Origin of the sequence: Oceanobacter kriegii DSM 6294, from assembly GCF_000422845.1 — a bacterium.
Taxonomy (GTDB): domain Bacteria; phylum Pseudomonadota; class Gammaproteobacteria; order Pseudomonadales; family Oceanobacteraceae; genus Oceanobacter; species Oceanobacter kriegii.
Window position 1 is genome coordinate 1 of sequence record NZ_AUGV01000007.1, and the last position, 115,343, is coordinate 115,343.

The following is a 115,343-nucleotide window of genomic DNA, read 5'->3' on the forward strand; positions in this document are numbered from 1 at the left end:
ACATTTATCAGCCAAATGCTTACCCTGGGCTTTGTTCCAATGAACTGGATATCTGACCATGTCGGGCACACAACCAGCGCCATGATCGAAAGACGATACGGGAAATGGATCGAACAAGATGGACCGGACATTAAAAACGCCGTAGAGAAGGTACTGGGCCTGTAGCAAGGCCCAGAAACGAAAAAAGGCAGCCTATTGGCTGCCTTTTTTGTGCCCGGTATTCCCAGACATATTCCCAGATTGTTCCCTATTTCAGGGTCTGGAACTAGCAAACTCAGCTAAGTAACTGATTTTACTAGATAAATAGTGGCGGAGAGATAGGGATTTGAACCCTAGGTAGGCTATTAACCTACGCCGGTTTTCAAGACCGGTGCTTTCAACCACTCAGCCATCTCTCCGAACTGGTTGCGTACTATACCCAGATTTTTTTGAGCGTCAACACTTTTTTATAAATCAAATAGTTAGGTGAGTTTTTGTACAATTTACAGCGGTGTTTGAGGCTTGCCGATGGGGTATGAATTACGGAAGATGGCGGTCATATTTTCAATACGTCGATTTCCATGGCTTCGTTCACGCTTTTAGTTACCCAATCCCCTTTTCAAACGGATGCTCATCTTCAGGCAATGGATTTTGCTCGCGCGATTTATCGCTCTGGGCATTGTCTGAATCGGGTGTTTTTTTACCAGGACGCGGTGCTGTGTGCCAACACTCGCATTCAGGCGCCACAGGGCCAGGCTGGCATTGCTGATGCCTGGGCTCAATGTGCTGGTGAATACGGTTTTCCTCTTCAGTTGTGCATTGCCAATGCCATCCGTCGCGGAATGGTGAATGAGCAAGAAAATGAGCGCTATCAGCTTGATGGTGCGACGGTGGTTGAGCCATTCGAGTTGTGTGGCTTGGGCGAAATGGCAGAAGCGGTCAGCCAAAGCGACCGTGTTGTGCAGTTTTAAGGGCCTGTCATGACTTCTACTCTTATTCATATTGTGTCCGCACCCACGCCTGAGCCTGAGCCTCTGGAACTGGCTATGGCGCTGGCCGCGTTTGATTTGCCGGTGACCTTGCTGTTCAGTGGTGCCGGGGTGTTGTGGCTCAAGCAAGACCTGAAAGCCCTGTTCGAGGGTGGCAAGGCCCCTTCTCGCATTATCAAGGCATTGCCGATGTACGATTGCGAAGAGCTGTACGTTTGCGAAACCAGCCTTGCACGGTTTGGTTTGCAAGATAACAAGCCAGCGTTTGTTGCTCCGGTCAGTGCTGAAGCGGCCCGGGATCTTGTTGTCGCCAGTCAGCATTGTTTGAGGTTTTGATATGACTCTTCATCAAATACAAACCGCGTCAGAGGCCATTCTTGCGGAGCTGGCGTTGTCCATCGACGATCAGGATGCAGTTTTACTTTTGGGTCGCGCAGCATGCATGGCCCCCTTGGTGGCGACGACGTTCGACGGTACGAAGCTACTGGTTCGGCAATCGGATGCAGACGCTTGTGGTGTTGCGCCGTCGGAGTCGGCGGAATTTGATACCATCAGCGACCAGCAATGGGTCGAGCTTACGCTGTCCCACACCAAAACCATTACCTGGAAGTAACACCAATGACCCACTCTACCCTGCCGCCGGTCGATAAAGACGGCTTTTTGGTCAATCTTGCCGATTGGACCCCGGAGGTAGCTCAGCAACTGGCATTGGCGGACAATATCGAATTAACCCCAGAACACTGGGAAATCATTGAGCAGCTTCAGGCGTTTTACCGGGAGTTCGATCTCTCGCCGGCCATGCGGCCGCTAAGTAAGTACCTGAAAGCCAATCTGGGCCCTGAGAAGGCGTCCAGCATCTATCTGTTGAAATTATTCCCCGGCAGTCCAGCCAAATTAGGCGCCCGAATTGCCGGATTGCCCCGCCCGGAGAACTGTCTGTGAGTGCTGTACCGTCTGTTACTGAAATTGCTATTTCCGACACCTTGCTGAAGCCGATTACCGGTAAACACTCGCTGGCCGAGTACGTGCGGATTTTGGCTCGTGGCAAAAACGCCAGCCGCAGCATGACGTTTGATGAAGCAAAGTTCACCATGACAGAACTGGTTGCTGGCCGCTTCGAGCCGGAGCAGCTGGGTGCCATCCTGATGTTGTTGCGAGTCAAGGAAGAAACGCCGGAGGAGTTGGCTGGATTTGCAGCGGCGATTAACGAAGTATGGCCTGAGCATGTGCACTTTGATCTGGTTTGGCCGAGCTACGCCGGCAAACGTCGTCAGCCGTTTTGGTGCTTGCTGTCCGCTCTACTGCTGAATCAGATGGGTTATCGCATTCTGTTTCATGGCACGACGGCTCATACAGAAGGCCGCATTTATCTGCACGAGGTGTTTGAGCAACTGGGCTTGCCGCAGCTTACCTCGATGGATCAATTGGCGGACGCGCCGTCACTGGCGTATCTGCCGTGCGAACAGATTAATCCGTTGTTCCAGCGCTGGCTTTCGTTGAAGGCCATTCTGGGGGTTCGGTCACCGATCAATACCCTGCTGAAAACCATTTCCCCTGACCACTGTGCCAGCGTTCAGGGTATTTTCCACCCGAACTATTCCATTACCCATGCCGGAGCCGCTGAAATCAACGGTGACAATATGTTGGTGATCAAGGGTGAAGGTGGTGAGTTCGAGGTGAACCCGGAACGTACGGTTAAAGCCACCTACCATCTGGATGGTAAATCCGGCGAGCTGACTATTCCGAACCAGCAGAGCCATTACGACGACAAGCCGAAAAATCAGATTGATACGGAATTGCTGGTGAAGCAATGGCGTGGCGAGCTGCAAAGCGAATACGCGTTTCAGGCAATTATTCGAACCGCTGCTTTGGCCTTGGTGTCGATCACCAAGCAGCCGGAAAAGCTCGATGAGTTTTTGGCTTTGGCTGAAAAGGCCTGGAATGAGCGGGATACGTCACTGCTGTGATCTGATTCTCCCCTTCAAGCGTTGCAGTGCAGAGTTAAACCAAGTACAGGGGTGAATTGCGGGCCATCACCGGGAATAAATTCCCTCCTACAGCTCACAAGGTCGCAAGCGTACAAACAAAAATGCCCGCTAATCTGCGGGCATTTTTGGTATGGACCTGAATCAATCAGCGCTTTCGTCGCGGACCAATTCTGGCCGCCAGGCCAGTTTGCTGTGCAGGTTCACCACGCTACCAATAATGGTCAGGGTTGGAGCATGAATCTCCTTGCCTTCGATACTGGCGGGCATGGTGGCAATGGTGCCGGTGTGAACGCGCTGGTCTGGCAGGGTGCCTTTTTCAACCAGTGCAATCGGAGTATCCGGGTCCATGCCGTGGGACATCAGTTGCTTGCAGATTTCCGACAAGCCGCTCAGGCCCATGTAAATCACCAGCGTCTGATGAGGGTGAATCAGCTCATTCCAGGGCAGGTTGCACGTGCCATTACGCAAGTGGCCGGTGACGAACCGAACCGATTGGGCGTGGTCGCGGTGTGTCAGCGGAATACCACCATAAGCGGCACAGCCACTGGCAGCAGTAATGCCCGGCACAACCTGGAATGGCACGCCGTATTGCGCAAGCAGTTCAATTTCTTCACCGCCACGGCCAAAGATAAACGGATCGCCCCCTTTCAGGCGCAGCACCCGTTTGCCTTTACGGGCTTCATCGGCCAAACGCTGGTTAATCTCATCCTGAGGTACGGCGTGGTCGGCCATGGCCTTACCGACGTAGATGCGTTCTGCATCTTCAGGCACCAGAGCCATTACACCCGGCCCGACCAGGCGGTCGTAAAAGACGATATCGGCAGACTGAATCAGACGCAGAGCACGAAAGGTCAGCAAGTCCGGATCACCCGGCCCAGCGCCAACCAGATACACCTCGCCATTGCCCTCTTCCTTGCCGGATAACAGGCGCTCCGCCAGTTGCATGGCGCGGTCAGGCTGTCGTGCCAGTACCAGTTCCGGCACGTTGCTGCGCATGAACTTACGCCAAAAAGCGGGACGCAATGGCGCGGCAAAGCGTTTTTTAACGTCCGCACGCAGGGTTTCGACCAGCTCACCGAGCTGCCGGTATTCCTGCGGCAGAAAGGCGTCAATGCGTTGCTTCAGGTGGCGGGTAAGTGCGGGTGACGTACCGCGGCTGGAAATCGACACCAGAATAGGCGATCGATCGATCACCGCTGGGAAAATAAAATCATTGCCTTCGTGCTGATCAACCCGGCAAACAAAGCAGTTTTGGCTACGCGCTTGGGCGGCCAGTGCTTCGTTCAGTTCGGAATTGTCCGTCGCCAGTACCACAAAGGAGCCAGGTTCGAAGTGTTCGTTGGGCGTGGCTTCTCGTGCCTCTACATCAATGGCGCCCCGTTGGGCCAGTTTGGCAATATCGACACCGGCGGAAGGTGCAATCACTCGCACCTTCGCGCCGGCGTTTACCAATGTCTGGACCTTGCGACTGGCAACGTCGCCACCACCGATGATGGTAAAAGGACGTAAATCGCCTTTCAGCACCAAAGGCAATGTCATCATGGATTCAATACCTCAAGGCCGCCCATGTAAGGACGCAGAACTTCAGGTACTACTACGCTGCCATCGGCTTGCTGGTAGTTTTCCAGAATGGCAACCAGTGTACGGCCAACCGCCAGACCAGAACCGTTCAGGGTGTGCAGCAGCTCTGGCTTACCGGTTTCCGGGTTGCGCCAGCGGGCTTGCATACGACGAGCCTGGTAATCGGTCATGTTGGAGCAAGAAGAAATCTCGCGGTATTTGTTCTGTGCTGGCAGCCACACTTCCAGGTCGTAGGTTTTGGAAGCAGAGAAGCCCAGGTCGCCACCACACAGGATGACCTTGCGGTACGGCAGGCCCAGCTTCTGCAAAATAACTTCGGCGTGGCCGGTCAGCTCTTCCAAAGCCTCTGAAGACTTGCTGGCTTCTACGAAGTGAACCAATTCTACCTTGTCGAACTGGTGCTGGCGGATCATGCCGCGGGTGTCACGACCATAGCTGCCCGCTTCAGAGCGGAAACATGGGGTGTGAGCCACACGCCGAACGGGCAGTTCACCGTCATAAACGCCGTCAGCCATCAGGTTGGTGACGGGTACTTCAGCGGTCGGAATCAGGTAGAAGTCTTTTTCGCCCTGCGCTTCTGGCAGTTTGAACAGGTCTTCTTCGAATTTCGGCAGCTGACCCGTGCCTTGCAGGGCTTCACGGTTCACCAGGTACGGCACGTAGGTTTCTTCGTAGCCATGCTCGTCGGCGTGGGTGTTGATCATGAACTGCGCCAGCGCACGGTGCAGACGGGCAATTTTGCCAGTCATCACGACAAAGCGGGAGCCAGCCAGTGCCGCACCAGCGTCGAAGCTCATGCCCAGTGGCTCACCAACGTCAACGTGATCCTTCACTTCAAAATCGAAGCTGGCAGGCTCGCCCCAGGTGCTGACTTCAACGTTGTCGTCTTCATCGGCACCCGCCGGCACGTCGGCGTGTGGCATGTTTGGAACGGCCATCAGGAAATCACGCAAGGCTTGCTCGGATTCCTTCGCTTCGTTTTCTGCGTTGGTAATGTCGGAGTCGATACCGCCCATCACCTGTGCCTTGGCGTCTTCCGGGGACATACCCTGGCCAATCAGTGCGCCAATTTGCTTGGATGCCTTTTTCTTCTCGGCTTGCAGGGATTGCGCGCGAGTAATGGCGGATTTGCGACGTTCATCCATTTCGGAGAAGGCAGCGGCGTCAAACTCAAAGCCTTTGGTGGCCAGTGCTGCAGTAACTTCATCGAGGTTGTCGCGAATAAATTTGATATCAAGCATGGGGTTACGATCCGGGTACCTGGTTAGGCTGATTTATACAAAATTGAAACGGTGGAAATTATCCCTGGCTACGCGTCAGGACATTCGCAAGGGCGATGCCGAGGCCAGTAGCCGCAAAACACCCAGCCACACTGGCGAGCACGTAAGAGCCGAGCGCCATCCAGCGCTCTTGCTGCATCAGTGCAACACTTTCCAGTGAGAAGGTGGAAAAGGTAGTGAATGCGCCCAGGAATCCAACCATGGCCAGCTGTTTGTAGTGCTCGCTGCCCCACTGCTGTTGAACCAGAATCACATAGGCAATACCAATCACGAAGGAGCCTATCAGGTTCACCCCCAGCGTGCCATAAGGGAACGCTTGTCCCATGGCTTTGAACAATGAACTTGCGGTCAGATAACGAGCGACAGCGCCCAGTGCGCCACCAAGTGCAATCCATAACAACGCCACGGGTTAGTCTCCTTCGTGATAGTCGGGTGTGTGGGGGGAGCCAGAAGGCCCGGAAGGATACCGCTGCTGCGGGGAGTTGCGGTTCATTTGCTGTAAATGGTCCAGTTTGCGGCCGATTTTTTCTTCCAGACCGCGATCCGATGGGTAATACAGTTGCAGGTCTTTCAGCTCTGGCGGGAAGTAGTTTTCGCCCGCCGCAAAGGCGCCGGGTTCGTCATGGGCATAACGGTACTCTTCGCCATAGCCGAGCTGGCTCATCAACTTGGTGGGCGCATTACGTAAATGCAGCGGTACCTCATAGCTGGGCTGGGACGCTACCAGCTGACGCGCTTGTTTGTAGGCGGCGTATACCTTGTTGCTCTTCGGGGCAGAGGCGATGTACGCCACAGCCTGGGCCAAACACAATTCGCCTTCAGGCTGTCCAAGCCGCTCGATGGCATCCCAGGCAGCCATACAGAGTGGCAGCGCACGCGGGTCGGCATTGCCAACGTCTTCACTGGCCATGGCAATGATACGGCGGGCGATGTAAAGCGGATCACAGCCGCCATCGATCATGCGTGCCAGCCAGTACAGCGCTGCGTCCGGGGATGAACCTCGTACCGATTTGTGCAGTGCTGAAATCTGGTCATAAAACGCCTCGCCGCCTTTATCAAAACGACGACTGGTGGTACCTGCCAGCTGGTTTACGTGATCGAGGCCTAGAGGTTCACCAGCGGCAAGCTGAATGGCATATTCAAACTGATTGAGTGCCCGGCGAGCGTCGCCGTCGGCCATCATGGCAATTCGCTCTAACGCCTCCGGGCTTGAAGGATTGACCAGATCACCGTCGGCTATCAGGCGTTGCTCGGCCCGCTGCAGCACCTGCTGCAAGTCGGCATCGGCCAGACTTTTAAGAACGTATACCCGGGCGCGGGACAACAAGGCATTGTTGAGTTCGAAGGACGGATTCTCTGTGGTTGCACCAATGAATATCACGGTGCCATCTTCGACGTGTGGCAGGAAGGCGTCTTGCTGGGTTTTGTTGAAACGGTGCACTTCGTCGATAAACAGCACCGTCTTCTTGCCAGTGGCGCGATACTGCCGGGCCTGATCGACCGCCTCGCGAATATCCTTGATACCCGCCATGACGGCGCTGAGGGTAACAAACCGGGCATCGACATAGCTGGCAATCAACTTCGACAGAGTGGTTTTACCAACCCCCGGCGGCCCCCAGAAAATTAACGAATGCAACTGCCCCGCTTCGAGCGATTTACGCAGCGGCGTGCCTTCACCAACCACGTGCTGCTGGCCGATGTATTCATCAAGGTTACTGGGCCGCATTCGTGATGCCAAAGGTTCATAGCCGCCAGAGGCATCGCCAAACAGATCGTTCATTGGATCAGTATCCGCTGCGAGCGTCGATCACATCGGCGCCTTCTGGCACATCGAAGACGAAGGCCATTGGGTCGAGGTTGGTATTGCGCTCAACATTGCTGAGCGTAATGTCAGTCACCTGACCGGTAGCGTCAGCGATGCGCATGGCTTCCAGTGTTTGATCCTTGTAGCCAAATTCAATGGCGGCGAACAACTGGCTCGGATCTTTCGGTGTCAGGCGATACACCATCAGGCCATCTCTGGACAGACGTTCGACATCAAAGTTATCCGATACATCGCTGGCACGGCCACTCAGCAACAGCGCCGGGGTTTCTTGTACCTTCATTTCCAGATTGCGAATGGTCACTTGTTCCAGGTCGGCGTCGAATACCCAAACGACCTTGCCATCAGAAACGATGAGTTGCTCGTAAGGAGGCAGGGTTTTCCAGCGCAGCTTTTCCGGCGTGGCGAATGCAACCTGCCCTTCGACGCTTTGCAGTTCGTTACCGCTGGCATCGCGAATAATCTGGGTGAAGTCAGCCGACAGGTTGCGGGTGCCGGACAGGCGTTCGATAAAACCTTCCAGAGCGGAGCTGGGCTCAGCGGCCTGCACCGGACTAACAGACAGCAGCACGCTGGAGGTGGCGATCAGTGCTGCACACAGGGTGTTTTTAAGGGATGACAACATATAGAACAAATTCCTTTGGACGCGTTTCCTTTGGGCGTCCTGATTTCCAGAAAATTCCCTAACCGGATCAGTCAAGCTGACTGTCCGGATATCAAGCCGATGGTGGCGGTGGCGCCAACACCTCGCGGCTGCCGTTGTGCGCCGGTGGCGAAACGACACCTGCGGCTTCCATTGCCTCGACCAATCGGGCCGCACGGTTGTAGCCAATACGCAACTTGCGCTGCACTGACGAGGTCGAGCACTTGCCGGATTCAGTAACGAACGCCACTGCCTGGTCAAACAGTTCATCCTGTTCGTCACCACCGCTGGCAGCACCGCCCTCTCCCGCCATGCGCTCTTCGCTGGTCTGGACAATTTCTTCCAGATAGTTCGGCTCACCGCGCAATTTCCATTCGGCGACGACCCGGTGTACCTCGTCATCGTCCACAAAGGCGCCGTGTACACGCTCGGGCAAGGCAATGCCCGGCGGCATAAACAGCATATCACCATGGCCTAACAGCTGTTCAGCCCCGCCTTGGTCAAGAATGGTTCGGGAGTCGATACGAGACGACACCTGAAACGCAATACGCGTTGGAACGTTGGCCTTGATCAGGCCAGTGATCACGTCCACCGATGGACGCTGTGTGGCCAAAATCATGTGAATGCCGGCCGCTCGCGCTTTTTGGGCAATACGTGCGATCAGCTCTTCGACCTTTTTGCCCACCATCATCATCATGTCGGCAAATTCGTCGATTACGATCACAATGTACGGCAACGGCTCCAGCGTTCGTGGTGTGGTGTCGTAGGACACGGTGATGTCCCACAGCGGGTCGATAATGGGTTCGCCCGCCTCAATCGCTTCTTTCACTTTCTTGTTGTAACCCGCCAGATTACGCACACCCAGCGATGCCATCAGCTGGTAGCGGCGTTCCATTTCAGCGACCGACCAGCGCAAGCCATTGGCGGCTTCTTTCATGTCCGTGATTACCGGCGTCAGCAAGTGCGGGATACCCTCATAAACCGACAGCTCCAGCATTTTCGGGTCGACCATGATCATCCGTAGCTCTTCTGGCGTGGCCTTGAACAGCATGCTCAGAATCATGGCGTTGATACCCACCGATTTACCAGAACCTGTGGTACCGGCTACCAGCAAGTGCGGCATCTTGGCCAGGTCGGCGACGATGGAATTGCCGCCAATATCATGACCAAGCGCCAGCGTCAGCGGTGACTTGGATTTGTCGAATTCATTGGACGACAGCACTTCTGAAAACGACACAATGGCGCGGTTTTCGTTCGGCACCTCAATGCCCATGACCGATTTGCCCGGAATCACTTCCACGACCCGCACACTGATCATCGCCATGGAACGCGCCAGGTCTTTGGCCAAATTGGTGATCTTGCTGGCTTTTACACCAGCAGCAGGCTGAATCTCGAAGCGGGTAATTACCGGGCCGGGGGCAACGGCCGTGACTTCAATTTTGACACCGAAGTCAGCCAGCTTTTGCACCAGCAGCTTCGACATTTCTTGCAATCGTTCCGGGGAAAAACCGCTCTTCTGCCCTTCTTTTGGCGGGTCCAGAACGGCAATCGATGGCAGCGGGGTTTTCTGCTGAAACAGTTTGCCCTGCATGTCTTGCTTGGCGCGCTCGCTGATGCCCGTGTCCCGCTTTTCCAATGGCGTAATTGGAATTGCCGGATCACTTGGGGCTTGAGCAGCGGGCTGCTCGCTGGATTTGGCTGAAGCAGCTGCTACGGGTGCAGGTGCAGATTCTGCTTGTGAAGCAGAAGGTGTTGGTTTAATCGCTGATGGCTCTTCGTCAGTCAGCCATGGAATATCGTCTTCGTCGGCCTGAGTGTCGTTTACAGCAACCTGCTGAACCGGACGCTCCAGAGGCTCGGTGGACATCGTGCTCTGAGCGGGTGTTTCTGGCACTTCTGGCACCTTGGCTTTTGCACTTGCCGGGGTATGAACTGGAGCTGGCTCAGCAGCCACGCGATGCTCTGGCTTTGGCAGAAGCCCGAAGTCGTTGTCCAGTTCGTCTATGTTGAAAGCAGGCTCAGTACGCTTGTGTGCAGGTGCGATGGATGCGCGCTCATCGGTGGCAGCGTCGTCGCCATCGCTATCCAATACAGATTCAGACGTTTTCCGGTTTTTACCCAGCAGACGAGCCAGCAAGCCTTTGCCGCCAGCAGGAGTTGAGACGCTTTCGATAAGATGATCATCAACGGCGTCGATCTTGATGTCGTTCTCATCGTCGCCCTTGTTGTTGACGACCGAATCGAACGAGTCCTGCGGCTGCTCATGGACATCTGTGTGATTATCAGCGGGAGCCTCATTCTGAACAGCATCGCCCGGACCTTTCTCGGCCTTGGCGTCACGCGCTTGGGCGATTTTGTGCTTCACAAAACCCATCATCATCAGCAAACCACCGCCAATTCGTTCGAACAGCAGCAACCAGGAAAACTCTAAAAACAACATCAAACCAATCGCCAGTACGCCAACCAGAATGGCAATGGCACCGGCAAAGCCGAACAGAGGCAACAAGGATTGAAAAACACTGAGGCCCAGTGCACCACCGGAACCTACGGGCAGCTCCTCGCCCGACCAAATACTGACGTGGGCCAAACTGCACAGGCTGGCCAGAGTCATCACAAAGCCGAATACGCGCAAGAACCAGATGCTGGCGGTATTGGCCGAGCGACGGCGAAACATCAGGGCTATTTTGGCTAGAATCAGGGTTGGGAAGGCATAGGCCAGATAGCCCAAGCCGTGAAATAAAAGATCGGCAATCGTGGCGCCAACAACACCAACAGAATTATGAGACGAGCGGCTGCCAACACTGGACCAACCGTCGTCGCCCGGGGTGTAACTGCCAAGAGCCATAAACAGCAACAGACAGACGATAGCAAGGACCACAAACCAGGCGTCCTGCCGGCGACTCCAGGAGATTTCAGATTTTTCTGAGGAAGCTTCGAGAGATTCTGATAGCTCCGGTGTATCCTTTGACAAATCAATACCCTGCGTCATTCTTTGAAGATTTGAGTTTATCACGGTTGCATCATGATTGACTGGCTGGACGAAAACCAACGCCCGTATTTTCCACCAACTGCCAAGGCCCTCACAGAACCGGACGGGTTGCTGGCGGCGGGTGGCGGTATCTCGCCTGCCTGGCTATACGAGGCCTATCGTCATGGTGTGTTCCCCTGGCATGACGAAGATTCCCCGCGTTTGTGGTGGACCCCTGCCCCACGTGCGGTCATTTTGCCGGATCACTTTCATGTTTCGCGTTCGATACGCAAAGAGCTGAAGAAAACCCGACTGACATTCACTGCCAATCATGCCTTTGAGCGTGTAATGACCCTGTGTGCTTCGACTCATGCCGATGAAGGCGGCACCTGGATTCAACCTGAAATGATTGCCAGCTACACAGCCATGGCCAAAGCTGGCATGGGATTAAGCGTAGAGTGCTGGGATGAGCATGGCTCACTGGTCGGCGGGTTTTACGGCATTTTGATTGGCCGGGCTTACTTTGGCGAATCGATGTTTTCTTTGGTGTCGGGGGCTTCCAAACAGGCGTTTGCCATTGCCGCTGGCCTGCTGTTTGACTCAGGCATTGAAATGATCGACTGCCAAATGCGCACGGAGCATCTTGCACGTTTTGGATTGGTGGAATTGCAACGCGAAGACTTTGAGCAGCGACTGGCGATTGCGACACAGCTGCCACCAGTATCTCCTCTGCCCAGCCTACTGCCCAACCCTTGGGCTGCGGAGCGAGCGGCATGACCAAAATAACGCTGTTAAAGCCAGAGCAGTCTCACGCCTGTGGTTATTTTTCAGACCGACAAAGTCACAGCCTGTACGTCGACCCTCGATTGGAACCGGCCATTGAACTGTTAACCCAGCTGAACCTGAATGGCTTTCGCCGCAGCGGCAAATTAATTTATCGGCCCGACTGCGAAGGTTGTAACGCCTGTCAGCCGGTGCGCATTCCGGTACGGCAATTCAAATTGAAAAAGTCGTATAAACGCACATTGAGAAATGCGAGGCACTGGACGCTATCCGTCGAAATGCCCTCTGCGGCATTGTATTCAGACTACGCCAATTACATCAGCCAGCGTCACGCGGACGGCTCCATGTATCCGCCTTCGTATGATCAGTACAAGGAATTCCTGGTTGACGGCCATGACAACCACCGATTTTTAGTGGCGCGCGAAAACGGCGAGTTTCGCGCCTGCCTAGTGTTCGATTTGTTCCTTGATGGTTTGTCTTCGGTCTATTGCTTCTTCGATCCCGACTATGAAACCTTGTCTCCGGGGTCTTTCATGATTCTGAAAATCACCCAGATTTGCCAATTGATGGGTTTGCCCTGGCATTATTTGGGATATTGGGTCGAGGGAAGCCGAAAAATGGAATACAAATCCCGATATAGACCGCTGCATATATTCAAAAATGATCAATGGCAGCCATTTGAGACCAGATAATTTTGATTATCTGTTCAAATTCAGGCAGAATGCGCCCGCTTTGATCAATATCCATACAGGTGATGAATGGCGAAAGACGACCACATTGAAATGGAAGGCGAGGTTATCGACACCCTTCCGAACACTATGTTCCGTGTAAAACTGGAAAACGGCCACGTAGTGACTGCGCATATCTCTGGTAAAATGCGTAAAAATTACATCCGAATTCTGACTGGCGACAAGGTTAAGGTTGAGTTGACTCCCTACGACCTGAGCAAAGGTAGAATCACCTACCGCGCCAGATAATAAAAAAGGCCTCGAAAGAGGCCTTTTTTATTTCCGATTTTTTCTTCTACTCGCTTCTGCTCGTCTCTTTCCTCTTGCGCTTGCTCTTCCTCTTCCTCTTCTCTGCAGCCCTTCTCTGCTTGCTTTTTCCCTGCTCAAGTATTCACAACTAAGTATTGCAATTCTGGCTGTACAGGCATGGCGGTAGCGAAAACCAAAACGCCCGACACTGTTGCCAGTGCCGGGCGTTTTTATGGAGCAATGATTACTCAGTAACGTACTCAGGCTTCTGCCAGTTCTTCCGGCACGGCAATCACCAGTTCGTCACCGTCGACCTGAATGTTGATGTCTCCACCGTTGGTCAGCTCGCCGAAGAGAATCTTTTCAGCCAATGGCTTTTTGATTTTCTCCTGAACCAGACGCCCCATTGGGCGGGCACCCATCTTCTCGTCGTAGCCGTTGTGGGCCAGCCACTGGCGAGCATCATCATCCACGTGCAGCGTGACGCGTTTTTCATCCAGCTGGCCTTGCAGTTCAGCAATGAACTTGTCTACCACATGCAGAATGGTATCGCGCCCCAGGGCAGAGAACTGCACCACCGCATCCAGACGGTTGCGGAATTCCGGTGTGAAGAATTTTTTCAACTCTTCGGCGCCGTCAAGGGTGTGATCCTGATGAGTAAAGCCAATGCTGGCGCGGCTCATCTGTTCTGCCCCTGCGTTGGTTGTCATGATCAGAATGACATTGCGGAAGTCGGTTTTGCGACCGTTGTTGTCGGTCAGCGTGCCGTGGTCCATCACCTGCAACAGGATGTTGAACACTTCCGGGTGCGCTTTTTCGATTTCGTCCAGCAGCAGTACGCAATGTGGCGTCTTGTTTACCGCTTCGGTCAGCAGGCCACCCTGGTCGTAACCAACATAACCCGGAGGTGCACCGATCAGACGGGAAACCGTATGGCGCTCCATGTATTCGGACATGTCGAAACGAATCATTTCCATGCCCATCACATTGGCCAGCTGCTTGGATACCTCTGTTTTACCGACACCCGTAGGGCCAGCAAACAGGAAGGAGCCAATCGGCTTCTGTGGCGCACTCAAGCCCGCGCGGGACATCTTGATGGCGGTAGACAGGGTCTGAATGGCTTCGTCCTGACCAAATACCACCATGCCCAGCTTGTCTTCCAGCTTGAACAACAGTTCTTTGTCGTCGGCAGAGACGCTCTTTGGTGGAATGCGTGCAATAGCAGCAACCACCTGCTCAATCTCAGACACATTGATCTGCTTTTTGCGCTTGCTGACCGGCAGCAGCTGTTGCAGGGCGCCCACTTCATCAATCACGTCGATGGCTTTGTCCGGCAAGTTGCGATCGGTGATGTAACGATCAGACAACTCGGATGCCGCTTTCAGCGCCTTGTCGGTGTATTTGATGTTGTGGTGCTCTTCAAACTTGCTCTTCAAGCCTTTCAGAATCTTGTAAGTGTCTTCTACTGAAGGCGCAGCGACGTCGATTTTCTGGAAGCGACGGGTCAGAGCGCTGTCTTTTTCGAAGATGCCACGGAATTCCGTGAAGGTGGTGGAGCCGATACAGCGGATCTCACCGGAGCTAAGCATTGGTTTTAGCAAGTTGCTGGCGTCCATAACGCCGCCAGAGGCTGCGCCTGCACCAATGATGGTGTGGATCTCATCAATGAACAGAATGCCGTGTGGCTGGCGTTTCAGCTCGGCCAGCAAGGACTTCAGGCGCTTCTCGAAATCACCGCGGTATTTGGTGCCCGCCAGCAGTGCGCCCATGTCGAGGCTGTAAACCACCGCGTTTTGGATCACTTCTGGCACTTCACCATCAACGATGCGCTTGGCAAGACCTTCAACAATGGCGGTTTTGCCAACACCGGAATCGCCCACCAACAATGGGTTGTTCTTGCGGCGACGAGACAAAATTTGAATCAGACGACTGACTTCGTGCTCACGGCCGATCAGAGGATCAATCTTGCCGTCTTTGGCCGACTTGTTCAGGTTGGTGGCATAACCTTCCAACGCATTGGCAGAGGCGCTTTCACCATCTTCATCCGTTTGCTCTGGGGCTGGGCCGGAATTGGTATCGCCTTCCTGACCAGCCACTTTGGAAATGCCGTGGGAAATGTAATTTACAACGTCGATGCGAGCGATGTTCTGCTGCTTCAGGAAATAAACAGCCTGACTCTCCTGTTCACTGAAAATGGCGACCAGCACATTGGCGCCAGTCACTTCAGCTTTGCCGGACGATTGAACGTGGAATACGGCGCGCTGCAAAACACGCTGGAAGCCAAGGGTTGGCTGGGTTTCACGGTCGTCATCTGATTCCGGGATCAAAGGTGTGGTGGCGTCCACGAAATCGGTCAGCTCTTTTCGCAAGCGGGGCACGTCGGCTCCACAGGCGCCCAGCACTGCTGCGGCTGCTTCGTTATCAAGCAGCGCCAACAACAGGTGTTCCACCGTCATAAACTCGTGACGTTTGGAACGAGCATCCTTGAACGCCTCATTGAGAGTAAGCTCGAGCTCTTTGTTCAGCATTAACTGTCCCCCTAGTCTTCTGCGGGTGCTATCTCGCACAGCAATGGATGCTGGCAATCTCTTGCATATTGATTCACCAGTTCAGCTTTAGTTTCCGCGACATCCTTGGTGTATATCGCACAAACCGCGCTGCCCTTGGTGTGAACCGCCAACATGATCTGTGTGGCCTGCTCCGGGCTTTTCGAGAAAAACCGTTGCAGCACTTCAACGACAAACTCCATAGGAGTGTAGTCGTCATTCATCATGATCACGCTGTACATGGCAGGACGCTTCAGCTGAGGGTCGGCATTTTGAACTGCCACATTGCCGTCGGCATCGTCGCCTGTCTGTTGGCTCTTTATCGAGTCTAGTTGAGTTTCAGTTGTGAGGTACATAGCGCTATTTGAGAAAAACATGTGACCAAATCATACCTTTGCAGCATGCAAGGCTCTAGTTGCTTGACGCGTGCAAAACCCACCTTTAGTGTATTGTGCACAGTAAATCATTGCCCCAAGTGTGGAATCACGGATGAGGAGGTGTCGCAATGAAGACCGGCAAGGTGAAATGGTTCAACAATGCCAAGGGTTACGGGTTCATTCTGGCTGACGACAGCGAAGAAGATCTGTTTGCCCACTACTCCACTATTCAAATGGACGGATACCGCACCCTCAAGGCCGGACAGGCCGTTCAGTTTGAAACCAAACCCAGCGATAAAGGCCTGCACGCGATCAATATTCGCGCACTGGACGATGCTGGCAGTGCATCAGCCGAAGCTGAAATCATGAGTGAAGAATCGAAAGCCGCTTACTGATTTTTAGCGGTTTTTCGTGATTCAACAAAACGGGGCCTTGGGCCCTGTTTTTGTATGCAAAAAAGAAACAGTCTGTTCCTTTCCTCTCGGTGAAATAGCGACGAGCGCCAATGTTTGAACAGGTGTTTTGTGTGGATTTGCGTCACAGACCGCATTGTAGCCATCAAATGATGACAATCTGACCAATGAGCCTGATCGTTTAAAATCCCGCTTTTATCGCTGCTCTGCCTCGTCTTTTCCTGGATATTTTCCGCTTTCTTCTTCTCCTTGCTCTTTGCGCATTTCTTATCAAGCCCTCCTCTTCTCAAACCCTCCACTTCAATGTGGCCTTGATTTACTCCCTCCCTGGGGGAAGTCGGCGCGTCGGAGTGGGCACGAAATAACGGTATTCCAAAACGAAAAAAGACCGCCGAAGCGGTCTTTTCATCAAAGACGATCTTGTTTCAGTTCAGAAACGAGGCTCAGGAAGCCAGACCGTCAACGATGGCGTTCAGGGTAGCGCTTGGACGCATTACCTGAGTGGCCAGAGCAGCGTCGATCTTGTAGTAGCCGCCCACGTCAGTGGATTGGCCCTGAACGGCCAGCAGCTCTTCAACGATCTTGGCTTCGCTTTCAGACATGGTTTTGAACACGCCTTCAAACGTTGCCTTCAGCTCGGCGTCGTCGGACTGAGTAGCCAGGGCTTCTGCCCAGTACAGCGCCAGGTAGAAGTGAGAACCGCGGTTATCAATGCCACCAACACGACGGGTTGGAGACTTGTTCTCTACCAGGAACTTGGCAGTGGCCTGATCCAGGGTTTTGCCCAGAACAGCTGCTTTGGCGTTGTCGGCAGACTCAGACAGGTGCTCCAGAGAAGCAGCCAGTGCCATGAACTCACCTAGAGAGTCCCAACGCAGGTAGTTTTCGCTCATCAGTTGCTCAACGTGCTTAGGAGCAGAACCGCCGGCGCCAGTTTCAAACAGGCCGCCGCCGTTCATCAGAGGAACGATGGACAGCATTTTGGCAGACGTACCCAGTTCCAGAATCGGGAACAGGTCGGTCAGGTAGTCACGCAGTACGTTACCGGTAACAGAAATGGTGTTTTCACCTTTCTTCATGCGCTCCAGAGAGAACTGGGTTGCTTCTTCCGGCGCCATGATGCGGATGTCCAGACCGCTAGTGTCGAACTCTGGCAGGTAGGCGTTAACTTTCTTGATCAGCTCGGAATCGTGTGCACGTTCCGGGTTCAGCCAGAAGATGGTTGGCCAGCCAGTCGCGCGAGCACGGTTAACTGCCAGTTTCACCCAATCCTTGATTGGCGCATCTTTCACCTGACACATACGCCAGATGTCACCAGCTTCTACGTCGTGAGACATCAGAACGGTGCCGTCGGCGTCAACAACACGCATGGTGCCGTTGGCTGGTACTTCGAAGGTCTTGTCGTGAGAACCGTATTCTTCGGCTTTCTGAGCCATCAGACCAACGTTTGGCACGGTACCCATGGTACGAGGATCGAACGCACCGTTTTTCTTACAGAAATCGATAGTGGTCTGGTAAACACCCGCGTAGCAACGGTCTGGAATCATTGCCAGAGAGTCTTGCAGAGCGTTGTCCTTGTTCCACATCTGACCGGAAGAACGGATCATGGCAGGCATGGACGCATCAACGATCACGTCGTTTGGCACGTGCAGGTTGGTGATGCCCTTGTCGGAGTTAACCATGGCCAGGTCTGGACGAGCTGCGTATTCCGCTTCGATGTCGGCTTCTACTTCAGCGCGTTCGGCTTCTGGCAGATCAGCGATCTTGGCCAGTACATCGCCAAAACCGTTTTTGGTGTTCACGCCCAGCTTTTCAAACTTGTCAGCGTGCTTCTCGAAAACATCCTTGAAGAACACGGAAACCGCATGACCGAACATGATTGGGTCGGAAACCTTCATCATGGTGGCTTTCAGGTGCAGAGACAGCAATACGCCTTCGGCTTTGGCTTCTTCGATGGACTTGCCGTAGAACTCACGCAGCTTGGCAACGGACATACGAGCAGAGTCGATCACTTCGCCTGGCAGCAGGGACAGTTCTTTCAGAACCTTAACGTCGCCGCCTTCAACCAGCTCAATGCGAACGTTTTGGGCATCGGCAACGGTTACAGACTGCTCGGAGCTGAAGAAGTCGCCGTCTTCCATGTGCGCCACGCGTGACTTGGATTCGGAAGACCACTCACCCATGGAGTGCGGGTTGGCACGGGCGTAGGCTTTTACAGATTCAGGAGCACGACGGTCAGAGTTACCTTCACGCAGAACCGGATTTACAGCGGAACCTTTAACGCGGTCGTAACGAGTCTGAATGTCTTTTTCTTCATCGGTAGACGGGTTGGCCGGGTAATCTGGCAGTGCATAGCCCTTGGCTTGCAGTTCTTTTACGGCAGCTACCAGCTGAGGAACGGAAGCACTGATGTTCGGCAGCTTGATGATGTTGGCTTCAGGAGTTTTGGCCAGATCGCCCAGGTATGCCAGATCGTCAGAGATGCGCTGTTCTTCAGACAGGTACTCCGGGAACTGGGACACGATACGAGCGGCCAAAGAGATGTCACGGACTTCAACGCCCACACCAGACTGGGCTGCAAATGCACGCACGATTGGCAGCAATGAGTAGGTTGCCAGTGCTGGCGCCTCATCGGTCTCGGTGTAGATGATGGTTGGGGTATTATTAGACATTCTTACTCCTGTTGAGCTGTTATTGCTATATCGCTCGGCTGCCAACACCGTCACTTTTGGTGATTGTGCTTTGGTAGGAAGCCAGAAACGTGAAATACAAGCACAAGGGTTGGATGTGCTTGTTGGAATCCTGCCCTATACGGTCGAACTCCAGCCTCAAAATCGGCGCATAATTTGTAGTTTTTCTACAAAAAATGCAAGCTAGACCATCGGTTTAGTAGTTTTCTTACATCACAGGAAAGGCATGGCCCAATTAATTCTGCTCAATAAGCCATTCAATGTGCTGTCGCAGTTTACCGATACCAATGGACGAGACACGCTTGCGACTTTTGTTGATCAGTCTGGTGTCTATCCGGCCGGCCGGCTCGACTATGACTCTGAAGGGCTGCTGTTGCTGACAGACGATGGTCAACTGCAAGCACAGATTGCCAATCCCAAACACAAGATGGAAAAAACCTACTGGGTGCAGGTCGAGGGCGTACCCTCCAGTGAAGCACTGGATCAGCTACGTAACGGCGTTGTTTTGAAAGATGGCCCAACACGACCTGCCAAAGCCAGCATTATTGAAGAACCCGCCCTTTGGCAGCGAAACCCACCGATTCGCCAGCGAGCCAATGACATCACCAGTTGGCTGGAGATCAAAATCAGCGAAGGCCGCAACCGTCAGGTCCGACGCATGACCGCGCACATTGGACACCCTACCCTGCGACTGGTTCGAATGGCGATAGGTAGCTGGAAGCTGGAAGATCTGGCGCCGGGCGAATACACCGCGCTGCAAGTTCACATGCCTGCGCGCAAAGACACTCAGCCCAATAAAGCCAACAAGACCCGTCGTCGCAGTGGTGCCGCCGGCGGCCCGAATAAGCGCGCCGATAACAGCTCTGAGCGCAAAGCCGGCAACGGTAACGTCAAAAACGGCTCCGGTCGCAGCCATAATGGCAGCTCCCTGGGGCGAAACAGTCGACGCTCGGGCCCGGCCCGTAATAAATCGCCTCAGCGATGAAACGAACTATCCTGCTACCGGCCGAACATAAGCGGGCCCGCCCTTTGTCGCCACGGGCCTGTTTGCATATAATTCGGCCTCAAATAAATCTGGAGCAATCATGACTGAACGTTGGACCCCTCATGCGACCGTCGCCGCTGTTGTGTATCAAGACAACAAATTCCTGATGGTTGAGGAAATCAGTGACGGCCAACGAGTCATTAATCAGCCTGCTGGTCATATCGAAAAGGACGAAGCCATCCTCGATGCTGTGGTACGAGAAAGTATCGAAGAAACCGGCTGGAACGTAAAACCGGAGCAACTGGTCGGCCTGTACACCTACACAGCCCCAGCGAATGGCGTCACCTATCACCGCTATTGCGTGTCGGCAACGCCGATTGCCGCCGTTCCTGATGCGCGCCTTGATGATGGCATCATAGGCCCGCGTTGGATGACCATTGAAGAACTGCGTGATTGCCCCAACCTCCGAAGCCAGATGGTTTTAACCTGCGTTGAAGATTTTCTGGCAGGTAAACGCTTCCCTCTGGACGTGATTGTTGAGCACCCTTAAACATGTCTAACGAAAACATCAAAGTCATCGTCGGTATGTCCGGCGGTGTGGACTCGTCCGTCTCTGCCTACCTGTTGATGCAACAGGGCTATCAGGTAGAAGGCCTGTTCATGAAGAACTGGGACGAAGATGATGGAACCGAATATTGCACCGCCAAGGAAGACCTGGCGGACGCCCAGGAAGTTTGCGACAAGCTGGGCATCAAACTGCACCAGGCCAACTTTGCCGCCGAATACTGGGACAACGTGTTCGAGTACTTTCTGGAAGAGTACAAGGCCGGACGCACGCCGAACCCGGACATCCTGTGTAACCGCGAAATCAAATTCAAAGCCTTCCTTGAGTACGCCAAGGTACTCGGTGCCGACTTGATCGCTACCGGTCACTATGTGCGTCGTGGCGACTCGGAAGACGGCGTTACGCGATTACTGAAAGGCCTCGATGCCAACAAGGACCAGAGCTACTTCCTGCACGCCGTAGCCGGCACAGAGATCGCTCAGACCCTGTTCCCGGTTGGCGAATTGGAAAAGCCGGAAGTGCGCCGTATTGCGGAAGAACAAGGCCTGGTAACGGCCAAGAAGAAGGACTCCACCGGTATTTGCTTTATTGGGGAGCGCCGTTTTCGCGACTTCCTCAAACAGTACCTGCCTGCCCAGCCAGGTCGTATTGAAACCGAAACCGGCGATGACATTGGCGAACACCAGGGGTTGATGTACCACACCCTGGGCCAACGCCAGGGATTGGGCATTGGCGGCCTGTCGAATTACTCGGAAGATCCGTGGTTTGTGGCTGGCAAAGACCTGAACCGCAATGTGCTGATCGCCGTACAAGGCAAGAATCACCCGTTGCTGTTCAAGGACTGGCTCACCACTGGTGAAATCTTCTGGGTTAACGGTGAACCTGAGGGGCTGCCGCTGCGCTGCAAGGCCAAGGTCCGCTACCGTCAGGATGATCAGGAATGCGTGATTGAACGCGCCGATCAGGCCGATGGCAGCGTCGGCTACAAGGTTGTTTTTGACCAGCCTCAGCGTGCCGTAACGCCGGGCCAATCCGTTGTATTCTATCTTGACGACGTGTGCCTGGGTGGCGGCGTCATTGAAGCTACAGGAAATAATAATGACTAACCGCGAAGAACGCGCAGTAGCCATTGCAGCCGTTGTACAAGCTGCCACACTGGTAGAAAAACTGGCCAGCACCGGAGATGCGCCAGCCGTTGACACCGACCCGCTGCTGGAAAGCCTGTTTATTCAAAACCCGGATTCTTTTGCCGATATTTACGGCAACCCAAAGCGCAATCTGCATTTGGGCATGAATACGCTGCACACGCTGGCGTCCGGCAAGGGCAACGCCATTAACCCGGACGTGACCCGCTACACCGTGGCCATCCTGCATCTGGAAAGCAAACTGCGCCGTAATCGCGGCATGATGCGTGAATTGGGCAACGGCATTGAACAATGTGGCCGTCAGGCCGAAGCGTTTTCAACCACCCACGAAAACACCATCGCCGCCCTCGCCGACCTGTACAAGAACACGCTCAGCAACCTGAGCTACCGCATTCATGTGACAGGCAATCCAACCTATCTGCAAAATGACGCCACCGCCAACAAGGTACGCGCCCTGCTGCTGGCTGGTATTCGCGCCGCCATTCTGTGGCGTCAGGTCGGTGGTCGTCGCTGGCAGCTGCTACTGGGGCGTAAGCACTATTTGAATGCACTGGGCACGTTGTTGGAGAAAGACTGAAAGATGGCGCTCGACAGAACCTTTACGACTGCCCCAATGATGGCGTGGAGTGACAGGCATTGCCGTTACTTCTGGCGCCAACTGACCAAAAATGCCGTGCTGTATACCGAAATGGTTACCACCGGCGCACTGATTCACGGCAACCGCGAGCGGTTTCTGGAATACAACGATGAAGAGCACCCAGTGGCATTGCAATTGGGTGGCAGTAATCCTGATGAATTGGCGCAATGCGCTCGTTTTGCCCAGGACTGGGGTTACGACGAAGTCAATTTGAACGTCGGCTGCCCGAGCGACCGGGTTCAGAACAACATGATTGGCGCCTGCCTCATGGCCCATCCGGTACTGGTCGCGGACTGCATCAAAGCGATGCAGGATGCCTGTGACATTGACGTCACCATCAAACACCGTATTGGCATCGATGACATCGACAGCTACGAGCACATGCGCGATTTTGTCGCCACTGTGGCTGAAACCGGCTGCAAGACCTTTATTGTCCATGCTCGCAAGGCGATTTTGCAGGGGCTGTCTCCGGCAGAGAACCGCGACATACCGCCACTGCGTTATGAACTGGTGTATCAGCTGAAACAGGAGTTTCCGGATCTGGAAATTCTGATCAATGGTGGCATCAAGACCCATGAGGAATCTGCCGAGCATCTGAAACACGTGGACGGTGTGATGCTGGGCCGGGAAGCCTATCACTCGCCGGAAGTGTTGCTGGATGTCGATTCGCTTTACTACGGCGCCAGTGCTGACTCTGGCGAGTTAAGCATTGGCGAGCGCAAGGCAGCCGCTATTCGCGCTCTGTACCCTTATGTGGAAGCACAGCGCAGCAAAGGCGCCCTGCTCCACCACATCAGCCGCCATACCCTGGGGTTGTTTCAAAGTCAGAAAGGCGCACGGCTGTACCGCCGCCATCTGAGCGAAAACGCCCACCGCAAGGACGCCGGTCCTGAGGTGTTTGACCAGGCTCTGGCCCATATGGGTTACTGATTTGCCGAAAGAACATCGGGCAAACAAATCAGTGCTTCCTGCCCTTGCGAAAAAGGCCGCAATTGCGGCCTTTTTCGTATTCCGAATTTTTCAGGCAATCGTTTGATTAGAACTTAACCGCCGACTGATTGTGCAGATACATTTGTGCACCGTTGACCGTCTCGACGTTAATCACTTTCTCGAAGCCCGCTGTTTTCAGATTGTCGAGAGCAATCCCTGCCCGGCGGCCTGAGCGACAATACAGCACCAGGTCGTCGTCCTTCTGGATGTCGTGCTGATCAACTCCCGTCAGAATGGTGTCGAACGGGATATTAACCGCGCCCTCCACATGCCCTTCGGCGAATTCCGCTGGCGTACGAACGTCAATCACCACCTGCTCTGCCTGAGCAGTGGCGGAAACCAGCCCCGCCCACATCACACACATTACACTCACGGCGCGAGCTTTCTGGCTCATGTCTTTCAATTGCGTCACCTTTTTGATCAAAGCCATGACAACACCTTTCGTTTTTCTGAAAACAACTTGTCGGTACAAAGTACCAACAGAAACGACCACATTGAGGATTTCACCATTCCATACGCTGCGTACACTGAAAACACGCGAACGCATAAACGATAGTTATGTTAGGATGCCGCCGCGACTGAAATCCATTCCCAGACAGTAACAGGAGGAACGATGTCACGCCCAACTTATCGTCCTATGGCTGCACGTGCAGCGCGTACCCCGGCCATGGCTGCCCCTCGCTTTGCTCAAAGCAAGGAAAGCCACGACAAGACCATCAAGGAAGCTGTAAACACTCCGCAGCCTACTGCCACGGAACAGGCATCAGCAACTCCAGCGGCAAACCCGGCCAATCAACCGATTCAACGTAACGTCTGACATCCTGGCCAACGTTTGAGGCGGACTGGTCTATCCGGGTTAACCGCCACAAGCCTGCCGGAAGCGGCACCCACCGCTTCAAGCTGGCTTGCTTTTTATCCCTATCAAAGGGACCCTCTGGATAACTCGGTGCCCGCTCTGGATGACAGGGCGACGCTGAATCACGAAGCTGATTTGCAGGCCTGGCGGGTCAAGTCAAAAATCAGCGACACAGAGTCAGCAATGCCCTGCCATCCCCGTAGGGCACGGCCTGCAGACCGCCAGAACGGTGTTGGCGAATTTGAAAAGGGCCAGCCATTCCGCTGCATTCGCCGCCTTGTTCTGACAACCTGCAGGACTCGCGCAGAGCTGTGCAGAGTTATTCAGAGGGTCCTTAGCCAAACTCCGCCATAAAATCCAAACCAGCCTGATGGCGTATGGTTTTGCGATGGTTGGCCCATAGTTCACGAATCCGTTCCTGATTGCACTTCTGCCGATCCACCAACACCCGGGTTTGCAACTCCCCCGACGCCTGGCCTGCCAACAGCGGAATTTTGCTGAACACAAACTGATTGGAAATCATGTCCATAAACGGACCGGATTTACTGGTCGGCATAATAAACAACAACTGCAAGCCGAGGCTTTCGGTCAGGTAGTTAATCACTTCTTTGGAACGCGCTTCGTCCATTTTCGAGAAGGCTTCGTCGACCAGCACCATGCGCAGGTGAGTGTCGCCTTCGTTGAAGCGGAAGGCCGACGTGATGGCTGCTGAGCGAATGATATACGCCGGGGTTTCCAACTGACCGCCGGAACCAGTGCCATATTGGCTCAAGGCAATCGGGTCCTTGTTGGCTGGTTGCTTGTAAATCTCGTAGCTGCGGTAGTTGCGGTAGTCGGAAATACGTTCCAGCTCGCGCATGGCTTTTTGCTCATCGTCGTCCAGCAGCATGCTGATCAACTGATCTCGCACCCGCAGTGCAGCTTTGGGCAGATCCGCATCAAACAAGGTCGCGCCTTCACCGAGCGTCGGGTTTTTGATGACTTCTTCGAAGAACTGCCAGTATTCCTTGTATTCCGGCACCCACTCCCAATCGAACCAGTAGCATTCCTGATCTGCACCAAAACGATGGTGCGCCAGTTCCTTGTTGAGTTCTTCCAGTACCCGCTTGCCGTCGTTGATCGACTGGTAAATGGAATGGCAAAGGTTGGTCACAAACGCGTTGTTGAAGCTTTCACGCAGTTGCTCCAGCTGCCCCTGTTTTTCCACCAGAATGTTGTTTTTCAGACGGTTGTGAACGCGTTCGATTTCACGGTTAAGGCCGGTCAGGGATTTGAAAAAGGCCTCATTGTGCTCGAGGCGATAATCCGGGCTGTAAACAATGGCGTCGACGGTCTGGCAGTTCTGGTTGTGCTCAGCAATGTGGCGTTCTACTTCGTAGGCGCTGCCATTCAGCTCCTGAATCAGCTGCTGTGCCTGCTTGTCGAGGGCATCGGCTGACGCTTCTGCTGCTTGCTTGTCGGCAGCCTCAAGCGTTTGTTCCAATGCGAGGTCTGGCCAGAGGCTGGCAACATGACGCAAGGATTCTTCTGCCAGATCGGCAGCGTCGGACGTCACTTCCTGACGATCGCTCAGTGCCTTGCACTTCTGCTCGCTGTCTTTCAGGCGCTGCTGCAAGCTACCCAGCAAGCCGTCGAGTTCGCGGATATGAGCGTCTTGCTCGTCGGCTTTTTGCTTCAGTAGCTCGAATTCCTGCTCCACTCCGGAGAAATCGGCCACATCGACGCTGTCGAGGGATTTCTCGGCTTGTTGCAGGCGGTAATGGGTGTCCAGCATGGCACGGATCTGGTCTGCAAAATCGACCTGGCGCAGCAGGTTAATTGCATCCAGCAGCTGGCTGGCCTCTTTCAGACTTGCCAAAGCTTCGTTGCACTGGGCTGCCAATGTCTGGATTTCGTTTTGCTTGGCAATCAGGGCGCGTTCCCGGGCAGCGGCACCGAACACCAGATCGCTGTCATCGAGATCGCAGCGGTACATGGAATAAGCGCCCGACCCGAGTCCTTCCTTGCACACGCCCCGGCGGGTGGTTTTCAGAGTGTCGACATCCGGCACCAGCTCCACGTTGCCGTAACTGGCCTGCAAATACGCCCGAGCGGTGGCGTGTTCAAATTCCATCAGGCTAAGAATGGAGTTGCTGGATACCTTCATCCGGTCGGCATCCTGACGGGCCTTACGGCCTTGAATAACCCGCGCCCGGCTACCGCCAGACATGCCACGAACAATACGGGCTGCTTCGGCTTCGTACTCGGGTTCAACAATGATGCTGAAGCGGGCGCCGCCAATATAACCTTCAATGGCGCTTTGCCAGGCGGTGTCGGTGACCGACACGTAATCAGCCAGCACTCGCGGCTCGGCTTGCGGGCATTCGCGCTGAATCACATCCAGTGCCTGACGAACAAAACCCGGGTAGCTCAACTGCTGGCTTTCCAGGGTGTCGACATCCGCCTGCTTCTGATTCAGACGACCACGCAGCTGCTGTAGCTTCTGATCACGGCGATCAACAACACGGGCAAGCTGATCTCGAATGGAGCTACCGCTGCTTTCCAGTTCGCTGTCGTGGAAACGCGTGCGCCAGTTGTTCATCAGGGTTTGTTGTTCGCGGGCCTGATCCAGTTGCTGCTCCAGCGGCGACAGGTCAATCCAGTCCTTACCCAGCAGCTTGCGCAGATCGATGCTGTCCTGATCTTTCAGCGCCAGCACGTTACGGGCCTGATCAACCAATCCCTTGCTGGACAGCGACGGTACTTCCAGCGCCAGGCTGGTGCGCTGCATGCCGTTGAAAATCAGCTCGCTGGCGCGCAGCGAGGCTTGCAGCATCTGGTCTTGTTCCAGCAATGGCAACGCTTGGCGTTGCAGCTGTTGCTTAGCTTCCTCGATCGATTTTTCAGCACTGTCCTTGTTCTGCAAGGCACTGATGCCGAGGCGCTTGGCTTCCATGCCAATCAGTTGTTCGCGCAGGCTGGAGCGGCGCAATTGAGCAGCTTCGCGCTCTTGCTCGGCGTCTTTCAGTTGGCTGCGCAGACCCTGCTGGATTTCCTTGGCCTTGAGGTAGGCTTTCTGGTCTTCCAGAAAACGGCAGCGGGCGGCGGTGTAGCCCAGAATCTGATGATCCAGCCATTGGTCAATGTAACGACCGGATGCGCCTTTGGCGCGATTCAGCCGCTCGATGGTGTCTGCCAATGTGCGGGATTCCGATTCCATCGCATGAATGGTTTTCATCAGGTCAGACACCGACCGAATGGCGTCACCAAGATCACGGGCTTCCAGAATCTCATTGGCGACAAAGCCGTTGATGCTTTTCACTGGCTTGTAGGCCATAAAGCGAGAGAAGGTTTTTGCGGCATTCAGCGCTTCGCGCTCACTCACGGCGTCGAAGCGTCCACGCAGTGCGCCATACAACCGACGCAGGTACTGCTTCTTGGTGTCGTACTGCTCAACGTTGAGGGTCGCGGCCGACTGGTCGCCATGACGAGATCCGAGGCGATTGTTAAGCCAGCCCTTGAGTTTGTTGAGTGGCACAACGAGACGGTTGCCTTCGACGTCATCCTGCAAAAAGTCCGACAGCGTCAGCTGTTCGCCAGCAACGATGTAAAACTGAATGTCGTGCTGGCGGGCGACCGGCTGAGCACCGGCCTTGTCGAGGGATGCCGATACGCCAATGACGGCTGTGAATGGCTCGCCGGGTTCGTTTTGGGTCGGGTGGAATACGGCTGCCAGATAACCCACCGCGCCTTCCGGGCGAGCGTAGCTACCATCGTCACAACCCAGTACATAGCTGGCGAGGGTTCGCACGTTTTTGCCACGACCACGCTGGGTCGCTTCGTCTTGACCCGGGTTGTAGTTAAACAGCGTGTCGTGAGCGGCTGTCATGATGGTCTGAATGGCGTCGGCCGCGGTGGTTTTGCCGGAACCGTTGCCACCAGACAGCAGATTGATTGGGCCAAATTCAAATTCAGTGGCTGGGATGTTGCCCCAGTTCACGTAAACAAATTTCTTCAGGAACATGGTTTACTTGCCTTCTTCCGTGACGCTGTTGCTGGCTTCTGATTCTGTGTCGGTTGCAGTCAAATCATCCAGATCGCCAAACAGGGACGGCCCTGCGGTCGCTTGTGTCGGTGCCTGATCTGTTTCGTCGGGCTCTTGCTCTGGTTCCGGCTGTACTGAATCCTGCTGTACGGCTTGCTGTTGGTCGGACTCAGTGTCTGTAGATTCAGAGCCAGTAGATTCAACGTCATCAGATTCAGAACCGCCGACAGCCGGACTGTCATCGCCCAGCAGAGTCGACAACACGTCGTCTGAGACATAGCTCATAATCATGGGGCGAACACGCAGCCAGGTGTCGCCATCGCCAAGCTGGTCGTCGCTGCTGAGATGGATCAAACGCAGCTGACGCAAACGTCGGAACAGGGTTTTGCGCTCGGTCAGCTGGTCTGGTAGCTGACGCTTGAGCAGGTTTTGCATGGCAATGCCGAGGGTTTCAAGCGACACCATGACGCAGCCATGCTCATCCACCGCGCCTTCACGCAGGGCTTTGTCGTATTGGGCGCGCAGCACCAGAGTCAGCGCCACTTCGTTCTGATTCAGGCGCAGGCGGAAGGCCTGGCTTTGTTCAAAGCCAGCCTCTTCTTCCATACCCGGCACCACGGCGCCGGGCGGCACGACGCGTAAAAACTGGAAGCGGCGATCGTGCAGTACTCGTAAGCCGATCAATTGAAGGTAGTCGTGTACCAGGTCCTCAAGGCGCAGGTAGCGGTCGTACAGCTGTTGCTCAATCTGGCTTTCGTCACGGCAAATCACGCCGTAATCCAGCAAGCGCATCAGCAGCTCAGAGAATTCCCGCAGGCTCAAGCCGGCCTGTTCCAATTGTTTTTCAATCAGTGAAAGCATATTCAGTCCGTGTCTTCAGTCGCCGGAGCGGCTGCATCAGCCGATTCTGTGTTGGAGTGTTTGGCAACCAGCTCGAAGGTGAAGTGGTCTTTGTGTTCAAAATAGCGGCTGGCGGTGTGTTCGCTGTCGTTCGAAGGTGCTGCGGTCTGGTCATCCGGCTGCACGACAAAACGAAAGTCTGAGCTGGTGTTGGCCACCGAACTGTCCGCTGCCCCCAAACCAATGGCGTGGGCTACCGCCAGCAAGTCGCTGGCCGACTCAATGTGCAGTTCGCGGGTGGATATTTTTTTGCCCGCACTGAGTTGCTTGCCTATGTACCCACGCAGCGCCTGCTGATTTACAAGGAATGCCTGATCCAGCACTTGCTGGATGTAGGTGTTCTTGCGAGCGCCCAGGTCAACCTCGCCTTTCTCGCCCGGCAGTGCGGTTGCGACGTTCTGGCGCGCTCTTGGGGCAGCCATGCGCACGTGTGACGGGTCAACATAGCCAAACTCAGGCACAGCCATCAGTTCGCCGGCTTTACTCAGCAATGCGTCCTGGCGTTCGGCCGGTGCTTCTGCCAGTTTCTTGCACACCGATAACACGTTGTTGTGCCGTTGGGACGCAAGATAGCTCATTTGACGAATGATGATGTCCGCCCGCTTGGTGAAGCTTTGCAGCGACTTTCTAAGCGCCGGCAGCATGATTTCTGCGGCATTGCGCATGCGCTGTTCAATGCCGTCCAGCAACCACCAGAGTAACGACTGCCCTGCCACGGCCTGTTCTGGCATCAGCTCACGCAGGCGTTTCTCGGTTGCGGCCTTGAATGCCGTGTCCTTGCGACGAATATCACGAATCAGGGCTTCAATGCGGTCGCGGTGGCGCTCTACGTTATCGGCAGATAAACGCACCGACAGGTCAGGCTGGAAGCGGTTTTCCATAAAATCGAAAAAGGCTTCACTGGCATGCTGAACCAGCAGCTGGTCTTCCATTTCGCGCACCAGATCGCGCTTGCGCTCATCCAGTTCAGCAATGACATCGGTAAAGTCGCTGATAATGCGCTCAGAGTATTCGAATGCATCCAGCAGATCGTACACATCGCCGCGCTCGCAGAAGCTTTCCAGCGCATTGCGGGTATTACGGGTGTTGCGATGACGGGTGCGCGCAGTAATACGGTGGTCGCTCACGAATGGCTCGGTGAATTCACGGCCAAAGCGCGTAAAAGAAAAGGTGCTGTGCAGCGTTGCCTGGTCGACCTGCTTTTCCAGCCAGCCGTGTTCCAGTAGCTGGTTGAGAATCCAGACCGCCTGATCGCGACTGGTGCGGAATCGCAGCGGTGCATCGTCTTCGGCAGTGGCGCTGGATGTGCCAGAAGTCTCGGCAGCGCCTTCGTTTTCTGTGGCCACTTGAGGCCCACGCACCAGGGCTTCCTGAAAGATTTCGATCAATTGGTCGCGCACCAGCGCATGGCCATAATCTGCATTGGCCGAGCTGTACAGCCGTTGATACAGCTCTTTCAGACACTCAACAATGTGCTCGCGGTACTTGCCAGTGAGCGGCCTAAAGAAGTGTTCACGTTCCTGCTGAAAAAACATTCAGTGAAATCCGGTTTCAAGAGTTCAAAACAAAAAGCCGAGTATAACTCGGCTTCGTTGCTGGCGCGTATCTGACTTCAAGACTTGTGATCTTGTCAGGCTGTTTTGGCGGCAATGCGGTTTAACAATTCAATGGAGGCTTCCACTTCCACTTTGCGAACCGCAACGCTTTCAATGTTGCAGCCAACCGGGATGCCGAGTTTGTCGGCAAAGGCTTTCAATTCGTTCCAGTTGTACTCGGAGTAGTTCACAGACTCTTCGAGGATGTCATGAGCGTGAACCAGCTCGTTTTCAAGCCAGCGCGGAATACTGATACCCAGCCACTTCATAAAGTTCAGCGTCTGGATAGAACCACATGGCGTCAGCGTGAAGATGACCGGCACCATCGGCGTGTTGGTTTCCAGGCAGTGGTAGTAGTAATCCGACAGGAAATCCTTTGACGCTTGCAGGTCGTAGACACCCTGCGACACAAAGAACGAACAGCCTTGCTGAACCTTCTCGAGCACACGAGTGTGCTCATCGCCTTTGGCGCGATGGCGCTCGGGAATAGTTACACCACCCAACAGCAGCTCCGGACGCACCTGCTGCTTCAGCGCATAGGCTTCGCGCATGGACATGGTCACAGGCTGTTCTTTTGAGGAGGCACCAACAAATACCGTCATATTCATGGTGTCGGACGCTTCTTGCATAAAGCCGGTCAGTGCTTCCTTGCTGTACTTGCCCGCAGCCCGATAGATGATCTTGGGCATATCCAGCGCTTTCAGTTGATTGCGGCTGTAATCAAAGCAGTCGAGGGTTTCCATAAAAGGAAACGGGCGTTTTTCAGAGGTGCGGCTGGCTTCATCCTGAATGTCATACAGAATCAAACCGTCAATAGGCAGGTTGGAAATACGCTCCATCTGCAGCTTGGCAATTTCTTCGACGCGCTCCGGCGCAGTTTCCTTCTTTGGGGGAACGATACCGTAAAGAATGATTCCGCTTTCGCGATTACGAATTTTTTCGGCGAGCATGTTGGACCTTGTCTGTATTATCCAGTGGGTGTTCTTAGGGACCCTAAGCACCCAATCTATTTATGGCGGCAAGTCTACCCCAGTATTCCCTGCTCTGCGAAACCGAAGACGGTTTTACATGACCGGCGCTGGTTTTTCGTTCAGATGCCGCCCACAGCCGTGTGCAACAGGCACAAAAAAGGGCTCCGAAGAGCCCTTGAGTGTATGTACTTGTGGCAACTAGTTGGTCCACTGCGCATCCTGACGCAGCTGTTTGAGCGACTCGCGGGTGCCGAGAAACAGCGCCATGGAACCACCAAAGCCCACCACGGCAATCAGCATTGCCAGCACGCCGGCATCAACGGATGACTGGTATTGCAAATCGGCCAATGACAGCTGTTGAGCCAAGCCAAAATCGAAATTCATGGCATACATGCCGGTGTAGTGCATGCCACACACGGCAACGCCCATAATCAGCGCGCTGAACACACGCATCATCGTAGTGGTGACATTGAAGGCCAGCCACAGCGCCACAATGGACGCGGATACAGCAATAAAGACAGAGGCAACCACAATCGCTGCATCGTGACTCATGGAGCCTGGCATCACCATTGCTGCCATGCCGGTGTAATGCATGGTCGCAACACCCAGGCCGGTAATGACGCCAGCCAGCACCAAGGCCACTACACTGGACGGATTACGGGATACCACCAGCAAGCCGATGCCGACCACCACCACGGCAATTGCCAGAGAGGCCAATGTCAGGGTCAGGTCGTAGCCAAAATCCAATGGCGTTTTGAAGGCCAGCATGCCAACAAAATGCATCGCCCAGATCCCCGTGCCGCCCAGCGCAAATGCTGCGCCGATCAACCAGCCCGGTGATTTTCGGTCCGTTAGCGGTATGGCGGACGCCAGCGTCAGCGCCGTGTAGGAACCGAATACCGACAACGCATAGGAGAGCGCGACCAGAGCCAGATTGTAGTTTTCCATTGCATACCTGCTTTGAGACATGGGTGCTGGAAAAGAGCCCGAGCGTAACCAGCCCTATTTCCAATGTTCCTGTTCGTTACTGTGAAAACGGACTTTGTCATTAACGTTGTTACCAGCCAATAACGGATAAGTCGTCGTCCTTTACAGAATAGATGGTTTTTTCACTCTATTCCGAAAACAATCACAACAAAGCAGACTCGAATTTCGGCACTCAGTTCAATGATGCGGCCAGTTCACTGGCCAAGCGGATGGCACGCTTGGCATCCAGCTCGCCTGCAAACTCAGCCCCGCCAACCAGATGCACATCGAAGTTTGATGTTTCCGCGACGGATTCGAGTTGTTGATACAGTTCGCTAACAGATTCCTGGCCGGTACACAAAATGATGTTGTCGACGTCGAGAGTGCGCTCTTCGCTGATGTCATCCCGAGTGACGCGAATATGCAAACCCTGATCATCAATACCGAGGTATTCCACGCCACCCAGCATTTGCACGTTCTTCATTTTCAGAACGGCACGATGAACCCAGCCGGTGGTTTTATTCAGCCCTTTGCCATGACGGCTGGTTTTACGTTGCAGCAACCACACTTCCCGTGGCGACGGATGCAGCTCAGGCACGGCGAGGCCACCTGCAGTGGTGCTATTGACGTCGACCCCCCACTCTTTTTGCCAGGCGCTGGCATCAAGTGAAGTGGATTTGCCTTCGTGAGTCAGGTACTCGGACACATCAAAGCCAATGCCACCTGCGCCCAGCACCGCAACGCGCTGACCTACTGGCGGTTTTTCCGACAGCAATCGCTGATAGCTGATGACTTTTTCGTGTTCGATGCCCGGAATTGCAGGGATGCGAGGTTTTACACCGGTCGATACCACCACGTGATCCGGTTTGAGTTCATTGATCAGCGCCTCATCGGCCAGGGTCGACAACTTCAGATCGATATTGTGTTTGCGGATCATGGCATTGAAGTAGCGGATGGTTTCGTGGAATTCCTCTTTGCCGGGTATCTGGGCGGCAAGATTGAACTGACCGCCAATATGGTCGCGTGATTCAACCAGGGTCACTTTGTGGCCGCGCTGGGCAGCCACCACCGCGCATGCCAAACCTGCCGGGCCAGCACCAATCACCATGACATGTTGGGCGTCGGTTACTGGTGTGTATTGCAGCTCCAGCTCATGGCAGGCACGTGGATTCACCAGACATGAGGCACGTTTGTTCTCAAAGGTGTGATCCAGACAGGCCTGGTTGCAGGCAATACAGGTATTGATTTCGTCGGCCCGGCCTTCTTGCGCTTTATTCACCCACTCAGGATCGGCCAGGAAAGGGCGAGCCATAGCAATCAGGTCGGCCTTGCCGCTGGCCAGAATGTCTTCTGCGACATCCGGCATATTAATGCGGTTGGATGCCACCACCGGAATGTCCACACAGGCTTTGACGCGGGCAGTTGCTTCAACAAAAGCGGCACGCGGCACCGAGGTCACAATGGTCGGTACACGTGCTTCATGCCAGCCAATGCCTGTATTGAGGATGTTGACTCCCTGTTGCTGTAAGGCGCGGGCCAGCGTTGCAATTTCCTCTGCGCTGGATCCCCCTTCTACCAGGTCCAGCATCGATAATCGGAAGACCACTATGAAGTCGTCACCTGCCTGCTCACGAATGGATCGAACCACTTCCAGAGCAAAGCGCATGCGATTTTCGTAGCTGCCGCCCCACTCGTCGGTACGACGATTAGTGCGTTCATTCAGCATCTGGGTGATCAAGTACCCTTCCGATCCCATGATCTCGACACCGTCGTAGCCCGCTTTTTTCGCCAATTTGGCCGTGCGGCCGTACTGGCGAATGGTGCTTTCGATTTGGCTGGCGGACAGTTCTTTCGGCTTGAAAGGCGTGATCGGAGATTGGATAGCACTTGGGGCAACATTCAATGGCGTATAGCCATAACGGCCAGCATGGAGAATTTGCAGCACGATCTTGCTGTCGTGCTTGTGTACCGCGTCGGTCACTTTACGGTGAAAAGGCACTTGCCATTGGCTCATCAGCTTGGAGCCAAATGGCAGCAGATCACCGGCGCGATTAGGAGAAAAGCCACCGGTAATCAGCAGTGCTGCACCGCCTTTGGCGCGTTCTTCAAAATACGCCGCCAGCTTGGAAAAATGCCATGGGCGATCTTCCAGGCCGGTATGCATTGAGCCCATGATGACGCGGTTTTTCAGTTGGGTAAAACCAAGGTCCAGCGGCTCAAACAGATGCGGGTACGAATTCATCACGGTGTTCTCTTTTCGTTGTTATGAAATCAGTTTATGGCCTGAACGCCATGCAAACCATGACCGAGAAGACCATAAAAACAACCCAAGAGAACAATTAACTAAATTCAGTATCCGTCGGGGCGGGTAATTTTTGAATCAGTTGAGGAACAGCAAGGCCACGCCGCTGATGGCAAACAAAGCGGCTGTAATGCGGTGGATCAGTTGCACTGGCATTCGCTCAATCAGAGCTCTGCCGAACCAGATTACCGGCACGTTGGCCAGCATCATGCCGATGGTGGTACCCGCAGTTACCGTGAGCGGCGCCTGCCATTGTGCGGCCAGCATAACAGTCACCACCTGGGTCTTATCGCCCAGTTCAGCAACGGAAAACAGCACCAGCGTGGCGACAAAAGCGCCATATTTTAGCCAGCGATTTTCAACGTCTTCGTCTTCATCAGGAATCAACAGCCAGATTGCCATGGCCAGAAAGCCGGCTGCCATCAGGTAATGCCAATTGCCGGCAAGGAAGCTGTTGTTGGCAACCTGTGACAGCCAGCCACCAAACCAGGCAGACAAGCCATGATTCACCAGTGTGGCGAGGAAAATACCGAACACAATCGCAAGCCGATTGCGAAATTGAATGGCAAGAAACAGAGTAAGAAGTTGGGTTTTATCGCCAATCTCGGCTAGAGCTACCGCAAAAGTAGAAGAGAAAAACGCCGAATCGGCGAAAGATAGAGCATCCATCAAGACATCACCGGGTAGCTTATAAACCAAAGACAACACCCAGTGGCTACCCTTCGCACCGGAAATTGTCTCAGGTCTTGTCAAACACGGTTGGTGTCTCTTACGCCACGAGCATGAGGCTCAATTATGTTGACGTAAGATCCGTTGAATTAACGGAAGACTACTCCCCCAAGAGTTTGGTCACTTTACGCCACCTGCCTGCAGCAAGCAAGACTAAACACTTGAAAAGTATTCCATTGTTCAAAAACAACACAGCAGTAACGCGCCTATACCGAGCTGGCGCGGGAAGCTCTTTGCCGAGCATCCGAACTGGAATCCGGCTCTGGTAAGGCAGCCACAAATCCATCAATGCAATCCAGCACCTGCAAGATAGATAACAGGTTCGCAAGGCTGACACTGTCGGTGCCCGCTTCCAGTCGTTTTATGGTAGAACGGCTGACGGCCGCTTCTTTTGCCAGCTGCTCCTGGCTCAAATTCATGGCCAGTCGCGCTGCACGTACCCGTATGCCGACTTCGGCCAACAGGCCGTTAACACTAAACTCGCGATAACTCATAGCAGTCACGCCCCGGTGATTATTTCAACGTTCAAAACAACTCTAGTCAGCATCAATGATTAAACAAGCGTTCATTGAAAAACCGCATATAATTGGTGCGGAATGACACGTAAGTCCTTTTAAAGGGCTTGATTCGCACCCTTGAATCAGGAATTTTTCATGGCTCTTAAAGCAACGGTATGCAAAGCCAGCATCAACATCAGTAATACCAACCGCAGTTATTTCGACACTGTCGATCTGACCATTGCTCAACACCCTTCCGAAACCAGTCTCCGACTAATGGCTCGGGTTTTGGCCTATGCGCTACACGCATGTGACGGTTTAACCTTCACTAAAGGCCTCAGTACGGATTCTGAACCAGAAATATGGCACAAATCTGCCACTGGGGACATTTTGGCATGGATTGACCTAGGATTGCCAAGCCCCGATCGCATCAAAAAAGCATCCCGACAGTCCTCAAGGGTTGATATATACACCTATCAACAAAAAGGCGTTCCGCAGTGGCTTGATGAGTGTCAGAAAAAATTGCCGATGCTCGACAATCTGGACTGTTGGGCGCTGTGTCCTGAGGCAATGAAAGGCATTGAGGCCTTCCATCAAAAGTCCATGCAGCTCAGCATTATGATTGATGGTCGTGATATCTGGCTGTCGGATGATCAGACTACCTTGCACATTCCGCTGACAAAATTGTGTGAAAACGGACATTTTGATTAAACCCGCGGTCTGATAAACCATGGCAGGTTGAAAATGCTTTGCAATTTACCCTGCCAAACCTATCGTTAGGTTAAGGATTGTCTGAATAACTCTGTACAGCGCTGCGCAGGCATTGAGTTATTCAGAGAGTCCTTAGACAGGTGCTGGTTTTGACGTCGTCAGGACGGCTTCCGCACCTGACAGAGCAAGAATGGCAATAATGGAGAGCCGCTCTGAACATCAAACGCCTTATGCTCATCATCTCAGCCATTTACGCCGTCGTTTTCCTGGTCGGTGTATTGCTGGTGCGAGCAATCTGGATCTATCCGCAAGAGTTGGAGCACAGCCGCAACCTGCAGCAGCAGGAATTGCTGACCATCCAGCACCTGATTGAATTGCCGCAAACATCCCTCGAGCAAATGGCAGCCGACTACAGTGACCGCTACAAGGTCGTCGACATGCTGGACCGTCGCGTGCTCAGTCATATCTTTGACCTATTCTCACCAGAGGTAATGCAGCAACGCCAACTGAGCCATGTACTGCTGTTGCGCCCAGACGGCGAAACCCTGGCAAAATTCACCCTGATGGGCGACGAGCAGGAGTTGTCTTTCCGATCGGCACCGGAATGGATATTCGACTGGATCAACCAATGGCAAGGTGATAAACCGGTTAGCACCATCCGCAAAGACCGCTTTGGCGTGGGCGTGTATGCCGCTACCCCGGTTTGGGACGAGCCCGGCCATGTCAATGTCGGCTGGCTGGTCTTTCGCTCTCCCCTCGATGACCAGGCGATCAGCCAGATCAGCCGTTATTCGCGGGTGCCATTGCAGATCATCGATACCAGCGACCATAAAATACAGCCGACCAGCTTGACCGCAGCCGTTGATCGGGCGGCCAATTTGCGTCAACGATGCATCGTTACTGACGGTGGCCAGGTACCTCTGTGCTTGCAAATTCAGCACAACGACACAGTCCCTGAATTCGGCGATTTACGACTGCTCACCACCCTGTTGATCGCCATGCTATTACCATTTGCCTTGTGGTGGATTCTGGCACGTCTGATCGTCGCTCCGGTTGAGAAAATCACCGAGCTGCTGGAGAGCAATTCCCGCGAGGGCTTATTGAAGCCGATTCTGTTTGCAATTCCGCTGCAAATGCAGGAACTCGTCAAACTCAAACAGGCTTATAACCGACTGATCGGATTGGTGATGCGCCAGCAACACCAATTGCAAGAGCTGTCGACTACCGACTCCCTGACACGCATTCCAAATCGGCTGGCTTTTGATCGGGCCTTAGCCGAGGGCTGGTCACGGATTCAGCGTCGCAAAACCTCCATTGCCATCGTTATGCTGGATATCGATTATTTCAAACCTTATAACGATCACTATGGCCATCCAGCTGGCGATGCGGCGCTAACCAAGGTGGCGGCAGCGCTGGTCAAATGCGCCCAGCGTACCGATGAGATTGTGGCCCGTTATGGCGGCGAAGAGTTTGCCATGATCATTCATATTGATGACGCCATTGAGCTGAATAACTTCCGCCGACGTTTGAAGCAGGCCATTCGGGATCTGGAGATTCCCCATCAGTATTCGCAAGCATCGTCCTACCTGACGATCAGTGCCGGTGTCGCCTGGATTGTTGAAAGTGGCGAATGGTTACAGCAGTCCTCCCCCAGAGAGTGGATGAAAGCAGCCGATGTCGCGCTTTACGAAGCCAAGGCGGCGGGCCGGAACTGCACTATGATCCAGATTTTGGACAGAACCATTAAGCCTCGACTGCCCGATATGCGCTCCTGATGTTGCTGGCAACCTTGTTACAACCTTCTAGTCTGAAGAGATATTCCCCGTAAAGGGTTGGTTTAACGAGTTGCATTTATGATTAACAAGGACAATGGCTGGCAGGTTTCCATCAAATCGCTCTACACCACCATGGTGCTGGGCTACCTGCTGCTGTGGATTGTCGGTCTGGTGGGCTATCGCGCCTTTTTTGGATTCCCCGAAGAGCAACGCCGTACCGCGCTGGAATTGCAGCGCAGCTACGAAAGCCTCGCAGAAGTCATTCATATCAACCGCGAATTTCTGGCTAACCAAACCACCGACTATGCCGAATGGAATGACACCTATGATTTCATCATGGGGTTTCATACGGAATTTCTGGAAGCCAACTTTCAGCCGGAAACCTTTGAGCTTTTAAAACTGAACCATGTGTTTGTACTGGACCAGTCTCAGTCTATCCGGGCTGGCTACCTGTTTGATTCAGACGCCGGAGTGCTCAGCGAGGTGACTGAACTGCCAAAAGGATTGGACAGCAATGTACTTGGCCTGCTGCTGCAAGACACCACCGAAAGCTCGTTTGAGCTGATTGATGGTCAGCCCAGCATGGTGGCAGCCAATCCGGTTACCCGCTCGGATGGTGAGCTGCCCGGTATTGGCTGGCTAATATTTATTAGCGCCATCACAGACGACACTCTGGCAACGGCTGAGCGCATTACCCAACTGGAGCTCGCCGTTGTTACCAACGCCGGAAGCTATCACGACGTCCTCAAGGCACCGGTTAGCGCGCCCTTTCAACGCACCATTCGATGTCTGGACAGCGGCCCGGTTGATAACGTGGTGTGTCTGGATATTGATGCGCCTAACATAGAAATGCCAGTGCTGTTGAATCAGAACCTTTGGAAGGAATTTATCCTGTTGGGCGTCCTGCCTGCCCTGCTGTTTGCGGCCATTTTACGGATGATTCACAGCCCGCTTCAGCGAGCACAGGATCACCTGCAAGCAACGGTGGAATCGGGTCGCATGCACCATATTCCAATCAGTGAGCATCTTCGCATCAAAGAGCTGGTTAAGCTGGCCCGATCGCATAACCGCATGGTCGATACCATCATGATGCAAAACGCCCAGTTGAAGGAGCTGAGCCGCACCGATGCCTTGACGTCGATCCTTAATCGACGTGGGTTCGATCACCGGTTAAGTGAATGTTGGTCACGTCTTGGACGCAACCGACTGTCGATGGCGTTACTCATGGTGGATATCGACCACTTCAAACGCTACAACGATCACTATGGGCATCCGACTGGTGATATGGCGCTGCAGCAGGTCGCATCGACACTGGCGCAATTTGGCAAGCGCACGGATGAAACCGTCGCCCGCTACGGCGGTGAAGAATTTGCACTGATGGTTTATGCGCAAAGCCGCGACGAATTGGATCAGTTGCTCAAGATGATGCATCAGCGAATTCATCAGCTGGCGATCCCGCACATCATGTCGAGCGTCAGTGAAATTCTGACGGTCAGTATTGGCGCGGCCTGGCTGGTGGATTCCGGAGATTGGATTCACACCCGTAATATGAGCGATTGGCTGAAACAGGCAGACGAGGCCTTGTACGAAGCCAAGGAAAACGGCCGCAGCCAAAGCCGGGTGGTGGAATTAACAATAGCGTCGTTCAGCATCAGTCGCAGCCAAACGTCGTCAGAATCCTGATCCGACTGGATCAAGCTTCTTTTTTAAAGCCAGGCGGCTGCTGTTATACAGCAACCGTTATGCAACGGTTATAAAGTGACTTTCACAGCAGCAGAACTGCGGTTGGCTTTTTCGCAGGCTGCTTCAACACTTTCATCCAGTGCCAGGGCAACGCCCAAGCGGCGCTTACCTGCGACTTCCGGCTTACCAAACAAACGCAGCTGCGTGTCTGGCTCGGTCAGCGCAGCAAACAGATTGCCGTACTGCATGCGTGCTGACTCCCCTTCAACCAGAAGCACAGAAGATGCTGCCGGGCCGTATTGGCGAATGGTCGGTACTGGCAGACCCAAAATTGCACGAGCGTGAAGTGCAATTTCAGACAGCTGCTGAGAAATCAGCGTCACCAGGCCGGTGTCGTGGGGTCTTGGAGACACCTCACTGAAGATGACCTCATCCCCTTTCACAAACAGCTCAACGCCGTACAGGCCCCAGCCGCCCAGCGCATCGGTAACCTGAGTCGCGATGGCCTGGGCATTGGCCAATGCCACTGAAGACATGGCTTGCGGCTGCCAGGATTCCTGGTAATCGCCATCGGCCTGACGGTGGCCAATGGGTTCACAGAAACTGGTTTGAGTGCCGCCCTGACCGTCGTTATGACGAATAGTCAGCAGCGTGATCTCGAAGTCAAAATCAACAAAGCCTTCAACAATGACTTTGCCTTGACCGGCACGGCCGCCTTCTTGCGCGTAGGTCCAGGCAGCATCCAGCTGAGATGCCTCACGGACGAAGCTCTGGCCTTTGCCAGAAGAACTCATCACAGGTTTCACCAGACACGGCAAACCAATTTCCGCTGCTGCGACTTCAAATTCGCTTTTGGTGGCAGCAAAACGGTAACTGGAAGTGGCGACGCCCAGTTCTTCGGCGGCCAAGCGACGGATGCCTTCCCGGTTCATGGTCAGTTGCGTCGCGCGAGCGGTCGGAACAATATTGACGCCCTCTTGCTCCAGCGCTGCCAGGGTGTCGGTGGCAATGGCTTCGATTTCTGGCACCACCAGGTGTGGCTGTTCTTGCTCAATCACCTGACGCAGTGCCGCCCCATCCAGCATACTGATGATGTGGAAGCGGTCTGCAACCTGCATCGCCGGTGCGTTGGCATAGCGGTCAACAGCAATCACCTCGCATCCCAAACGCTGCAATTCAATCACCACTTCCTTACCCAGTTCCCCGGAACCACACAACAACACACGGGTGGCGGTTTCAGAAAATGGGGTACCTATGGTGCCAGCCTCAAAGGCGGCGGCGATATCAGAAACAGGGGTATTTGTGGTCGTCATGGCGAATCCGTGAAAGTCAGGCAGTGATGAATCTGCTGAAATGCCAGCTAACGATCAGCACACCGCGAGTGGATAAGAGTAGGCGGACGCTGGACGGACTATCAGTCCAGCGTAAAAGAGAATACGTTACCCGAGCGTGACTCCCGCTCGTGACAGCTGTCCAGTACCTTGCGCTTTTCGTCGTTGTCCATACGACCCCAGCGGCTGATTTCCATACCGGTTCGGTAGCAGCCTTCGCAAACGTCTTCGTCGTTCAGAATGCAAATGTGTACGCAGGGCGATTTAACGGGGGTTTCCGATTTCAAAGCGAGCCTCCAACAGCAAGGGCTAGAATGCTAACGCGGCAGTGATCGGAAATCCAACGAATGTGGCGACCGGAGATCCGGTTTATTCGTCTGAATGATCACGGCTGGCGGCAGCAATGCGGCCGATTGGAATGTCCGCATCGAAGTAACGATTCATCAATTCACCAATCATGTAGGCCGTCAGGCCCCAGATACGGTAGTGCTGATAGCGCCAGGTCGGCATGGTAATGCCGTCGCGCTCAAAGAATTCGTGGGGTTCGCCCATAAAGAACGACAGCGGTACCGAAAAAATGCTGTCGAGCTCCCGGGGATCAGGAACGTACTCAAGATCTGGCGGCACGACCGCCAGCACAGGGGTGACCAGGAAGCCGAACTTGGAAATCACCTGATCCAGCTCCCCTACAACCGACACCAGCGAAGGCTCCAGGCCAACCTCTTCGTGGGCTTCGCGTAACGCGGTGGCCGTGTAGTGACGGTCGTATTGCTCGCACTTGCCACCTGGAAATGCAACCTCTCCTTTATGGGTCGGCATTTCGGTGGTTCTTCGGGTCAGCAACACAGAAGGCACGCCATCCTTGCAGGACAGTGCAACAAGCACCGCGGCCTCTCTGAGGCCGGGACGTCGAAAACGACGCGGCGTATGGTTGGCGTGCCGTTTTGACAATGTGGACAACAAGTCTTCGTTGGTCATGTTGTCCAGTTTAGTGTCGAGCAAGTGGTGACTCCAGAAAATAATTTCATTTTTAATCGAAATGGTAAAGAAACCCGTCGGTTAAGAGCCGCTGTTTAACAACTCTGAGCGTGAATAGTTCAGTTAGCCAGGCCGTGTTTGGGTAGATTCTTAAGGCCGACTCCGAATATCCGCAAAAGAAAGCTGCTCGCTCCCATAAGCAGGCGCACAAAGACACAGATTGGAGCCATCGTTTTTTTCTTACACAAATTCAACAGGTTAGACAGGTTAAAAAACACTCTGACAAAGTTTCTTAACAGAATGTTACTGGTAGACTGTTTTTCAGTTAATTCAAGCCAGTATTTATATTTTTTTGAGAGGTGGCTGCTGTGGAATTACCGTCATTTGAAGAACTGCGTAAATTGGCCGAACAAAACCCGGAACAGCTGGAAGCCCTGCGCCAGCAGATGGTTGAAGAAACCATTAACAGCGCACCGCAACAATATCAGCGCCGTCTGCGTGGTCTGCAGTTTCAGGTCGATATGGAACGCCGCCGCGCTCGCAACCCAATGGATTCCTGCATCCGCATCTCCAAAATGATGCACGATCACCTGTTCCAGATGCGCGAAACCATCAACGGTGCTACTGACATGGAAATCGCTTCCGAAGCGCCACGGGCCGTGGCCAATGGCACCGAGCTGGTTGATTCTCCTCGCGCAGCGGTCTTGCAGTTCCCGGAAATTGCCAATCGCTAATCGAACCTGAACAGGTATACTCGTCCGATGGCCGTTGATCCTGACGGCCCTGGCATTTATCAGAGGACGGGATGAAATACTGCAGCGTTTGTGCCGGACACATCGAACTGAAAATTCCCGAGGGAGACAGCCGCCCTCGTCACGTTTGCGAACAGTGCGGCACCATTCATTACCAAAACCCGCGCATCGTGGCGGGCACCCTGCCCACCTATCAAGGCAAAATTCTGCTGTGCAAACGCGCCATTGAACCGCGCATGGGATACTGGACGCTACCCGCTGGTTTTATGGAAAACGGCGAAAGCACAGAGCAAGCAGCCCTGCGCGAAACCTGGGAAGAAGCGCTGGCCAAGGTGGAAATCCAGCAGTTGTTTAGCATGATCAGTGTGGTTCACATCGATCAGGTTCACATCTTCTATACGGCTGTATTACCGACTGCCGAATTCTCCTCTGGCCCTGAAAGTCTGGAAGTGGCTTTGTTCGCTCCCGAAGACATTCCATGGGATGAGCTGGCCTTTTCTACGGTAGAAAAAAGCCTGCGTCTGTTTCTGGAAAATCCGACTCCTGCTCGTGTTCATACACTGGAAGTGAACCGCAACCGTTGAGTCGGGTGATTCCAATCATTGCCCCGGTATTCAGATTTAAACCGGCAAGTCGTCTTCTGAGACCAGTTTGACGATATCAAATGCCGGCTCTTCATACGGGTGAGCGGCCTTGAGTGCCGCCACTACTGCACGAATACAGTGGTCAGCCACGACCATTTCGACCCGATATTCATCAACATATTCAAGTGTTCCCGGCTCACCAATAAACGGATTGGCGGCCGCCCCCGGACGAAACTGACCACGGCCAGGACACTGCCAACAGCAGTGTTCGTAATCTCCAATATTCCCTGCACCAGCGGCAAACACCGCTTGTTTCACTTCGTCCAGCTGTTGCTGCGGGACGTAAAAGCCCAATTTGTACATGCTGCTTGCCTTTATTAGTTCACGATCCATATCAAGAAAAGCCCTACAAAATACCCGCACAAACGCAAAATAACGAGATTGGTCTAGTGTTAAAGAGGGTTCATTTCTCGGTCTTAAGAAGCCATGAGCGCGTTGGCATCGTTTTGCACTGCTCCCTTCAGGCATCCCAGCAGACAAGGAAGAACAACCAAGGCAGAACACAAACAGCATCTCGCCGATTGTTGAGAACGCCCCGCCGGGCAGGTTTGCAAGCAAACGCATGATTTCCGGGAAACCTATGACCATTCAACAAAAATTGAACACCGCTCTGGCTGGCATTCTGCTGATTGTATTGGCGATTGCGGTGACGCAAAGCGTGCATTCCGAGAAACAACTCAGCAATACGCTGGTACATGACTTGTTGCAAGACAAGGCCAGCGGCTATCTGGACTCCATGAACATGCTGATGATTTCGGGGGCAATCGCCAATCGTGAGCTGCTGCGCGACAAGCTGCTGGCTGACGACGTTATTACCGAAGCCCGTATGATTCGGTCGGAAAAAATCGACGCCCTTTACGGCAAGGGAATGGCGCATGAATACCCGGCCGACGAACTCGACCAACGCGCACTGGCAGGCGAAACCGTACTACTGGAGTCCAGCAATCCTCAAGGTCGAACCATCACCTACATTGAGCCTATTCGGGCATCGGCTGATTATCGAGGCACGAATTGCCTCGGCTGCCACCAGGCCAGCGAGGGCGATATTCTGGGCGCAACGCGCATTACCTACTCAATGGCAGGCATCGACGGCCAAATTGAAGGCAATATGTTTCAGCTGATTACCCTGCAAGGCAGCGTCATGGCCGTTGCCATTGTGGTTTTGTCACTGCTGCTGCGCCAATTGATCGTATCCCCTACCCGCAATATCCAGCAAAAATTGCGCGACATGGAAAACAACTCGGATCTGACGGTGGATTTTACCGCCCGAAGCCGGGACGAGATTGGTGATACCGCCAGTTCGCTGAACAACATGGTGAAGCGCTTTGCGCAATCGTTGTCCGAGGTAGTTAGCTCCGCCAATCAGGTTGAACACAGCGCCAGTGAAATCAGCAGTTCATCAAGTAAGGCACGGCAAGCGGCAGAGACTCAACGCAATGAGTCACGTCAGTTGCTGCAAGGCATCGATGACCTGATGGCCAGCACCAGCCATGTGACGGACAACGCTCGCGAGAGCACAGAGTCAGCGCGTTTGGCCCGGGATGTCGCTAATGCAGGCATGGAAAAAACCTCACTGGCTGTGGATCACATCAGCGCCATGAACGGTGCCATTCAGGAAACTGCCAACGTTATTGGCACATTGGATGAGCGCAGTAGCAACGTTGGCAGCGTACTCGGCGTGATCAAGGAAATTGCCGAGCAAACCAATCTGCTGGCGCTCAATGCCGCCATTGAGGCCGCACGCGCAGGAGAATCCGGCCGCGGCTTTGCCGTTGTCGCCGACGAAGTGCGCACGCTGTCGCAGCGCACCCATGATTCCGCCCGTGAAATCGAAAACATGATTGGCCAATTGCAATCCGAAGCCCGCAACGCCGTTGGTTCCATGAACACCGCCCGAGAAACCGCCGAAGAAGGTGTGTCACGCATTCGTGATGCCGCCGAAGCGCTAAACCACATGATTTCCAAAATGGACCGCATGACCGAGCTGAGTCAGGCAACGCTATCCAGCATGGAGCAGCAGCTGGCGGTAGGCAGCCAGGTATCGGATGGCATTCACCGCATCAACAATGAATCTGTGGCCAGCGTCAGCAGTGCCGAAGCCACCAACAAAATTGCCGATGAATTATTGGGGCTGTCGCAGCGACTGGGCAGCTTGGTCAGACAGTTCCGACTCTGAGGCATCGCCAGTCACTTGCTCAAGAAAGATCAGATTGTCAAACGCCTGCTGATCGGTTGTGCCGCAAATATCGACTTCGGCGGTGAACTTGCCACACACCGCAGGTCGCTCCGGCTGACCAAATAGCTGGCATAAATTGTCGTCCGAAAGCTGCACGCAGCGCACACCCGCCGGTTTGCCTCTGGGCATGCCGGGAATGGCTGAGGTGATGGATGGGGCGATACAACAGGCTCCGCAGCCTAATCGACATTCCACGGATAGATCTCATGTAATTGGGTCCTTAAATTGAAACATAGCGAACCACGACAAAATACTGGATATAAGGCCAGTTATTCCTTCAAAATCCCTTGAACGCCACTCGCCACTGGTTTAGCCTTCCTGAAAATTTTCAGCAAGGATGTCCGTCATGAAGACGACCCTCTGGTCTGCCTCTGTGATTCTGGCTCTTATGAGCTCTGGCCAGGCCATTGCCGACTCGGCCAAACAGGATGACTACACCAACTTCCGGGTTGGCATCAGTTCAACCACTCTGGATGTCTCTCCGGGTGCCAGCTATATGCCGGAATCCGGTGATCAGGGCATGGGTATTTTTGCTGAGTTTCCCCAAAGCGAACACGCCGCCTCACGTTTCATCATTTACCGCATGCATCAGGACGGCAAAGACGTGACCGGTTTTGAAACCCAATTGATGTGGGGTTGGGGACTGGCTTCTGAAGGCTTCCGACTGTACACCGGCCCGGCCTGGCATCGGGAGAAAATCCTGATTGATCGCGGCACCAGCAAGCACACTGGTGTATTTAACGGCTGGGGCTGGCAAGTTGGTACCGGTGTTCAATGGGGTCCAATCACTCTGGATATTGCCGGCACCTACCGTGACGACCAGGACTACCGCAATGAAAATCGCCGCGGTGGTGCGTCGGGCAAACGCCCGGATGTTTGGCTCACCAACGCTATGATCAGTTACCGATTCTGAGACGGAAAGACCATGACCAATGCAGTAACCGTACGATACATGTCTCGCTCTGAGCTGGAGAGTCTGATGTACAGCCTTACCGCCAGCGCCGATAACGAGCAAGCCCAGCTGTTTGAAGCCATTGCCCGTCGCTTGCTGGAAATCATGGAAGAAGAACGACGCTAGTCGTTCTTCTCGCCTTCCTGCAGTTCACCCCACCCCGTCAGTCCGTTGTTGCTGTAGGAATACAGATAACTGACCAGACTGCCCTTTCTCTCTGCTACCGATTTTTCACGCCATGTCCGTTACATCCGAACACGCCATTGAACTGCTGTACCAACATCTGGAGTGGCTGGCCATCAATAAGCCCGTAGGTATTGGTATGCACAGCGAAGATGGCGTGGCAGGACTGGTGGTTCAGTGCGAACAACAGTTCCTGCAGAAGCTGTGGCCGGTGCATCGCCTCGACAAGGTAACCTCTGGCATTTTATTGCTGGCACGCAGTGCAGAAGCTGCCGCCAAGCTGGGGCAGCTGTTCGAGCAGCACCAGATTCAGAAGTACTATCTCGCCAAAGCCTCCGGCAAGCCTGCCAAAAAGCAGGGGCTGATCAAGGGCGATATGGTCAAAACCCGCAATGGTTGCTGGAAACTGACCCGCAGCCAGGAGAATCCGGCCGTGACCCGCTTTGTCAGTCATTTTGACGAAAGCTCGGGTCAACGGGGCTATTTATTGGCGCCCAAAACCGGCCGCACTCATCAATTACGCGTAGCACTCAAAAGTCTGGGCACAGCCATAGACGGCGATACACGCTACAAAGGCGCGCCCGCAAGCCGAACGTTCTTGCACGCCTATGCGGTTGTGTTTGAGTACAACGGCGCCCCCCATCGTCTGCTATGTGCTCCTTCCGAAACCGAACACTGGCCTGCTCTACCCGACGCTTGGCAAAGTCCCTGGAACCTTCTGTAGCGCGAGTTAGTTGTCTTCGTTTTTGAGCCTCTGCTGCAGGCTTTCGCAAAGTTGTTTTAGCACCCGAATCCGAGCAAAACGCTTGTTGTTGGCAGCAATCAAATGCCATGGAGCCAATTCGGTACTGGTACGCTCGACCATTTCATTCACTGCGGTTTCGTAATCGGTCCCACGCTCGCGGTTGCGATAGTCTTCGTCGGTGATCTTGTGGCGCTTGTAGCTCACTTTTTCGCGTTCTTTAAAGCGTTTCAGTTGCTCGTCCGGATCAATGTGCAGCCAGAATTTACTCACCAGCGTACCGTGTTCAACCAGCTGGGATTCAAAATCATTAATTTCACTGAACGCTCTTTGCCATTCCGCCTGACTGGCAAAGCCTTCTACCCGCTCAACCAATACCCGGCCATACCAGCTGCGATCGTAAATGGTCACCTTGCCATCACGGGGCAAATGACGCCAAAAACGCCACAAATAATGATGATCCCGTTCTTCATCCGTTGGTGCTGCGATGGGAATGACCTGGTAGTTACGGGCATCCAGCGCCGGAATCACCCTGCGTATCACGCCACCTTTGCCAGCCGCATCCCAGCCTTCCAGCACAATCACCATGGATACCGCTTGCCGCTGGGCTTCTCTGGCGAGCACCGCCAGCTTGCCTTGCCAAAATTCGAGCTGTTGCTGGTACTCGTCTTTCGACAACGACTGGCTCAGGTCGAGGCTGCCCAGCAAGGTACGTGGGCGATGAATATGTGGTATCGAATCCGAATGGCTGCTGCCTTCGCCGTCGCCCGAATCTTTTTCACTGTGATGCTTGCCAGAAGAACGGCCGTAATGCTCCAAGTGGTGCTGAATCCGTTGCAGAATGTGCATGCCGACGGTGAAATTACGATAATTGGCATCGCCACTTTCAACCACGACCCATGGCGCTACGTCAGTACTGGTTTGCCGCAAGGTATGCTCGGCAATGCCGCGAAACGTCTTGTACAGATTCAAATGCTCGCGATCTTTATCCGTCACCCGCCAACGGGTAAGAGGATCGGCAGCCAGTGCTTCCAGTCGGGCTTTTTGCTGATCATGCGACAGGTGCAACCAGAGCTTGATTACCAATGCGCCATCGGCAATCAACGTCCGTTCGAACAAACGTATCCGTATCAACTCGGCGTCCAGGCCGGCATCGCCAGTTATTCCAGCAACTCTACGGGCAATCGGGTCGCTGTACCAGGAGCCCACATAGAGCCCAATCCGGCCCTTGGCGGGCAATTTTCGCCAGAAGCGCCAGTAATCCGGACGTTCTCGCTCGTCCTGGGTTTTATCTCCAAACGCAAAGGTGCGCATCAGCCTTGGGTCCATCCACTCATTGAGTTTATTGACCATGTCACCTTTGCCCGAGCCGTCACTTCCGGAAATCAGAACAACGACGGGGAACGGCGCGTCTTTTAATGCTTGCTGCATTTCCAGCAAACGCGTTCGCAATACCGGCACTTCCCTGGCGTACTCATCGTCACCCAGACTCTGGCCAAGCTCTGCTATTTCAAACATTGGAAATTCCTTTTCAGCAAGACGGGGTTTTAGCCACCTCCCATTCATCCTCGCTCATGGCATACGGGGTGTCATTGACTAGTCTCTATATAACGTCCGAACTCAGGCTGCAGCAGGCTCGTGCCCATGACACTTAAATCCCGATTGATATTGGCCATGCTGGCCATCATCGCCACCACCATTGTAACCATAGGTCTGGTGGTCAATAACACGGCCTCATCCAGTACTCATAAAGCACTGGAGCAGCTTGCTTACGATACGCTGCAATCCACATTGGAAGCCAAGAAAAGCCATGTTGAAGAGTACCTGTCGACACTTCGCAATCAGGTAGAAGTGCTGTCGCAGGATCAGAACACCTTTGCGGCCAGTCATGTCTTTTTGAGCGGTGTGGAGGAATACCCACTGACCAGTTCGCTGACGGAAGATATGAAGCAGCAGGTGCGAGATTACTACCAAACGCATTTCGCCGGCCCTTACCAACAGCAAACCGGCCAGGCTGCCCCGACCGCCGAGCAGTACTTTAGCAACTTCGACGACGCCAGCTGGTTGCTGCAATATCACTATATCGCCAACAACCCCAATGATGTGGGCGACAAGCGTTTACTGGAGACCCAAACAGCCGATAGCAACTCCCCCTACAGTGCCAATCATGCCTCGTACCACCGCAGCTTTTTGCAATACGCAGAAAAATTTGGCTTTGGGGATGTTTACCTGATTGGTGCCGATGGAAAGGTAAACTACTCACTCAACAAGGGGTTTGAGCTCGGTACCAATCTCAAAACCGGCGCCTTTGCTGATACCGGTTTGGCCCGAGCCTTTGAACGCGCCAGCCAGGCGACAGACTCCAACGTCATTATCGAAGACGTATCCTTGTTCCCGCCGCTTATGAATGCGCCCGAAGCGTTTATGGCGGTACCGTTGTTCAAGTTCAAACGCTTACGCGGCGTATTTGTGGTGCAGTTTCCGATCGACAATATCGACCAGATCATGACCAATGGCGGCCAATGGGAAAAAATCGGTTTGGGTAAAACCGGTGAATCTTACCTGGTGGGCCCGGATGAAACCCTGCGCAGCACCAGTCGTGCCCTGTCTGGCACTCACCAGGGTGACAGCAAATCTCACGCAGGGATTGGTCAGCAGGTGATGTCTACACCATCTGTTGATCTGGCACTGCAAGGCCAGCATGGTACGGGATTGGTGGTCCATGACGGAAAAAACTGGCTGTCCAGCTATTCGCCAATCGCCATTGAAGGGCTGGATTGGGTCATTATCGCCGAAATCAGTCAGACCGAAGCGCTGGCCAGTGCCGATCATCTGGCCGCCAGCCTGACCAATAACATTCTGGTGATTTCCCTGATCATCCTGCCTCTGGCCGCCGCCGTGATCGTGCTGATTGCCGGGTTTATTTTCAAGCCGTTGCAAAACATCACCACCAATATGAAAGATATTGCTTCTGGCAGTGGCACGCTGAAAGTCCGCTTACCGGAGGATGGCAAGGATGAAATTGCCCAGCTGGCCGGGCAATTCAATGTGTTCGTGTCGAAGATAGACAAAGTGGTACAGCAGGTAGCCTCTACCGCTGACGAGCTGATTGTACAGAGTCGCGAAATGACCAAGGTGAGCGACACCAGCAAACAGACCACCAACGAACAAAGCCGTCGCATCAGCGAAGTGGTTGGCGCTATTCATGATATCTCCAGCAACGTGGATCGTAATTCCGAATACGCCGCCTCCACCACCAAGGTCGCGCTGCAAGCGAGTGATATTTCCCGTCAGGGCCAAACGCTCACCGTCGACACCGTCAGTGTGATTCGAGGGGTTGCCGAAGAAGTCACCAATACCTCTGGCTTGCTTTCCAACGTTGAGAACGACGTACAGAACATTGTCACCGTGCTGGCCGTCATTGAAGATATTTCCAACCAAACCAACCTGTTGGCTTTGAATGCGGCGATTGAGGCTGCCAGAGCCGGTGAAAACGGTCGTGGCTTTGCGGTGGTGGCAGATGAGGTACGAAACCTGTCACAACGTATTCAGAAAGAGACCCACACCATTGCCGAAACCATCGAAGCCTTGCAAAGCGGCACTCAGACAGCGGTCAGCACCATGATCAGCAGTGCCGAGCGCACCCATGATTGTGTGGCAAAAACCACAGAGGCCGGTGAGCAATTGGCTTCCGTGGTGAGCATCAGTGAAGAGATTACCCGTATGAACGGATCGATTGCGGAAACCGCCAGCAATCAGAAAAACCTGATCCATTCCGTCAGCGACAACATTGAGCAGGTTAATCAGATGGCTCGCCAGACCGCGGCGTCTACAGAAGACCTGGATGCTATTGGTAATCGGATTTCAGGGCTGGCCAATCAGCTGGATACCCTGATCGAACAATTCAATCGCCAAGCCTGACCTGATCGGCCCTGTCGACCAGAGGGGAATTAACGAGCAGCGGCCCCGGCTATGTGTCAGAACAGTCTGACGCCGGGGCTGCCGTCGATTCCAGGGTGCGGAATTTGGTGATATCAGCGGCCGTTTACCATGGCAGCGAATTCGGTATAGCCACCGACGTGCTTCTGGCCAACGAAAATTTGCGGCACGGTATGCACTGGCTTACCGATGGTCTGCTCCAGATCGGCTTTGCTGATTCCTTCGTCAATGATGTCGATGTATTTGAAGTCGAAATCTTTCAGTTCGCAGAGTTCCTTGGCGCGACGGCAGTAACCACAACCCTGACGGCCAAAAATAGTAACGCGTTGCATGTCATGTCACTCCTGCAGTTCAGCAGCGATACAGGTTTGACTTCCTGCGTCGCTAAATAGGTTCTTTGAAACACTGTTCAAGTTGTCGATAGATTAAATCTTGATTTTTGATCTGTTAAATCAGAATTGGCTATTAATGCCATAGCTTCTGCGTCACGCCCTTCAGGCAATTAAACTTACAAACCGCCTCTATCTATACGGCCTGCGGGTGTTGAGCTGAACTTAATCATATTCTATAGTGGTTATGTAGTTATTTAATCTTTAAAAGATTACCTAATAACCCCTTACGTTCAGCGCACACAAAACCGAGGCGTTCATGATCAAGCTTGCCAGCCCTTCTATCGCTCTTCCTTCAAAGACTGTTGGACGGTTGATCCAATCAGGCATGCTGATCGTGGCAGCCACAGCAGGGGGCTTAACGCCAGTGGTCGCGTCAGGCGCTGAACACAATTCCGTCAACAGTTCGGTTCGGGCTGCAGAACGCATGACCGTATCGACACACCTAATCCCCGACTATTTCGATGTTCCGGCCACGTTGGAAGCGGTTAATCAAAGTACTATTTCTGCGCAAACCAGCGGTCGTGTGTTGGCGCTTCACGCCGATGTAAACGATACCGTCGAGAAAGGTGCGTTACTGATTGAGCTGGACAATGCCCAGCAACAAGCTCAATTGGCGCAGGCCAATGCTCAACTGGCCAGTGCCACCGCCACCAATAGCGATGCTCAAAAAAACCTGTTCAGAAGCCAACGCCTGCACCAGCAGGGCAGTCTGTCACAAGGCCAGCTGGATGCCGTTGTTGCTCAGTCAGAATCGGCGGAAGCGGCGGTCAGAGCGGCCAGTGCAGCAGTAGAGCAAGCGCAGCTGTCGTTGGCTTACACGCGTATTACGGCGCCCTACTCTGGTATCGTCACGTCCCGCATGGTCGAGGTTGGTGAGCTGGTCAACCCGGGCACGCCGCTTATGAGCGGTTTGGCCCTCAGCCCATTGCGTGCAGTTGCTGATATTCCCCAACGGTTTGCGCAACAGATAACGGACGGCCAGGTTCAGGTTCTGTTGTCGTCACCACTTGGTGATCAGATTATCCGGCCAAGCCAGGTCACTCGATTCCCCTACGCAAGTCAGAAGACTCATAGCATGCGCATTCGAGCCCTTCTTGATGAGTTACCCGCCCATGTTGCCGCCCAGCTCATGCCCGGTATGTGGGCGACTGTTCGTCTGGAGGTCGCGGAGCGCAGTGCCATTCTGATTCCAGCAACAGCCCTGGTTTCGCGCTCAGAGGTGACAGCGGTTTATCTGGCATCTGCGCAGGGCTGGCGATTGCGCCAGGTTCGGGTGGGTAATTCGCACAACGGCCTGATTGAGGTGCTTTCCGGCCTTGCTGTTGGCGATGTGATCGCCGTGGACGGCTACGCAGTATTGGCGGATGTGGCAGGCAATCCGGGCTCTACTGAACCTGCTGATTCAGCAAGCGGCCGAGGGGAGTAAATCAATGACGGATTCGAACCAGTCACCCAACAGCAAAACCAGAACACACAATCTTGGAATTTCCGGTCGTACTGCTGCGGCATTTCAGAATTCCGCCATCACCCCATTGCTGGCACTGGTCGGCCTGTTGCTGGGCGCATTTGCCGTGATGATTACACCAAAGGAAGAAGAACCGCAGATAGATGTCACCTTCGCCAATGTGTTCATCGGCCTGCCCGGCGCAAGCGCACGTGAAGTGGAACAGCTGATATCCATACCTGCGCAACAGGTACTTTCAGAAATCAAGGACGTTGATGATATCTACTCCATCAGCCAGCCCGGCCAATCGATCCTGACCGTTGCATTCAAGGTAGGCGTACCGCGCGAAACGGCCATTTTGAACCTGTATAACCAGGTGATGATGCACAACGACTGGTTTCCACAAAATCTGGGGGTTAGCCAGCCGGTGGTGAAGCCTATGGGAATCGATGACGTACCGATTATGGCGATTACCCTGTCGGCCAAAAACGCAGCAGCAGACCAAACCTCCGCGACAGGACTTTTATCCACCGCAGAGCTTCCGTCTATCTCAGATCTTACGAAGGTCGCTCACGCACTGGAAAGTGAACTGAAGAAAGTGCCCGGCACCCGCGATATCTACACCATTGGCGAACGTAATCAGGTGGTCAACGTAACGGTCGACCCGCTTCGTATGAACGCCCACGGCCTGACATTTGACGATGTACGTAATGCGCTGCAAGGGGCCAATCGTGGCGGTTATCGCCTGCCGGTGGTTCAGAATCATAACGGTAAGGCCCAGGTCATTCAGATTCAGGCTGGAGAATTACTGCAAACGACCGCGGATATAGGTCAGCTGATTGTTGCCAGCGGTGCCAACGGGCTTGTGTACCTGGCGGACATTGCCGATATTCAACTGCAAGCCGACGTGCCAGATCATTTTGTGATGACCCGAACATTGGGCGAAACGTCCAGCCAATCCGCCGTCACGCTGGCCATTGCCAAACAGCCGGGACAGAACGCCATCGATATAACCCAAACGGTGTCAGAGCGTCTGGAACAGCTTAAAAACCGCATCATCCCTGACACGGTGGCCGTGCAGATTAGCCGCGACTATGGCATTACCGCCAAGGAAAAGTCCGACAAGCTGATGTCGAAGCTGCTGTTTGCGACAACGGCCGTTATCTTACTGGTGCTGGCGACCATGAGCTGGCGTGAGGCCATTATTGTGGGCTCTGCCATTTTCATTACTCTGGCGATGACCTTGTTTGCCAGCTGGGTATGGGGCTTTACGCTCAATCGTGTGTCGTTGTTTGCGCTGATTTTTTCGATTGGCATTCTGGTCGACGATGCCATTGTGGTGGTCGAAAATATTCATCGCCACATGCACATGGGAGGCAAAAAACTGCTGGAGGCCATTCCAGCAGCGGTTGATGAAGTTGGCTCCCCAACAATTCTGGCAACCTTTACCGTCATCGCAGCCCTGATGCCAATGGCGTTTGTTTCTGGCCTTATGGGCCCTTACATGAGCCCGATTCCAATCAATGCCTCGACCGGCATGCTGATATCTCTGGCGGTGGCGTTTGTGGTCACCCCCTGGCTGTCTTACAAGCTGCTGAAACGCTCCTCAGCACAATTCGAGAACCTGCCTGCGCAAGCTCATGAAGAAAAAGCCAGCGGCAAGGTGCACGGGTTTTTCCATGCTCTGATGTCCCCGTTCCTGGGCGCAGGCACAGTGGGCAAGCGGGTGCTGCTGTTTGCTGGCATTACTGCACTGATTGGCGTTGCCGTGGCTCTGCCGGTGCTCGAACAGGTTGTGTTGAAAATGCTGCCGTTTGACAACAAATCCGAATTCCAGATCATGGTCGACATGCCAGAGGGCACGCCTGTGGAAGAAACCCTGGCGGTGCTGGAATCGCTGTCAGACAGCCTGATGAACGTACCCGAGATCAAGGACGTTCAACTGTATGCAGGCACCGCCGCGCCGATTAACTTCAATGGACTGGTTCGCCAGTATTATCTGCGCAGCATGCCCAATCAGGGTGATATTCAGGTGAATCTGGTCGACAAACACCACCGCGATCGCCAGAGCCATGAGATTGCCCTCTCCGTTCGTGAGCCGCTCCAGAAAATCGGCCGAGAACTTGGAGCCAACGTCAAAGTGGTTGAAGTACCTCCCGGCCCGCCGGTGATGGCACCCATCGTGGCTGAAATCTATGGACCGGAATACGGCCGCCAGATCGCCGCAGCCAAGGAAATTCGCGCACTGTTTGAGCAAACCCCGGACATCGTTGATGTAGACGATTACGTCGAGTCAGATCAGGAAAAGTGGCTGATTCACATAAATCGCCAGCGAGCAGCCATGCTGGGCGTTTCCCAAGCCTCGATCACTCAGGCCATTAGCACTGCCTTGGGCGGTGAGGACGTTTCCTGGCTTTACAGCGGCTCTCCCAAAGAGCGAACCTTGAATCCACTGCCTGTTCGTCTGGATTTCAGCGAAGGTGACAAGGCCGGGCTGAATGCATTGATGTTGCTGCAGGTAAAAGCCGCGGATGGCACCCTGGTGCCGCTGGCCGACCTGATCCACATCGAACAGAGCATCGCCGACAAAACCATTTACCACAAGAACCTGCGGCCGGTGGTGTTTGTTACCGCCGATATGGCCGGCGAGCTCGACAGCCCATTGTATGGCTTGTTTGCCATGTCACTCTCAATGCCTGACGAGAGCGAGAATACCGGACTGAACTGGGAGCAGTGGTTTATCCAGCCGCCCGCACTGACCGATGACATCAGCGTAAAGTGGGACGGTGAGTGGCAAATTACCTATGAAACATTCCGCGACATGGGCATTGCCTACGGCATAGGCATGATCCTGATATATCTGTTGGTGGTCGCCCAGTTCCGTAGCTATCTGGTGCCGCTGATCATCATGGCTCCTATTCCGCTGACGGTGATTGGGGTAATGCCCGGTCATGCGCTGCTGGGAGCCCAGTTCACGGCAACGTCCATGATTGGCATGATCGCGCTGGCTGGAATCATCGTCCGTAACTCCATCTTGCTGGTTGATTTCATCAATCACCAACTGGCGCGAGGGATGTCCTTCGAGGAAGCCGTGATCAGCTCAGCGGCGGTGCGTTCAAAACCCATCATCCTGACTGCAGTTGCCGCCATGATCGGGGCGTTCTTTATTCTCGACGACCCGATTTTCAACGGTCTGGCCATCGCACTGATCTTCGGCATCATGGTATCCACGCTGCTGACGCTGATCGTCATCCCGATTTTGTACTACAGCTGGATGCCGAAGAATCTTGGCGGGAGGGTTCGCGGTGAAGTGGTTGTGGAGTAATTAACACGCTTGCGGATATGAAATCTGATATCCGCCATAGGATGGGCACTCGTGCCCATCACTGCTCCTGGGATTTGTAAGGTGTGACCTGCGCACTACCCACTGAACACTACCAGGCGCACATCGCCTGTTAACGCTTCGGCTTGCGGCCGCGTTTACGGTGATCTTTTTTGGCTTTGCCGCCGTCATCGGTGGCATCGAACACTCGTCCTCGACCGCCACCTGGTGCTCCACTGCCCTTTTTGCGTGCTGCTTCGGCCATGCTGACACCAGAACCCGGGATCAATTTCTTCTTGGGCTTTTTCGGCTTTTTCACAATTTGGCCGCCCAAGGCCGTTTCCGGGACCTTATGATCTGGCTCAAACGCATCCATTGGGCGACGTGGAATCAGCTGATTGATCAGGGTTTCAATCTTTGCCAGCTGTTGTACTTCGTCAGCACTGATCAGACTGATGGCCGCGCCAGCGTTACCTTTGCGGCCACTGCGACCAATACGGTGTACATAATCTTCGGCGTTGATGGGCAGCTCCATGTTGATGACCAGCGGCAGCTGCTCGACATCCAGTCCTCGAGCGGCTACGTCGGTTGCCACCAGAATACGAACTTCCCCTGCCTTGAACATTTCCATCGCCGCGGTTCGGGCGCCCTGGGTTTTGTCGCCGTGAATAGATGCGACGGAATAGTCACGGTTCGCCAGTTCGGCTTCCAGCTCGTCTACCAGACGGCGGGTTTTCACAAAAATCAGCGTTTGGCTGGCGTTTTGCTGCTCCAGCACAGTCAGCAGCAGCTCGGTTTTTCGCTTTTTGTCGACCGGGATCAGCCATTGCTGAACGGTATCTGCTGCACTGTTGGCCGCCGCCACCTCAACCATCGCCGGGTCGCGGAGCATAAAGCTGGCCATGTCTTTTACGCGCTGGGAAAAGGTTGCCGAAAACAGCAGGGTTTGACGCTTGCGAGGAATCGCGCAAAACAGCTCATCCAGTTCACCAGCAAAACCCAGATCCAGCATGCGGTCGGCTTCGTCCAGAACCAGATACTGAAGCTGTTCGAATTTGACGGCGTTATTACGATACAGGTCCAATAGCCGTCCTGGAGTCGCCACCAGAATATCCATACCTTTGCGCATCGCCATCATTTGCGGATTGATGCTCACACCACCGTAAACGGCATAGCTGCGAATGCTCAGCCCTTTGCTGTAGGTCTGCACGGACTGCAATACCTGCTCGGCAAGCTCCCGGGTTGGCGTCAGAATCAACGCCCGCACACTATTTCCCGCGGTTGGTTTGCCAGCAAGCAGCTTATGCAGCAGCGGCAATGTGAAGGCTGCGGTTTTTCCGGTACCGGTTTGCGCCGACGCCATCAAATCCCGGCCTTTAAGTACCAAAGGAATGGCCTGCGCCTGCACATCAGTCGCTTTGTGGTATTGAAGGGATTCAAGAATGGTCAGCAGGCTGGCATCCAGCCCGGATTTGGAAAAGTCAGACATGACGGCGCCGCAGCAATGAAAGGCGGCGCAGTATAGGGAATTTGTGCCTTGGTTCAAAGGCGGCGACGCTGGTGATGCCACTTCCCCGCCGCGCTACACCTTGTCCTATCAGAAAAAACCTAGGGCATGCGCTGATTCATTTCCTGCACGTTATTGGCGGTGCGGCGGAAGGTGTACCCCAATCGTTCATTCATGCCTGCAATGAGCGACAGAAAAGCATCTGGCATGTGCTGCTCTTGCATGTGGGCCTGCAATCGCTCACTGGCCTTGGCCAATTGCGGGCTTTGCTGTCCCTTGGCTGCTGCCAGATAACTGGACGCCAGCGCCTTTAGCCAGTGCTCGTAGTGCCGACGTGATTCCGGCGAATCGGAGTGGTCTTGCACAATACGCCGCATGCGAAGAGCCACATGGCCAAGATTCAATCCGGTCAGACCGAGGTCGGTCATGACCCGAAATTCCGATCCTGAATTACGGTCAGACAACGCCAATCTCAGCAGACGATCGCCCATGCGACTGTTAAACCATTCTTCGGTTTGTTCGGAACGGCCGCGGTCCGCCAGTTCCAGCAAATCATCAGCGGTGGACTGTAATAACCTGCCCTGCATGGTTTTATTGCCCGCCGGCGTGATGATTTTGAACACCCAGTAGAGAATCACCACACCCACCATGATGCCCATGGCAGTGCCCAATGAACGCGCCACATCAAATGTCATGGCATTGGAAGGTTGCACAATGATGGTGATCGGAATCAGAAAACCCAGACCGTACGGCAAGGTCGGGCGATTGGCCAAGGCCAAAAGCCCCGGGAAAAACACCATCCCCAGTACCATTACCAGAATTTCAAAGTCACCGCTGGATTGGGATAACAGGCCCAATACGCCTAATCCAACCACTGTTGAAACCGCTACCCCCTGCACCAGCCGGGTAACGACCACGGGAATTATGGCCGTCGGCAAATGTGAAAACATAATTGAAAACACCACTGGCATGATCATTAACATCAGTGCAGCAGTGGCACCGGTTTGAATCCAGATGAACGCACCAATGGCAAACACCACTACGGAACGGGTGGCATTGATAACGGCAACCAAACCGTCCTTGTAGCTCTGGATGCTGACGGCCTTGAGCTGGGTGTCAGAAAGATCCGCCTGCTCAATGGCTTGCCATGCCTTGAGCGTCACAATCAGATCGCTGACCAGATCGATTGCGATTTTGCACAGACGGAATTCCAGCGACGACTGAAATTCAAACTGTCGATGAAACTGGCGCAACTCCTTACGCAGCTGTCTGGCCGCATCGTGGGCCTGTTCGTAGTCGCGAGTAGCTTCAACCGTCGCAAAGGTGGCTGCAATACGCTGCATCCATTCGCCGTACCATTGGTGGGCTTCGTCCGGGTACTGACGCTGGAACCGGCCCAGAATCTGAACATTAGCCATCAATGACATCACCCGGTTGCACATCAGGTTGGCGGCACGACTGCGTCCCGGACCCTCCGGGCCTTCAAAGGCAACGCCGCTGGCGTCATCGGTGATGGCCATCAGCGTGTCTAGAATCTGGTCGGCATGGTCGTGGCGTTGTTTGTGGGTGCTATCAGTTGCCAGCTCCAACTCCATGTATTTGAGCGTTTTGTTAATCAGCACCTGGCCGTTTTTGCGCAAGCCGTCTTTGACACTGACGGGCCAGATCAATTGGCTCACCAACACTGCACAGCCGGCACCTAACACCAGTTCAGCAACCCTTGAACTGGCGATAGAAAACACCGTTTGGCTGGATGCGGAGCTGGCATCGGCCATGGTAAGCAACACCACCATGGCCGCCGACATACCTGCCATGGCGAAACCATAGGTGTAATTGATGCTGCGAACCGTGGAAGACAGCGCCGCGTTGATCCAGATCCACGCGCCAATACAAAGCAATGCCAGTTCCGGATATGGCATAAACGCCGCCAAAATGGCGATACCGACCAAAGAGCCAATGATGGTGCCGCCGACCTGAATAATGCCCTTCTGGATCACCAGCCCCGTTTCCGGACGAACCTGCAAGAACACCGCCGATACCACCGCCCAATATGGACGATCCAACCCCAGCGCCATGGCCAAAAACAGCGCCAGCGCCATCGACAACACACCCTTGATCGCGAACACCACGGCGGTTTTGTCTGGGCGAAAAACGGCTTCAATTAACGCGTTCATTTGGATTCCCGGAATTAAGATGGCAAGGGGTTTGGTCTTGGGGTTAAGTGTTAAGGATCAATTCTGTTCCTGTTGAAGATGAATGGACGCCGTCATGCCTGCACTAAGGTGAACGTCGGCCGGGATGTCATCGAGTTCAATATCGACCGGAATGCGCTGAGCCAACCGAACCCAGTTAAACGTTTGCTGCACCTGCGGCAGCATTTCGCTGTTGGTGGTGGTGTTTGAATTGGCAATACCGCTGCCGATACTGACGACCTTGCCGGTCAATGGCTGTTTGCGTCCCATCAGGAATACCTTGGCAACCTGTCCCGGTTGAATGCCGTGGATTTTGGTTTCTTCAAAATAGCCGGTGACGTAAAAGGAGTCTTTTTTCACCAACGACATCACCGCTGCACCTTGCTGAACGTAATTGCCAGCATTCAGGTTCATGCTGACCAGAGTGCCGTCTTCTGGCGCCAGAATGCGGGTACGGTCGAGGTTGATTTGGTCAGCCGCGAGTTTGGCGCGGGCCAATTCCAGTTGAGCCTTGGCCGAATCCGTCTTGATGCGATAGCTTTCCAGGTCTTCGCTGCTGATGGCATTGGTGTCGGTTAATTTCTGACGACGTTGAAATTGATGCTGAGCCAGCTCCAGCGCGTACTGAGCGGCTTCCAGCTCAGCATTGTCCTGAACAATGGCCGCTTTATAGCGCTTGTCATCCACCTGAAACAGCAGGTCGCCTTTTTTCACCGGCTGGTTGTCTTGCACCGCCAGCTGCGTCACCCAGCCCGAGACATCCGGGGCAATGGTGATAACGTCAGCCCGAACCCGGCCATCACGGGTCCAGGGGGAATACAGGTAGTGATCCCAAACCCATTTGCCAACCATCAGGGCAACAGCCACCAAAACCAGTGTAAGCGCAATTTGTATCGATTTTTTCATGACTTAAAGCTCCCAGATCCAGACCAAAGCACCGACGTAACAGATCAGAACAGCAAGATCGAACCATGCTGGCTTCCACAGGTGTCGGCGAATATTGAGCCTATGCATGATTTTTTGCGTTAGCCAGAGCAACAAAAATGCCAACGGCATAATGACGACCAGAGGGCTAAACAGCAGACCAGCAAACGACACTTCATGCAGCATCAGTGCGACTCCCAATTAATCGAGCAATTCCGCTCGCAGTAGCGCCAGTGCCTCACGGTTAATTTCGTGGGCCATGCCCGGCACAATCGACAGCGACGTTGTAAACCCAAGGGATTTAAGGTGGTTGGAGGCATTGACCGCCTGGTTGGATGCAATGACGGGATCGGCAGCGCCGTGAATAAACGAAAAATGGACGGTTTTGTTGGCCACCGGAGCCATCAGCGGGTAATTGGCCATACGGCCTGATAACGACACGACATGGCCGGCCAGCAGTTCTTCGTACAACACCGATTGCAACGACATGATGGCGCCTTGCGAAAAGCCAATCAGCCGGGTGTGTTCATAACCCACCAGAAACATCGCCTGATAACGGCGAACCCGCTGGATAAACTCTGGCATCACTTCGTTGATACGAGCGGCGCGGTTTTCTTCGGTCACCCCGCTTACCGAAAACCATTGAAGGCCGCCGCCCATATCGAACTCATACGGTGCACCGACTGAGACAATGGCGGCGTTCGGCTTCAAACCACGAATAAACTCGCCGGTCGTCAGCAGGTTGTCGGGGTGACTACCGACTCCATGAAACAGCAGTATAAGTTCGTCAGGCTGTTCCGGGCTGGCGATGATGCGATCCTGATCCATGTTGAAGCTCCCATTTGATGAAACGATGATGCTTCAAACGTAAAGTCAAACCACCTGCGAAACAATGCCTTTTAATTCGGATTAATTGTTCGACTGAGTGGTTGAAACTTTTGATGACTAACGCGTGTCCATGCCTACTTGAGCTGACGAGCTGGTATAGAAGAGCTGCTCAGAGATAACCGGAGTTATTTGCTCTTCCAAATGGTCGCCACGGCTTCATCCGTTCCCAGTGCGCCCACGACCAGACACACCAACGCAACAACCAAAAACACCACACCTGGCAGTAAACCACCGGTCAAACCGCCAGCCACCAGTGCCAAAGAACCCGAGGCCAACAGCAGCATCAAGGCTCCAACCACCATCAGAATGATGCGGTGGGAAGGCTTGTAGATGTATTCGCTTTCGCCCTTCTCAAACAAATTCAGAATCGGCGCAAAGATTTTTCTCAGAACAGCATGCATGGTAATCAAGGTCCAACGGCAGAAGTTACGATGGGCCAGATGCTACCAGACTCCGCCCGCGCCGGCAGCTTTGCCGACTTTGTCGGCTCAGGTACACTGGGCAGCCGCATCCCGCTTCTCAATTCAATAGTCCAGCACACCATGACCGACGATCTTTCCCCATCAACCAGCCCAGTGACTGATACACATACCCAGGTTCCGCCCATCAAGGGCTGGCACGCCCACGTGTACTTTGATGAGCGTACGGTCGAACAAGCCCGACAGCTGTGTCTGAGCGCTGCCGAGATGCTTCCAGATCTGAAAATGGGACGAGTGCATGAAAAGCTGGTGGGGCCGCATCCTGACTGGAGTTGCCAGCTTGCGTTTCTGAACAAGGATTTTGCAGGGGTAATGAGCCACCTGACGATGAACCGTGCCGGCCTGACGGTGTTTATTCATCCGATTACCGGTCAGGACACCATCGACCACAGCCATCGAGCTATCTGGATGGGCGCAATACGCCCCATCAAACTGGAGCGCCTGCCCGATGCCGGTGTTAAGTACGATTTGTTTTAGGATAAAAATCTATTAATTCAAGCCTTCATAAACTGAATCAGACGTTCCGGTTTCAACGGTGGTGAATAGAAAAATCCCTGCATGATGTCGCAGCCCATGTCCTTTAACAGACCAACATGTTCCTGCCGCTCAACGCCTTCTGCCACGGTTTTGAAACCAAAACAGGCCGCCATTTGCACCACCGTGCGGGCCAGATTCAGGTCTTGCTGATTGGTGTCCATGTCGCGCACAAACATTCGGTCGATTTTGAGCACCGAAACCGGCAAATTCTTAAGATACGATAACGACGAATAGCCGGTACCGAAGTCATCAATCGCGATGCTGATGCCCTTCTGCCCAAGTTTGTGCAACTGTTGCAGAGCTTTTTCCATATCCTGCATCAGGCCGGTTTCCGTTACTTCCACCTGAAAATGCTTTGGCTCCAGTGCCGCGCGGTCGAGTTTTTCCAACAGCACATCGGCGAAGGATTCCTGTTGTAGCTGCACTGCCGATACGTTGACCGCCACCTGAAAGTCGAGGTCGACGTCCTCATTCAGCTGCCAGCTGAGCATCTGGTCGATGGCGGCATCGATCACCCAGTCGCCGATTTCCAGAATGTCGCCGGTGGCTTCAGCCAGTGGGATAAATTGATCCGGCGGCACAAAGCCGGTTTCTTCACCATCCCAACGCAACAGTGCTTCTGCACCGCTCACCTTGCCGGTTTCTACGTCAATTTTGGGCTGATATAGCAGAAACAGTTCTTCTTTCTTTACCGCGTGCTGCAAGGCAGCTCGTATGGTGTTCCGTCGTTTCAGGTCGTCTTCCAGCTCGCTGGAATAAGTCCCGACGCTGTTAACGCCAGCAGGCACCGACAATGCCGCCATACGGATCAGTTGTTCGGGGTCGCGGCTATGACGGGTACTGGCGATGCCAATCGATAATTTCAACGTGCAGCGCAAGCCAAAAACGTTGAAGGGCTCGCTCATCAGCTGGATCAGCCGCTCGGCAAGCTCCGTGTCTTTTTGGGCGTCGTCGTTTTCACACACCATCATCCACTCGTAACCGTTCCAGATTCCCCAGAACGTCGACGATGGAATAAACCGCCGCATGCGGTCACGCAAAGCGAGTACTGCGTTGTCGGCGACGTCGTAACCGTTCATCCGGGCCAGGTCATCCAGCCCATTGAACGTCAGGAACATCACTGACAATTCCTTGCCAGCAGCGACCATGCGGGAAATCTGGGTGCTTAGCGCCCGGCGGTTATGCAAACCGGTTAGCGGGTCCTCCACAGACAGTCGCTCCAGCTCTTCGGTACGCTGATGGGCAAGCTCTTCCATCCGCTCGGCACGATTGGTTTGCCAGTTCATGCGATTTTGCAGCCGCAACAGGTTGTCGATGCGTTTCAGAACTTCGGGCTGATCAAACGGCTTGGTCAGAAAATCATGGGCGCCGGATTCCAGCGAGCGCATGCGGGTTTGCAAATCGGTCTGGGCCGTCAGAACAATCACCGGCGGCGCATCCTCGCCCATGTAGCGCAGCAGTTGATCCATCACGTCATGGCCGTCCATATACGGCATACGAATGTCCAGCAGGATCAGATCTCGCTTGGTGTCTTGCACCAACCCCAATACCTTGCGTGAATCGGTACAGCCATGGACGTTGATATAACCCTCTTCGTCCAGCATGTCCTTTAGCAGCTCGACATTCACCGGGTTGTCGTCGACCACCAGAATGTTCGCTCTTTTGGGCATCAGCAGTTTCCTTTTTCCAGCAATTCGTCCACCAACTTCAGCAGCTGGGGAATGTCTACGGGTTTGGTCAGGTACTCATAAAAGCCCGCCTGATTAGCGCGGGTAATATTGGCGGCATAAGCGCCTGCCGACACACCAATCACCGGAATATGCCGGGTGATCGGGTTTTGTTTAAGAATAGCCTGCGCCTGAAAACCGTCGATACCGGGCAGATCGATATCCATCAAAATAATGTCCGGCGGGTTGGCACAGGCCATTTCCAGCCCGATTTCAGCACTGTTAGCGAGTTGCAGCTGGCAGTGGCTGACATCTTCAAAAATGTCTTCCATCAACTGTTGGTTGGCCGGGTTATCTTCGACATACAACACCGTATGGCTGGCCTGATGCTGTTCGCTTTTGCCAATCATTGGAGTTTGTGGCCGGTAACTTGGTGCTGAGTAGTTCTCGGCAATGGGTAGTTGAACCCAGAATCGACTGCCCTCGCCTTCGACGCTGGATGCCCCGATCTCACCGTTCATCAGGCCAATCAGTCGCTTGGTCAGAGCCAAACCAATGCCGGTGCCCTCGATGGCTCCAGACTCTGCACCCAAACGGTTAAACGGCTGAAACAGCAAGTCCATCTTCGACTCGGCAATGCCGATTCCTGTATCCTCAACAGCCATTTCAAGTCGACCGTCGATCATCTTGCGGGTGACGGTAATGGCGCCGCCCTCGCGGTTGTATTTAACGGCGTTGCCAATCAGGTTAATGAACACCTGCTTTAAACGGGTGTAATCCGCCATGACTACCTGGCCTAGGTCACCACTCTGATCGATGGTCAGTTTCAGCTGGGCAGCGCTGGCTAGCGGGCCAACAATCTCCAGTACCTCAGTCAGCACCTGATCGAGGTTGGTTTCTTCAATGCTGAGGGTGATTTTGCCGGATTCGATCTTGGCCAAATCAAGCACGTCGTTGATCAAATCCAGCAAGTGTTTGCCGCTGGCGTATATCTGGTTGACCTGACGGGTCTGGCGGTCATTCAATGGGTGTTTGCTGGACAGCATTAGCTGGGCAAAGCCCAAAATGGAATTCAGCGGCGTTCTTAGCTCGTGGCTCATGGAAGACAGGAAGTCACTCTTCGCCTGGCTGGCGCGCTCTGCCCGCTCACCGGCCAAGCGGACTTCTTCCATGATTTTTTCGCGTTCGGCAAAGCCCCGGTACAGGTTAATCAGCAAGGCACAGGTGGATGTGAAGGGCTCCAACCAGGCAACCAGCTCATCGTCATAGTCTTCCGCGCCGTTGGCAATGGCGTACATCCCCAACAACTTGCCTTGCGACATAATGGGCACACCCAGATATCGATACAGCGCTGGATGGCCCGGTGGAAAGGCACTTTTGCGCATGATGTTCTGAACGTCGTTATCGAGCACGGTTTCGCCATGCACAAACACCTTGCCCAGCATGGTGTCTGCATTGGTAAGTCGCATGTCGCCCGATTTCAGTGCTGCCATTAACCGCCTGGAGTCTTCGCTCCAGGACAGGTCGGTGATTGAGTGAATTTTGAGTGCATTGGTTTCCTGATCGGGAACCAGCTCACCGATGAGCGCGAATTCACTATTGGTTAATTCGCGCAGCGCTTCCATCAGAAAGTCCCACAAACCATCACCCGACAACAGCGCCTGATAGTCGGTCAGGCCGCGGTGCAAAACCGTCAGCAGCTTTTGCTCTCGCTCCACCTGATTGGAAAGCTGAGTGAGCTTGGTAACGTCGTGCTCCACCGCCACCACGCCACGAACACCATCCTGGCTGTCTTTTAACGGCGAATACTTGACCTCAATACGACGGCCGTCATCCAGCCAGTCACGGGTGCTTACCGGCTGGCCGCTGGACAGTACCTTTTGCTCAGCTTCATTGAGTTGTTGCGATGTACCTCGTGCAGCAGCTTCACCTACGTTTTTCAGTGCGGCCGAGTTAGCAATCAGATAGCGGCCGCTGGCGTCTCGAGCATAAAACGGATCGGCATTGGCTTCGATCACCGAGCGCAGCAGCATGCGCTCGTCCTGATGGCGAAGGTCAGCTTTACGCTCGGCACTGGCGGCGGTAACAACGACCAGAAAATCCTTTTCATCCGTCATTCCCTGACCGGGCACTTCACTGACGGCCAAATGCACCGGCACGGACGCGCCGTCCTTGTGGCGCATATAGGTATCAACTCCGGCTATGGGATGCGGCCGTTGCAGATACGTTGATATTTCGTCCGTGACGCGCTCATTAACCGAGGCTTCTGGTGCCAATGCCGAGCAGTTTGAACCAACCAGTTCGGAGGCTTGATAGCCAAGCAGGCTCGCCATATAGGGTGTGACTTCAAGAATGTCGCAGCGGCCGTTCATACGAATCATGCCAGCCGACGAGGCCTCCATCAGCGCATCAGCACACGCCAGGTGGTATGTCTTGGCGGCCGTTTCGGATTCCAGCTGTCGGCTGGTTAGCTGCAGCTGCAACCACTGAACGATGGCATTGGCCAGCTGGCGAGTATGAGAGATTTGGGAATCTGAAGGCTGTGTGTCTGGTTGTCCGTAAACACATAACGAACCGACAGCGATGCGCGATTCAATGCTTAGAGGAACACCCAGATACCAACCGTAATCTCCTGATAATGCAGCACTGGCATAGCGGCCATCATTTTGCGTGTCCGTGATCAGCAGTACATCTTGTTCGCACAAGGTATAGGCTGCCAGCGAGTCCGAACGACCAGCATCTTCTGCTTCAGTACCACAGGATGCACAGCAGGCCACACTACTGGAACCCACCAGATTGACCTGTACCACAGCAGCACCCACCACATCGGCCACCAGAGAGACCATGCTCTGTAGTTCTTTCGACGGCTCCCGAGTGAGCTTGATCAGCTCTTTGGCAAGTTGTAGCCGTTGGACTTCATTGTCGGGGATCGGGACTTGAGACATAACCGCACCAGTTAAACGACCGTTCATAAGGGGACATCTATTTAGTCCAGTGCCTGCTCTGGGTTTCTGGGTGATTGTGAATCACGAAGCCAGTTTGCAGTCCTGACGGGTCAAGTCAAAAACTGGCGACACAGAGTCGGAATCATCCAGAGGCCCCCGAAGGGCGCGGGTTGCCGCTGCACATTGCTGCGTTAGATAACTTGAAAACGACTTGTCATTTCACTGCGTTATCCGCCTTGCTCTGCGAACCGGCAACACTCGCGCAGAGCTGTTCAGGATTGAATAGATGTCCCCATTTAGTTAAGGACAGGAACCTGGCTTTCTCTAGCTGATGCGGATTTTATTTCAGTAAATGGCGGACAAATGACGTATTGGTCAGCTTACAGGGTCCAGTAGCCAGACCTTTTCAGTGGCGGGCGTTTTGCCTTTCATGCCACCCTCGACCTCAACAGATTCCAGTAGCTGAGGGTTGTAGTAAGCGCGGTAGCTCTGATAAACCTCGTCGGCTTCTACTGAAAATGGCGGGCCGGGCATTTTCGACTGATCGTATTCAAAACAGATTAAAAGCTGCGGAGCTGAGCCCGTCAGGGACACAAGATGCTGAGCATACTCGACGCGAACCGCAGCGGGCAGTGCAACCATGGCGGCGCGGTCGTAAACCAAATCAACTGGCCCAAGCAGATCGGCAGTCAGTTTGAAAATATCACCGCTGAAAATACGGATACCGTTCGCTTGCCATAGTTTCAGAGGCTGATCAGCGGCTTCATCTGCGACCACGGTTACATCCGGGGCAACACCAAGCTCGTCGAACAATGCCTGAACGGCTTTTTCACTGAGCTCTGCACCGGCAATGGCGTAGCCCTGCCCTAATAGCCAGGCAATATCCAGGGTTTTGCCACACAAGGGCACAAACACCGTGCCTCCCAAATGCCCCATGCAAGGCCAATTGCGAGTCAGCAAAGGATTTACCTCGCTGTTGTGAAAGCCTATTTCACCGCGCTCCCACTTGCTGTGCCAAAATTCGGCGTCCATGGTCTACTCCTCTGTTCTATAACGGCAGAACCATATCAAACAACGCATGACATCTGTTAATCGCAACACAGCGTGCACGGGGTGTGTAGATATCAGCGAGCTACGTTGGCTTGTGTAATCGAATCGAACAGGTGACGGCGAAAGAAATGGAAAGCGGCTGAGTAAAAGGTCTGGCCCCAAAAAGAGTTAAGAGAAAAAGGACTAAGAGAAAAGGGTTAAGAGAGAGCGAGAAAAAAGTAAGGAAGCCCTGCTGAACGAATCCTTGGACAGTTCAGGGCGTGGCAAGGTCAGTCCAGATCACGCTCGTCACGACGGAACTGGGGATTGATGCGTACCGGTTGAACCGCGCGTTCTCCCTGACGGAAGAAGCCGGAAAAGCCGACAAACAAAACACTCCAAATAACCAACACTGCCAAGGCGGTTGCAATACTCATGGTTGTCTCCTGATTTTGTAATCATTGTTCTACAAGACACATCCTGTTTAGCACGGTTCCGCAGAACCTGTGGCAAGATTAACCCTTTTTGTCAGGAATTTTACAGCGGCGTTACATTTGACCCTTTAAGTGGCCTGATTTAATACATTATTTCATAGACCATCAGGTCTGATTTAAAGCACAAACCAGACCCAATATGTGTCCGGAATCCTCTTATGCGGGCTGCATACCACTGTTTCGATCGTTCCACGGACGCTCGTCCACGATCAGGTGAATCACTGCCGAAAAAGCCCCTACGCCAACACCAACCCACCAAACCAGATTGTAGTTTCCAAACTGATCGTAAAGGCTGCCACCCAGCCACACGCCCAGGAAGCCGCCAATTTGATGCGACAGGAATACCAGTCCGTAGAGGGTTCCCATGTAGCGCAGCCCATAAATTTGAGCGATCAAACCGGACGTTACCGGAACGGTTGCAAGCCATAGCCCACCCATTAGCACAGAGAACAACAGCACACTGAATGGCGTGATAGGCGCCATGATGAATGCCGCAGCAACAACCGTTCGTAATGCGTAAATGCCAACCAGCAAGTATTTTCGGGAGTAAATATTCCCCAGATAGCCGGCCAGGATCGTCCCCATGATGTTGAACACACCAATAAAGGCCAATGCTACTGCCCCCAACGTTGACGTTGAGGTGATGCCCAGAGAGCTAAGAATTCCATGGGGCTCAACGGCCTGACACATTTCGGCGACAAACGCTGGAAAGTGGGCCGTAATAAAAGCCAGCTGGTAACCGCACGAGAAGAACCCCAGGAAAATAAAGATAAAGGTCGGGTCTTTCATCGCCCGCTTTACCACATCGCCGAGGCTTTCTTCCGAGGCCGCAGGCTTAACCGGTGCTGGCACTTTCAGAAAGGTCAGCGCAAACATGGTCACCAGAATAAGTCCGGCAAACACCATAAAGACCTGCTGCCAGGCCATGCTATCCAACAGAAATTGCGCCAGTGGCGGGCCAACCACCTGACCCGCCGAACCCGCCGCGGTCACAATTCCTAGCGCCATTGAGCGATGCTTGTCAGAGGTTGCCCGACCAACCACGGCCAGAATGACCCCAAAACCGGTACCCGCAATACCAAAACCAACCAGCATTTCCAAAAATTGATGCTGACCGGGTGTAATGGCATAACCCGACAAGAACAAACCGACGGCATAGAATACGCCGCCTAATAAAATGGCTTTGCGATCACCATATTTCTCCGCCATGGCACTGAACATCGGCTGACTGATACCCCAAAAGAGGTTCTGCAATGCAATCGCAAACGAGAACTCCGCCCTGAGCCAGCCAAATTCGTCAGCAATAGGAATCTGAAACAAACCAAATGCCGAACGAATAGCAAACCCGACCAGCACAATGACACAGCCTGCGATCAATACCGGGTGTAATAAATTACTGTGCTGACCCGGCGGCAGTGCTGCGCTCTGCGACGCGGAACCTGAAGAAGACGCCATAACCTTTTTCAACCTATAACCAAAAATCACACGGATATTCTAACGACCTGTCACTGCGCCAACAGATACAGTTTGGTTCCGGTTGAGCCATACAGCGGGCATCAACTTGTTGCCCTGGTTGGGCGTTAGGCGCTAGACGTTAGCTGTCAGGCGTTAGATGTTGCCCAGCTTCATTATCGGCCAAAAATGGTCCAAGACATGGGTTGTCATTGGTAGAACACCAGAAAACAGCCTGTTCCACCACCGCTACATCAGCCTGGAGAACAGGAACGAACAGTACGCCATCCAACTGCATTCGGCACATGGATTCAGGCACCAAAGAAACACCGAGTCCCTCAGCCACCAGGTTGACAATGGTCTGTTGCAGCTGAGTCTGTAGCACCACTCGAGGCTCAAATCCCCCAGCCCGACAGGACTCCATCAAGGCACGATGTAACTCAGGGGCAGTTTCAGAAGGAAACGTCACAAAATCATCGTCGGCCAGCAATGCCAGATCCAAAGGCGTGACATCGTTGGATGCCAACCGTTTTACAGCACAGGGGTGTTTGGATGGCATAACAGCGACCATGGATTCAGAATGAATGGTGGTGCAGCGTAGTCCATCAATGAGTTGGTGGGGGTTGAATGGCGGAAAGCTGATGCCTGCGTCCAATTCACCGCTTAACAGCGCGTCGTCCAGATCACTAGGCAACACTTCCTTTAAGTTGATTCTGACGTCCGGCCGTTGCTGCTTAAAACGCGCCAGCAGCTTTGGCACCACACTCCAGGCGGCGCACATGGTGAAGCCAATGGTAATTTCCCCTACTTCGCCACGGTCTGCCGCCCGAACCCGATGAATCGACTGATCAACCTCATCCAGAATCCTACGGGCACTAACCAGAAACACCTCGCCTGCGGGCGTCAGCTCGACGGTACGCGTTCGACGCCGAAATAACTGCACTTGCAAGGTTTCCTCCAGCGCCGCAATTTGGCGACTCAGCGGAGGCTGTGAAATGTGCAGCTTCCTGGCCGCCTCTCCGAAGTGCAGTGTTTCGGCCAGCACCACAAAGGCGTTTAAATGGCGAAGGTTCATGCCGCATAGCTCTCAATACCCTAATAGGTATTAATTTACATAAAAGCAGCATTGGACGGTATCGGGAATCCTATTTATTCTGCCGTCACTCACTGATTGTTACAGGACTCCCCTCTCCGTGTTTGTCCACATCCTTGCCGTTCTGGCGCCGATTTTTGGTTTGATTCTTACAGGTTTCTTGTGCCGTCGCTTTCAATTGATTGGCCCTACGGCAGCGTCCGAGCTGAATCGTTTTGTTGTCTGGTTATGTTTGCCTGCGCTCATTTTTGAATCCACCGCTACCGCTCGGCTGGAAGATATTTGGCACCCCGGTTTTATCTGGGTCACCATCATTGCCACTCTGGGTGTGTTTGCAGCGACCGTTATCTGGAAGTTGTGCAGTGGTCGAGGTCTGGCCAGTGCCAGCATTGACGGACTGGGTGCGGGATACGCTAATACCGGCTACGTCGGTATTCCATTATGTTTACTGGTGCTGGGCGATGAGGGCCTTGAGCCAGCATTGATCGCCAGCCTGATTGTGGTGTGCCTGCTGTTTGCACTGGCTGTTGTTCTGATTGAAGTGGGCTTGCAAACGGAAAAGCGCCTCTGGCCTGCTGTTCGCAAGGTTTCTCTGGCGCTGGCTAAAAACCCGCTGGTGGTAACGCCCATTATTGGTGGTTTATGGAATGTCCTGGATATTGGACTGAATCAACCAGCCATGACATTTCTGGATATGCTAGGAGGTGCGACGACGCCTTGTGCGCTGGTATCGTTGGGGGCGTTTTTGGCTGCAAAACACACCGGCAGTACCAATGGTGCGTACGGGCTGGTGGCGCTCAAGCTGGTGGTCCACCCACTCATCACCTGGATATTGGCCTACCATGTTTTTCACTTGCCGGAATTTTGGGCCAAAGCCGCAGTCTTGCTGGCGGCACTGCCAACGGGTACGGGACCATACATGCTGGCTGAGCTGTATCAGAGAGAACCTGCCGTGGTATCAAGAACGATCCTGTTCTCTACCGTCGGCTCATTGGTGAGTTTGTCGGTACTTCTGGCATGGCTCTGAATCAGTACCATACCAGCGAGGCCGGGCTATTCCCGGCCTGGTTCAGATTTTTCAGATGCTCAGTTTTTGGCCGAGTTGGCAAAAACGGAGACCGATTCAACGGCTTGCTGTACACCGTCGCGGATCTTAATAATTACCTCACCCGCCTGACCAGCCAACTCTACGCCGGTTTGAGCCTGGCTCTCACACGAACTCATGGATTTCACCGAGGAATCAATACCTGACTGGATCTTGCTGATCATGTCAGAGATTTCTTGGGTCGAGTCACTGGTACGTGCCGCCAACTGACGCACTTCGTCGGCGACCACCGCAAATCCACGTCCCTGCTCACCGGCACGAGCCGCCTCAATGGCCGCGTTCAATGCCAGCAGGTTCGTTTGGTCGGCAATGCCGCGAATGGAGTTAACAATGGCGGTAATTTGTTCGGATGTTTTGCCCAGATCTGCAATCGCACTGGCAGTGGTGGTTACGCTGTCGGCAATGCGGCGCATTTCTTCGGCAGCGTTCTGAATCACCACGGTTCCATCACTGGCTGTTTCGAGCGTACCGGAAGCAATTTCGTGTGCGCCAGCAGCACGTCTGGCATCGGCCATTGCCTGATCCACGTGTGGCGTGATGTCGGTGGCAAACTTGATCACCTTGGTTACCTTGCCGGAAATATCAACGACCGGACTGTAGGAGGCCTCCAGCCATACCGTCTTACCTGAACGATTTACTCGCTCAAAACGCCCACCAATCGCTCGGCCGGATGCCAGGTCCTGCCACATGCGTTTGTATTCAGACGAATTAGCGAATTCAGGCTTACAGAATGACCGATGGTGCATGCCTTGCAGTTCTTGCAGGCTGTATTCCATAGTGCTGGTGAAGTTGTCATTGGCGGTAATGATGGTACCGTCCGGGTGGAATTCAATCACCGCAGAGGTTCGATTCACCGCGTCGAGGACCGCACGGGTCTCGGCGTTCTTGATCATGTATTCGGTAATGTCGGATGCAAATTTGATCACCGAGCTCACTTTACCGTCAGCATCAAACACCGGGTTATACGTCGCTTCCAGCCAGATTGCATCGCCGTTTTTTCTCAGGCGTTTGAACTGGCCGGACAGCACCTCACCTTGAGCAAGCCGCTGCCAGCCGGTGTTGTACTCGTGGCTTTGGTACACCTCTGGCTCACAGAACATCCGGTGGTGTTTGCCCTGAATTTCCTCAAGCGAATAACCGACCGTATTCAGAAAAATATCGTTGGCTTTAATCACAGTGCCATCAAGATTGAATTCGATGACCGCCATCGAGCGGCATATGGCATCCACAACTGCCTTGTCGTGTGTATGTGCTGGCGTCGCCTTGGCCTTGTTTGAGGATTTCGAGAAAAACATGGCAGAACCTCTGGGTGTTTAAGAAACAGCCTAGACCATCTGCCGAAAACAGGGAGTCAAAAACGATAGATTTGATGAAAATTTAAGCTAAAGAATGAAAATTGGATCAATATTGTTGATCCGGCGCATCAATTTTAGCGAACACCTCAACGCTGCCATCCATATTGAGCTGCAACACCTCATACGGCATGAACTTGTCGCCCATTTCCATCCCCGGGCTACCCACAGGCATGGCAGGTACGGTCAATCCCTTGGCTCCTTCTGGCGGCGCTAACAAAAAAACCTCTACCAATTTAGCTGGCACATGCCCTTCAAATACGTACCCCTGCTCTGACACCGCCGTATGGCAGGATCGCATGGCTGGCGGAATCTGATGGAACTGCTTGAGACCGGACAAATCCGGCGCATTGTAGGTATCAACTGTCAGGCCATGGGCTTTGGCATGATCAACCCAGCCCGTACAACAGCCACAGGTAGGCGATTTGTAAACAGCCAACGTACCGGGAGACTGCATTAACGGCCCCTGAAGAGCCTGATTCGCTGCTACAGGCAAAGATGCCAGTAATGCAGCACCCAACAACAGATTTTTCATTGCAAACATGCCTGGTTGTTACTCCGTCAGTGCTTCATGATAAATATCACCGGTCGAGCGAGCTAAAACCTGACTGATGTAATTCAAAGACTCGCCTGTTTCATCCAGCCAACCGTTCACGATGGGCTGGAATTCACTCCAGGCCTTGCGGGAGCCAGAAAACCGTTCCAGCACCCGAAACTCTTTCAGCGCTTTTTCAACGGATGGCGTCAGGATCAGGCTGTCTACTCCCATGCGGCGTAGCCAAATAGCAGCACTTTTGCCACCCAAACGGTCGCCACTGGCTTGAACGCCCAACAGGTTCTCACCAAATTCCCGGGGCTGCCACTGGCTAAAGGCCTGTCCCACTGAACCGTGCTGGCGCTTCAATTCAAGTAACATAACGGCATTACCGCGAAATGCCTTGATCTTGGGCCAGTGTTTGACGATTTTTCCGGTCGCCATCATGGCTTCCAATTGTTCGTCTGACAACGCAGCTACGGCGTCGATGTTAAAGCCTGAAAAAACGTCTTCAAACGAAGGCCACTTTCGATCAACCTGTTCCCAATTGAAGCCCGCCTGCATGACCACTCGGCAGGCTTCTGAAAGCCAGCGTTCATCCGGAATTTCGGCAATATCTTCGACCAACAAGGGAAATTGAAACAGGCTTTTCAGGTGTTCCATACCACCGTGTCGCATTGCGGCTTGATCTTCGATCACAGCAAAAGACGTCATAACACTACCCAGAACATCGCATCCATTAGCGGTCCAGTGTACGCCAGCCAGCGTTCAAATGGCGCTATTTTCTTCACAGGCTTTTATGCCCCGGCGCCTGATTTCAAAACCCGAGGCAGTACACGACAAATGGTGTAAGGTGACAGCCACTTTAATCTTCTGAAAACGATCGCTATAACGTCCACTATGCTCCAGACATCGGTACGCCAACTGTGTGAATTTGCTGCCCGCATCGGCAGTCTGGACCATCGTTATTCGCCATCACCAACTGCCAGAGAAGGCATCCTCGGTCACCAGTGGCTCCAAAGCCAATACCCGGACCACGAAGCCGAACACCCGATAGAAGGCGTGTATGAATCAGTGTCTTCCAGCCCGCCCACGCCATTAACCTTAAAAGGACGCGCAGACCTCTATCGAGCACCACAGGAAGGCCAGCCAGCACAGCTGATTGAAATCAAAACTTTTCGTGGCAGCCCCGACCGAATTAACCCGGGGCAACAGCACCAGCATTGGGCCCAGCTAAAAGTTTACGGCGCACTGGTATGCAAACGGGATGCCTTGGAACAGGTTCATCTTTCACTGGTGTACCTGGACGTCGACAGCAAAGCCCGCCACGAGCAGGAAGATATCCTGAGCGCTGAAGAACTCTGGCAGGCGCTTCAAGAACTGGCCGATGAATGGATTCAATGGCAGCTGAACGAAACCGCCCACCGCCACGAGCGCGATGGCTACTTGAAGCAATTGGCGTTTCTGGAGCAAGGATTTCGCAGCGGCCAAAAGCCCCTCAGCGAAACTGTTTACAAAGCCATTTGCCTGCAAGCCCCTCTGCTACTGGAAGCACCCACCGGTTTGGGCAAAACCCTCGGTGTGATTTTTCCGGCCTTGAAAGCCATGCCGGAAAAACAGCTGGATCGACTGTTCTTTTTAACGGCGCGCACCACCGGTCGACAACTGGCGTTGGATAACCTGAAAAAACTGTTTGGCAAAGACGGCACGCCGCCAATTCGCTCGCTAGAGCTAATCGCCCGTGAGAAATCCTGCGAGCACCCGGAAAACGCCTGTCATGGCGAATCATGCCCTTTGGCTGATGGGTTTTTCGATCGGCTTCCCAACGCGCGGGAACAGGCCGCCGATGCGCGCTGGCTGGATACCGACGCCATCAAAGGCATCGCCCGTCAACATACGCTCTGCCCATACTTTTTAATGCAGGAAATGGCGCGTTGGAGCGATATCGTGGTCGGTGATGTTAACCACTACTTCGATGACGGCGCCATCCTACACAGCCATACCGTCGAAGAAGGATGGCGCAGCGTGGTATTGGTCGACGAGGCCCATAACCTCATTGATCGCGCCCGTGGCATGTATTCGACCACACTGGAACAGCGTCGCTTTGAGGAACCTGCGCAAAAAGCCAGCGGAAAACATGGGCTCAAAGCAGCGTTTGCCAGTGTTCAGAAAGGCTGGCAGCAACTGGAAGACCTGATTTTTCCGGATTATCAGGCGCTATTTGGAACTGAAGAAGAATCCACAGAAGATAACGGTATAAGCTCGATATTCAGCGACGAGCTGCCGGACACATTGGTTCAGCCCATTTCTCAACTCAGCTCTGCACTTGCCAAAAGCCTGGCCGACAAGCCGGAAGACCAGCTACTGCAACAAGCCTTGTTCGACTGCCTTGGCTTTTTACGGCTGGCAGAACGTTATGGCCCTCACTCGGTAGTAGAGATCACACGGGAAGAACACGACAGCGGCGAGCTATGGGCCACCAGCCATTTAACGCTGACTATTTACAACCTGATTCCAGCCGATTTCCTCAAACCAAAGTTTGAAGATTCGGCCGCCAGTATTCTGTTTTCAGCCACATTGCAGCCATCGGTTTACTACCGGGACATGCTGGGCATGCCGGAAAACACTCGCGATGTACAAACCAGCGGGCCGTTCAATAAACAGCAAATGACACTCGGCTTCCCGGACATCGACACCCGCTACAACCGGCGAGAGCAAAACCACCTTAAGCTGGCCACTACCCTGCTTAATAACTACCGGCAACGGCCCGGAAACCACCTGATTTTCTTCAGTAGCTTCAGCTATCTGCACACCATTGCCAAAGCGGTGGCGTCGTTGGACAGCGACGTCAACATCCTCAAGCAGAATCCAACCATGAGCGAAGCCCAGCGGCAGTCCTTTATCCAAACCTTCCGGCGTAAACGCAACTTGATGGGATTTGCGGTGCTGGGCGGTGTTTTCTCGGAAGGCATCGACTTGCCCGGCGATGAGCTAAATGCCGTTACCGTTATCACGCTGGGCTTACCACCCTCTGACCGCTTACACAAAATACTGGAAGAACGCATCAAACAGCGTTTTGGTGACGAACACGGCTACAACTACACCTGGCTTTACCCGGGTATGCGAAAAGTCGTTCAGGCCGCAGGCCGTTTGATTCGGACACCGGAGGACACCGGCTGGATTGATTTGATCGACCCGAGATACAGCAGGCCCGAAGTGCGGGCACTGCTGCCGGATTGGTGGTTTAAGGAATAACCACCGAATACGGGAGGCATGTTGCACAAGCAGCCTCCCGGTGTGATCGAGCGACGCTGGCGTCAGGCCAGCTCGTCCACGGCTACTTTGTAGTTTGGATCTTCGATCACGTTCACATCACACTGGTTGCCCGCTTTCTTCAACAGCTGGCGACATTCTGCTGACAAGTGCAGCAGATGCAGTTCCTTGCCGGCTTCGGCGTAACGCTCGGCCAGTGTGTCGATGGCTTCCAGCGCAGAATGGTCCCAAACGCGGCTGTCGGCGAAATCGACCAAAACTTTTTGAGGGTCGTTTTCGATATCGAAAATATCGCGGAAAGCTGAAATAGAGCCGAAGAAAACCGGGCCATCCAGCTTGTACAGTTTGGCACCATCCGGCTGCATCTGGCTGCGGGAGTTGATGCGCTGTGCAGCTTTCCAGGCGAATACCAGGGCCGACACAATCACACCGATGATCACCGCAATGGCCAGGTCAGTCAGTACGGTAACAACGGTCACCAGCACCAGCACGAACAGGTCATGCTTTGGAATCTTGCCAATCATGCGGAAAGACGCCCATTCAAAGGTGCCGATGACCACCATGAACATCACGCCCACCAGCGCAGCGATTGGGATTTGCTCGATCAGCGGTGACGCAAACAGAATAAAGCTCAGCAGGAACAAGGCCGCCGCAATGCCAGACAGGCGGCCACGACCACCAGACGATACGTTAATCATGGACTGGCCAATCATGGCGCAACCGCCCATACCGCCGATGAAGCCGGTCGCAACGTTCGCAACACCTTGAGCCACACATTCTTTGTTACCACGACCACGAGTGTTGGTCATTTCATCAATCACGGTCACGGTCAGCAGCGATTCAATCAAACCAATAGCGGCAAAGATGATGGAGTACGGCAGAATAAACATCAGGGTTTCAAACGTGAACGGTACGTTTGGAACCGCAATTTCAGGCAGGCCGCCGGCAATTGAAGCCAGGTCGCCCACGGTTTTGGTGTCCAAGTCCAGGCCAAACGCAATCAGCGATGCAACCAGAATACCCGCCAGAGCAGACGGAACGGCTTTGGTCAGTTTTGGCAGGTTAATGGTGATGAACATGGTCAGCGCAATCAGGCCCAGCATGATCCACAGCTGCATGCCACTGAACCATTCACCGGACAGCCAGCCCCACTTACCTTCTGGCGTAGACACCTGCAATTGCGGCAGCTGTGCCAGGAAAATCACGATGGCCAAACCATTCACGAAGCCCAGCATCACAGGGTAAGGCACCAAACGAATAAACTTGCCCAGCTTCATGGCTCCGAAGGTGACCTGAATAACCCCCATTAGCACCACGGCTGCAAACAGATACTGCGGCCCCATGCCCGAGCCAAAGTCTCGTTCAGCCTCGGCAACCAACGCCACCATAACCACCGCCAACGCACCTGCGGCACCGGAAATCATGCCCGGACGACCACCGATACAGGCAGTGATCAAACCCACCATAAAGGCGGCATACAGACCTACCAGCGGATGAACGCCAGCAACAAAAGCAAAAGCAACGGCTTCTGGCACCAAAGCCAGAGCAACCGTCAGGCCGGATAACACATCATTCTTGATGTTCGGCGAGAAGGTTTGAGCAAACTCCTTGAAGAAGAGCATCGAATAACCACCCGAATAAGCGAGGAATTGGAAGTTTCAGGGGCCCTCTGAATAGTTCTGCACAGCTCTGCGCGAGCACTGCACGTTGTCATTGGCTCTTTACAACCCCGCGGCGAATGCAGCGGGATGGCGAGACCTTTCAACTTCCAACACCGAGCTATTCAGAGGGCCCCTAGCAAGCCGCGCACTATACCAGCGTCGGCAGGCAAATTCAGGGGAATTGGCGGGAAGGTGGGCCAGGCAAACGGAATGGCCTACAAAGGCACGAAAAATCGTCAGGGTGACCGTTTTGAAATTCACTTGAAGCAGACAAGCCACCCGGAATCGTTCGCTATTTAAACGATTCCGGACGTTTTAGTCGGCTTCGGTGCCGTTTTTACGGGTAGCTGTTTATATATACAGTGCCAGATCCATAAGACATTACATCAACCACTTCCACCAAATAAACAAGGCGACAAACCCAGCCAGATACAGCAATCCGCAAATCGCCAGCAGGTTCAGCCCCTTCCCGCTCTGCAAGTCATCAGGCAGTGCTGTTCGCTTGATCAAAACGTAGTTCAGCAGCGCCACAAACGGGGCAGCGACAAAACCAACAGTCATGGCGAAATTGAGCATAGCCAACAGCGACGATGTCCAAACCACCACAATCGCCAGCGCCACCGCAGCAATGACCAGAATCCAGAAACCCAACCAGCGTTCGTTTGAAGCAGGTTGCCCTCTCAGAATCAGGCTCTGGGTTTCGGCCAGCACCCGCCCATAGCCGTCCAGCACAGTGAGCATACTGCCGAAAATACAAAAGAAGGCGATCACTGCGATCAGTGTTTTGGACCAGTCACCAATGGTATTGGTATAGAGGCTGATCAACTGATTGGTAAAGCCTACCCCGCCTTTGGCCAGCTCGACGCCGGTGCCATACAGCAACATGGAACCCAACGACAGGAACACAATGGCCAACAATGCCGTGGCAATGTAGCCAACGTTGAAATCCAGCAAGGCAGATTTTCCCGTCACGTCAGGGTTTTCAGACATTTGCTGCTTAAGCCACAGTGACGTAATCGCCGAGATATCGATTGTGGTTGGCATCCATCCCATGGTGATCACCAGAAAGCCCAGCGCCGACAACTCCCAGGCCGACGGCAATTCGCTTTGCGGCACCACCACACTGCTGCCGCCGGTTTCACCAAAGGCAATGATCATGGCCAACACGGTCGCAATGCTCAGCGTCACCATAATGGCCTTGGAGATCGTATCCAGCGCCTTGTAATGGCCCATAAAGAGAATCGCCAAACAAATTGCAATCACCGCCGCAGACAACCAGGCAATCGAAATCCCTGCTGGTACGAAGTACACCAGCAGGTTGGCGCTGAAAATCAACAAGGCGGCGGAGTTAACAAACGCCGCGATCAAACACAGCACGGTGAAAGCGTACAGGTACTCGCGTCCCATGCGAGCGTAACCCTGCACCAGGCTTTCGCCCGTTCCAGCGGTGTATTGAACCGCAGCTCTGAAGAACGGATATTTGAACAGGTTAACCAGTAGAATCAGTATTGCCAGCTGCCAGCCATATTTGGCACCAGCCTGGGTGGAAGCAACCAGATGAGAGCCTCCCACACAACAAGCGGCAGTGACGATGCCGGGGCCAAAAGAAGATAAAACGCGAGCAAATCCATCGTTGCCAGACCGGGCGTCGGCGATCTCCATGAGGGGTTCCTGTTGGAAAAATAAGCGGGCGCATATAGTACGCAGAAATTCTGGATGGAGATATCAAAGGGCGGGATGGCCGTCAGGAATAGTCTGTTCAGATGATGTGACGGCTGTCGTTAGAAAGCACTATCGGTTCTCTCATTGCTCCAATGATCTTAAATTATCTAAAAATATCAAAGAGTTATCTTTACTTATTAAAGTTAAAACTGACCTAGCTGTAAGTATTGGCGCGATCCAACCGGCTGTTAAAGACCACTTCAATAAAGAACGGTCCCGCCTTGGTATCGAATGGAATCACCATGACAGGCCCCGCAACGGAGTGGGCGATCAGGTCTTCCCCGGTCAGCAACTCCGGGGTCGCCATTTCAAAATCGAAGCCCTTCTCCCACAGCAGCTTGCGTGCACCGCCCGACAACATATTGGTAAGTTCGCCAGTCAGGTCCCGGCAGGTTTCATCAAACCCAAGCACTTCTTCGCCCAACATATTGCTGCTGATTTTCACAATGGCGCCTTCCGAGAAGGAAATTGCCAACGACCCCTTAACCGTTTCGCCTTCCATTGGAATGACCCCGGTGACAACACCCAGCGCAACGTCTCCATCTTTTACGTAGGGCTTTGAATACTCACAGCTGAGCTGCGCCATGGTCGCCAGGATATTATTGATGGTTTCGACGAACGGATTAATGTACTCAACGTTCAAACCAACAGCCTCCGATGTGAATCTGACCCACGCCTGAATAACAGACCCGTCGGGTCGCTTCTTTTGATGGCATTTCAATATCTTGAGTCTAGACCACTGCCATCGTTGGCTCGCTGGAAAGCAACCCGACAGAGCAGCCGATACTGTCATACCTGACTCAAGTTTAGCGCGATGCTCAAGCCGTACTCGCGGTACAAGGGCGTTAAATTGGCATTAGATATGGAGAGAAAAAGCAGAAAAAACAGCGTGCGGGTGCGAAACAAGCAGCAATAAACTGCACGGAATCAGTAATCAGCAGATACAAAAACAGGCCCCGAAGAGCCTGTTTTTTTGTTCAATCACTGCGGGTCAATCAGAGACCTTTCACCGCATAGATGCCCAGCGTGTTACGCCAGTAACCGCGGTAATCCATGCCGCAACCAAACAGGAAGCGGTCTTCCACATTCATGCCAGAAAAGTCGACAGTCAGAGCGTCGGTCTTACGGTCATGGTCTTTGGTGCACAATACGGCAGTCAGAACTTCCTTGGCACCCTGTTGACGACACGCTTCTACTACTTCGGCCAAGGTGTGGCCTTCGTCAAAGATGTCATCCAGAATCAGTACGTGGCGGTCAGCCATTGGTACGGAAGGTGGTGCCTGCCATTGCAGCTCCGGGCCACCCGTGGTTTCGCCACGGTAACGAGTGGCGTGCATGTAACCAACTTCCAGCGGGAAGTTCAGTTTTGGCAACAGCTGGCCAGCCATCAGCAAGCCGCCATTCATAACGGTGTAAACCACCGGCATTTTACCTGCCAGTCGTTCGGTGATCTCTTCGGCCAACCGGTCCAAGGCTGCCAGCACTTCTTCTGGCGATTTAATCAGATCCGCTTCTTGCATCACGGCATCCAATTGCTCCGGGGTCAATTGATCAGTCATTCAATTCACTCTGTTTCGATTGCGTAAAGGCGCGATACTATCACGACAGAGGCCCCACACGGCAGCGCCCCTTTTGAAAAACCTTAGCCTGACATCCTGTTATTTGCCGAAAAGATGATCCAATGTCCTTTTCACTCAGCGGAACTGAGAAGCAAAATCAGGTACAAAACGATATCGCCAAACGCATCAGGGCATCCGCATGAACACAGCCACCCTTTTTTCAAATCCAAATCGATCAAAATGCACACTTCAGCGCAGCAAGTTCCTGTTACTGGGCGTCGTCAGCGTGCTTCTCGCCAGCTGCGCCAGTTACCCGTCTTCCATCGCCGTCAACGACCCTGACCAACTGCCGACGCTTAAACAGCTGCTGCAATCGCCGCAAGAGCACGCCGGGGACACTGTGGTGCTGGGTGGCCAGATCATCAAAGTGAGCAACACCGAGCAACACACTGTATTGGAAATTCTCCAAAAACCGCTGTGGGATTCCGGCCATCCACGTTCAGACCAGGACGCCTCCAACGGCCGCTTTCGTGCTGAGTTGGATTACTTCGTAGACCCGGAGATCTACAAAAAAGGCCGCGAAGTGACCGTGCGTGGCACCTTCACTGGTCTGCAACAAGGCAAGATTGGCAATCACGATTATCAATTCGCTCACATTAACGTCTCGGGCATTGAACTGTGGCGAGAACAACCAGAAACCGAAGTGCACTACATCTTCGGCTACGATCGCTGGGGCCCCAGCCCGTTTTACCGGCCAAGACTTCGCCCAACCAGCTCCGTAAACCTGGTCGTGCCACTCAAGCGTCCTGCCAACTGAGCAGTCCCTGCCAGCCAAACATTGCGCAGCCAACCAGACAGGGACCGTTAAAAACCCGGAGCCAGCCGGAATATTCCGTAGGAAATATCACCGGCTGTCCTAATGGATACTTCGGCGTACAAAGCAGCCGTGATAATATCCGCCGCCCGAAAGATTCAACCCATCCCGTTCAGGAGCCACCATGTCCCCCACTCTGCAACTAGCCTGCGATTTGATTTCCCGTCATTCGGTTACCCCGGAAGACGCGGGTTGTCAGGAATTGATGATGGAGCGTCTGGCAGCGGTTGGCTTCAACAACGAACCACTGCGCTTTGAAGAAGTAGACAACTTCTGGTCTCGCCGTGGTACTGATGGCCCTATGGTGTGCTTTGCAGGCCACACCGACGTTGTACCAACCGGCCCGGAAAGCAGCTGGCAGTACCCACCGTTTGAACCGCAAATTGTCGACGGCATGCTTTACGGCCGTGGCGCTGCTGATATGAAAGGCTCATTGGCTGCGATGATCGTTGCCATTGAAAACTTCGTGCGCAAATTCCCGGACCACAAAGGCTCCATCGCCTTGCTGATCACCAGTGACGAAGAAGGCCCAGCCCATAACGGCACGGTAAAAGTGGTTGAGACCCTGGAAGCACGCAACGAGAAGATCGACATGTGTATCGTTGGCGAACCATCCTCCACAACTCTGGTGGGCGACGTTATCAAAAACGGTCGTCGTGGTTCTCTGGGTGCAGAGCTGATCGTGAAAGGCATTCAGGGCCATGTAGCCTATCCGCATCTGGCCAAAAACCCGGTGCACGTAGCCGCTCCGGCACTGGCGGAACTGGCCAACGAAAAATGGGATGACGGCAACGAATTCTTCCCGGCTACCAGCTTCCAGATTTCCAACATCCATGCAGGCACCGGTGCCACCAACGTGATTCCGGGCACCATGAAGGTCGTGTTCAACTTCCGTTTCTCAACCGAACTGACTGCCGACATTCTGAAGCAGCGTACCGAAGCCATTCTGGATAAGCACGATTTGGAATACGACCTGCAATGGAGCCTCAGTGGCGAACCATTCCTGACCGACCGTGGCCCATTGGTTGACGCCTGTGTGGACGCCATTAAAGCCGTGACAGGCCGCGACACTGAGCTGTCGACTGCTGGCGGCACATCTGACGGTCGCTTCATCGCTCCTACCGGTGCTCAGGTTGTCGAACTTGGTCCAATCAACGCCACTATCCACAAAGTCGACGAGTGCGTTAGCGCCGCCGACCTCGACACCCTGACCGACATGTACGAAGGCATTCTGGAGCGTCTGCTGGGATGATTGCTTGCCCCGTATGTCACCTGCCATTGCCACTGATTGATGGCGACACGGACAAACGCGGCGCCCTCAAGCGCCGCTGCTGCGACAACAACCACAGTTTTGACCGTGCCAAACAGGGTTACTTCAACCTGTTAATGGTTAACCAGAAGAAGTCCAAAAACCCGGGCGATAACGCTGAAATGGTGTTAGCGCGCAAACGCTTTTTGGATCGTGGGTTTTACACCGCTATTTCCGAAGCCATTAACACCGCACTGGTGCCTGACGCCGCCCGACAGCCCGGCTTGCAGATTGCCGACAACGGCTGTGGCGAGGGCTACTACACCAACCAGCTGCATCAGGCGTTGAATGCCGCCGGCGTTCAGCACAACCTTTATGGCATCGATATTTCGCGCGACGCCGTCAAAACCGCATGTCAGCGTGATCGCGACATCGAATGGATGGTCGGCAGTGGCGGCAAACTGCCGTTTATGCCAAACACTCTGGGCATGATCTTCAGCGTGTTCACCCCTGTGATGGCCGATCGCTGGAAAGAGCTACTGACGGAAGACGGCAGTGTTTGGCTGATTCTGCCCGCAGCAGAACACCTGTTGGAACTGCGTCAGCATATTTATGACGACGTACAAACCGATGAGTATTCCCCGGCAGCAGAAATGGAGCAGGCTGGCTTCAAGCTGGATAGCCAGCACAAGCATCAATCGACCGTCCATATTCCTGCCGACGCCCTGCCCGACTTGCTGACCATGACGCCTCACGGCTGGCGCATCAAAAACGAGAAACGTGTCGCAATCACAGCACTGGATGGTCTGGATGTGACCTTATCGGTCAACTTGTTCCGCTTTTCGGCTATAAACAATGGATAAGATTTTAAATGTTCCGGCAAAGGTTCATGGTTGTTTGAATCACTCAAACAACCGCGATAGCATTTCCGGACACCGTCGCAGCAGGGTTGAAAAGTTAACGGTATGACAGACGTTCTGTTCTATGTATTGGCAGCCACCAAGTTGTCAGAGCAAATGCAGTTTGTCTGCCGATTGACTGAAAAAGTGCAAGCGCAAGGCAAAAAGATCTACATCCACGCCAACAGCAAAGAACACGCAACGGCGCTGGATGACCAGCTTTGGCAGTTCCGCGAAAACGCGTTTGTACCGCACGCCCTGGTGGATGAGGAACATCCTGTGAACGATTGCCCGGTTCAGATTGGCTGGCATGAAGCGCCCATCGCGTTTCATGACGTCATTATCAACCTGAGCAATGAACTGCCCGACTTTTTTGCACGATTTGAGCGGCTGGTTGAAGTAGTCATTCAGGAAGATACGGTGCTTGAAAGCACCCGTGACCATTATCGTTTTTTGCGTGACCGGGGTTACCCCATCAGTCACCAGGATATGAGACTTCGCACATGAGCACTGAAAACAAGCCTCGCGAACTATTGGACGAACTGGCCACCTTGCAGCAAGTATTGGATGACGCTGCCGGTGAGCAGATTGATTTCAACAGCGTCCTGACCAAACTCAACACCGTTGACGAAGTGCCGGTGCTGAGCGATTTGTTCAACTCCGACGAAGCCCCAGTGCTGCGACCGGTAAAACAGGGCGACCGCAAGAGCCACCTGTCAGCCGTCCAAACACCGCCACCAAGCCAGCCACGCCCGGTGATTACCCGAGACATTCTCGAATATCTGCGCGAAGAAATGCAGCGCAAAGGTAACGACGATAACAGCCTGGAAACCCTGCACGACATCCTGCACGGTGCCGCCGAGCGTCAACAGCGCAGCGAAGAGCACCCGAACAACCAGAAAGTGCAAAACGTCGTTGATCACAATAACAGTGACGACCCAGACGTACCGACACTGACTGAAGAAGAAACCTACAGCGAACTCGACGCCATGCTGGATGACGCCGCCTTGGATGACGACATCCCAATGGCCGACGAACAGGTCGACATCGCATTCTCCCTGGCAGAGCTGGCCAGTCAGGCCACTGATGAACACGAGATTCTGCGCGACATCGTCGAAGACGACGAGCCAGAACTGCTGCTCGACGAGGTTTCTGACGCCCTGCCCGACGCCACCGTCAACTCGGCAGCCAAAGCACCAACCGATAGCAAGGCCGACGAAAACACCGCACAGTCAGTGCGTACAGACGACATTGAGCCAACTCTCGACGAAGTACTGGATAGCGCTCTTGGCGAACAGCCGGAATCTCCTAAAACACCAGACTCCTTGCGAGCCGCACTATCACCCAAGCCAACCATCGATGAACTGGCTGCACTGGCAAAAGCGGTGGCACAAGAAACCGAGGCCAAGGCCACCACGCGCAACCCCAACAACCCGTTCTTGCCAAAATCCGTATTGGATCGGTTAACCGTTGAGCGCCAGGCCGCCCAACAAAGCGCTGAAGAAGCCCACCGCACCATGCAGCGGGTGATGCAAGGCAAGATGGAGAACGATTCCAAAGCCGTCGCAAGCCTGAGTAAATCGGAGCAGGAGCAAATCGTCGACACATTGATTGACGAACTGACACCACTGATTCAGGCCCGCTTACGCGAAAAGCTACGCGCCTTTATGAACCAGAAGCCCAACAAAACGCCGGAATAATCCGGCGTTTTTTATTTCAGGCCAATCCAATCAACAGCCTGAAGCCCAGAGCGTGCTGCTATCAGGTTGAGAGAGACCAACCTACGAAACCCGCTTTCCGTGGGAGAGAGCTTGCTCTCGATAATCCCATCGACAATGAATTCCCCCTCACAAAAGCACCAAATGCAGTGGTTGCAGCGCGCAGTTACAGTGCGCAACCAGACCAGCACGCAAATATTTCCGAAGCGTAAAAAACCCGTCAAAACGACGTATTGATCTCACCACCAACACCCTGCCCAGCTGCCAACAAATCCGGTATACTCGACGCCATTTTTCACCGTGCAATCAGTCGTTTGCCGGAAATAGCCACCGCGACCGAACAAAAGCTTCGACACCGCGCTCAAGGCAATGCCATTTCCCGGCCACGACTGCCCAAATTTGTGAGTTAAAGCGAACACCATGGACAAGACCTACAAGCCCGACGCCATCGAACAGTACTGGTACCAGAACTGGGAATCCAACGGTTACTTCAAGCCATACCAGGAAGGTCTGGAAGGCGAAGGCTACTCCATCATGATTCCACCACCGAACGTCACCGGCTCTCTGCACATGGGTCACGCCTTCCAGCACACGCTGCAAGACGCGCTGATTCGCTACAACCGCATGCTGGGCAAGAAATCCCTCTGGCAGGTCGGTACCGACCACGCCGGTATCGCCACCCAGATGGTGGTTGAGCGCAAACTGGCCGCCGAAGGCCAGCCAGACCGTCACGAGCTGGGCCGCGACAAGTTCATCGAAAAAATCTGGGAATGGAAAGAACACTCCGGTGGCACCATCACCCGTCAGATGCGTCGTCTGGGTAACTCCGTTGACTGGGAAACCGAACGCTTCACCATGGACGAAGGCTTCTACGCCGCCGTTCAGGAAGTCTTCATTCGCCTGTACAACGACGGCCTGATCTACCGCGGCAAACGCCTGGTGAACTGGGACCCGAAACTGCACACTGCCATTTCCGACCTGGAAGTGGAAAACAAAGACAAGAAAGGCCACATGTGGCACCTGCGCTACCCGCTGGCCGACGGTGAAACCTACACCGACAGCGAAGGTAACGTAAAAGACTATATCGTGGTTGCCACCACCCGTCCGGAAACCGTGCTGGGCGATACCGGTGTGGCTGTTAATGCCGAAGACGAGCGCTACAAGCACCTGATCGGCAAGTTCGTTGAGCTGCCACTGGTTGGCCGCCGCATTCCAATCGTTGCCGACGAACACGCCGATATGACCAAAGGCACCGGCTGCGTGAAGATCACCCCGGCGCACGACTTCAACGACTACGAAGTTGGCAAGCGCAACGGCCTGCCAATGATCAACATCTTCACCTTCAACGCCGACGTACGCGATGTGGCTGAAGCCTTCAACGCTGACGGCACCCTGAACACCGACGTAGACACCAGCATTCCGGAAAAATACCGTGGCATGGAGCGCTTTGCTGCTCGCAAAGCCATCGTTGCCGACTTCGAAGAGCTGGGCCTGCTGGACGAAATCAAAGACCACGACCTGACCGTACCGTACGGCGACCGTGGTGGCGTTGTCATCGAGCCAATGCTGACCGACCAGTGGTACGTAGACGCCAAGACTCTGGCCAAGCCTGCCATCGAAGCGGTTGAAAACGGCGATATCCAGTTCGTGCCGAAAAACTACGAGAACATGTACTTCAGCTGGATGCGTGACATTCAGGACTGGTGTATTTCCCGTCAGCTGTGGTGGGGTCACCGCATCCCGGCCTGGTACGACAACGAAGGCAAGGTTTACGTTGGTCACGACGAAGCCGAAGTACGCGCCCAGAACAACATCGCTGACGACGTTGAACTGCGTCAGGACAACGACGTACTGGACACCTGGTTTAGCTCCGCGCTGTGGACTTTCGGCACTCTGGGCTGGCCAAACGTTGATATCGAAGAAGTGGCCAAGCGTATGGCCGACTTCCACCCAACCGACACCCTGGTGACCGGTTTCGACATCATCTTCTTCTGGGTGGCGCGCATGATCATGATGACCATGCACTTCATCAAGGACGAAAACGGCAAGCCTCAGGTTCCATTCAAGACGGTATACGTGACCGGCCTGATCCGTGACGAAGTGGGCCAGAAAATGTCCAAATCCAAGGGCAACGTGCTTGACCCACTGGACATGATCGACGGCATCAGCCTCGACGCCCTGCTGGAAAAACGCACCGGCAACATGATGCAGCCACAACTGGCTGAGAAAATCGGCAAGCGTACCCAGAAAGAATTTCCGGAAGGCATCACCCCACACGGCACCGACGCCCTGCGCTTCACCCTTGCCGCCATGGCCTCTACCGGCCGTGATATCAACTGGGACATGAAGCGTCTGGAAGGCTACCGTAACTTCTGTAACAAGCTGTGGAACGCCTCCCGCTACGTGATGCTGTCCATCGCTGGTGAAGAAGCCGTTGAAAAAGCTGCGGCAGAAAACACCCAGATCACCATTACCGACGAAATGAAAGCCGCCTGTGGCGCCACTGGCGAACCGGCTGCCCTGTCACTGGCCGACCGCTGGATCATTTCCCGTCTGCAACGTGCCGAAGGCGAAGTGCGTCGTCATCTGGATCAGTACCGCTTCGACATGGCTGCTCAGGCACTGTACGAGTTCATCTGGAACGAATACTGCGACTGGTACCTCGAACTCTCCAAGCCGGTTCTGTGGGACAAAAACGCCACCGAAGAAGAAAAACGTGGCACCCGTGGCACTCTGGTACGCGTATTGGAAGCCACCCTGCGTCTGGCCCACCCCATCATCCCGTTCATCACTGAATCCATCTGGCAGCAAGTGAAGGACCTGGCCGGCAAGGAAGGCGACACCATTATGCTGACCCGCTTCCCGGAACCACAGGAAGCCCTGATTGATGCCGAAGCCGAAGCCGACGTTGAATGGCTGCAAGGCGTGATCACTGCGGTACGTAACATCCGTGCCGAGAAGAACATCCCGCCAAGCAAGGAACTGGAAGTGATCCTGAAAGACGGCGACGACAACGACTTCCGTCGCGCCGACGAAAACCAGACCTTCTTGTCCAAACTGGCCAAGCTCAGCAACATCACCTGGCACAACGAAGGTGACGAACTGCCAATGTCCACCACCCAACTGGTTGGCCAAATGGAAGTGCTGGTGCCAATGGCAGGCTTCATCGACAAAGACGCTGAAATCGCCCGCCTGACCAAAGAGCTGGAGAAACTGGAAAAAGAAGTTTCCCGCATCGCCAACAAACTGGGCAACGAAGGCTTCGTCGCCAAAGCCCCGGCCGCCGTAATCGAGAAGGAAAAAGAAAAACTGACCGGTTACGAACGAGACCAGGCCAAGATCAAAGAACAGATCGAAGCCATCAAAGCGCTGTAAACCCTGGGAGCGCGGGCGACCCGCCCGCCACATGTCCTGACACCCACGCTCTGCGTGGTATCTACCAGGCACAGCAAGACCCAAAAGGGCGTCTGTTTAGACGCCCTTTTTGCGTTTAGCCTATTTATTCCCGATCCTGTAACAACCACTGCGTAAATCGCACACTCGCAGCTTGTAGGAGGGAATTTATTCCCGATCCTGTAGGTTAGGCCCAGCCCAACACCCCAACATTCCCCCTGCTCTCCGAATTCAAACGGACACGTAGAAGGGAATTCATTCCCGAAAACTCGTAGGAGGAGGCTTGCCTCCGAACCCTGCAACCCCGGCCTCAAAACCACCCATTGTTCTGGCTCCCACGCTCTGCGTGGTAGCCAACCCGCAACAAACCCCGAACTCCAAAAACAAAAAAACCGCCAAATTTGGCGGTTTTTTAATTAACCCCTGCGACCTCAACAAACACAAAAGCGCGCAGAAAGCGTAACCCATCGATTACTTGTAATAGGCTTCCACTTCACCCTTCAGCTTCATCAGCATCGGACGACCGTAACGGTCTTTAGCCACTGGCGAAGACACCTTCACCCAACCTTCGCTGATGTTGTATTCCTCAACATCGTTACGCTCTTTACCCTTAAAACGAATACCAATGTCATGCTCAAAGCACGCCTCAACATAATGCGGGCTACGCGGGTTGATAGACAGGTGGTTCGGCAATTCTGGTTTGGAATCAGACATAATCTGGTGCGACCTTATAGTCAGTTTAAGCTTCGGCGGATTGTATATGGGCAACCACCACTGCTCAACCAACACCACACCGTCATTCCGAACAACCTCCTCCGGGAGCGCGGTGGTCCGGCACTTTCAAACCTGGGAGCGCGGGCGGCCCGCCCGCATTAAAAACACACATGTGGGAGGAAGCTTGCCTCCGAACCAAACATCACAGCAACCAAACGGTCCAAATCAACTCTCAAAAAACAGCTCACCGCAAACCCCGAATAGCCTGCTCGGCAACCTTCACAGCCTCCAGAACGTACTCATCAGCCATCAACTCACCACAAAAGCGCAACACAAGAGGATTACTTTCAGGATCTTCTGCTGGCAACGTTTTGCCATACAGCATAGGAACCGCCCCAGCCCGCTCTCGCACCACCATTGCCAAATGACCAAACGGCACCATAACGTCAGCATGCGATAATTTGCCGTCAGAGTAGCGACCGACAATCCCATTACCCCAACTCCACGCCTGATCCTGCAACCAGTCGTTCGACTGCTCCGTCAAACAGGTAGCCATGGCAAAATCCCTGACCGACTCCGAAACGGCATCATCAGGACCATGAAAGCGCATGGAACTACAGCCCGATGACAAGGCAATCCAAAGCAACACCCCGAGAAAACCGGCAACAGCTCTCAAAGCTCCGCCCCTCTTAACGCAAGCCATCGCATTTCAACCAACGCATCACCCCTATTAAATTCACCACACGGCAACATAGCACCATGAATGCTGGGATTCGGTGTGACAACCGATGAAATGAACGCGGCGCTCCGGCACTTTCAAGCCCAGGGAACACGGGCGGCCCGCCCGACAAAACCCAACCGTCCATCCGGGAGCGCGGTGGTCCGGCACTCCGGCCGCTGGCCCGCATCAAGCGCATTACAACAACGCCGCCGGATCTTGCCGATAAAACAACCCTAGCTGCTCATACACATCAGGCAACGCCTGCTTCAACACAACCGGCGCTTCAAAAAACGTCTCACTGCACACCGCAAAAAACTCCGCCGGACTGGTCAGCCCATACAGGTCAATCGGCAGCATGCCATGCAACGCGCTCTCGCCATGCAATCCATGCTTATGCGCCTTACCTTGATGGAAATCGTGATAATGAAACACCAGCCCCTGCAACTGCAGCCAGGCCGACTCAAACACATCATGCCACTGCTGCGCACTCATACCTTTATGCAGCGGCGGCGCGCAATTAGCGCCCTGCTTCAGCATATCCAGCTTATGGGCCAGCTCGTGAATCACCACGTTGCCGGCCTTGCCCGAACGGACGTGAGGGCCACAATGCTGAATAGCTTCCCACGATAAAATCACCGGCCCACGCTGCCAGGCCTCGCCGCTCAACCCCGGGCCAGTTTCATGCACCACCCCATCGTCACCGCGAAACGGCCGCTTTGGGCGAAAATCCCCTTCGTACACAATCAGGGTTTGCCAGTCGTCATACCAACTAAGGCCCAGATTCAAAATCGGCACACAGGCCATGGTCGCCACTTTCAGGCAGATCGGCCCCGCCAGCTCAAAATCCCGACCCGACGCAAACACCTTGTGCACCAAAAACCGCAACGTCAGCTCAAACAACTGCTGACGTTCGGCTTCAGAATAACGCTCTAACACCTGCCAGCCAGCGTTGACAGCATCCCAATCAGGGCGGGTGAAACCCAGCTGCTGGATATGGCGGTGTTCCAGCCAGTGTTTTATTGGTTCAAACAAACTGGCACCATAGAAGTATTAAAACAACAAGAAGAAGAAAAACCTTAAAAATCTAGAAGATCGACATTGGAATCTACTAAGTTTATATAAGCAACTTTCTCTCTATAACGCTCAAAAACATCTTCCACATTTTTCAAATGCTCCATATGAGAAAAATCAACACCATGAAGAACAAGAAGATCGAACAAATCACACTTGTAAGTGTACGGCCCGACTCTATCGAAAACTTCATCAGCATACTCTTTCCGTCCAGGTTTTTCGACAAGGCGAAAACGTTCAATCTTCGAAGAAATCAAATTATAGGTATCATCGTAAGTAAAAAAAAGGGATTCAGACTGATCCATTTGCGTCTCAAAACCCTCTTGATTATAGTAAAAACAATGAGACTTGAGTATATCCTCTACCCTAGCAACTTCATCCTCATTAAATTTCTCAAAGTCACGCACACCATAAAACCTCAAAATTCGCTTCAAATAAGGAATGTAAAAACCCTTCAAATAGCGATAAGTATCAATACCACTCAAAAAACCAAGCTGCTGCCCCCACGACGAATGCGAATTAGCCATCGAAGAATAAAACCTATAAGCGAAATCATCTATCGAATTTCTAACATAACAGGCCGAAAAATAATCCAAAACACTTTTATGAACAAATGAATACTCCATACCTTCGTAAATCAATAGAGAAGCAACTTTATTCATATCATCAAGAAAGCCTCTAGGGTCCTGCAGACACTCGGCTCCTCTTTTTATAGAATCCGCTGCCATTTCTAGCGCGACAGATGATGGGAGAAAATTAAGCTGCTTTCGAGCTGCAATAAAACAAAAAACTTCAAAAACCTTCCGCATCTCATGATCAGACCCAGCATAAGACCTTGCTCGAACAAACCCTGGTTTCGATCTATCGTGCTTTACCACCAATGTTTCAAATAAGTTCTCATAAAAATCAGCGTGATTTCTTGGCAACACGCCAATCGACTTATATGTCAAGACAAGCAAAGTCATCATCAGAGGAGTTGTGAGCAAGCCCTCAATTTCACAATCACTATGTAAAATCCCATCAATTAACTGATCAGCCATATCTCTAGTGGTAATTTTCTGCAAGATTGATTCAAAATCATCACTAGACAAAGGTTGAATATCAACAACACTATATCCCGCCATTCGATTAATAGACGTTCCTGGCCGAGAAGAAATAACAACTCGAAGTTTTTTATATTTAAAGCGTAGCTCCTCAGCCCTGAATATAAAATCCAACTGGAGATCACGAGAAACTTCGTCATACCCATCAAGAAATAAAACAACAAAACCTTCGGACAAAAAATACTCTACCAATTCATCACTGACTTCGAACCCGAGATTAGAAAGCGCAGATGATATCAGAGCATCCAAATCTCGAACCTCAGAGAGGTACCTCAATTCAATAAACACTGGAATTCGTTCAGAGAACCTGATTTCTTGCGAACACAGGTATCTCATAAATATGGACTTCCCTTGCCCAGCGACACCAATTACAATCAAACCCCTATCAAAATCAATCGACTCCAGCCTACCAACCGGATCTCCTCTATTTTGATTTCTTATACGTACCGGATTATAGAACTCTTTCAGATCAATCGGCTTATCAACACTCCAAACCGTTTTGACCATCGTGAAGTTAGATATTTTTGACTTTAATTCTTCAACTTTCGATTCTTCCTTAAATCTAGCAAGCTGCCTTTTAACTCGGTCGCTCGCCTTCTCAGAAAACTTGAGCAGCAAACTTGACAAAAACTCAACTGTTACAGCTCCGACGACATCCATGGCCCACTCCATAGCTTTATAATTTTTAGTTATTAGGACACTTCCAGTCCTGATTACGTAGATTACCAATTAAAACGCATAATATATTTCCCATTCACGATCTCAATCATCTCATTTTTTGAATCGAGTCGAGCTACTGGGATTCTCTTTTACACCGAATAGTGAAAATAATTCCAACTGCGGTTATTTTCAGCTCCAATGGGCGTAGGCACACCAAGCTAGCAATGCGTTCGCAGGCAAGCCTGCTCCTACAACCTGCTTATGCGGACGGGCCGTCCGCGCTCCCGGAATCAAAGCAACTTCAGGAATTCAGTCCCTGCCGATGCTACTTCTCGGCCGCCTGCTCCACTTCCGTTGCGGGCATAAACTGCTGCAAATGCCTAATGGGTAGCAGGTACTGAATCTGTGGCCAAACCAGTTGAATGCCGACCAATAAACCGACGATGAGCATGGCGGGCCATGCCAGATTGGAAAGACTGGGAAGTGATAATCCACCATCTTTGGCTCCGAGTACGAAGGCAAATATCAGTGCGAATACGCCGCCGAACATCAATAAGCCAACCAGCCCCTGACGGTCGCTGATGTCTTCTATGCTACGGGCGTTAGCCGGGTTGGATTTGGATACCCTAATTTTGGCCGGCTGACCGATAACGATGGTGTATTCGTCCATCATGCCAGTCGTTCCTTCTATTTCCCAAAGGCGGCCGTCGGCCTGGTAGTGGAAGATTTTGAACCAGCAAACGTTGGTTTCTCCATCACTGCGAAAGATACGTTTAACCAGTCGCACACAGGTGCCAGTCACTTCGTATGATTGGCGGGTGAAGTTTTTATCGCTTTTTAAAAGCCACCAGCCGGCAATGAAAGCCAGTATTCCAAGGGATAACAACAGCGTCGGGATCATGAAATTCCTTTTCAAGACTGTGGGGTTGGTCGGTGTTAGTTATACCAGATTTAAATCTCGGTTAACCATTTATGCGGACGGGCCGTCCGCGCTCCCGGAACCAAGCCATTCGCAGAACCAAGCCACTCAAGGAATCCAGGCCGTTTCCTAATCAGGGATTCTTCTGGAATTACAGCCGCCCGCACCAACCCGCGGTTTATTCGCTTGCCAGCCCAAACTCCCTCAGACGGGTGTTAGTGCCGTAGTAGAAGTCGCGCAGTTTTTTCGGCACACCATTGAAGTCTGCTTCCGTGTATTCAGTAATCTTCATGCCTTTGTTAGCCAGTGCTTTGAGGGTGTTTTTCTCACGGCTTGCCAGCCCTTTGGCAGTAGCGGCTTCCGCGGCTATAAACGACTGACGTATGGACTGACGGTTGGCTTCACTAAGGGACTCCCACCAGCTTTTCGATACAACAAACACACCCGGAAAGGCCATGTGCCGGGTCAGCATCAGATGATTGGCTTGCTGGTGCAGTTCCAGGTCGAGGGTAGAAGCAAGATCGATATCAACGGCATCTATGCTGCCTTTAACGAAGCCTTCACGAATATCCTGCAAATGAATTGGCTGTGGGTCTGCGCCTAGCTGTCGATACCAGTTGTAAAACACGTCGTTGGGAAACGTACCAATACGCTTACCTTTCAACTCGGCGGTTGTCAGTGGTTCTGCGGTAAGAATGACTCTCATGCCCGGAAACACGTACCCCAGCACAACCATATTGTGCTGTTCCAACCCATCACGCATGGCAATCGCCTGGGTATTCGCTGCGGCCGCTCGCATACTATCGAGGGTTTTGAACTGATACGGTACCAGCCATCCGTTCAAGGATGGGTCCAGCGTCGTCAGGGAGCCAACCGCAACGATGGCCGCCTGAAGCCGGTCCTTGCTCATCAATTCGATAATGCTGGATTCACCACGCACTTTGGCAAAGCGGGATTCACGCACGCGCATGTCGTTGCTAGTGGTGTTTTCTACCCGCTGTTTGAAGTCTTGCATCAGCCGCGACCAGCTATGATCCGGGGTGGTGATTACGCCAAAGCGCATGGTTTCTGCATGCCCTGTCGTCGCCAGCAGGCTGCACATCAGCGTGGCAGCCGCCAGGCGGGTAATTCTGTTTATTATTTTTGTCATGGGGTCGTCCATTGCATGTCGTCGGCACCGGCTGGCGCTCGCTCGGTGTGGTGCCAACGCCTGCCCTTGCTGGCAATTCCCGCTACGCATCAGGGCGCGCCTGGGATACTTCAACCGCAAGCAGCAGGGATGGCGAACCAAAGCATCTAACGTCAACGCCTTCCAACCAATACAACTTGTGCGTCTATTGGCCCGTTTTCGGCCCGACTTTCGATCCCGTACCTCAGTGGACACTGCTTAAGTCGCAAGTATGGGGTTGGAACCCGCCAGGGACTGCCCATTTATATCTTTACACTCACTTCACCTTCGCTTCACCCCCACAGTGGTGCAATGGCTGTGCGTAAACAAACAAGCGCGCAACCAACGACTCATTCTGGAGAAGGTTATGAAACTGCTTACTCAATTTAAAACCAACGCTGTCACCAAAACCGCTGCTGCTCTTACGCTGGTAGCCGCTGCCTCACTGCCATCTGTTGCCTCGGCCGAATACCTGGGTCCGGATCATGTCACCGGCAAGAACCTGCAGCAGATTCTGGACAACCCTAAAGACGATCAGCCGGTGCAGCTGTCAGGTTATTTGGTGCGCAAAATCGGTGAAGAAACCTACGTTTTTTCTGACGGCAAACAGGAGATCAATGCTGAAATTGAAAGCGAAGACTTCCCCGCCCAGCCTTTTGATGAAAACACGCCGGTACTGATCGTCGGTGAAATCGACTACGATCGCCTGCGCGGCATCGAGGTAGATGTAGACCGCCTGACCATTCAATGAGGGTTTGCGATCCGGCCGGGGAATCTATCCACCCCGGCCCAGCCCTACTTCCCAACACAGCAAGGAAATAGCCTGTATGAAGGTGCTTATTGTCGACGACAATCGACAGGTTCTCGAAACCCTGATGGACTATCTGGAAGTAAAAGACATTACCTGCGATTGCGCCTGGAATGGTGAGGCGGCGTTGGAGATCCTCAAACAGCAGCGCTTTGACGTGATCGTGATGGACATCATGATGCCCAAAATGGATGGCATTGCCGCCGTCACGGCCCTGCGAAATCAATTGAACCTGACAACGCCTATTCTATTCCTGACGGCACGGGATGCCCTCGACGACAAAACCGCTGCTTATCAAGCCGGTGGTGACGACTACCTGATCAAGCCTTTCGTTATCGACGAGCTCATTTTACGCCTGCAAGCCCTGTGTCGCAGGGGTGAGCCGAAAAACACCAACCAGCTGTCCCTTGGTGGCCTGACCTACAAAAGCCAGTCGGACCAATTTTATTGCCATCAACAGCCGTTGGAATTGGGACGAATACAATCCCGAATTCTGCAATTACTGCTGCAACAGCAACCAGCAGTAGTCAGTCGCCAGCACTTGATTGATACGGTGTGGGCCGACGAAGAACCGGATAGTGACGCGCTCAAAAGCCATATTTACGCCTTGCGGCAGACGCTGAAAAAACACACAGACAACACCATCCCCACACTTTCTACGGTACACGGAAAGGGGTACAAACTTGAGCTGGTTTGACCCAACCCCATCCGACCACAAGCCCCGGCTATTCCACAAACTGGTGTTAATGACTGGCGCACTGGGCACCTTCAGCATTGCCTTGTTTTGGCTGATCGTAGTGATCGCCGAAGACCAGATGGAAGTCATCAGTCTGCAACGCTGGTTAGACTCTGAAGCCAACCGGGTTGAGCTGCTGTACCAGACTCAGGGCCAATCCCCCGAGGTGTCGAATTCCGCCGAGTTTGTGTTGTATCGTAGTAGCAGTGGCGTGCCTCGCTGGCTTCAGGGCTATCAGCAGCCCGGCTTTTTTGAGCACCAGCTTGGGCCTGAAGACAAGCACTTTCTGGTACGCCCCGATCCGTCAGGGGAAGGACTGATGTACGTGGTATTCCGCAAGGACGCCGATGATTACCTGGATGACTACGAAGAAACCCTGCATACCGTCGCCTTGCTGCTGGGCGTATTTATCTCCCTGCTGATGTATGGCTACGGATGGTATCTGGTTCGCCAAATCTCACGGCCGTTACAGCGAGTGACCGATCGCATTCAACAGATGGGGCCAGACCAGCCCGACTTCACACTCGATGCGCATTACAAAGAACTGCACCAGATTGAATCTGCCTTGCTGCAAGCCAAACAACGCAACGCCACCTACGTGCAGCGGGAACAGGAATTCAGCCGCTTTGCTGCCCATGAAATCCGAACGCCACTGATGGTGTTGCAAGGCTCAGCTGAGTTACTGCAACAGCTGGACAACCCAACCCAGAACGAAGCAGCCGTGGCCAATAAAATGATATCCAAGGCCGCCAGCCGCATACGTGATGCCAGTGAAGACATCACCCTGCTGACCGACGCCTTTTTGCTATTGGGCCGCGAACAAATAGAACCACAGCATTTTCATAACATCGATTTGGCCAGTCTTGTTCAAACCCATGCCCACCACGCCGAACAGCTGTACGACAATTATCATCACGGGCTAACCATCGTGACAACCGGTTCGCCAACACTGACCGCACCGACCAGCTTTGTGGTGATTGCCTTGCGCAACCTGCTGAAAAACGCCTTCGCTCATGGCAACGGCGCGGTGCAGCTTCGATTGACCGACAGCACCCTTGAAGTCAGCAATCCAACGCAATCGATGACCAATAGCTCGGAGTCCAGCCATACCAACCCCACAAGCCCCGTAAACTCAGAGAAATCGGCCGAAACCGGCTATGGCTACGGACTGGTGATCGTCGAGCGCATTGCTCAGCGACTGAATTGGAAACTGGTTCAAGAACACAGTCACGAGCGCTCACAGGAACATCTCCAGAGACAAGAAGCCAGCCGATATAAAGCCACGCTGATCTTCAAACACACGATTGAAATACCGCCACCAGGTTCATCGGACGAGAGCTGAGTCAAGGCAAAGGAAAGTCGTCTGGCATATGGTGAGCCGATACAAGCACAGGAGAACACCATGGAATTTGATATTGCCATCATCGGCGCGGGGCCAACCGGGCTGAGTTTTGCGTTGTCGTTGCGACAGGCCATCAAAGACCATGACTTGAACGTCGTTGTGATCGAAAAGCAGTCTGAAGCAGCACTGGCCAACCCCGCTTACGACGGCCGCGAAATCGCGCTAACGCACCTGTCAAAAGCCTTGCTGACCGATAACGGCAGTTGGGAACGCATTCAGTCTGACAACATCTCGCCATTGATGGCCGCCAGCGTGTTGAATGGCAACTCGGAGTACCCGCTGCACTTTGAAGCACCAACACCCCAATCTGCCACGCAAGAACAGGAGCCACTGGGCTACCTGATTGCCAACCAGAACATCCGCAAAGCCATTTTTGAAGAATTCAAACACAGCGCTACAGACAACATTACCCTGATGGCAGGACGAACCGTCGCCAGCACCCGCACCAGCCTGGACGGTGGCTATCTGACATTGGACAACGGCGATGAAATCAAAGCCCAACTGATCGTCGCCGCCGACACCCGTTTTTCCAGCAGCCGCAATCAAATGGGCATTGCCGCTGAATACAACGACTACGGGCGCAGCGCCGTATTGTGTGTGGTTGAACACGAGCAACCCAATCACCACACCGCACTGGAATGTTTTCTGTACGGTGGCACCCTCGCGGTACTGCCACTAAACGGCAATAGCAGCTCCATCGTGATCACGGTGAACTCCGCCGAAGTGCCGGAGTTATTGGCCAAAGAGCCTGGCGAATTCTGTGCCGATATTGAACGCAAATTGAATGGCAAACTGGGCGCTCTGAAACAAGCCGGTGATCGCTTTCACTACCCCTTGGTGGGTGTGCATGCGCGCCGTTTCTACACCAACCGCTTTGCCTTGATCGGCGATGCCGCCGTTGGCATGCATCCCGTCACCGCCCATGGGTTCAACCTTGGTTTGGCAGGCCAGGACATACTGGCCAAAGAAATCAGCAAAGCGGCAGCCAGCAATGGCAAGTTCTGGTCAGAGGCGGTATTACAGGCGTATCAACGTCAACACATGCCCAATACTCGGGTTCTGTATCACGGCACCAACACGGTCGTCGGCTTGTTCACCAACGATACCTTTCCGGCCAAACTGGCTCGCAGCGCCATGCTGCGCATCAGTAACCACCTGCCACCGTTAAAAGAAGCTATCCGTCAGAAGCTGATGCACAAACAAGCGGGACCGATTTTTGGACTGCCCGCCCTGCCCCGGTTTTGATCGGCTAATCAGCCACTGATCCACTGGTACGCAAACAGCACGGCAAAACACACTGCAAACATAAACGGGCCATAGAAACGGTTGGCCCAAAGGATCTCACGGGCGCGCATACCAAAGCGCGCCTGCATGGTCAGCTGAATGCCCGACATAGGAGAAAACCCCGAGCCAATCCCCCAACACATCAGCATGGTCAGGCCCAGCAGGTTCGGATCGCTGACGCTGGGGGCCAGAATACTGCCCGCCAACGCCACCGTGGTTACCGGGTGCATGCCCAGCATTGCCACACCCACCAGCACCATTAACGTAATGCAGGCTTCCAGTGCGCCATAGTGTTGAGGTGCCAACGACAAGTCCAACACCGCCAGTGTGGCTGCCACGCCCGATGCCAGCACCGCCGCCCCCAAAAACAACGACACCTCGGAACAAAGACCCGGCAAGCCGGTTTTCACATGATGAACCAGCGCATTCGGCTGACATACCGGATTGCCTTGCCTGTCGCGTTTTCTGCCCAGAGTAAACCGCCATAGCACCGTCACGCTGACGGCCAGCAAAGTCACCAGCGTCAGCACAGACACCGCAGGCCAGATCCAATGGAAAATCACCACCAGCAAGGCCAACCCCACGGGCATACCCAGCGACGACCAACTCAGCGGAAATCCCTGAACCTGATCCAGCTGCGGTTTACGATGAATTTCCCAGGCGGTAAACAGTAAACCAGCCATGGCGACCGGCAAACTGCACGCCACCAGCACCACCAATTGCGACCCCGGTGCACTCAACAGGGTTAATCCCATGGCACCAAAAAATGGCGACCAAAACGCGGCGGTAGAAAACGCACGCAGCAGCACCATGCCCTGCGGCCGCAGCAAGGGTTTACCACCGTTGGCATGAACCAGACGGTCACCAACAATCATGGGAGCACTCATATTAAGCACCGAGCCCAGAATGTGGGTGCTGATCATGGTTTTTTGCAGCACGGTACGGCCTTTCGGAAGGTCTTCAGCAGGGGCAATACCGGCCAGTGCCACCAGCCGTAAAAAGCTGACGCCCACCAGCATCGCCAACAACATCTGGTTGCCAGCGACCGCTTTCAGGAAATATGAGGTCGTTTGATTGTCAGCCTGGAACTGGCCGGGTTCGACGCTGGCATTGCCAGAACTCAGAACATCAAACCCGACGGCAAACAGCAGGCCCGAAACCCCTACGGCCACCAGAATGCCAATTTGCTTTCGCTGTGCCGGTTTTAACCGGGGAATCAGAAGCAAAGCCGCCAGCCACAACGGCACACCGGCAACCCATTCAGGGAATGGCAGCAACAACTCCCGCGTCAGCACCATCGCCATGGCAAGTAACAACAGGCAGCCAGCCACCACACCGGTTACCGCCAACCCTGAAGGTTCAGAACGAAGGGAGAGCCACGATTGACGCATAAAAAAGTTCAAACCCGATCCATTACCAACAAGGATTCGAGTGTGCCAGCATTCAGCTCAAAGGCGCAGTGATTTGTTACAGGACAGGCTGTTCTGGTACCAAGCTTTCAGAACATCAGGCACTCACAACATCAAGCACTCAGAACATCATGCCCGCTAACTGTCGTTAGCGGGCCTGTTTGATTGGAAAGGAGTATGGAATTTAATGCGACAGAATGTAATCAAAACGCTGCGCGGAAAATATCACACACTTCATCAAAGCTTGGTTGAATCGGATTGGTTAACCCACAGGCGTCTTTCATGGCGTTTTCGGCCAACACCGGAATGTCCTTCTCGTCTGCGCCCAGTTCTGCCACACCTGCCGGAATGTTCACATCCGCCGCCAGCGTACGAATCGCTTCAATGCATACCTTGGCCGCCTCATCGGCACTCAGACCCTGCACATCGCAACCCATTGCCGCGCCCACTTCACCCAATCGAGCATCCGCCGCCCTGGCGTTAAATGACTGAACATGCGGCAGCAAAATGGCATTACACACTCCATGCGGCAAATCGTAAAAACCACCCAGTTGGTGCGCCATGGCATGCACATAACCCAGCGATGCATTGTTGAACGCCATCCCGGCCAAAAACTCGGCATAGGCCATCGCCTCCCGAGCGGTTTTGTTATTGCCATCTTCTACCGCGGTACGCAAGTTGGCACTGATCAGCCGCACTGCCTGCAAGGCACAGGCATCCGTAATTGGCGTCGCCGCTGTCGACACATAGGCTTCAATGGCGTGCGTCAGCGCATCCATGCCGGTAGCGGCAGTCAGCGCTTTCGGCATACCAACCATTAGATCCGGGTCGTTCACCGACAGCACCGGCGTGGTGTGTTTGTCGACGATGGCCATTTTCACGTGACGCTCATCGTCGGTGATGATGCAAAAGCGGGTCATTTCACTAGCCGTGCCCGCGGTGGTATTGATGGCTACCAGTGGCAACTGTGGCTTGGCAGACTGGTCAACGCCCTCGTAGTCTTTTATCGAACCACCGTTAGCCGCTACCAGTGCGATGCCTTTGGCGCAATCGTGCGGCGAGCCGCCACCTAACGAAATCACGAAGTCACAATCGTATTGTTGCAATACCGCCAGGCCTGCTTCCACGTTGGCCACATTAGGGTTTGGCTTCACCTCGTCGAACACGACCGACGTGACATCATGCTCGGACAACAGTTCGGCGACTTTGCCGACCATGCCAGTGGCAACCAGCGGGGCATCGGTCACAATCAGTGCCTTGCGCCAGCCCCGTGACTGAATGTCAGCAGCAGCCTGCTGCAAACTGCCGCTGCCCATCAAGTTAACGCTAGGGATATAGAATGCGGTTGCTGTCATGGTCTGTTCCTTCTGGTATGAATTCACTTTGATAACAACAACCTACTCCTGCCATCGAGTGGCAAACTTGATGCAGAGCAAGCGACTGTCGCCCAGCCAACAGCAACTTGACCTGCATCCAGCAACGATCAAATGATCCGGGCTCAGCTCACAAAAACATACCACCAGACGCCTCGATCCGCTGGCCGGTTATCCACGACGACCTCACCGACAACAGCTGAGCGATCACATCGCCAATGTCACTCGCTTCGCCAACCCGTCCCTTGGCCGTTGCCTCAGCAACAAAGCGGTTTAAGGCTTCGTTGTCGCGTACCGTACCGCCGTTAAAATCCGTTGCAATGGCGCCCGGCGCCAGGGTGTTCACACTGATACCCCGGTCGCCGAGTTCTTTGGCCATGTATCGACTCATCACCTCAACACCGCCTTTCATCACTGCGTAGGCGCTAGCGCCCGGCATACTAAAGCGTGCCAGCCCGGAAGAGACATTCAGAATGTGCCCACCATCGTTCAGATGCTCCAACAAGGCCTGGGTCAGGAAGTAAGGGCCCTTGAGGTGTTGCAAGTACAAATCGTCAAATTCGGCTTCTGTGGTATCCACAAAGTCTTTATGCAGACCTGCACCGGCGTTATTCAGCAGAAAGTCGATACCGTCGCGGTTGAAATAATCAGACAGCAAGCCTCCTACCGTAACCACAAAATCACCAAAGCTGTCGGTCTTACGGGTGTCCAGCTGCACACAGGCCGCCTTACGACCCAGAGCCTGAATGTCTGCAACCAGCGACTGGGCCGCTTCCTCGTTGTGCAGGTAGGTAAACAGAATATCCGTGCCTTGCTTTGCCAGCGCCAGGACTCCTGCTCGACCGAGGCCACGGCTGCCGCCCGTAATCAGGGCCAACTTGCTGCTGGATTGAGGTTTAATGTGTTCGCTCATGGTGTTCTCCGGGTTGATTGTGAAAAGCAACGCCAGACTAAGTGCGTTAACACTGCGGAAAAACACGCCGCAAACGGCTTGTTTGTTCATATAAAAAGAACATCGATAGGCCGGCAATAAGATAGAGTGAACAAAAACCACAGCCTTCCCTGACTGCAACCCTCTGCACTTTTGAGCCATACACACCATGGACAAACTGGAATTACTCCGCCGCTTCGTTTCCGTTGCCGATACTGGCAGCTTTACCGAAACGGCCGAACGACTGAACCTGCCCAAATCGGCGGTTTCTTCGTCCATCAGCAAGCTTGAAGAGCATTTGAATAGCCGCCTGCTGCACCGCTCTACCCGCCGAATTACGCTGACGGAAGCTGGCAAGGAATTACTGCCACAGGCGAATACGTTACTGGCTGAAATGATCGAGCTGGAGAATCGTTTTCAGCAGCAAAACGACACCTTGAACGGGCTGATTCGAATGGATATGCCCAGCCGATTTTTCGCATCGGTGGTGCTGCCGCATTTAGGCGATTGGTACGCCCAGCACCCGAATACACACATTCGACTAATCGGCGCCGACCATCGAATCGACCCGATAAAAGAGCAAGTCGATATACTGGTCAGGGCCGGAAAACTGGAAGACAGCGACCTGATCGCACGGCCGTTAGGCACCATGTCGATGGTCAACTGCGCCAGTCCCGGGTACTTAAACCATCACGGCACACCCGCAACCATTGACGATCTGTCCAGTCATTATGTGGTGGATTACTCTCCCGGCCACAGTGTCCAGCCAGACGGCTTCGACTATGTCGACCACCATGGCAAATTGCAGTCCGTGCCGGTCGCGAACCAGATATCCGTTAGCACCACAGACGCCTACCTTGGGGCGGCGTTACACGGCCTCGGCATTATTCAGCTACCAAGGGCAGGCGTTGCCGGATTTCTCGCCAGCGGAGTGCTGGTTGAAGTCTTGCCAGAGTACGTATGTGAGCCGATGCCCGTGGCCATGTTGTATACGTCCCGGCGCTACCTGCCTCGGCGCATTGATGAATTCATGAACTGGTTGGCCACCCGATTTGAGCAATACAATGGCTGATTGCATGGTTTACCGCTTTCATGACGTTATACTGTGTTGCTGTGCTTTACAGCCAAGCACAGCCAAGTATCCGAACGACAACACCGACCCAACCGCAGAATTTCACCATGCCGCGCCCGCCGTCTTCCAAGCAGCCTAAAAATCCGTCTTCCAACTCGCCGTCTGATTCAGTACCGGTAAACCCATGGACTGATCCATCAGCCCGGGCGTCAGGTAAGCAACCCGGAAAGGACGCCGATTCAGGACACCCAAAAGCCAGAACCAAAGGCAAGCAAAAGACTGCTGGCAGCAAGGCAAAACGTCCGGCAGACAAAGCGAAAAAAGCGCCACAACTGCATCCACGTAACCGCCATCAAACGCGCTACGATTTTGATGCGCTGACCAAAGCCAACCCGGACCTGACCCGCTTTATGGTTGTTACACCGGCAGGCAATGACTCCATCGACTTTACCAACCCTGAAGCCATCAAGGTGCTGAACCGTTCGTTGTTGATGCAGTGGTACGGGCTGACACATTGGGACATTCCCGAGGGCTATCTGTGCCCGCCCATCCCTGGCCGCGCTGACTACATCCATAACCTGGCCGACCTGCTGGCCACAACCAACAACGGTAAGATTCCCCTGGGCCGAAAGGTTACCGCACTGGATATTGGCTGCGGCGCCAACTGCATTTATCCAATCATCGGCAACAGTGAATACGGTTGGTCGTTTGTCGCTGCAGACATTCAAGCCGATTCATTGGCGTCGGCACAGCGCAACATTGACGCCAACCCAATGCTCAAAGCCAGTGTGACACTACGCGAACAAACCAACGCAAGCTATTGTTTCAAAAGCATTATCAAATCGAAGGATTTCGTTGACGTTACGCTTTGCAATCCACCATTTCACGAGTCTGCCGAACAGATGGCCCGAGGCAACGAGCGCAAGTGGAAGAATCTGGGTAAGTGGGACGGCAAGCAACAAGACCCCAAGCAGCTGAACTTTGGCGGTCAAAGCAATGAGTTGTGGTGCGACGGTGGTGAGGCCGCGTTTGTGGCAAGAATGATTCGCGAAAGCCGGGAGTACGGCCAGCAGGTCGCTTGGTTCACTTCGCTGGTGTCTCGTCAGGCAGCTATCCCTGCACTGAAACACGCGTTGAAAGAAATCGGCGTGAAGCAACAGCGCGTGGTGGAAATGAGTCAGGGGCAAAAATTCAGTCGTTTCATCGCCTGGACCTTCCAAAGCGACAAAGCGTTAGAGACCTGGGCCAAAAACCGCTGGTGATCTGAATCCAATTAGGACTCATAACAAAAACGGCCGCAATTGCGGCCGTTTTTCGTTTTGGTTTTTGTCTTGGTTAGGAGCTTTTGATTATGGGCTTACCCAACCAAACCAAACCCAACCCAACCCAACCCAACCCAACCAAGCAGAACCGCTATCAACGATTGTGCTCAACCATATCGTCAACGATCTCCTGCTCTTCGTGCAGATCGTTAACCGCATCGGCCTGCGGCAAAATCAGGTTCAGAACGATGGCGACAATACCGCACAGGCTAACGCCCTGCAGGTGCCAATCACCAGCACCAACGACCATGCCGCCAATGCCGAACACCAGAGTCACCGCCACAATCACCAGATTGCGCTGAGCACTGAGGTCCACTTTGCCCTTGATCAGAATGTTCATGCCAACACCGGCAATCGAACCAAACAGCAGAATCAGAATGCCACCCATGACCGGCGTCGGAATGGTTTGCAGCAAGGCACCGAACTTGGAAATAAACGCCAGTGAAATAGCAATGACCGCAGCCCAGGTCATAACAACCGGGTTAAACGCCTTGGTCAGCATCACGGCGCCAGTCACTTCAGAGTAAGTGGTGTTTGGCGGTCCACCGAACAAAGAGGCCGCAGACGTCGCCAGACCATCGCCCAGCAAGGTGCGGTGCAGGCCCGGCTTCTGAACATAGTCTTTACCCGTCACGCTGCCGATGGCCAGCACGTCACCGACGTGTTCAATCGCGGGTGCAATCGCAACCGGCAGCATGAACAGAATCGCGGCAGGTACAAATTCCGGCATCACAAAACCCGGAATGCTAAGCCAGCTGGCGTTGGAAACAGCTGCGTAATCCACCATGTTGTTCATCGCGGCAATCGCGTAACCCACTGCTACACCAGCCAAAATTGGCACCAATCGGAAGATCCCTTTGGCAAAGGTTGCAACCAGCAAGGTGGTAATCAGAGCAGGCATAGACACCATCATGGCGTCCGCATACGGGAACAATTGCGCCGACGCATCACCGGTTTTGCCCACCGCCATATTGACGGCAATTGGTGCCAGACCCAGACCAATGATCATAATAATTGGCCCGGTCACCACAGGTGGCAACAGGCGATGCAAGAAGCCCGGGCCACGCAACGCCACCAGTGCCGACAGCAACACATACACCAGACCGGCGCAGAACAAACCGCCCATGGCAGCCGCCTGGCCCCAGGTTTCTACCGCAAAAATAATCGGCGCGATAAAGGCGAACGAAGACCCCAAAAATACCGGGATAGAACGCTTGGTTGTCAGCTGAAAAATCAGCGTTCCCAAACCGGCCGTAAACAAAGCCACACTTGGATCAAGACCGGTAATCAAAGGCACCAGAACCAGCGAGCCAAATGCGACGAACAGCATTTGTCCACCCGCCAACAGCAGCCGCCAACCGCTGTAGAGGTTTTCATTTGTCGTTTGCATGAAGATTCCCCCAGAGAATCAGACCATCAAAAGTTATAGGAAGGTGTAGCGCGTACAACTGTCAGCCCATGGCGAGGCAAGCACGCCACAGACTGTTGGAGAAAAGGTGTTACCTGGTGCCGAAAATCTTGTCGCCAGCATCACCCAGACCCGGGATGATGTAGCCGTCTTCGTTCAGGTGGCTGTCGACGGATGCGGTGTAAATATCAACGTCCGGGTGAGCTTCCTGTACTTTCTTGATGCCTTCTGGTGCAGCAACCAGAACCAGCGCACGAATGCTGGTACAGCCATGCTTTTTCAGCAGGTCGATGGTGGCGATCATGGAACCGCCAGTGGCCAGCATTGGGTCAATAACCAGTGACATACGCTGATCAATATCACCCGCCAGCTTGTCGAAGTAGCTCACAGGCTCCAGGGTTTCTTCGTCGCGGTACAGACCCACCACGCTGATCTTGGCGCTAGGCACCAGCTCCAACACGCCGTCCAGCATGCCCAGACCGGCACGCAAAATAGGTACAACGGTGATTTTTTTGCCGCGAATGCGCTCACAGGTCACGGAGCCACACCAACCGTCCTGTTGGTACTCTTCCAGTTCCAGATCCTTGGTTGCTTCGTAGGTCAGCAGGTTACCCACTTCCCCGGCCAGAATACGGAAGCCGCGAGTGCTCATATTCTGATTACGCATCAAACCGATTTTGTGGCGTACCAGTGGGTGACGAATTTCATGAACGGCCATGCTTACCTCTGTGTTCGTTATGCGGTGGTTCAAAGTGCGGGGATTTTCGCACAGAGGAATCCTGACGCAATGGTCAATATTACGCTTTTGTTAAGAATTCAGGGCTTAACGCAGGTAACGTAGCTACAAATTGGACAGTATGGCGCCGCACCGCCATATTCCGCCCACAGCAATACAGAAACATCCCAAACAAGGAACCTAGGATCATGGCGAACTGCCAAATCATCAATCTGAAGGATCAGCCACAGTGGCTGCCACTGCTGGCCGGCTGGCACTTTGATCAATGGGCCAGTTACTACCCTGGCCAAACCCTTCAAGACTTTGAACGCGATTTAAAGGCCAGCACCTGCTCGGATGGCATTCCTCAAACCTTTGTTGCCATGGTCAACGGCAAGCCCGTGGGCTCCGCCAGCCTGCTGGCAGACGATTTTGAACCACGCCCAAACCTGACACCCTGGCTGGCGAGCGTCTACGTCGACCCAAGCCATCGCCGCCAGGGCATAGCCAGCCAATTGATTGCCGCTGTCGAGCAACACGCAGCAGGGCTGGCGATTGCACGCCTCTATCTTTTTACGCCGGATCAACAGCACCTCTATCGAGTGTCCGGCTGGCAGGATCACGAAGTAGTGGAACATACTGGCCGCCGATTCAGCGTCATGACAAAACGACTCGGCTAACAAAATAGCTAGGCCGGCAAAACGGCTTGATTAAAAAGCCAGTCGACTGACAAAAGTGTCAAATCACCACCAAAACCCGAAACAGCGAACGGATGGCTTGACAGTATCGCCATCCAGCGTCGATAGTTACGGAATTGTTCAACCAATATACTGAAATACGTACTGACCACTAACGGATTCAAGCTAATGATCACATCCGATCGCGCTTCACGCTCCAGCAGCGTAGCTCGCCAGATTATGATGATTATTCACACTATCAGCAGATTGGTGGGATAGCTTGTAACTGAACAAAAGCTTCTGAAAACCCGCCAAACGGCGGGTTTTTTTATGGCCGCCAAAACGGGAATTCAACAGATCAACAACGAATATTGATTTTTCATCGCAAAGGGTAATGCCATGACAACCGCAGCCAACGACACCAGTCTCGCCAACAACCTGCTCCTGCCACAGCTGCAGGACATTATTGCCGCGGCTGGCCGGATGAAAGGCATTGCCCGCCGCACGCCGTTGCAGCACAGCCAGTACCTCAGCAAGCGTTACAACGCCAACGTGCTGCTAAAGCGAGAAGACCTGCAACCGGTGCGCTCCTTCAAATTACGCGGGGCCTACAATCGCATTGTGCAACTCAGCGCCAGCGAACGTGCCCGTGGTGTTGTTTGCGCCAGCGCGGGCAATCACAGCCAGGGCGTCGCCTGGGCCTGTCATGCGTTAGGTATTCAGGGCGTGGTCTACATGCCTGCCAACAGCCCGCTGCTGAAAGTGAACAAGGTGCGCGAGTTTGGCGGCGAGTTCATCAAGGTGGTACTGACTGGCAACAATTTCGACGAAGCCTGCGCGGCAGCCCGTGACTACCAGAAGCACCACAACGCGTGTTTCATTCACCCGTTTGATGATTTTGATGTCATAAGCGGCCAAGGCACGCTGGCGCTGGAGATATTGCAAGACGCACCCAAAACCATTGATTACCTGTTCGCTCCTGTTGGTGGTGGCGGCCTCGCAGCCGGTGTTGGCACTGTGTTCAAACAGCGTTCAACCGCTACCCGCCTGGTTGGCGTCGAGCCCGCCAATGCCGCCGCCCTGAAACACTCGTTACAGGCTGGCAGTAACCAAACGCTTGGCAGCATTGATCCCTTTATTGATGGCGCGTCAACACTGCGTGTGGGCGAACTGGGCTTTGAAGTGTGCAAGCAGGCGCTTCACGATGTGCAAGCCATTCCGGATGTCCTAACCTGCCGCGCACTGATCGACCTGTATCAGGAGCAAGCCATCGTCGCGGAGCTGTCGGGTTCTCTCAGCGTTGCTGCGCTAGAACTCAACAAGGAACAAATCGAAGGGAGAACGGTTGTGTGTATCGTCAGTGGCGGCAATAACGACTTCAGCCGCTTTGGGGAAATATTACAACGCGCCAGCCAGTGACAGGCGTAAGGTAACAAGGTAGAAAAAACAAGAACCGACAAGACACTGGGGGAAGCAACCCAGGAGACTGATAGCGTGCGTCCCAGTGCCCTGTCGGAAGGCGTTGCCGGCAAACTCAGTACATGCTTTCCAGGTTGTTCAAACCGGATTTGTACACTTCACGGATGGTGGATGTTGCCTCGGATGTTTCGGCGTTGAACGTAGAACTCCAGGTAACCGTCGACTGACTATCAGAAACCGCTGTAACCGTAATACTGGACTGGTATTCGCTCACTGGCAGTGGACCAGACACAATGCGATAGCTGTAGCTCATGCCAGCGTCGTCGCGGGCCGTTTCTTCTTCAACGATAACGGCATCGTTGTGCAGTACCAGATGACGGAATTCTGCCATCTGACGACTGATTTTCACCGCTGGGTGCCAACGATTCATGTTGTTGTACTCGCCTACCACAGCCCACACCTCAGCCGCTGGTGCATCGACTGTCACTGATTCCGATACCGCTGCCGGACCCGTACTTCCACCAAAATGCGCGCAACCTGCTGCCAGCATCGCGCCGCCCATGGCCAAGGATAAAAATGCTGTTTTCATCTGATTCCCCGTGAATTGTTGTTATGGGAAACCACAGCATGGCCTGTCACTCAGGCAACAGACATTGTGCTTTTAGTGCAATCTTCCTCGTTCAAGCGGACCACACCAACGCCACACTGCCCCGCCAAAAGGACAAGACAAAACGGGCAACGCATAATTCACTCGAACGGGATCGAATCAAAGATAACGGTATAATTCAGGCATTAAGGCCGCGCAGCTGGGCACGAAATGCAATTTTATCGAGCATGTCGCGCATACTGCTGGTGAAGAACATCACCAACGGCGGGCTGTAGTTATCGGCTGGCTCCAGTACTTTGGCACTAACCAGCGCATAGCGGGACTTCAGTTTTTCCAGTAATCGCTCGCCCGGCAACAGGGTTTCCAGCTCGCGCAGTTCGCTGCGAATCAGGCTATCGCGTTGTACCATTGCCGCTACATCGGCCTCTGGCAGGTGACCCGCCAACGCAGGCCATTCCTGCAACAGATAACCCAGGTTTTGCATCGCAAAGGCAACATCCATTTTTGCCAGCGCCTGATCCAACTGGCTCTGGTTATTCACTTCCATCGCAGCCAGCAGCTCGTCCAACTGACGCCAGCCATTCATCAGTCGTTGTACTTGCGCCAGACTGAATTGCTGTCGGGACTCTTCCATCAACCCCAAAAACTGCTGTAACGACGATACCACCGGAGCCGGCAGCGCTGGCCGCTGCTGCCAGTCTGTCAGGTCTTCAACCGTTGCTTGCAGCTGCTTGTTGACCAGGCCTTGTTTGTGACGATCCACCTGCTGCAGTTGCAACAGACTGCTGACCGAATCGACCGCCGCCAGACGTGCTTCTTGTGCACCAGTTACTGCTGCCTGCGACGGCATAGCCAGCGAACACAAAGCCACCAGCACAGACAGCACTCCGAATTGACGCTTGCGCGTACTGGCGCCCGCAGAAATAGAGAAAAGACCAGAGAAAGAAAGAGCCGATAACACCGCTCGAGATTTGGAAAGCAGCAAACGCACGTAACCGGAAGCTGAACCCGCTACGCCAAAAGACCTGAACATATTGAAACCCTGCAATTGAAGATTCTTGTTTTTTTCCAATGTACAGGATCACTGACCGCTGATGGATTACAGCTTGTGCAGCTCACATTCCATTTTGATATTTGTCGATTCGGCAAATATTCAATCTGGCTCACGCACCACCACAATAACATCGCCAGACCACAGCCATATTCCGGATTCCCTTCTATCGCTGTTGCTGCTGTGATAGGTTGCGCGGCTTTTTTAAAATCGACTTAACCGGCTTTCACTCCGAAGGCCAAAGCGGAGCACCTTCCATGATCTGTGGTTTTGACTATGGCACATCCAACTGCGCGATCGGCGTCGCCAACAACGACACCATCCAACTGGCCAGCGTTGATGGTGACAAGTCCTTTATGCCATCGGCACTGTATGCACTGGGTCGAGAGCTGATCACAGAACAAGTCGGCCTGGCGCTGCCTGCAGGCGTACAGCGTGAAGCCTTCGTAGAGAGTCGTCGCGGCCAGCTTGGGCTAGCTCGTCGCGTGCGTGATGATTTGGGTCTGGCCCCTGCCAGCCCCGGCGAAGACCCGGTGATGTTTGTTGGCCAGCAAGCGTTTGAGCATTATTTTGCCGACCCGGAAGAAGGCTACTTTGTGAAGTCGCCAAAGTCCTACTTGGGTGCCAGTGGCCTGCGCCCGGAATTCATGCAGTTTTTTGAAGACATCGTGACGGCCATGATGCAAACCGTTAAACATCGCGCTGAACACTCGCTCCAGCAAACGCTGACCCATACGGTGATTGGCCGCCCGGTTAACTTCCAGGGCTCACTGAGTACCGACAGCGGTGCAGAACAGAGCAACCGTCAGGCCATTAGCATCCTGACCACCGCCGCCAAGCGCGCCGGTTTTCAAGAAGTCGAGTTTCAATATGAACCCATTGCAGCCGGGCTGAGTTTTGAACGCGGACTGACCGAAGAAAAAACCGTGCTGGTCGTCGATATC

At 53.7% G+C, this 115,343-nt stretch carries 102 protein-coding genes, 1 tRNA gene and 1 riboswitch (1 of these 104 running past the window's edge); of the genes, 45 read left to right on the plus strand and 58 right to left on the minus strand.

Translation table 11 applies throughout. The features are described 5' to 3' along the window. Positions 1-307: 307 nt before the first annotated feature. Positions 308-398, minus strand: a tRNA-Ser gene (locus tag G516_RS0105320). Positions 399-560: 162 nt separating this feature from the next. Between G516_RS0105320 and tusD the strand changes: the two genes are divergently transcribed. Genes tusD through G516_RS0105345 form a run of 5 tightly spaced genes read left to right on the plus strand, consistent with a single transcriptional unit; the run spans position 561 to position 2,935 of the window. Further along, positions 561-950 (plus strand): sulfurtransferase complex subunit TusD, encoded by a 390-nt coding sequence (gene tusD, locus G516_RS0105325; RefSeq protein ID WP_036534760.1) that lies wholly within the window; start codon positions 561-563, stop codon positions 948-950. Positions 951-959: 9 nt separating this feature from the next. After that, complete coding sequence (locus tag G516_RS0105330; RefSeq protein WP_084644885.1) at positions 960-1,304, plus strand: DsrE family protein; 345 nt, start codon at positions 960-962, stop codon at positions 1,302-1,304. Between the two features lies 1 nt (position 1,305). After that, entirely contained in the window at positions 1,306-1,581 is a 276-nt protein-coding gene (locus G516_RS0105335; RefSeq protein WP_028292791.1) for a DsrH/TusB family sulfur metabolism protein, read from the plus strand. A 5-nt stretch (positions 1,582-1,586) separates the two neighbouring features. Further along, entirely contained in the window at positions 1,587-1,910 is a 324-nt protein-coding gene (locus G516_RS0105340; protein ID WP_028292792.1) for a TusE/DsrC/DsvC family sulfur relay protein, read from the plus strand. Further along, positions 1,907-2,935 carry a glycosyl transferase family protein gene (locus tag G516_RS0105345; RefSeq protein ID WP_051218968.1) on the plus strand — a complete coding sequence of 343 codons (1,029 nt, stop codon included), beginning with the start codon at positions 1,907-1,909 and terminating at the stop codon, positions 2,933-2,935. Before G516_RS0105340 ends, G516_RS0105345 begins: the two co-directional genes overlap by 4 nt. A gap of 162 nt (positions 2,936-3,097) precedes the next feature. Here the strand turns inward: G516_RS0105345 and cysG are convergent, their stop codons facing one another. The 6 genes from cysG to G516_RS25230 all read right to left on the minus strand — a co-directional run bounded on the left by cysG (position 3,098) and on the right by G516_RS25230 (position 11,271). Continuing rightward, a complete protein-coding gene (gene cysG / locus G516_RS0105350) occupies positions 3,098-4,498 on the minus strand; it encodes a siroheme synthase CysG (RefSeq protein WP_028292794.1) in 1,401 nt (466 codons plus the stop codon). Beyond that, entirely contained in the window at positions 4,495-5,778 is a 1,284-nt protein-coding gene (gene serS, locus G516_RS0105355; RefSeq protein ID WP_028292795.1) for a serine--tRNA ligase, read from the minus strand. The genes cysG and serS overlap by 4 nt, the downstream gene beginning before the upstream one ends. Positions 5,779-5,836: 58 nt before the next feature. Next, on the minus strand, positions 5,837-6,223 hold the full coding sequence (gene crcB, locus G516_RS0105360) for a fluoride efflux transporter CrcB (RefSeq protein ID WP_028292796.1): 387 nt from the start codon (positions 6,221-6,223) through the stop codon (positions 5,837-5,839). A 3-nt stretch (positions 6,224-6,226) separates the two neighbouring features. Next, positions 6,227-7,597, minus strand: coding sequence for a replication-associated recombination protein A (locus G516_RS21140; RefSeq protein WP_051218969.1), 1,371 nt, complete (start codon positions 7,595-7,597; stop codon positions 6,227-6,229). A gap of 4 nt (positions 7,598-7,601) precedes the next feature. Continuing rightward, on the minus strand, positions 7,602-8,264 hold the full coding sequence (gene lolA / locus G516_RS0105370; protein ID WP_051218970.1) for an outer membrane lipoprotein chaperone LolA: 663 nt from the start codon (positions 8,262-8,264) through the stop codon (positions 7,602-7,604). A 91-nt stretch (positions 8,265-8,355) separates the two neighbouring features. Continuing rightward, positions 8,356-11,271 (minus strand): DNA translocase FtsK, encoded by a 2,916-nt coding sequence (locus G516_RS25230; RefSeq protein ID WP_051218971.1) that lies wholly within the window; start codon positions 11,269-11,271, stop codon positions 8,356-8,358. A 33-nt stretch (positions 11,272-11,304) separates the two neighbouring features. On the opposite strand from G516_RS25230, the gene aat reads away from it, so the two are divergent. The 3 genes from aat (at position 11,305) to infA (ending at position 13,010) form a co-directional block, all read left to right on the plus strand. Then, positions 11,305-12,027: a leucyl/phenylalanyl-tRNA--protein transferase gene (aat, locus tag G516_RS21150; protein ID WP_036534766.1), complete on the plus strand. Its 723-nt coding sequence runs from the start codon at positions 11,305-11,307 to the stop codon at positions 12,025-12,027. Continuing rightward, entirely contained in the window at positions 12,024-12,725 is a 702-nt protein-coding gene (locus G516_RS0105385; protein WP_028292798.1) for an arginyltransferase, read from the plus strand. The genes aat and G516_RS0105385 overlap by 4 nt, the downstream gene beginning before the upstream one ends. A 66-nt stretch (positions 12,726-12,791) precedes the next feature. Further along, positions 12,792-13,010, plus strand: a complete 219-nt coding sequence (gene infA / locus G516_RS0105390; RefSeq protein ID WP_028292799.1) for a translation initiation factor IF-1 — start codon at positions 12,792-12,794, stop codon at positions 13,008-13,010. 260 nt (positions 13,011-13,270) lie between these two features. Here the strand turns inward: infA and clpA are convergent, their stop codons facing one another. Together clpA and clpS are read right to left on the minus strand one after the other, a co-directional pair. Next, positions 13,271-15,538 (minus strand): ATP-dependent Clp protease ATP-binding subunit ClpA, encoded by a 2,268-nt coding sequence (clpA, locus tag G516_RS0105395; protein WP_028292800.1) that lies wholly within the window; start codon positions 15,536-15,538, stop codon positions 13,271-13,273. Positions 15,539-15,549: 11 nt separating this feature from the next. Then, a complete protein-coding gene (gene clpS / locus G516_RS0105400; protein ID WP_245582618.1) occupies positions 15,550-15,933 on the minus strand; it encodes an ATP-dependent Clp protease adapter ClpS in 384 nt (127 codons plus the stop codon). A 128-nt stretch (positions 15,934-16,061) separates the two neighbouring features. Here clpS and cspD point away from each other — a divergent pair, with 128 nt between their 5' ends. Beyond that, a complete protein-coding gene (gene cspD / locus G516_RS21155; protein WP_036534771.1) occupies positions 16,062-16,328 on the plus strand; it encodes a cold shock domain-containing protein CspD in 267 nt (88 codons plus the stop codon). A gap of 461 nt (positions 16,329-16,789) precedes the next feature. Here the strand turns inward: cspD and G516_RS0105415 are convergent, their stop codons facing one another. Then, the gene (locus G516_RS0105415; protein ID WP_028292803.1) at positions 16,790-19,018 is read right to left on the minus strand and encodes an NADP-dependent isocitrate dehydrogenase; all 2,229 of its coding nucleotides are present in this window, start codon (positions 19,016-19,018) and stop codon (positions 16,790-16,792) included. A gap of 244 nt (positions 19,019-19,262) precedes the next feature. Between G516_RS0105415 and G516_RS21160 the strand changes: the two genes are divergently transcribed. From G516_RS21160 to dusA, 5 genes are all read left to right on the plus strand, one after another. Then, positions 19,263-20,021, plus strand: a complete 759-nt coding sequence (locus tag G516_RS21160) for a pseudouridine synthase (RefSeq protein WP_084644887.1) — start codon at positions 19,263-19,265, stop codon at positions 20,019-20,021. A gap of 100 nt (positions 20,022-20,121) precedes the next feature. Continuing rightward, complete coding sequence (locus G516_RS0105425) at positions 20,122-20,571, plus strand: NUDIX hydrolase (RefSeq protein WP_028292804.1); 450 nt, start codon at positions 20,122-20,124, stop codon at positions 20,569-20,571. A 2-nt stretch (positions 20,572-20,573) separates the two neighbouring features. Beyond that, positions 20,574-21,692: a tRNA 2-thiouridine(34) synthase MnmA gene (gene mnmA / locus G516_RS0105430; protein ID WP_028292805.1), complete on the plus strand. Its 1,119-nt coding sequence runs from the start codon at positions 20,574-20,576 to the stop codon at positions 21,690-21,692. Beyond that, entirely contained in the window at positions 21,685-22,308 is a 624-nt protein-coding gene (gene hflD, locus G516_RS0105435) for a high frequency lysogenization protein HflD (protein ID WP_028292806.1), read from the plus strand. Before mnmA ends, hflD begins: the two co-directional genes overlap by 8 nt. Positions 22,309-22,311: 3 nt before the next feature. Further along, entirely contained in the window at positions 22,312-23,298 is a 987-nt protein-coding gene (gene dusA / locus G516_RS0105440; protein WP_028292807.1) for a tRNA dihydrouridine(20/20a) synthase DusA, read from the plus strand. A 106-nt stretch (positions 23,299-23,404) separates the two neighbouring features. Here the strand turns inward: dusA and G516_RS0105445 are convergent, their stop codons facing one another. Next, the gene (locus G516_RS0105445; protein WP_156878958.1) at positions 23,405-23,788 is read right to left on the minus strand and encodes a rhodanese-like domain-containing protein; all 384 of its coding nucleotides are present in this window, start codon (positions 23,786-23,788) and stop codon (positions 23,405-23,407) included. Positions 23,789-23,971: 183 nt separating this feature from the next. Between G516_RS0105445 and G516_RS0105450 the strand changes: the two genes are divergently transcribed. Next, the gene (locus G516_RS0105450; RefSeq protein ID WP_156878959.1) at positions 23,972-24,175 is read left to right on the plus strand and encodes a hypothetical protein; all 204 of its coding nucleotides are present in this window, start codon (positions 23,972-23,974) and stop codon (positions 24,173-24,175) included. 373 nt (positions 24,176-24,548) lie between these two features. On the opposite strand, the gene G516_RS0105455 is transcribed toward G516_RS0105450, so the two are convergent. The 8 genes from G516_RS0105455 to G516_RS21175 form a co-directional block, all read right to left on the minus strand. Beyond that, a complete protein-coding gene (locus tag G516_RS0105455; RefSeq protein WP_028292810.1) occupies positions 24,549-28,217 on the minus strand; it encodes an ATP-binding protein in 3,669 nt (1,222 codons plus the stop codon). Positions 28,218-28,220: 3 nt separating this feature from the next. Continuing rightward, positions 28,221-29,099, minus strand: a complete 879-nt coding sequence (locus G516_RS21165; protein WP_084644888.1) for a DUF4194 domain-containing protein — start codon at positions 29,097-29,099, stop codon at positions 28,221-28,223. A gap of 2 nt (positions 29,100-29,101) precedes the next feature. After that, a complete protein-coding gene (locus tag G516_RS21170) occupies positions 29,102-30,673 on the minus strand; it encodes a Wadjet anti-phage system protein JetA family protein (RefSeq protein WP_051218972.1) in 1,572 nt (523 codons plus the stop codon). Between the two features lie 95 nt (positions 30,674-30,768). Then, the gene (locus tag G516_RS0105470; protein WP_028292811.1) at positions 30,769-31,683 is read right to left on the minus strand and encodes a methylenetetrahydrofolate reductase; all 915 of its coding nucleotides are present in this window, start codon (positions 31,681-31,683) and stop codon (positions 30,769-30,771) included. A gap of 219 nt (positions 31,684-31,902) precedes the next feature. Further along, positions 31,903-32,652: an MHYT domain-containing protein gene (locus G516_RS0105475; RefSeq protein ID WP_051218973.1), complete on the minus strand. Its 750-nt coding sequence runs from the start codon at positions 32,650-32,652 to the stop codon at positions 31,903-31,905. A gap of 211 nt (positions 32,653-32,863) precedes the next feature. Further along, on the minus strand, positions 32,864-34,912 hold the full coding sequence (locus G516_RS0105480) for an FAD-dependent oxidoreductase (protein ID WP_036534777.1): 2,049 nt from the start codon (positions 34,910-34,912) through the stop codon (positions 32,864-32,866). A gap of 138 nt (positions 34,913-35,050) precedes the next feature. Continuing rightward, positions 35,051-35,641 carry a TMEM165/GDT1 family protein gene (locus G516_RS0105485; RefSeq protein WP_036534779.1) on the minus strand — a complete coding sequence of 197 codons (591 nt, stop codon included), beginning with the start codon at positions 35,639-35,641 and terminating at the stop codon, positions 35,051-35,053. Then, a riboswitch (yybP-ykoY riboswitch) is annotated at positions 35,640-35,822 on the minus strand. (Overlaps the previous gene by 2 nt.) Positions 35,823-35,907: 85 nt before the next feature. Next, positions 35,908-36,195, minus strand: coding sequence for a helix-turn-helix domain-containing protein (locus G516_RS21175; protein ID WP_051218974.1), 288 nt, complete (start codon positions 36,193-36,195; stop codon positions 35,908-35,910). A 159-nt stretch (positions 36,196-36,354) separates the two neighbouring features. Here G516_RS21175 and G516_RS0105495 point away from each other — a divergent pair, with 159 nt between their 5' ends. The 3 genes from G516_RS0105495 (at position 36,355) to G516_RS0105505 (ending at position 40,367) form a co-directional block, all read left to right on the plus strand. Beyond that, on the plus strand, positions 36,355-36,909 hold the full coding sequence (locus tag G516_RS0105495) for a YaeQ family protein (protein ID WP_028292815.1): 555 nt from the start codon (positions 36,355-36,357) through the stop codon (positions 36,907-36,909). 230 nt (positions 36,910-37,139) lie between these two features. Beyond that, on the plus strand, positions 37,140-38,684 hold the full coding sequence (locus G516_RS23735) for a sensor domain-containing diguanylate cyclase (protein WP_051218975.1): 1,545 nt from the start codon (positions 37,140-37,142) through the stop codon (positions 38,682-38,684). A 78-nt stretch (positions 38,685-38,762) separates the two neighbouring features. Next, positions 38,763-40,367: a sensor domain-containing diguanylate cyclase gene (locus tag G516_RS0105505; protein WP_028292816.1), complete on the plus strand. Its 1,605-nt coding sequence runs from the start codon at positions 38,763-38,765 to the stop codon at positions 40,365-40,367. A 68-nt stretch (positions 40,368-40,435) separates the two neighbouring features. On the opposite strand, the gene purT is transcribed toward G516_RS0105505, so the two are convergent. The 3 genes from purT to G516_RS0105520 all read right to left on the minus strand — a co-directional run bounded on the left by purT (position 40,436) and on the right by G516_RS0105520 (position 42,700). Further along, on the minus strand, positions 40,436-41,680 hold the full coding sequence (purT, locus tag G516_RS0105510) for a formate-dependent phosphoribosylglycinamide formyltransferase (RefSeq protein ID WP_051218976.1): 1,245 nt from the start codon (positions 41,678-41,680) through the stop codon (positions 40,436-40,438). A gap of 101 nt (positions 41,681-41,781) precedes the next feature. Continuing rightward, the gene (locus G516_RS0105515) at positions 41,782-41,985 is read right to left on the minus strand and encodes a DUF1289 domain-containing protein (protein WP_028292818.1); all 204 of its coding nucleotides are present in this window, start codon (positions 41,983-41,985) and stop codon (positions 41,782-41,784) included. Positions 41,986-42,067: 82 nt separating this feature from the next. Continuing rightward, the gene (locus tag G516_RS0105520; RefSeq protein ID WP_051218977.1) at positions 42,068-42,700 is read right to left on the minus strand and encodes an NUDIX hydrolase; all 633 of its coding nucleotides are present in this window, start codon (positions 42,698-42,700) and stop codon (positions 42,068-42,070) included. Between the two features lie 344 nt (positions 42,701-43,044). Here G516_RS0105520 and G516_RS21185 point away from each other — a divergent pair, with 344 nt between their 5' ends. After that, positions 43,045-43,410, plus strand: a complete 366-nt coding sequence (locus G516_RS21185) for a DUF3135 domain-containing protein (protein ID WP_036534784.1) — start codon at positions 43,045-43,047, stop codon at positions 43,408-43,410. Between the two features lie 71 nt (positions 43,411-43,481). After that, positions 43,482-44,012 (plus strand): NUDIX hydrolase, encoded by a 531-nt coding sequence (locus G516_RS0105530; protein ID WP_028292820.1) that lies wholly within the window; start codon positions 43,482-43,484, stop codon positions 44,010-44,012. 36 nt (positions 44,013-44,048) lie between these two features. On the opposite strand, the gene G516_RS25235 is transcribed toward G516_RS0105530, so the two are convergent. Continuing rightward, on the minus strand, positions 44,049-44,636 hold the full coding sequence (locus G516_RS25235) for a YqfO family protein (protein ID WP_322785984.1): 588 nt from the start codon (positions 44,634-44,636) through the stop codon (positions 44,049-44,051). A gap of 16 nt (positions 44,637-44,652) precedes the next feature. Between G516_RS25235 and G516_RS0105540 the strand changes: the two genes are divergently transcribed. After that, positions 44,653-46,248: a methyl-accepting chemotaxis protein gene (locus G516_RS0105540; RefSeq protein WP_028292822.1), complete on the plus strand. Its 1,596-nt coding sequence runs from the start codon at positions 44,653-44,655 to the stop codon at positions 46,246-46,248. On the opposite strand, the gene G516_RS24280 is transcribed toward G516_RS0105540, so the two are convergent. After that, the gene (locus tag G516_RS24280; RefSeq protein WP_084644890.1) at positions 46,195-46,503 is read right to left on the minus strand and encodes a YkgJ family cysteine cluster protein; all 309 of its coding nucleotides are present in this window, start codon (positions 46,501-46,503) and stop codon (positions 46,195-46,197) included. The genes G516_RS0105540 and G516_RS24280 overlap by 54 nt on opposite strands. A gap of 151 nt (positions 46,504-46,654) precedes the next feature. Here G516_RS24280 and G516_RS0105545 point away from each other — a divergent pair, with 151 nt between their 5' ends. The 3 genes from G516_RS0105545 to G516_RS0105555 all read left to right on the plus strand — a co-directional run bounded on the left by G516_RS0105545 (position 46,655) and on the right by G516_RS0105555 (position 48,167). After that, on the plus strand, positions 46,655-47,221 hold the full coding sequence (locus G516_RS0105545; RefSeq protein ID WP_028292823.1) for a hypothetical protein: 567 nt from the start codon (positions 46,655-46,657) through the stop codon (positions 47,219-47,221). Between the two features lie 12 nt (positions 47,222-47,233). Further along, on the plus strand, positions 47,234-47,386 hold the full coding sequence (locus G516_RS0105550) for a hypothetical protein (RefSeq protein WP_028292824.1): 153 nt from the start codon (positions 47,234-47,236) through the stop codon (positions 47,384-47,386). Between the two features lie 112 nt (positions 47,387-47,498). Further along, complete coding sequence (locus tag G516_RS0105555) at positions 47,499-48,167, plus strand: TIGR01621 family pseudouridine synthase (RefSeq protein WP_028292825.1); 669 nt, start codon at positions 47,499-47,501, stop codon at positions 48,165-48,167. Positions 48,168-48,173: 6 nt separating this feature from the next. Here the strand turns inward: G516_RS0105555 and pap are convergent, their stop codons facing one another. Further along, the gene (pap, locus tag G516_RS0105560) at positions 48,174-49,703 is read right to left on the minus strand and encodes a polyphosphate:AMP phosphotransferase (RefSeq protein ID WP_028292826.1); all 1,530 of its coding nucleotides are present in this window, start codon (positions 49,701-49,703) and stop codon (positions 48,174-48,176) included. Between the two features lie 126 nt (positions 49,704-49,829). Here pap and G516_RS0105565 point away from each other — a divergent pair, with 126 nt between their 5' ends. Further along, the gene (locus tag G516_RS0105565; RefSeq protein ID WP_028292827.1) at positions 49,830-52,106 is read left to right on the plus strand and encodes a methyl-accepting chemotaxis protein; all 2,277 of its coding nucleotides are present in this window, start codon (positions 49,830-49,832) and stop codon (positions 52,104-52,106) included. Positions 52,107-52,219: 113 nt separating this feature from the next. On the opposite strand, the gene G516_RS0105570 is transcribed toward G516_RS0105565, so the two are convergent. After that, a complete protein-coding gene (locus G516_RS0105570; RefSeq protein ID WP_028292828.1) occupies positions 52,220-52,456 on the minus strand; it encodes a GrxA family glutaredoxin in 237 nt (78 codons plus the stop codon). Between the two features lie 484 nt (positions 52,457-52,940). Here G516_RS0105570 and G516_RS21190 point away from each other — a divergent pair, with 484 nt between their 5' ends. Continuing rightward, the gene (locus G516_RS21190) at positions 52,941-53,942 is read left to right on the plus strand and encodes an efflux RND transporter periplasmic adaptor subunit (protein WP_051218978.1); all 1,002 of its coding nucleotides are present in this window, start codon (positions 52,941-52,943) and stop codon (positions 53,940-53,942) included. A gap of 4 nt (positions 53,943-53,946) precedes the next feature. Then, positions 53,947-57,285, plus strand: coding sequence for an efflux RND transporter permease subunit (locus tag G516_RS0105580; protein WP_028292829.1), 3,339 nt, complete (start codon positions 53,947-53,949; stop codon positions 57,283-57,285). Between the two features lie 130 nt (positions 57,286-57,415). On the opposite strand, the gene G516_RS21195 is transcribed toward G516_RS0105580, so the two are convergent. From G516_RS21195 to G516_RS0105610, 6 genes are all read right to left on the minus strand, one after another. Next, positions 57,416-58,771, minus strand: coding sequence for a DEAD/DEAH box helicase (locus G516_RS21195; protein WP_051218979.1), 1,356 nt, complete (start codon positions 58,769-58,771; stop codon positions 57,416-57,418). A 119-nt stretch (positions 58,772-58,890) separates the two neighbouring features. Next, positions 58,891-60,963 (minus strand): FUSC family protein, encoded by a 2,073-nt coding sequence (locus G516_RS0105590; RefSeq protein ID WP_028292830.1) that lies wholly within the window; start codon positions 60,961-60,963, stop codon positions 58,891-58,893. Positions 60,964-61,020: 57 nt separating this feature from the next. Then, positions 61,021-61,887 carry an efflux RND transporter periplasmic adaptor subunit gene (locus G516_RS0105595; protein WP_028292831.1) on the minus strand — a complete coding sequence of 289 codons (867 nt, stop codon included), beginning with the start codon at positions 61,885-61,887 and terminating at the stop codon, positions 61,021-61,023. A gap of 3 nt (positions 61,888-61,890) precedes the next feature. After that, positions 61,891-62,091 carry a DUF1656 domain-containing protein gene (locus tag G516_RS0105600; protein WP_028292832.1) on the minus strand — a complete coding sequence of 67 codons (201 nt, stop codon included), beginning with the start codon at positions 62,089-62,091 and terminating at the stop codon, positions 61,891-61,893. 15 nt (positions 62,092-62,106) lie between these two features. Further along, positions 62,107-62,733, minus strand: coding sequence for an esterase (gene ypfH, locus G516_RS0105605; protein WP_028292833.1), 627 nt, complete (start codon positions 62,731-62,733; stop codon positions 62,107-62,109). A 185-nt stretch (positions 62,734-62,918) separates the two neighbouring features. Further along, positions 62,919-63,194 (minus strand): hypothetical protein, encoded by a 276-nt coding sequence (locus G516_RS0105610; protein ID WP_028292834.1) that lies wholly within the window; start codon positions 63,192-63,194, stop codon positions 62,919-62,921. A gap of 30 nt (positions 63,195-63,224) precedes the next feature. On the opposite strand from G516_RS0105610, the gene G516_RS0105615 reads away from it, so the two are divergent. After that, the gene (locus G516_RS0105615) at positions 63,225-63,749 is read left to right on the plus strand and encodes a DOPA 4,5-dioxygenase family protein (protein ID WP_245582619.1); all 525 of its coding nucleotides are present in this window, start codon (positions 63,225-63,227) and stop codon (positions 63,747-63,749) included. A 17-nt stretch (positions 63,750-63,766) separates the two neighbouring features. On the opposite strand, the gene G516_RS0105620 is transcribed toward G516_RS0105615, so the two are convergent. The 6 genes from G516_RS0105620 to G516_RS0105645 all read right to left on the minus strand — a co-directional run bounded on the left by G516_RS0105620 (position 63,767) and on the right by G516_RS0105645 (position 72,471). Continuing rightward, positions 63,767-65,479, minus strand: coding sequence for an EAL domain-containing response regulator (locus G516_RS0105620; RefSeq protein ID WP_028292836.1), 1,713 nt, complete (start codon positions 65,477-65,479; stop codon positions 63,767-63,769). After that, positions 65,479-68,421, minus strand: a complete 2,943-nt coding sequence (locus tag G516_RS23740) for an ATP-binding protein (RefSeq protein WP_169449494.1) — start codon at positions 68,419-68,421, stop codon at positions 65,479-65,481. The genes G516_RS0105620 and G516_RS23740 overlap by 1 nt, the downstream gene beginning before the upstream one ends. Before the next feature lie 375 nt (positions 68,422-68,796). Continuing rightward, positions 68,797-69,453: a thiopurine S-methyltransferase gene (tmpT, locus tag G516_RS0105630; protein WP_028292837.1), complete on the minus strand. Its 657-nt coding sequence runs from the start codon at positions 69,451-69,453 to the stop codon at positions 68,797-68,799. Positions 69,454-69,740: 287 nt separating this feature from the next. After that, positions 69,741-69,887 carry a hypothetical protein gene (locus G516_RS24600; RefSeq protein ID WP_156878960.1) on the minus strand — a complete coding sequence of 49 codons (147 nt, stop codon included), beginning with the start codon at positions 69,885-69,887 and terminating at the stop codon, positions 69,741-69,743. Between the two features lie 213 nt (positions 69,888-70,100). Continuing rightward, positions 70,101-71,399, minus strand: a complete 1,299-nt coding sequence (locus tag G516_RS0105640) for an MFS transporter (protein ID WP_036534792.1) — start codon at positions 71,397-71,399, stop codon at positions 70,101-70,103. Positions 71,400-71,538: 139 nt separating this feature from the next. Beyond that, on the minus strand, positions 71,539-72,471 hold the full coding sequence (locus G516_RS0105645; RefSeq protein WP_028292839.1) for a LysR family transcriptional regulator: 933 nt from the start codon (positions 72,469-72,471) through the stop codon (positions 71,539-71,541). Between the two features lie 118 nt (positions 72,472-72,589). Here G516_RS0105645 and G516_RS0105650 point away from each other — a divergent pair, with 118 nt between their 5' ends. After that, positions 72,590-73,516: an AEC family transporter gene (locus tag G516_RS0105650; protein ID WP_028292840.1), complete on the plus strand. Its 927-nt coding sequence runs from the start codon at positions 72,590-72,592 to the stop codon at positions 73,514-73,516. A 59-nt stretch (positions 73,517-73,575) separates the two neighbouring features. Here the strand turns inward: G516_RS0105650 and G516_RS0105655 are convergent, their stop codons facing one another. From G516_RS0105655 to G516_RS0105665, 3 genes are all read right to left on the minus strand, one after another. Continuing rightward, positions 73,576-74,889, minus strand: coding sequence for a methyl-accepting chemotaxis protein (locus G516_RS0105655; protein ID WP_028292841.1), 1,314 nt, complete (start codon positions 74,887-74,889; stop codon positions 73,576-73,578). Positions 74,890-74,995: 106 nt separating this feature from the next. After that, the gene (locus G516_RS0105660; RefSeq protein ID WP_028292842.1) at positions 74,996-75,490 is read right to left on the minus strand and encodes a DUF411 domain-containing protein; all 495 of its coding nucleotides are present in this window, start codon (positions 75,488-75,490) and stop codon (positions 74,996-74,998) included. A 9-nt stretch (positions 75,491-75,499) separates the two neighbouring features. Next, positions 75,500-76,195 (minus strand): DNA-3-methyladenine glycosylase I, encoded by a 696-nt coding sequence (locus G516_RS0105665; RefSeq protein WP_028292843.1) that lies wholly within the window; start codon positions 76,193-76,195, stop codon positions 75,500-75,502. 186 nt (positions 76,196-76,381) lie between these two features. On the opposite strand from G516_RS0105665, the gene G516_RS0105670 reads away from it, so the two are divergent. Continuing rightward, complete coding sequence (locus tag G516_RS0105670) at positions 76,382-78,736, plus strand: ATP-dependent DNA helicase (RefSeq protein ID WP_028292844.1); 2,355 nt, start codon at positions 76,382-76,384, stop codon at positions 78,734-78,736. A gap of 62 nt (positions 78,737-78,798) precedes the next feature. Here G516_RS0105670 and G516_RS0105675 read toward each other — a convergent pair whose 3' ends face one another. The 4 genes from G516_RS0105675 to G516_RS0105695 form a co-directional block, all read right to left on the minus strand. Next, positions 78,799-80,376: a SulP family inorganic anion transporter gene (locus G516_RS0105675; RefSeq protein ID WP_051218981.1), complete on the minus strand. Its 1,578-nt coding sequence runs from the start codon at positions 80,374-80,376 to the stop codon at positions 78,799-78,801. Positions 80,377-80,796: 420 nt separating this feature from the next. Next, a complete protein-coding gene (locus G516_RS0105685) occupies positions 80,797-82,077 on the minus strand; it encodes an NRAMP family divalent metal transporter (protein WP_051218982.1) in 1,281 nt (426 codons plus the stop codon). Between the two features lie 214 nt (positions 82,078-82,291). Then, positions 82,292-82,780 carry a chemotaxis protein CheX gene (locus tag G516_RS0105690; protein ID WP_028292847.1) on the minus strand — a complete coding sequence of 163 codons (489 nt, stop codon included), beginning with the start codon at positions 82,778-82,780 and terminating at the stop codon, positions 82,292-82,294. 352 nt (positions 82,781-83,132) lie between these two features. Next, positions 83,133-83,696 carry a hypoxanthine-guanine phosphoribosyltransferase gene (locus tag G516_RS0105695; RefSeq protein ID WP_028292848.1) on the minus strand — a complete coding sequence of 188 codons (564 nt, stop codon included), beginning with the start codon at positions 83,694-83,696 and terminating at the stop codon, positions 83,133-83,135. A gap of 199 nt (positions 83,697-83,895) precedes the next feature. Between G516_RS0105695 and G516_RS21205 the strand changes: the two genes are divergently transcribed. The 6 genes from G516_RS21205 to G516_RS0105725 all read left to right on the plus strand — a co-directional run bounded on the left by G516_RS21205 (position 83,896) and on the right by G516_RS0105725 (position 91,811). After that, positions 83,896-84,513 (plus strand): Slp family lipoprotein, encoded by a 618-nt coding sequence (locus G516_RS21205; RefSeq protein WP_051218983.1) that lies wholly within the window; start codon positions 83,896-83,898, stop codon positions 84,511-84,513. A gap of 181 nt (positions 84,514-84,694) precedes the next feature. Continuing rightward, entirely contained in the window at positions 84,695-85,822 is a 1,128-nt protein-coding gene (dapE, locus tag G516_RS0105705) for a succinyl-diaminopimelate desuccinylase (RefSeq protein WP_028292849.1), read from the plus strand. After that, positions 85,819-86,682 carry a methyltransferase gene (locus G516_RS0105710; protein ID WP_028292850.1) on the plus strand — a complete coding sequence of 288 codons (864 nt, stop codon included), beginning with the start codon at positions 85,819-85,821 and terminating at the stop codon, positions 86,680-86,682. Before dapE ends, G516_RS0105710 begins: the two co-directional genes overlap by 4 nt. 102 nt (positions 86,683-86,784) lie before the next feature. Beyond that, positions 86,785-87,225, plus strand: coding sequence for a DNA polymerase III subunit chi (locus G516_RS0105715; RefSeq protein ID WP_028292851.1), 441 nt, complete (start codon positions 86,785-86,787; stop codon positions 87,223-87,225). Further along, positions 87,222-88,418: a hypothetical protein gene (locus tag G516_RS0105720; RefSeq protein WP_028292852.1), complete on the plus strand. Its 1,197-nt coding sequence runs from the start codon at positions 87,222-87,224 to the stop codon at positions 88,416-88,418. The genes G516_RS0105715 and G516_RS0105720 overlap by 4 nt, the downstream gene beginning before the upstream one ends. A gap of 438 nt (positions 88,419-88,856) precedes the next feature. Beyond that, positions 88,857-91,811, plus strand: coding sequence for a valine--tRNA ligase (locus tag G516_RS0105725; protein ID WP_028292853.1), 2,955 nt, complete (start codon positions 88,857-88,859; stop codon positions 91,809-91,811). Positions 91,812-92,300: 489 nt separating this feature from the next. Here the strand turns inward: G516_RS0105725 and G516_RS0105735 are convergent, their stop codons facing one another. The 6 genes from G516_RS0105735 to G516_RS0105760 form a co-directional block, all read right to left on the minus strand. Next, complete coding sequence (locus G516_RS0105735) at positions 92,301-92,543, minus strand: DUF3297 family protein (protein ID WP_028292854.1); 243 nt, start codon at positions 92,541-92,543, stop codon at positions 92,301-92,303. 244 nt (positions 92,544-92,787) lie between these two features. After that, entirely contained in the window at positions 92,788-93,219 is a 432-nt protein-coding gene (locus tag G516_RS0105740; RefSeq protein ID WP_156878961.1) for a hypothetical protein, read from the minus strand. 240 nt (positions 93,220-93,459) lie between these two features. Then, positions 93,460-94,296 carry a M90 family metallopeptidase gene (locus G516_RS0105745; protein WP_028292856.1) on the minus strand — a complete coding sequence of 279 codons (837 nt, stop codon included), beginning with the start codon at positions 94,294-94,296 and terminating at the stop codon, positions 93,460-93,462. A gap of 44 nt (positions 94,297-94,340) precedes the next feature. Next, entirely contained in the window at positions 94,341-96,098 is a 1,758-nt protein-coding gene (locus G516_RS0105750) for an NACHT domain-containing protein (RefSeq protein WP_169449496.1), read from the minus strand. Positions 96,099-96,423: 325 nt separating this feature from the next. Further along, positions 96,424-96,999, minus strand: coding sequence for a DUF3592 domain-containing protein (locus G516_RS0105755; protein ID WP_028292858.1), 576 nt, complete (start codon positions 96,997-96,999; stop codon positions 96,424-96,426). A gap of 196 nt (positions 97,000-97,195) precedes the next feature. Next, positions 97,196-98,167 carry a TRAP transporter substrate-binding protein gene (locus G516_RS0105760; protein ID WP_169449497.1) on the minus strand — a complete coding sequence of 324 codons (972 nt, stop codon included), beginning with the start codon at positions 98,165-98,167 and terminating at the stop codon, positions 97,196-97,198. 385 nt (positions 98,168-98,552) lie between these two features. Between G516_RS0105760 and G516_RS0105765 the strand changes: the two genes are divergently transcribed. The 4 genes from G516_RS0105765 to ubiM all read left to right on the plus strand — a co-directional run bounded on the left by G516_RS0105765 (position 98,553) and on the right by ubiM (position 102,376). After that, the gene (locus tag G516_RS0105765; RefSeq protein ID WP_051218984.1) at positions 98,553-98,936 is read left to right on the plus strand and encodes a YgiW/YdeI family stress tolerance OB fold protein; all 384 of its coding nucleotides are present in this window, start codon (positions 98,553-98,555) and stop codon (positions 98,934-98,936) included. 76 nt (positions 98,937-99,012) lie between these two features. Beyond that, positions 99,013-99,690: a response regulator transcription factor gene (locus G516_RS0105770; RefSeq protein ID WP_028292861.1), complete on the plus strand. Its 678-nt coding sequence runs from the start codon at positions 99,013-99,015 to the stop codon at positions 99,688-99,690. Then, positions 99,677-101,071 (plus strand): sensor histidine kinase, encoded by a 1,395-nt coding sequence (locus tag G516_RS21210; protein ID WP_051218985.1) that lies wholly within the window; start codon positions 99,677-99,679, stop codon positions 101,069-101,071. The genes G516_RS0105770 and G516_RS21210 overlap by 14 nt, the downstream gene beginning before the upstream one ends. Before the next feature lie 60 nt (positions 101,072-101,131). After that, a complete protein-coding gene (gene ubiM / locus G516_RS21215) occupies positions 101,132-102,376 on the plus strand; it encodes a 5-demethoxyubiquinol-8 5-hydroxylase UbiM (protein ID WP_036534799.1) in 1,245 nt (414 codons plus the stop codon). Between the two features lie 8 nt (positions 102,377-102,384). Here ubiM and G516_RS0105785 read toward each other — a convergent pair whose 3' ends face one another. From G516_RS0105785 to G516_RS0105795, 3 genes are all read right to left on the minus strand, one after another. Further along, positions 102,385-103,806 (minus strand): hypothetical protein, encoded by a 1,422-nt coding sequence (locus G516_RS0105785; RefSeq protein ID WP_028292862.1) that lies wholly within the window; start codon positions 103,804-103,806, stop codon positions 102,385-102,387. A gap of 221 nt (positions 103,807-104,027) precedes the next feature. Continuing rightward, complete coding sequence (gene yiaY / locus G516_RS0105790) at positions 104,028-105,179, minus strand: L-threonine dehydrogenase (protein ID WP_028292863.1); 1,152 nt, start codon at positions 105,177-105,179, stop codon at positions 104,028-104,030. A gap of 148 nt (positions 105,180-105,327) precedes the next feature. Further along, positions 105,328-106,110: an SDR family NAD(P)-dependent oxidoreductase gene (locus tag G516_RS0105795; RefSeq protein ID WP_028292864.1), complete on the minus strand. Its 783-nt coding sequence runs from the start codon at positions 106,108-106,110 to the stop codon at positions 105,328-105,330. A gap of 187 nt (positions 106,111-106,297) precedes the next feature. Between G516_RS0105795 and G516_RS0105800 the strand changes: the two genes are divergently transcribed. Together G516_RS0105800 and rlmF are read left to right on the plus strand one after the other, a co-directional pair. Beyond that, on the plus strand, positions 106,298-107,200 hold the full coding sequence (locus G516_RS0105800; protein WP_028292865.1) for a LysR family transcriptional regulator: 903 nt from the start codon (positions 106,298-106,300) through the stop codon (positions 107,198-107,200). A gap of 107 nt (positions 107,201-107,307) precedes the next feature. Beyond that, positions 107,308-108,462, plus strand: coding sequence for a 23S rRNA (adenine(1618)-N(6))-methyltransferase RlmF (gene rlmF / locus G516_RS0105805; protein WP_084644895.1), 1,155 nt, complete (start codon positions 107,308-107,310; stop codon positions 108,460-108,462). 154 nt (positions 108,463-108,616) lie between these two features. On the opposite strand, the gene G516_RS0105810 is transcribed toward rlmF, so the two are convergent. Together G516_RS0105810 and upp are read right to left on the minus strand one after the other, a co-directional pair. Continuing rightward, positions 108,617-109,912: a uracil-xanthine permease family protein gene (locus tag G516_RS0105810; protein ID WP_028292867.1), complete on the minus strand. Its 1,296-nt coding sequence runs from the start codon at positions 109,910-109,912 to the stop codon at positions 108,617-108,619. A 109-nt stretch (positions 109,913-110,021) separates the two neighbouring features. Next, positions 110,022-110,648, minus strand: coding sequence for a uracil phosphoribosyltransferase (upp, locus tag G516_RS0105815; protein ID WP_028292868.1), 627 nt, complete (start codon positions 110,646-110,648; stop codon positions 110,022-110,024). A 206-nt stretch (positions 110,649-110,854) separates the two neighbouring features. Between upp and G516_RS0105820 the strand changes: the two genes are divergently transcribed. Together G516_RS0105820 and ilvA are read left to right on the plus strand one after the other, a co-directional pair. Further along, positions 110,855-111,325, plus strand: a complete 471-nt coding sequence (locus tag G516_RS0105820) for a GNAT family N-acetyltransferase (RefSeq protein WP_028292869.1) — start codon at positions 110,855-110,857, stop codon at positions 111,323-111,325. Positions 111,326-111,721: 396 nt separating this feature from the next. Next, a complete protein-coding gene (gene ilvA / locus G516_RS21220; RefSeq protein ID WP_051218987.1) occupies positions 111,722-112,741 on the plus strand; it encodes a threonine ammonia-lyase IlvA in 1,020 nt (339 codons plus the stop codon). 115 nt (positions 112,742-112,856) lie between these two features. Here ilvA and G516_RS21225 read toward each other — a convergent pair whose 3' ends face one another. Then, positions 112,857-113,330 carry an SRPBCC family protein gene (locus G516_RS21225; RefSeq protein WP_051218988.1) on the minus strand — a complete coding sequence of 158 codons (474 nt, stop codon included), beginning with the start codon at positions 113,328-113,330 and terminating at the stop codon, positions 112,857-112,859. Between the two features lie 196 nt (positions 113,331-113,526). Next, complete coding sequence (locus tag G516_RS0105835) at positions 113,527-114,381, minus strand: hypothetical protein (RefSeq protein ID WP_028292870.1); 855 nt, start codon at positions 114,379-114,381, stop codon at positions 113,527-113,529. Between the two features lie 275 nt (positions 114,382-114,656). Here G516_RS0105835 and yegD point away from each other — a divergent pair, with 275 nt between their 5' ends. Continuing rightward, positions 114,657-115,343: the 5' portion of a molecular chaperone gene (yegD, locus tag G516_RS0105840; RefSeq protein ID WP_028292871.1), read on the plus strand. Its footprint extends 705 nt past the window's final position; 687 of the gene's 1,392 nt are visible here — the first part of the coding sequence; the start codon lies at positions 114,657-114,659; its stop codon lies beyond the right edge, outside the window.

Excerpts from the sequence above, each read along its gene's own strand:
- G516_RS0105415 (WP_028292803.1), bottom strand. The coding sequence starts at position 19,018 with ATGTCTAATAATACCCCAACCATCATCTACACCGAGACCGATGAGGCG.
- ubiM (WP_036534799.1), top strand. The coding sequence starts at position 101,132 with ATGGAATTTGATATTGCCATCATCGGCGCGGGGCCAACCGGGCTGAGT.
- cysG (WP_028292794.1), bottom strand. The coding sequence starts at position 4,498 with ATGATGACATTGCCTTTGGTGCTGAAAGGCGATTTACGTCCTTTTACC.
- G516_RS0105695 (WP_028292848.1), bottom strand. The coding sequence starts at position 83,696 with ATGACTGATCAATTGACCCCGGAGCAATTGGATGCCGTGATGCAAGAA.
- mnmA (WP_028292805.1), top strand. The coding sequence starts at position 20,574 with ATGTCTAACGAAAACATCAAAGTCATCGTCGGTATGTCCGGCGGTGTG.
- G516_RS0105675 (WP_051218981.1), bottom strand. The coding sequence starts at position 80,376 with ATGCTCTTCTTCAAGGAGTTTGCTCAAACCTTCTCGCCGAACATCAAG.
- G516_RS24600 (WP_156878960.1), bottom strand. The coding sequence starts at position 69,887 with ATGAGTATTGCAACCGCCTTGGCAGTGTTGGTTATTTGGAGTGTTTTG.
- G516_RS21160 (WP_084644887.1), top strand. The coding sequence starts at position 19,263 with ATGGCCCAATTAATTCTGCTCAATAAGCCATTCAATGTGCTGTCGCAG.
- G516_RS0105770 (WP_028292861.1), top strand. The coding sequence starts at position 99,013 with ATGAAGGTGCTTATTGTCGACGACAATCGACAGGTTCTCGAAACCCTG.
- G516_RS21140 (WP_051218969.1), bottom strand. The coding sequence starts at position 7,597 with ATGAACGATCTGTTTGGCGATGCCTCTGGCGGCTATGAACCTTTGGCA.
- G516_RS0105670 (WP_028292844.1), top strand. The coding sequence starts at position 76,382 with ATGCTCCAGACATCGGTACGCCAACTGTGTGAATTTGCTGCCCGCATC.
- G516_RS0105425 (WP_028292804.1), top strand. The coding sequence starts at position 20,122 with ATGACTGAACGTTGGACCCCTCATGCGACCGTCGCCGCTGTTGTGTAT.
- dusA (WP_028292807.1), top strand. The coding sequence starts at position 22,312 with ATGGCGCTCGACAGAACCTTTACGACTGCCCCAATGATGGCGTGGAGT.
- G516_RS0105660 (WP_028292842.1), bottom strand. The coding sequence starts at position 75,490 with ATGTTTGCAATGAAAAATCTGTTGTTGGGTGCTGCATTACTGGCATCT.
- G516_RS0105755 (WP_028292858.1), bottom strand. The coding sequence starts at position 96,999 with ATGATCCCGACGCTGTTGTTATCCCTTGGAATACTGGCTTTCATTGCC.
- upp (WP_028292868.1), bottom strand. The coding sequence starts at position 110,648 with ATGGCCGTTCATGAAATTCGTCACCCACTGGTACGCCACAAAATCGGT.
- G516_RS21165 (WP_084644888.1), bottom strand. The coding sequence starts at position 29,099 with ATGCTTTCACTGATTGAAAAACAATTGGAACAGGCCGGCTTGAGCCTG.
- G516_RS0105835 (WP_028292870.1), bottom strand. The coding sequence starts at position 114,381 with ATGTTCAGGTCTTTTGGCGTAGCGGGTTCAGCTTCCGGTTACGTGCGT.
- G516_RS0105335 (WP_028292791.1), top strand. The coding sequence starts at position 1,306 with ATGACTCTTCATCAAATACAAACCGCGTCAGAGGCCATTCTTGCGGAG.
- G516_RS23735 (WP_051218975.1), top strand. The coding sequence starts at position 37,140 with ATGCTCATCATCTCAGCCATTTACGCCGTCGTTTTCCTGGTCGGTGTA.
- pap (WP_028292826.1), bottom strand. The coding sequence starts at position 49,703 with ATGTTTGAAATAGCAGAGCTTGGCCAGAGTCTGGGTGACGATGAGTAC.
- G516_RS0105620 (WP_028292836.1), bottom strand. The coding sequence starts at position 65,479 with ATGCCCAAAAGAGCGAACATTCTGGTGGTCGACGACAACCCGGTGAAT.
- infA (WP_028292799.1), top strand. The coding sequence starts at position 12,792 with ATGGCGAAAGACGACCACATTGAAATGGAAGGCGAGGTTATCGACACC.
- G516_RS0105580 (WP_028292829.1), top strand. The coding sequence starts at position 53,947 with ATGACGGATTCGAACCAGTCACCCAACAGCAAAACCAGAACACACAAT.
- yiaY (WP_028292863.1), bottom strand. The coding sequence starts at position 105,179 with ATGACAGCAACCGCATTCTATATCCCTAGCGTTAACTTGATGGGCAGC.
- G516_RS0105765 (WP_051218984.1), top strand. The coding sequence starts at position 98,553 with ATGAAACTGCTTACTCAATTTAAAACCAACGCTGTCACCAAAACCGCT.
- cspD (WP_036534771.1), top strand. The coding sequence starts at position 16,062 with ATGAAGACCGGCAAGGTGAAATGGTTCAACAATGCCAAGGGTTACGGG.
- clpS (WP_245582618.1), bottom strand. The coding sequence starts at position 15,933 with ATGTTTTTCTCAAATAGCGCTATGTACCTCACAACTGAAACTCAACTA.
- G516_RS0105495 (WP_028292815.1), top strand. The coding sequence starts at position 36,355 with ATGGCTCTTAAAGCAACGGTATGCAAAGCCAGCATCAACATCAGTAAT.
- clpA (WP_028292800.1), bottom strand. The coding sequence starts at position 15,538 with ATGCTGAACAAAGAGCTCGAGCTTACTCTCAATGAGGCGTTCAAGGAT.
- G516_RS0105550 (WP_028292824.1), top strand. The coding sequence starts at position 47,234 with ATGACCAATGCAGTAACCGTACGATACATGTCTCGCTCTGAGCTGGAG.
- G516_RS0105570 (WP_028292828.1), bottom strand. The coding sequence starts at position 52,456 with ATGCAACGCGTTACTATTTTTGGCCGTCAGGGTTGTGGTTACTGCCGT.
- G516_RS0105330 (WP_084644885.1), top strand. The coding sequence starts at position 960 with ATGACTTCTACTCTTATTCATATTGTGTCCGCACCCACGCCTGAGCCT.
- G516_RS0105820 (WP_028292869.1), top strand. The coding sequence starts at position 110,855 with ATGGCGAACTGCCAAATCATCAATCTGAAGGATCAGCCACAGTGGCTG.
- G516_RS0105725 (WP_028292853.1), top strand. The coding sequence starts at position 88,857 with ATGGACAAGACCTACAAGCCCGACGCCATCGAACAGTACTGGTACCAG.
- G516_RS0105455 (WP_028292810.1), bottom strand. The coding sequence starts at position 28,217 with ATGTTCCTGAAGAAATTTGTTTACGTGAACTGGGGCAACATCCCAGCC.
- G516_RS0105480 (WP_036534777.1), bottom strand. The coding sequence starts at position 34,912 with ATGAATTCGTACCCGCATCTGTTTGAGCCGCTGGACCTTGGTTTTACC.
- lolA (WP_051218970.1), bottom strand. The coding sequence starts at position 8,264 with ATGTTGTCATCCCTTAAAAACACCCTGTGTGCAGCACTGATCGCCACC.
- serS (WP_028292795.1), bottom strand. The coding sequence starts at position 5,778 with ATGCTTGATATCAAATTTATTCGCGACAACCTCGATGAAGTTACTGCA.
- G516_RS25235 (WP_322785984.1), bottom strand. The coding sequence starts at position 44,636 with ATGCGTTTGCTTGCAAACCTGCCCGGCGGGGCGTTCTCAACAATCGGC.
- G516_RS0105475 (WP_051218973.1), bottom strand. The coding sequence starts at position 32,652 with ATGGAAAACTACAATCTGGCTCTGGTCGCGCTCTCCTATGCGTTGTCG.
- G516_RS0105595 (WP_028292831.1), bottom strand. The coding sequence starts at position 61,887 with ATGAAAAAATCGATACAAATTGCGCTTACACTGGTTTTGGTGGCTGTT.
- G516_RS0105555 (WP_028292825.1), top strand. The coding sequence starts at position 47,499 with ATGTCCGTTACATCCGAACACGCCATTGAACTGCTGTACCAACATCTG.
- G516_RS0105385 (WP_028292798.1), top strand. The coding sequence starts at position 12,024 with ATGACCAAAATAACGCTGTTAAAGCCAGAGCAGTCTCACGCCTGTGGT.
- G516_RS0105470 (WP_028292811.1), bottom strand. The coding sequence starts at position 31,683 with ATGCTCGCCGAAAAAATTCGTAATCGCGAAAGCGGAATCATTCTTTAC.
- G516_RS0105750 (WP_169449496.1), bottom strand. The coding sequence starts at position 96,098 with ATGGATGTCGTCGGAGCTGTAACAGTTGAGTTTTTGTCAAGTTTGCTG.
- G516_RS21170 (WP_051218972.1), bottom strand. The coding sequence starts at position 30,673 with ATGTTTTTTCAGCAGGAACGTGAACACTTCTTTAGGCCGCTCACTGGC.
- G516_RS0105615 (WP_245582619.1), top strand. The coding sequence starts at position 63,225 with ATGGGCCAGATGCTACCAGACTCCGCCCGCGCCGGCAGCTTTGCCGAC.
- G516_RS0105655 (WP_028292841.1), bottom strand. The coding sequence starts at position 74,889 with ATGTTTTTCTCGAAATCCTCAAACAAGGCCAAGGCGACGCCAGCACAT.
- G516_RS0105600 (WP_028292832.1), bottom strand. The coding sequence starts at position 62,091 with ATGCTGCATGAAGTGTCGTTTGCTGGTCTGCTGTTTAGCCCTCTGGTC.
- G516_RS0105505 (WP_028292816.1), top strand. The coding sequence starts at position 38,763 with ATGATTAACAAGGACAATGGCTGGCAGGTTTCCATCAAATCGCTCTAC.
- G516_RS0105545 (WP_028292823.1), top strand. The coding sequence starts at position 46,655 with ATGAAGACGACCCTCTGGTCTGCCTCTGTGATTCTGGCTCTTATGAGC.
- G516_RS0105785 (WP_028292862.1), bottom strand. The coding sequence starts at position 103,806 with ATGCGTCAATCGTGGCTCTCCCTTCGTTCTGAACCTTCAGGGTTGGCG.
- G516_RS0105610 (WP_028292834.1), bottom strand. The coding sequence starts at position 63,194 with ATGCATGCTGTTCTGAGAAAAATCTTTGCGCCGATTCTGAATTTGTTT.
- G516_RS0105685 (WP_051218982.1), bottom strand. The coding sequence starts at position 82,077 with ATGGAGATCGCCGACGCCCGGTCTGGCAACGATGGATTTGCTCGCGTT.
- G516_RS21195 (WP_051218979.1), bottom strand. The coding sequence starts at position 58,771 with ATGTCTGACTTTTCCAAATCCGGGCTGGATGCCAGCCTGCTGACCATT.
- purT (WP_051218976.1), bottom strand. The coding sequence starts at position 41,680 with ATGACGACCACAAATACCCCTGTTTCTGATATCGCCGCCGCCTTTGAG.
- G516_RS0105450 (WP_156878959.1), top strand. The coding sequence starts at position 23,972 with ATGTCACGCCCAACTTATCGTCCTATGGCTGCACGTGCAGCGCGTACC.
- tmpT (WP_028292837.1), bottom strand. The coding sequence starts at position 69,453 with ATGGACGCCGAATTTTGGCACAGCAAGTGGGAGCGCGGTGAAATAGGC.
- G516_RS21205 (WP_051218983.1), top strand. The coding sequence starts at position 83,896 with ATGAACACAGCCACCCTTTTTTCAAATCCAAATCGATCAAAATGCACA.
- G516_RS23740 (WP_169449494.1), bottom strand. The coding sequence starts at position 68,421 with ATGTCTCAAGTCCCGATCCCCGACAATGAAGTCCAACGGCTACAACTT.
- G516_RS0105800 (WP_028292865.1), top strand. The coding sequence starts at position 106,298 with ATGGACAAACTGGAATTACTCCGCCGCTTCGTTTCCGTTGCCGATACT.
- G516_RS0105530 (WP_028292820.1), top strand. The coding sequence starts at position 43,482 with ATGAAATACTGCAGCGTTTGTGCCGGACACATCGAACTGAAAATTCCC.
- G516_RS0105795 (WP_028292864.1), bottom strand. The coding sequence starts at position 106,110 with ATGAGCGAACACATTAAACCTCAATCCAGCAGCAAGTTGGCCCTGATT.
- G516_RS25230 (WP_051218971.1), bottom strand. The coding sequence starts at position 11,271 with ATGACGCAGGGTATTGATTTGTCAAAGGATACACCGGAGCTATCAGAA.
- G516_RS0105715 (WP_028292851.1), top strand. The coding sequence starts at position 86,785 with ATGACAGACGTTCTGTTCTATGTATTGGCAGCCACCAAGTTGTCAGAG.
- rlmF (WP_084644895.1), top strand. The coding sequence starts at position 107,308 with ATGCCGCGCCCGCCGTCTTCCAAGCAGCCTAAAAATCCGTCTTCCAAC.
- G516_RS0105735 (WP_028292854.1), bottom strand. The coding sequence starts at position 92,543 with ATGTCTGATTCCAAACCAGAATTGCCGAACCACCTGTCTATCAACCCG.
- aat (WP_036534766.1), top strand. The coding sequence starts at position 11,305 with ATGATTGACTGGCTGGACGAAAACCAACGCCCGTATTTTCCACCAACT.
- G516_RS0105340 (WP_028292792.1), top strand. The coding sequence starts at position 1,587 with ATGACCCACTCTACCCTGCCGCCGGTCGATAAAGACGGCTTTTTGGTC.
- G516_RS0105665 (WP_028292843.1), bottom strand. The coding sequence starts at position 76,195 with ATGACGTCTTTTGCTGTGATCGAAGATCAAGCCGCAATGCGACACGGT.
- G516_RS0105760 (WP_169449497.1), bottom strand. The coding sequence starts at position 98,167 with ATGACAAAAATAATAAACAGAATTACCCGCCTGGCGGCTGCCACGCTG.
- ilvA (WP_051218987.1), top strand. The coding sequence starts at position 111,722 with ATGACAACCGCAGCCAACGACACCAGTCTCGCCAACAACCTGCTCCTG.
- G516_RS0105710 (WP_028292850.1), top strand. The coding sequence starts at position 85,819 with ATGATTGCTTGCCCCGTATGTCACCTGCCATTGCCACTGATTGATGGC.
- G516_RS21175 (WP_051218974.1), bottom strand. The coding sequence starts at position 36,195 with ATGAGTTATCGCGAGTTTAGTGTTAACGGCCTGTTGGCCGAAGTCGGC.
- tusD (WP_036534760.1), top strand. The coding sequence starts at position 561 with ATGGCTTCGTTCACGCTTTTAGTTACCCAATCCCCTTTTCAAACGGAT.
- ypfH (WP_028292833.1), bottom strand. The coding sequence starts at position 62,733 with ATGGATCAGGATCGCATCATCGCCAGCCCGGAACAGCCTGACGAACTT.
- hflD (WP_028292806.1), top strand. The coding sequence starts at position 21,685 with ATGACTAACCGCGAAGAACGCGCAGTAGCCATTGCAGCCGTTGTACAA.
- G516_RS0105540 (WP_028292822.1), top strand. The coding sequence starts at position 44,653 with ATGACCATTCAACAAAAATTGAACACCGCTCTGGCTGGCATTCTGCTG.
- G516_RS0105720 (WP_028292852.1), top strand. The coding sequence starts at position 87,222 with ATGAGCACTGAAAACAAGCCTCGCGAACTATTGGACGAACTGGCCACC.
- G516_RS0105590 (WP_028292830.1), bottom strand. The coding sequence starts at position 60,963 with ATGAACGCGTTAATTGAAGCCGTTTTTCGCCCAGACAAAACCGCCGTG.
- G516_RS0105565 (WP_028292827.1), top strand. The coding sequence starts at position 49,830 with ATGACACTTAAATCCCGATTGATATTGGCCATGCTGGCCATCATCGCC.
- G516_RS0105645 (WP_028292839.1), bottom strand. The coding sequence starts at position 72,471 with ATGAACCTTCGCCATTTAAACGCCTTTGTGGTGCTGGCCGAAACACTG.
- dapE (WP_028292849.1), top strand. The coding sequence starts at position 84,695 with ATGTCCCCCACTCTGCAACTAGCCTGCGATTTGATTTCCCGTCATTCG.
- G516_RS21190 (WP_051218978.1), top strand. The coding sequence starts at position 52,941 with ATGACCGTATCGACACACCTAATCCCCGACTATTTCGATGTTCCGGCC.
- G516_RS21225 (WP_051218988.1), bottom strand. The coding sequence starts at position 113,330 with ATGAAAACAGCATTTTTATCCTTGGCCATGGGCGGCGCGATGCTGGCA.
- G516_RS0105445 (WP_156878958.1), bottom strand. The coding sequence starts at position 23,788 with ATGGCTTTGATCAAAAAGGTGACGCAATTGAAAGACATGAGCCAGAAA.
- G516_RS0105640 (WP_036534792.1), bottom strand. The coding sequence starts at position 71,399 with ATGGCGTCTTCTTCAGGTTCCGCGTCGCAGAGCGCAGCACTGCCGCCG.
- G516_RS0105810 (WP_028292867.1), bottom strand. The coding sequence starts at position 109,912 with ATGCAAACGACAAATGAAAACCTCTACAGCGGTTGGCGGCTGCTGTTG.
- G516_RS0105485 (WP_036534779.1), bottom strand. The coding sequence starts at position 35,641 with ATGGATGCTCTATCTTTCGCCGATTCGGCGTTTTTCTCTTCTACTTTT.